Genomic DNA, 115,343 nt, shown 5'->3' with positions numbered 1-115,343 from the left:
TTTTTTGATGGATGACGGGGGATTCGCCGAAGGAGCCTGTTCTCTTTAGTTCTGTTTTTTGCATAAAAAACGCTGCGCGGGCAGCTTATATCGTTATGTGCAACGTACCATAATCGTTTATTTGTTTCGGCTTATACGAGTGGGCTGCGTTTTTGAAAAACGCGGACTCGGAAGCTTTTTTAAGTGTGCCTGATAGCTGATTTCAGGGAGTTTTGGAGCATTTACCGGCAGGAAACGGTCTTTTATTTTTTAAAAACGGCCGGTCGGAAGGCACTTATAAAAGATAGTTGATGATACAATTTGTATCGGGATGTTTGGCTTATGAATTTAGCCTGTGCTTTAGAGCAGGGCTTGTGGGCATGTATTATGGCCGGTTTATGAATCGTTTTTTAGACGAGATAAGAAAAAACAAATAGATATGCAGGGCAGACGGCAGGAGTTTGAAATCAGGAGTGTGCCTCCGTTCAGTGTTCCGCCGATCTTTGACAAACAGCCTATGAACGTTATCCGCGGGATGCGGAGCGGGTCATGGAGCTCAAATAATGGGGGTATTTTTGTATGTGCGGAATCGTTGGATATATCGGTAAGCGTGATTCTCAGGAAGTGTTGATCGAGGGATTGAAAAAGCTGGAGTATCGCGGATACGACTCGGCGGGAGTGGCCGTTTACACGGAGGACGGGCTTCAAATCAAGAAGTCGAAGGGGCGTCTGGCCGTGCTGGAATCGCAGCTTAGCGATGCGCCTTTGAACGGAACGGTAGGAATAGGCCATACGCGCTGGGCGACGCACGGCAAGCCGTCGGATGAAAATTCGCATCCTCACACGGACAATTCGATGAAATTCTCGGTCGTTCACAACGGGATTATCGAGAATTATATGACGCTGAAAGAAGAGCTGATCGCTAAAGGGCACACGTTCGTTTCGGAAACGGATACGGAAGTGATCTCGCATTTGATTGCCGATCTGTACGAGGGAGATATCGTCAAAGCGGTTCAGCAGGCGGTTAAACAGATGCGGGGCGCTTTTGCACTTGGCGTGCTGACGGAGTATGAGCCGGACCGGCTTGTGGCCGTACGGTTGGCAAGTCCGTTGATCATCGGCGTAGGCGAGGGAGAGAACTTCATCGGCTCTGACATCCCGGCGATTCTGGAATATACACGCAACGTATATATCTTGAACGATGGCGAAATGGCGCTGCTCACGCGGGACGGTGTCGAATTGATGACAATCGAGGGGAATTTTATTTCTCGGGAAATGTTTCGTGTCGATTGGGATCTGGTAACGGCTGAAAAAGCGGGCTTCGATCATTTTATGATGAAAGAAATTTATGACCAGCCGAAAGCTTACCGCGATACGATCGGCAGCCGTATTTCCGAAGCGGGCGACCGCGTAGTTCTGGATGAGATTTCGATGACGGCCGATCAAATTCGGAATATTCGGAATATCCAGATCGTAGCGTGCGGAACGGCGTATCATGCCGGGCTCGTCGGTAAAAGCGTGATCGAAAAAATGGCGCGTATTCCGGTTGAAACGGATGTTGCGTCGGAGTACCGTTACCGGTCGCCGATCATCACACCGGATACGCTGGTCATTGTCGTGAGCCAATCCGGCGAAACGGCGGATACGCTGGCCGCGCTGCGCGAAGCGAAAAGAAACGGCGCGCGCGTGCTTGCGATCACCAACGTAGTCGGCAGCTCCGTATCCCGGGAAGCGGACGATGTGATCGTGACGTGGGCGGGGCCGGAGATTGCCGTCGCTTCGACGAAGGCTTACACCACACAGCTGATGGCGTTCTATCTGCTGGGCTTGTTCCTCGCGCAGACGCTGGAAACCGTGGAGCCGGCGGAAATCCGCCGCACCCTGGCGGCTATGCAGAGCCTGCCGGAGCAGGTGGAAAGCATTCTGGCGCAGGGCGAAGAGATCAAAGCTTATGCGGAGCAGATTGCGCGGCACGAGCACTTGTTCTTCATCGGCCGCGGCATCGACTTTGCGGTAGCGCTGGAAGGCTCGCTTAAGCTGAAGGAGATCTCGTACATTCACTCCGAAGCTTATCCGGCCGGTGAACTGAAGCACGGAACGCTGGCGCTGATCGAGGATGACGTGCCGGTCATTGCCCTGGGCCTGCAATCCGACCTTCAGGAGAAGACGGTGAGCAACGTCAAGGAAGTGACGGCGCGCGGCGGCAAAGTGCTTGGGATTGCTTACGAGGGCGACGCCGAGTTCGCGAAGTCTGTGGATCAGACGTTCAGCATCCCTCGGACGCTGGATGTGCTGTCCCCGGCACTGACTGTGATTCCGCTGCAGACTGCTTTCGTACTATGCGTCGCTGGCGCGCGGAAACGATGTGGATAAACCGCGGAATCTGGCCAAGAGCGTGACGGTGGAGTAGGACGGAACAACTATAAACCAATGTTGTTCAGTGAAAATAAACGTTTAGACTGGATTTGTTGGTCCTAAGCCGATTCTGAATTGCTAAATCGTCAGACTTGGAATAATAACTTTTAGACCGATCCAAATATAAAACCAGCGGCAGTCAAGGACCTGAAAATAAAGTCCTAGGCTTCCGCTGGTTTATTGAACTAACGTTCTCGGTTAGCATAATCTTCGTTCGATGAAAGGTTGAATAACCGCTCCGTAAAGGGGCGGTTTTCTTATGCTTGCATGAATGCTTCTAACGGCTCCAGAGTCGAGAACGTCTTCTTTGCATCCTTCTTCCGTTGCTCATTATAGAGTTTGATCAACTCTGCAAATGATCCAGCTTTAATTTTCGTATAACTCGATTTGGTGTATCTGTATATGTGCGTCTTTTGCCCTTCCTCTTCAACCCACTCGTAAACGACGTCATATTTTTCCCTCAGATTTTTCAAATGAAGTGACCGGCGTAAGACTGCATAGTGTTCTTCAATGGCTTCATCGCATTCCTCGACAATCTTCTCGTAGGTGCAGCCAACTCGCATCAGAATCTCCAATGCCCGTTCATCGCCGTATCTCGCGAGAAATTCCTTCAACGAAACCAGCGCATATAGCGTTATTTGATCCTTGTCATTCGGATGCTTGTATTCATAACAGCCTACAACCAAATTGCGGTCGGTCATTTCCTCCTTACTGAATTGCATCATAAACAAATACTCGAGTGCCTTCTGCTTCATAACGGTTTCCAACATATGTTCTTTATCCATCTTGATGCCCGTTGTCACCCACGGAAACGGTAGTTGGCGGTTACTTTCGTGAGATAAGCTACCCCTCATATTCAAAATCGGCAGACCCGTAGCAATGGCGTACGACCTGTTATATCCTTTTCCCGCGAATATTTCCTGTTCTTCCCGCATGTGTCCTGCTCCTCCCTATTAGTTCATCACTGCTGCTTTCATTAACCCGCGAAGATATTTCTGGGATAAATTGTATCATAGGAGAGCCGTAAGTTCATCTAATGGTTGCGTTATCCTGCCCGTTGGCTGCGTGCATATATGCGGCAATATCGACGCGATCACCCTGCTGATGCTCATTCTTCTAGCATTGTGAAGTGCAATTCCTCGTTTCGTGCTGGTCTTTGTCCTACCTCTCAAAGCTAAAGAACACCTTTAAGATGATATGGGGAAAAGAACGAGACCCCCTTAATCTTTCATGGGGGGCCTTAAGGCTTTTCTCAACGCAGTTTCTCGCCAAGCTTTCCGGCAGTAGAATGCCAATACCTCACAATTAATTTCTCCGTGATAAAATCTTACCTGTTAGTTCTACCTCCTTACACATCCGGCTAAAATCTGTTGAAATTCAAGGTTCAATTGAACGTGTATATACTAGTCACTTACGTTTACGAAGCCTAAAAATAAATTTATATGTCATATTTATGTTAGGTATATACAGGTTAGTAATCATTTTGGTGACTAAAATAAATTTCCAATTAAATTAAATCGCTTACATTTTACTTTTAAAATTTTATTGCTAATTCATGTTATTTATATTGACACCATATAAGGCTATGACTATTATTATAAATATCACTGGAGAATATAAAGAAAAATAGACAGAATTTTCGTTGAATAATCGTTAAAAACATCATTTTACAGTCAAAATCCTCATTAATTAATTCATTGGTAAAAGTAATGGAGAATGAATAGTGAAAAAACATGATCAGGATTTTATGAAACGCCAGAATCGGCTGACGGTGTTTGAGATCATCAAGCACCAGCAGCCCATCTCCCGGGCTTCCATTGCCAAGCAGACCGGAATGAGTCCGACTACGGTAAGCCGCATTGTGGCGGATCTTACAGAGGAAGGGTATCTGCTGGAGTCCGAACAGGTCTCTGCCGGGCTCGGCAGGAAGTCCACGCTGCTTGAAATGGTAGATGCCGCCGTACTCTCGGTAGGCGTTGAGCTGGACCGTCATCAAGTGAATATCGGCATTGTGAATCTGCAGGGCAATGTTGTAGCTATGAGCCAATATCCGCGGTCCGTGGAAGAGAGTCCCGAAGTTACACTGGAACGCGTTGGAGCAGAGATTGACCAGCTTACGAAATCCAATGAGATCGACTGTGAGCGGATCATCGGAGTTGGTGTAGGCCTTCCCGGGATTATAGATAATGACACGGGAGAAGTTGTGTTCTCCGTACAGCTCGGTTGGAGAAATGTCCGGCTCGCTGAACGGCTTAAAGAAATCACCGGTTATGATGTGGCGGTGGACAACGAGCTCAAGGCCAAAGCCTTGGCCGAGCATATGAAGGGCGCGGCGATTGGCTCTCAGCGGACCGTCCTGCTTGGCTTCGGGAATGGAGTAGGTTCGGCATTCATCATGGAAGGGGAAATCTACCGGGGCAGGACGAATAGCGCCGGTGAAATCGGCCACACAACGATTGACCCGAACGGCATGCTGTGCGACTGCGGGAAGGCGGGCTGCCTTCAGACTTACATCAACATCAAATCATTGCTGTCGGAAGCGAACAAGATCCGGCCGGTACGCTCGATCGAAGACCTTTTTGAAGCCAAGAAAGCAGGGGAACGCTGGGCACTGCATCTGATCGAACGCGCGCTGATGTACATGGCGATCACCATTAACAATGTGGTCTGTATGTACAACCCGGACAGTGTCATCCTTAGCGGGGAACTGACCGACAAATTCCCGGAGATCCTCGATGAGGTGGTTGACCTGTGTTATTCGAAATATGTGTGGGAGCCCCTCAGGGGTGCCTTCCGGATTCTGAAATCTGAACTGCATGAGCAGGGCGTAGTCATCGGCTCGGGGTTGATTTCGCAAAACTGTTTTTTTGCATTGGAATAAGTCAGGGCAGTTACGCAGGGGAGAGCAGGATGGAACATTAAGGAGGGGAAACGATGAGATTTACACCATTAGTTGAGGAGTACCGCGGCGGTGTGCTGGAGAACGTGCATTACGGAGCGGTCAGCATCGTGGATGAGAAGGGCCGAATCCTCTATTCGGCAGGTGATCCTGAACATCTCACATTTCTCAGGTCGGCTGCCAAGCCGTTCCAGGCGCTTCCGGTTATGAAGAGAAAAGTTGACGAGTTGTACGGACTCACCGGACAGGAGGCAGCCTTATTTGCTGCATCTCATCGTGGAGAGCGCTTTCATATTGATGCGCTGGAATCCATGCTTCTGAAGACAGGCATTAAGGAGGAAGAGCTGCACTGCTGTGAGTCGTATCCGCTCAATGAAGAAGCGAAGGCCGAGCGTCATCGGGACCGCGAACCTAAGCGGAGAATCTTCCATAACTGCTCGGGGAAGCATACCGGACTTATTGCGCTGAGCAAGCATATGGGCTGGGATGAGCGGACGTATTACGAACCTGAGCATCCTGTTCAGAAGGAGATTGTGGAGACCCTTGCTTATATTGCAGAGGTTCCCGAAGCTTCAATTCCGCAAGGGATTGACGGCTGCGGACTGCCGATCTTTGCACTGCCGCTGCACAAGATCGCCTATTCCTTCCTGAAGCTGGCCTGTCCGGACCTCATTGAAGATAAGGCGACACGGGAGGCGGCGGCCCGGATCGCCCGGCTGATGAATGAGTACCCCGATATGATCGCTGATACCCGGTTCGTCTGCTCGGAGCTGCTCAAGGACCCGAACTTGTCGGCCAAAGGCGGCGCAAAGGGAGTGTACGGCATTGGGCTTAGAAACGAAAGACTCGGAATCTCCCTTAAGGTGTCCGACGGTTCCGAACAGGTGTGGCCGTGCATTATCGCTTCGATCCTCGAGCGCATCGGCTACAGCAATCAAGAGACAATTAACCGCTTATACAAGCTTGTACCGAATTCCATCGTCAATGACGGGGGAACGGAAGTGGGAGAACGCCGGGCGGTATTCGAACTGAAGCCTTCATCCAGGGAATAACCTCCAATCCTGCAAGTAAACATACCGGACATGGAGCGATTCTATATTAACTACTTTTGAGGAGTGAGACGAATGAAGGTTCAAGGGAAAATGTGGTCCACACTAATGCTGCTGCTGATCTTCGCGGTAGTTGCCGCAGGCTGCGGAGGCAATACGGAGACTGGCAAGGAAAGTGCGAATACGGGCAAGAGTGAAGGTACTCAGACCGTATCCAAAAACAAAAAAGATGTTGTTATTGCCATTAATGCCAACTTTATTACACTGGACCCTCACAACACGAGCGATACTCATTCGATTACCGGAGCAAGAACCATGGTTGAAGGCCTGATGGGCTTCGACGAGAACATGAAAGTCGTTCCAGTGCTGGCCGACTCCTACAAAATTAGTGATGACGGTCTGGTATACACGTTTACATTAAAGCAGAACATCAAATTCCACGACGGTACGGATTTCAACGCCGAAGCAGTAAAGGTGAATCTGGATCGCATCCGCGATGAGAAGAACAACCTGAAAATGCGCAAGAGCTTCGCCAAAGTCAGCAAAGTTGAGGCTCCGGATGCCAAAACCGTAGTCATCACCTTAAGCGAACCGTACAACGCCTTCCTGAACAAAATGGCGATGGCCTTGATCGTAAGCCCTAAAGCACTGAAGGAACAGGGCGAGAATATCGGTAAAAATCCGGTAGGTACAGGTGCTTTCAAATTTAAGGAATGGGTGCAGGGCGACCGCCTTGTGGTGGTAAAGAACCCGGATTACTGGCAAAAGGATCTGCCGAAGGTGGAGAGCATCACCTTCAAGCCGGTACCGGAGAACGGTTCCCGGATTGCGATGCTGAAGACAGGGGAAGCGGATTTCATCTATCCGATGCCAACTGAACAAGTCTCCCAAGTAGAGGGGGACAGCAATATTGTGATAGATAAAACGGATTCCACAATTGTCCGTTACGTCACACTTAATACGATGAAGAAACCGTTCGATGATGTGAAGATTCGTCAAGCGATTAACTATGCGATTAACAAAGAAGCTTACATCAAAGTCGTCAAATCCGGTCTGGGTGTGAAGCTGAATTCTACCATGTCTTCCAAGACGCAGTACTACTCCCAGCAGAGCGGTTACGACTACAATGTGGAAAAAGCAAAGAGCCTGCTTGCAGAAGCCGGTTATCCTGATGGCTTCACGGCCGAGATCTGGGGCGAGAATGATTCCGAGACAATGAAAGGCATGCAGTTCATTCAGCAGCAACTGGCTCTTGTTGGCATCAAGCTGGATGTGAAGTCGATGGAAGGCGGTACCTTGTCTGAGCAGATTAACGCTGCTGCTACTCCAGAGCAGGCCAAGATCCAAATGTGGTATGTAAGCTGGTCCCCGTCTTCGGGTGATGCAGACGGCGCTACAAGAGGTCTGTTCAGCAGCGAAATGTTCCCTCCGGCAGGAGCCAATACGGCCTACTATAAGAATCCGAACGTGGATCAATGGATTGCCGATGCCAACAAGGCGACCGATCCGGAAAAAGCGAAATCCATTTATGCGGATATTCAGAAAACAATCTGGGCTGATGCCCCATGGGCCTTTATGGGTGTGGATCAGGTGATTTCAGGCAAGAGAGCCGGCCTGAGCGGCGTAAAAGTATTGCCGGACGGCTCCATCAGCGTTCATGGTGTGGAAGTGAAGTAACCGTTACACGCAAGGGCGAACAAGTCAGGGGATACGAGCAGGGAGCAAGAAGAAAAAGTATGAGGCTAGAAGCACTAAGGGAGCAATAGCTTGGGTGGTTGATGCAAAGAAAGGGGCCGTTTCTGTCTGTAGCTGAGGAGCGGCCCCTCTTATGTACTTGTTCAAATGAAGGGGGCTCACATGATGGGAAGATACGCGCTACAAAGACTACTTGGAGTCATTCCGCTGCTGTTTGTCGTATCGGTGCTGGTCTTCATGTTCATACACTTAATCCCCGGCGATCCGGCCCGGCTTGTCGCGGGCAAGGAAGCCACGCTGGAGGAGATTAACGGCATACGGGCACAACTCGGGCTGGATCTGCCGCTATGGCAGCAATATTTCAATTATATGGGCAAGCTGCTGCATGGCGATCTGGGCAGTTCTCTGCGGTCCGGCCTGCCGGTATCCGACATGCTGATGAGCAGATTGACACCAACCCTTATTTTAACGTTTTTGAGCTTGGGCTGGGCATTAATCGTCGGTCTGCTGATCGGTACGATCACTGCGGTTAACCGGAACCGGTGGCCGGATTACGTGGGCATGCTGACCGCAATTTCAGGCATCTCGATCCCAGGCTTTTGGCTGGGGCTGGTGCTGATTCAGATCTTCTCGGTACAGCTCGGCTGGTTCCCTACCGGCGGTGTGGATTCCTGGAAGTCCTATATCCTGCCTTCCTTCACACTCGGAGCGGGAATTATGTCCATGCTTGCCCGGTTCTCCCGCTCATCCATGCTGGAGACGATGCGGGAAGATTACATCCGGACGGGACGTTCGAAGGGGCTTAGAGAGTTCGTCGTGGTTGGACGGCATGCGCTGCGCAACTCGCTGATTCAGGTTGTCACTGTGGCGGGTCTGCAATTCGGGTTCCTGCTGGGAGGCTCCGTGATGGTGGAGACGGTATTCAGTATTCCCGGTCTTGGAAGGCTGCTTGTGGATTCGATTGCTTTTCGGGATTATACCGTGATTCAAGCGCTGCTACTGCTGTTTGCGACCCAATTCATACTGATTAATCTTATCGTTGATATGCTGTACGGTGTGCTGAATCCGAAAATCAGGTATGCGTCTAGCTAGGAGGGGAACAGGATGGACAACAATACAACGGTGATGGGAGCCGACTCCTCGGGGGCTGGTGTGACCCTGGTGACGAAGCCGACCAAAGGCCGTGCAGCAGAGTTCTTCAGCAAGTTTTGCAAGCAGAGAGCGTCGCTTGCAGCAGGTATTTTTATTATTTTTCTGGCAATTATAGCGATCTTCGGTCCCCATCTTACACCTTATGATCCGAATGTGCCGGATTATGATGCGCTCATGACTGGTCCATCGGCCGCGCATTGGGCCGGAACCGATGAATATGGCAGGGATATCCTCAGCCGTCTGATCGACGGAACGCGGTTAACCCTCGCGGTGAGCTTGAGTTCCGTGCTGATTGCGGCTTTGCTGGGTACCGTGCTTGGATTGCTCAGCGGATATTACGGAGGCTGGCTCGACCGGCTCATCATGCGGGGCAGCGATGTGCTGTTCTCCTTCCCGGATCTGCTGCTGGCCATCGGGATTGTGGCGATTCTGGGCCCGGGACTGTCCAATGTGGTCATTGCCGTTGCCGTGTTTGGCACGCCGTCATTTGCGCGGATTATCCGAAGTGTCACCTTATCGGCCAAAGAGACTTTATTTGTGGAAGCTGCCCGCTCGATGGGCGCCAAGAATGTGCGCATTATATGGAAGCATATTTTTCCGCAGACCGTGCCCAGTGTGATCGTGAATGTGACGATGAAGATCGGCGGCGCGATTCTGGCTGCATCCTCACTCAGTTTTCTCGGCATGGGTGCGAAGCCGACAGAACCGGACTGGGGCGCGATGCTGAGCATGGGGCGCGACTACTTGAGTATCGCTCCGCACATCGTGTATTTCCCCGGGATAGCGATTTTCCTGGCTGTGCTTGCATTCAACCTGGTTGGGGACGGCCTGCGTGATGCGCTCGATCCCAAGACGAAAAATTAAAGGGGGACAGGGCCGTGACGACTCGATTGCTTGAAGTGGAAGGATTGAAGACGGAGTTCAGACGGGATGGCGGAAGCGTAATGGCTGTGTCCGGCATTAGTTTTCATATTAACAAAGGTGAAGTATTGGGACTGGTCGGAGAGAGCGGCTGCGGCAAAAGTGTGACCTCTCTGTCGATTATGCGCCTGCTCAAAGATACACCGGGAAGGATTGCGGGCGGAGCGGTCCGGTTCGAAGGCACCGACCTGACTCAGATTCAGGAGAAGGAGATGCGGCGGTTCCGAGGCAATGAACTGGCGATGATCTTCCAAGAGCCGATGACCTCGCTGAACCCGGTGCTGCGAATCGGACGGCAGTTGGAAGAGCCGATCATGCTGCATCTCGGCTACAGCCGGAAGCGTGCGAGGGAGCATGCCGTTCATACGCTGAAGCTGGTCGGGATCCCCCGGGCGGAGGATGTGGCCGATGAGTATCCGCATCAGTTGTCGGGCGGAATGCGGCAGCGCGTAATGATTGCGATGGCGATGTCGTGCAGCCCGAAGCTGCTCATTGCCGATGAGCCGACGACGGCGCTTGATGTGACGATTCAGGCACAGATTCTGGACCTGATGAAGCGCTTGAAGGAAGAGCAGGACATGGGCATGCTGCTGATCACCCACGATCTCGGAGTCGTGGCGGAAATGTGCGACCGGGTGGTCGTCATGTATGCGGGACGGGTAGTGGAGGAGGCTCCGGTACAAGAGTTATTCGCAAATCCCCAGCATCCGTATACCAAAGGCCTGATCCAATCCGTTCCCAAGCTGCGCCAGAAGGTTCGCCGTCTGGAATCCATTCAGGGCAATGTGCCTGACTTAAGCGCGATGCCTCCAGGCTGTAAATTCATGCCGCGATGTGCTTTTGCGATGGAGCGTTGCCTTCAGGAGCCGGAGCTTCTTCCCGTTCAAGGGAAAGCGGACCGCAAAAGCCGCTGTTGGTTGACGCAGATGGATACACCAGAAGGGGGAGACCGCCAATGAGCAAGTCCACGATAGAGACACCCCTGGTTGAAGTGAGGGGATTACGCAAGTCTTTTGCCGTGAAAAAGGGATGGTTCGGCGCGTCCAAGTATTTGCGAGCGGTGGACGGTTTATCTTTCGCCATCCGCAAAGGAGAGACCTTCAGTCTGGTTGGCGAGAGCGGCTGCGGGAAGTCCACGACCGGGCGGCTTGTGAATCGGCTGCTGAAGCCGACAAGCGGTGAAGTATGGTTCAACGGACAGAACATCAGCAGCTTCTCCGATAACCAGATGCGCCCGATCCGCAAGGAGATGCAGATGGTTTTTCAAGATCCGTATGCATCACTTAATCCACGTATGAAAGTTAAGGAGCTCGTAGCTGAACCGCTGCTTATTCATACAAAACTTAGTGTGAAAGAACGGGATAAGCTGGCTCAGGAACTGCTGGAAACGGTTGGCCTCAGCAGTATCCATGCGGAGCGTTACGCGCATGAGTTCAGCGGCGGCCAGCGGCAGAGGATTGGGATTGCCCGGGCGCTGTCCGTACGTCCGAGCCTGATTGTGGCGGATGAACCGGTCTCTGCACTGGATGTATCTATCCAGTCCCAGGTGCTGAATCTGATGCAGGATCTTCAAGAGGAGTACGGCCTGACTTATCTGTTCATTTCCCATGATCTGAGTGTCGTTGAACATATTAGCGACCGCATAGGGGTTATGTACCTTGGCACACTGGTGGAGACGGCGGACAAAGATACGCTTTACGACCGGCCGCTTCATCCTTATACGCAGGCGCTGCTGTCATCCGTGCCGGTTCCTGATCCGAATCAGAAGCGGGAGCGCATTATTCTCAAAGGAGACTTGCCGAGTCCGGTAGATCCGCCTTCCGGCTGCCGGTTCCATAACCGCTGCCCGGCCTGCATGGATATCTGCAGGCAGCAGGAGCCTGAGTTCCGGGAAGTGGAACCCGGACATCAGGTTGCCTGTCATCTCTATAATGAAGCCTGATTAGGCGGCTTATTACAATGCGTAAGGAAAGGATCGCCATGCACATTACACTAGATATGACTGAACTGGCGGATGTTCTCATTCATCCGGTATATGCGGGGGAATCGTTTCCCTATGCGCTGAATGAAGCACGCAAGCGGCAGGGCACCGTGACCTGGCTGTACGCTCGTTCTGCTGGTGAAGCGGATGTGCTCGCCGCCGGAATGGGGGAGCGTTGTGCCGAGACGCTGGAACGGGTACGCCGCGCCGGTGGTGCCGCGGCACGGACTCTGCTGCAGGAAGGGCGGGGCAGCGCAACGCTGCTCAGACATCCGGGCGCAGTAATTGGAGTTGGAGTTGGAAGCAGTGAGAGCATAGAGTCAGCGGCCGCGTGGCTGCAGGCCTGGATTGAGGGCTGGCTGCTTGGATTATACCGGTTCGATAAATATAGAAATGTCACGAAAATAAGCGGCAGTGTGAAGTTGAATCTGCGGTCTGCGGATTGGCCTGAACTGTCCGCGGCAGGGCTGAATTCGGTCATTCAGACGGCCATCCACCGGGCGGAGGCGACAAATCTGACCCGGGACTGGGTGAATGAGACGCCGGGTACGCTGAACCCGGATGCTTTTGTGGAATGGACGCGGGATCTCTTCAAAGACAGGCCCGTAAATATTCATGTCTATCGGGGGCGGGAGCTAACTGAGTGCGGCATGAACGGCTTGCTGGCAGTAGGTGCCGGGAGCAAGCACGCTCCGGCGCTAATCGAGCTGAGGTACGAAGCCGTCCCGGATGCCCCGATGCTGGCCTTGGTCGGCAAAGCCATCACCTTCGATATGGGCGGCATGAACGCGAAGACGGGCCGGGATATCAGCGATGCCCGGATGGATATGGGCGGAGCGGCCGCCGTCATCGGCGCGCTGGACATTCTGGTCCGGCAGCAGGCCAAGGTCCGGGTCACGGCCCTGATCGCCGTGGCCGATAACCTGCCGGATGCCCGCGCCACGCTGCCTTCATCCGTGATTGCTTATCCGAACGGCTTGACCGTTCAAATTGCAAATACGGATGGAGAAGGCAGGCTCGTGCTGGCAGACGCGCTGATCCATGCGGCCGGGCTTGGCGCGGCGCAGGTGATCGACATTGCCACGCTAACGGGCAATGTCGGGGATGCGCTGGGACTCGGGATCGCGGGCATATGGGGCGATGCCGATATGACGCGCGAGCTGGCCCGGATTGGAGAGCATAATGGCGAGCGGCTGTGGCCGATGCCGCTTATGGATGATTATGAATCCGAGCTGAGAAGCAGTTATGCCGACCTGCGTAACGTGGGCACGTCCACGCTGGCTGGCGCCATCACAGCAGCGTTATTTATTCGGCGGTTCGTCGACAAATCCATGAACTGGGTCCATATTGATATGGCCGGAACGGTACAGTACAAGCAGGATGTCGGTTACGCAGAGGCGGGAGCGACAGGGTATGGCGCAAGACTGCTGGCTGATTATGCGGTGAATTATGCCCGGAACTGTGATGCGGGAAAGGCACCAGGGAATGGAGCAAGGAATGCAACAGAGGACGTATCAGAGGATGTGTCAGAGAATACATCAAGGAATGAAGCGAGAGATGCAGCAGGATTTGTATCAGGGGACATATCCGTAAATGAATCCCGGAAACAGGAAGGTTCATTATGATCCTGGAAGTCATCGCTACCTGTATAGACGATGCGTTAAGGGCTGAAGAAAATGGGGCCAATCGGCTGGAGCTGATCACGGCCGTTACCGAAGGCGGGTTGACGCCGGGCATCGGATTGATCCGCCAGGTTGTAGGGGCTGTGCAGATTCCGGTCCATGTGATGGTGCGGCCGCACAGCCGCAGCTTTGTATACAGCAAGCTTGATCTGGAGACGATGGTAGCCGAGATCCAGGCTATTAACGCGGCTGGTGCCTCAGGCATTGTAGTCGGTGCACTCACGGCGGAAGGGCTGATTGATGAAAACGCGCTGGGAGTGCTGCTTCCCTGGGCGGACGGGATGCAGATCACCTTCCACCGGGCTTTTGATGAACTGGAGGATCAGCTTGCAGGCCTGCAGACGCTAATGCGCTACCCGCAAATTACCCGGGTGCTGACCTCGGGCGGACTGAAGCCCGCAACCGAGGCGATGCCTGCTATTCGCAGACTTGTTGAGGCCACCGAAGGCCGCTCGCTTCGAATTCTTGCCGGGAACGGCCTGACTCCGGAAGTGGCCGGGTCTTTCATCGAACAGACCGGAGTTCCAGAAGTTCATTTCGGCTCCGCAGTTCGTTACGGACGTTCCGGTCTTGCACCGATTGATCCGGTGCAGCTGCGGGCATTGGCTGACAGCCTTGCTCAGTATTCCTGATCTTGATTTGGAACTGCCTAGGTATTGCATGCAAGAACAGGGAAGGCAACTGAAATGAGACGAACCGGCTGATTACGCTGGCAATACGTTGATGATTGCAGGTGCTGATGAAGCAGATCGTAATTTCCAGGAGGCAGAAAGCAAGCTTGGGTAATGCAAACTGTAAGCGCTATCCGTGCGAAATTCCTAAATCCGTAAGAAGCGACGGTAAGTACATAAAGCAAGCTGAAAGCTTCGACGGTAATGAGTCAATCAGGGCAGCGGGTAAAGCGGGGAAGAAATGTCATATAGAGCGAACGCTGCCTTAAGCCCCATTCATACAGATCTGAAAATAGGTGATTGATTTGCAGAACACAGACCAATATGTAGTGGGAATTGACCTTGGCGGAACAAAGATCGCCGCAGCTCTCTTTAATGCTGACGGTGAGATATTGAACCGTAAACGCATGGAGACGGCAAACGCCCGCACGGCGGAAGAAGTCGTGCAGCGTATGGTGGAGATGATTCGTTCCGTGTCCATGGGACACCCGGTATGCGGTGTAGGTTTGGCCTCGCCTGGGACCGTCAACAGTAAGGACGGTATCGTGCTTCAGGGCACGAACTTGCCGGAATGGAACAATGTCCCTCTGAAAAAGTGGATGGGAGACGCACTCGGCGTCGTGGTAGAGGTCGTTAATGACGCGAACGCAGCGGCATGGGGCGAGTATGTTCGGGGTGCGGGAAAAGGCTCCGGGAACATGGTATACATCACGTTCAGTACAGGCATCGGTGCGGGCATTGTCCTCGACGGGAAGTTGCTCCTGGGCGCGACTTCCTTTGCCGGGGAGCTGGGCCATAACATTGTTGTGCCGGATGGGCCGGCATGCATCTGCGGGAACCATGGCTGCTGGGAGATGTACGCTTCAGGAACCGCCATCCGCAACTCGGCGCTGGAACTTATGCTGAGCAACCCGTCCGTGATTGGAGAACTGGCGGCTGCAAGCGGTGAAGAGATTTCGGCCAAGCATGTGTTCGAAGCTCACCGTCAGGATGACCCCATCGCCGCCCAAGTGGTGAGCCGGGCGGTTCATTACATGGCGCTGGGCTTGGCCAACGCGATTCATACATTCAATCCCGACCGGATTGTAATCGGCGGAGGTGTAAGCAAGGCAGGCGACCTGCTGTTCCCGGCGCTTAAGGCGGAGACCGAGAAGCTGGTCATGAAGCCATACCGCGGCACGTATGAGATTGTGCCTGCGGGATTGCGCGACGACGTCGGCCTGATCGGAGCCGCGGCTTTGTTTCATACTTGATGTAAGCGGGAACTAATGAACTTTATGCTAGGGTAACGGAGGGGGCCGAACGATTCTGGAGAAGCGCAGCGTTCGCCATTGTCCGGGATTTCACCCGCTAAGCGGTTTAATCCGGAAATCGGGATAACAGCGATCGCGAGAGCGTTCCGCATCTGTATTAGTCCTTTTAGCCGTTGTGTATATTTGGAGTCACTTCATAGAACGGGGGATTGTCGCATGAGCACAAGAGAGCAAAGGACCCGGTGGTTTTTGCAGGACCGGTTCGGCATGTTCATTCACTGGGGATTATATTCCATTCCCGCCAGGGGAGAATGGATCCGAGGCAACGAACGGATGAGTTATGAGCAGTATCAAGTGTATTTCGACGAGTTCGACGCATCCCGGTATGAACCGAAGAAATGGGCGAAGGCCGCCAAGGCTGCGGGACAAAAGTATGCGGTGCTGACGACCAAGCACCACGACGGTTTCTGTCTGTTCGACAGTAAGCTGACGGATTTCAAGGCGACGAACACTCCGGCTGGACGAGACCTGGTACGTGAATATGTGGATGCTTTTCGCGCGGAGGGCATTATGGTGGGACTATATTATTCGATCATCGACTGGCATCATGACGATTACCCGGGATATGGGGACAAAGCGCACCCGGATCGGGACAATGAAGCGGCCAAGAACAAGCCAATCGACTTCAACCGGTATCTGGACTACATGCATGGTCAGGTGAAGGAGTTGCTCACGAACTATGGCAAGATTGACATCATGTGGTTCGATTTCTCCTATGATGATATGACCGGCGAGAAATGGAGAGCAACCGAGCTGATTCGGATGATTCGTTCCATCCAGCCGGATATCATCATTGATAACCGCCTGGGCGGTAATATCCGGGCGGCAGAACCCGAGGAATATGCCGGAGATTTCTTCTCCCCGGAGCAGATTATTCCACCTGGTGGCATCGTGGATGAGAAGGGGGAAGTTGTCCCTTGGGAAGCGTGTATCACCCTGAACGATAACTGGGGTTATCATGCTGCGGACAAGAACTACAAGTCAGCCAAGCAGGTGATCCGTACCCTGGTCGAATGCGTCAGCAAGAACGGGAACTTGCTGCTTAACGTGGCCCCGGATGCGAAGGGCGAGATTAACCGGGAGACACTGGAGGTGCTGGACGAAGTAGGGGAATGGCTGAGGCTGAACGGTGACAGCATTTATGGCTGTAAGGCGGCTGATTTGCCGAAGCCCGAGTGGGGCCGCTACACCCAGAACGGGAACAGGCTGTATGCCCATGTATATGACCGGGGGATAGGCCCAATTTACTTCGAAGGGTTGAAGGGCAAGATTGAGAAAGCCAGGTTGCTGCGGGATGGGACCGAACTTAAGGTAGAAGTTCCATGGATGGCGCTGGAATACTCCGACATTGAGAACGGTGCCTTCATTAATCTTGCCGGAGCCAGGCTTCCGGATGAGAGCGATACGGTGATTGAGCTTCATCTGAGATAGGCTGCGGCTTTAATAAAAATGGTTCCACAGTTTTTTATCACTAGACAGCTGCTTCTTCCACCAGGAGGTACCGCTGCATCGGCTTCCGTGGTATCGGAAGGTCAACTAATTCGTGCCTTCGCGTATGCCGATTGTGCAAAAAAGAGGACCCGACTTTTGTCGGGTCCTTTTTATGCTTAAAGGGTATAGTCCGTTCCGTTTTCCCATGCCTTCGTTACGGAATGTACTGCTGAACGATTTTCACAACCTTACCGTCTTTGATCGTTATATGGAACGGGAACGTGCTCACGTCGAGCAGGCTGTTGTTATGATAAATGTCCAGGAACTTGCCGAGCGATACTTCTTCGTTCCACTTAACGTTCACGCCTTCGAAAGTGCCGTCATGATCGTAAAGCTGCATCAGAACCTGCGCGTTCGGATCGATTTCGAAGCTGTCGAGCTTCTCTTGATCGTTAACGATATAGTAGCCGTCGGGAGCGTGCGTCATGTCGCCGATGTCCGTCTCATGCTCAAGGAATTTTTGATCGGCTTCCGTACCTTCATACCACTCGATTTGGTCTCCTTGGAGGTAAAGGGAACCGTTTTTATTTTCAAAGGAAGAAATCATAACGGTTACGGTGTTTTCGCCGCGCGGAACGGGCGTATATTCGGAATCGACTGCATTGGCGGATGTGACGAAAGCCAGCATAGATATCATTAGTGTAGTGAAAAAGGCCATCTTTTTCATTTGTGTAAACCCCTTTGCGGAAAATGGTTAGGATGTTCTTACAGATTCTTTACCCGGCTGGGCCGGTTTAAAACGCTCTGCCGGGCTTGTTACTCTCATCATAAACCAAAATGCGCGCGCAAAAGTCACAATGTAGTTACAAACGGTCCGTGATTATATAACCCGGCTTCGGTTCGAATTCAACAAAGCCGGCCATATGGCGAGCTTGATACATCAGGGGGCCTTCGCTGCCGGCCAGAAGGATGTTCAACGTATCCCGATTGCCTTCCGAGGGCAGATAAAAAGCTTTTCGGTAAGAAAAGACTTCGCCAAGAGTCGTGTAAATGGCACTGATATGATTGTCGTGCTCGCTTTTGCCGAACAGATTCATAAAGAGGGCACCGTCTGTATGAAGTTTGCTGCGGCCGAGCTCGAAGAATTCCCGGGTGATTAAGTGCCGGGGAGTACCTTTCTCGGTAAAGGCATCGAGGATCACGTAATCGTAGGCCTCGGGGGGTTGCCCATTCAGAATCTCGCGGCCGTCGCCGAGGATAATATTTTCCCGGTCATATCCGAAATAGGTTTTACTGAGCTCGGCGACTTTAGGAACGTACTCCGCTACGGTAAACCGTTTCTGCGGATAGCGGGCAGATATAGTGCCGATTCCGTGGCCGATCATAAACACGTTTTCGAAAGCCGGACGGTTCAGGTCCATGAGATGGATAATTGCCCGGGGATATTCAAACAGGATGCGCCCGGGATCGTTCAGATCAAGCGCCCCTTGTATGGCTTCATTGGCGAATTGAAGCACGCGGAAGCGGCCTTTCTCGCCGTACAGTTCGTCTGTGTCGTAAACCCGGATCCCATGGCCGGGGAAGGTTTCTTCATAGAGCAGCTGCAAAATGCCCGGTCTCCTTTGCGGTACGCGTGAAGCGCCTGAAATGTCTGTAACCAGTATACCATTCCGGCGGGTTTTCCGGCTCGGTTGGGGCCTTCGGCTGCTTCAGTTGTTTTCGATTGTTCCGGTGTGCTATTACTTTCGGAGGTCGGATAAAGAAACCCAGCCGGGGCGGCAGGCTTCACAACCGGAACAAAACCGCTGATAGAAGAGAAGCGAGTACGATACATCCGACTGAGATGATGTGAAATTCATAACCGGAACAAAACCGCGGACCGGAGAGCCGCGGTTTGTTTTTTACTCGCGTACGTTACGGGGGAGGGTAAACTGGGCTTCGGGTATCCAGCGCTGCCGGTAGAAGTCGCGTCCTTTGATGCTGACTTTGTCCTTGTACACTTCGACGTAGAGGCCTTCGCTTTCATCGGGCCCCATCAGCATTTCGCCGCCGTTTCCGTTGTCGGTCCAGGGCTGGAGGACGGAGGACGAATTTACCATCGTAAACTTGTCTCGGACGAGGGTGCCCGGCAGTTTGAGCTCCCAATGGGTGTGACCCGAGAAGAAGATCGCCTGGGGATACGCGGAGAGAATTTTTCGCAGTTCCTCATGCTGGACGACGGCCCGGTTGTTGACGCAGCAGAAGCTCGTGCCGGATACGGTGCCGGGAAGCGGCTGATGCAGAAAGACGAAGACGGGCTTGCCGCCGGCGGCTCCTTTTCGCAGAGAAGTTTTCAGAAATTGGAGCTGTTCCGGCGAAAGCCAGGCATCCTCCAAGTTGTTCGGGTCCGACTGCCGGTACTGCTCCGAGCCGAGGAAGATGAAGCGGAAGCCGTTCACGACCTCATCGCCGTAAACTTTTTTGCCGCCGGAAAGCTGGAGAAACCGTCCGATGGACGCCTGCTCCGTCTCCCCGTTCGGAAACGCGTCCGCGTTCCAGGCGCCGCCGCCATCGATCCACGCTTTGTAATACTCATGGTTGCCCATCGTATAAAACACTTTGCGGGGATGCGGGCTCCGCTCCATCAGCTCGCTTAGTTTAGCGTAATCGGCGGGCATACCGTTCGTGAGATCTCCGTTGATGACGAGCGCGTCCGCATCGGGTCCGAGCGTTTGGAGATCGGCGAGGGCCGCTTTAAACTTAAGATGCGACTGCGGGTTCCAGGACTGGATGTGAATATCACTGATCACGGGAAAAGCGAGAAGAGGCTTCTCTTTGCCGGGTTTCGCGCCGACTGCGGAAGGAATCACTGCGGCGGCCAGAAGCGAGAGGGACAGGGCGGCGGAGAGGAACGTTTTTCGTAACATAGAGCCTCCTCGGATGTTGGTGTATTTACATTTCCTACCATACCTGTTATTTGTCAAAGGAAGAGCGTTGTTGTGTGTAGGTTTTATGAAGGAGGTTCGGTAGTTTACCTTAATTTTTTGGGAAGGTTTACAGTAGGCGCGGCAGTCCGATATTCTGGGGGGATTGAAGGGAAACGGAGACAGACCGGGTAAAGCTTGCTCATAGTTAAAGCAGGCGGAGAAGATACTTTCCCCCTGTCTTTGTTTTGCAGAGGAAGCTCATAACAGACAATATAGTCCACCCTTTTGACAATCTTTGGGGTCGTTTTGCAGCCTGTACGTTCCTTATAATACAAACTGTAAGCGATTTCATATAAAGGAGGGAAATGACACTTCATAACCGGGCCTTGTGCGAGAGCGCGTACAATAAGAAGCAGCTTAACCGGACTACATAATAAAACGAAGGATTCGAGGGAATAGGGAAAAAAGACAGCCGGCTGCGGTGTGGAGTCCCCTTATATTCTGAAAAAAATCTCGATACAGAAAGGGTGTATGAAATGAGTTTGACAAACAGCAGCTTGAAAAAAGCGGCCCTGCAGATGCTCGGCTTTATTCTGGTACTGACGACCGTGTTCGGCTGGGGGCCGGCCAGGGCCGGTGCGGCGGTTGCGGGTGATTTTCAGGCTTCGGTGATGGGGCCGCTGACGAAGGTTACGGACTGGAACGCCTTCAAAAATCAGCTTCGCACGCTAAAAAGTAACGGAGTATACGCCGTCACGACTGATGTCTGGTGGGGAATGGTGGAAAGCGCGGGCGATAACCAATTCGACTGGAGCTACTACAAGACGTACGCGGGTGCCGTGCGGGAGGCGGGGCTAAAGTGGGTACCGATCCTGTCCACGCACAAATGCGGCGGCAATGTCGGGGACGATTGCAACATACCGCTGCCGAACTGGCTGTGGGCTAAAGGATCGGCGGACCAGATGCAGTTCAAAAGCGAAACCGGCTATATGAACAACGAGGCCGTGTCGCCTTTCTGGAGCGGGCTGGGTACGCAGTACAGCGAGCTTTACGCTTCTTTTGCGGCTAATTTCGCTTCCTATAAGGATATGATTCCGAAAATCTATTTAAGTGGGGGCCCGTCTGGAGAATTGAGATTTCCTTCGTATTATCCGGCTGCCGGATGGAGCTACCCGTCCCGGGGCAAGTTTCAGGCTTACACGGATACCGCGAAACAGGCGTTCCGGACGGCCATGACAGCCAAATACGGATCGCTTGGCGGAATCAACAGCGCATGGGGCCTAAGCCTGACTTCGGTCGATCAGATAAGCCCGCCCAATGACGGGGACGGCTTTTATACGAACGGAGGCTACAAGAGCGCCTATGGCAAAGACTTTCTGTCTTGGTACCAGAGCGTGCTGGAAAATCATCTGGGCGTAATCGGCAGTGCCGCGCACAAAAATTTCGACTCTGTGTTCGGCGTGCCGATCGGAGCCAAAGTATCCGGCGTCCACTGGCAGATGACGAATCCGTCCATGCCGCACAGTGCGGAGCAGGCCGCCGGGTATTACGATTACAACCGTCTGCTGCAGAAGTTTAAGGACAGCAATTTGGATCTGACGTTCACCTGCCTGGAGATGTTCGACAGCGGAAGCGCCCCGAATTACTCCATGCCCTCTACCCTTGTCGATACCGTCGCGGGTATCGCGAACGCCAAAGGCGTCCGGCTCAACGGGGAAAATGCGCTTCCGGCTTCGGGAACGGCCGCGTTCCAGAAGATCGAAGAGAAGCTGACCCGCTTCGGCTTCAGCGGCTTTACGCTTCTGCGTCTGGCCAATGTCGTGAATGCGGACGGTTCCGCAACCGGCGAGATGGCAAACTTTAAGAAGTATGTCATCAGCCATGCGGGAACGGGTTCGGGTGGCACGAACAATACCGCAACCGTGTACTACAAGAAAGGTTACTCGGCCCCTTACATCCATTACCGTCCCGGAGGCGGAACATGGACGGCCGTACCCGGCGTGAAAATGGCCGATTCCGAAGTCGCCGGTTATGCCAAAATAACTATCAATATCGGTACGGCAGTCCAATTGGAAGCGGCTTTCAATGACGGGAACAATAATTGGGACAGCAACAGCATGAACAACTATTTCTTCGGTACCGGCACCTCCACGTATACGCCCGGAACGGGGGGAGCAGCGGGAACGGTAAAAGCCGGAGGGCCGGTATAACTTCCCGGTGCAACCGCAGCCGCAAGCATAGACAGAAGAGACCGTCCGATAGGGTCTTTAACGGCCGTCAGCCCAGGCTGAACGGCCTTTTATTGCGGAAAAAAGAGGGAGTGTTAATGTAAAAAAACTACCGTTATGTCCATGAAAGAAAGTGCAAGAAAAGCGGATTATCTTTACAAAAAAATACCACTTCTCCTGACTTATCCATGGTAGAATGAGGTCGAAAGTCTAACTAGCTTCCAGATTAAAGGAGGAAATTCATGAAGAAGAGATTCGCAGGGTGGAAGGCAAAGGTGTTCAAGTCTTCGCTCGCCCTATCCGCGGCGCTTTCCGTGCAAGTATTGACCGATGGTTGGCAGGTAAAAGCGGAAGGGCCGGCCGATCCGGCACCCTACATTGAAGCGAAAGTCGTGAATGAGAACGCCGGCAAAAAAGTGCTTTTCGACAACACTCACGCCCAAACGGCGGGAGCCGCGGACTGGGTTATCGACGGCGGGTTCTCCGATTTCGGCAATGCTTTGGCGAATAACGGCTACTACGTGAAGGAACTCCGTAAAACGACGCCGATCACGCTGGCAGACTTAAGCGGATACGATGTTTTTGTAGTCGCGGAAGCGAATATTCCATACAAGGCGAGCGAACAGGCGGCCATGGCAGCCTATGTGGAAGGCGGCGGAAGCATTTTCTTCGTCGGCGACCACTACAACGCGGACCGCAACAAGAACCGCTGGGACGGCTCCGAAGTATTCAACGGCTACCGCCGCGGCGCCTGGGACAATCCCGCGAAAGGCATGAGCGCGGATGAAGCGGGCTCGGCGGCTATGCAGGGCGTGGTCAGCTCCGACTGGCTCGGCTCCCAGTTCGGCGTCCGCTTCCGCTACAATGCGCTCGGCGATATTACCGCCAATAACATTGTGGCTCCGGAGCAGGCCTTCGGGATCACGAAGGGCGTATCCTCGGTAGCGATGCATGCCGGCTCCACGCTCGCTATTATCGATCCGGCCAAAGCGAAGGGCATCGTGTATCTGCCGCAGACGAAAGCGGCCTGGGGCAACGCGGTTGACCAGGGCGTCTACAACGGCGGCGGAGTGGCGGAAGGCCCTTATGTGGCCGTAGCCAAGAAAGGCGCGGGCAAAGCGGCCTTCATCGGCGATTCCTCTCCGGTCGAGGACGCCACGCCGAAGTATCTGCGCGAGGATACGGGCGCGAAGAAGACGACCTACGACGGCTTTAAAGAAGCGAATGACGGCGTGCTGCTCGTCAACACGATCAACTGGCTGGCGAAGAAAGAAAGCTACACGAGCCTGTCCCAGGTGAGCGGCCTGCAGCTCGACCAGCCGACGGCTCTGCTGCCTTTCGAGGCTCCGGCCGCTTCGACCGAGCCGCAGCCCGAGCCTTGGGCGGCGCCGGCAGCGGGCTACAAGTGGTATGACCGCGGCACGTTCAAGTCCGGCTCCTTCGGCAGCGGCGGCGGTACGACGGTGCCATCCAACCCGGCGTACAGCTTCGTCCGCCAGGCGACTCTGCCGAACGCGGCGGAATTCCAGATCCGCGTCGTGGTCGATAATCTCCCTGCGAACACGACCGTTTCGGGCTTCAGCGCAGGCGTTTACCTCGCCACGGGAGGCACGCAGGTGGCGCAGGTCCGCAATGCGGACGGCACATGGCCGGCGTCTTACGGATACAGCACGGCTTTCAGCCTCACATCCGACAGCAAGGGCCATGCTTACAAGGATCTTACCGTCCGCATTAAACCGGGCACGACCGGTGCGGCGAACCTCCGGCTCCGTCAGAACGGCACTAACCTGAAGACGGAAGCCGTATCGATCGCGAACGTGCCGGCCGAGCCGCTGCCGGATGAGCAGGGCCCGATTCCGGCCAAGATTACCGTTGCCGAAGCGCGCGGCAAAGGCGAAGGGGCTCTGGTGACGCTGGAAGGCGTCGTTACGACAGAGCCCGGCATCTTCGGCGGCCAGTCCTTCTACTTGCAGGACGCGACGGGCGGTATTTATGTGTACCAGAACCTCGGCGGATTTCACGCCGGGGATGTAGTGAAGGTGACGGCCTCTACGGCCGTCTACAATTCGGAACTGGAATTAACCGATCCGGTCGAAGTCGCCAAAACGGGCACTTCGGCCGTTCCTGCGCCTCTAAAAGCCGATGCGGTTACGGCCGGTAATCAAGGACAGCTCATCGAGCTGAACGGAGTGACAATCGGCGCTGTCAAAAGCGCGGTGCCGGAAGGCTCCTTCGAGTTTGATGCCGTCAAAGGAGACGTGGTAAACCATATCCGCGTAGACGCGCGCACGGGGCTTACGCTGGCAACTTTTCCGTATAAAGAAGGACAAACCGTTGACATCCGCGGTGCGGCGGCGATTTTCAAGGGTACGTTTCAACTGAAGCCGAGAGGTCTGTCCGATTTCACGGCACAGGCGGACACGACGGCTCCCGTAACGGAAGCTGCCCTTTCGGAAACGGCTAACGCGGCAGGGTGGTTTAACAAGAATGTAACCGTTGTATTGACGGCCCGTGATAATGAAGGAGCCGCTGTTCTGACGCAGTATGATATCAACGGCGGCGAGGCGAAAGGCTATTCGGAACCGTTCACCGTCGAAACCGAAGGGACGAATATCGTCCGTTACTATTCGACGGATGCGGCAGGAAATAAGGAAGAGGCCAAAACTGTCCAGATCCAACTGGATAAAACGGCTCCGGCCGCGTCTCTGACGCTGAACGGACAAGCTGTTGCCGATGTGACAGATAAAGATTCCTTGATCTTCCGTCTGCTGAGTACGGATGCGGGATCGGGTATTGCGGACCGGAAGCTGTTTCTGGACGGGAAGGAAATTGCCGACGGGGAGACGCTGAAAGAGGGCGAGCTGGCTGTCGGCCCCCATACCGTCCGGTACCGTGTGACGGATCTTGCCGGCAATACGGCGGAGGACACGTTCACCTTCCATGTAAAGGTGAGTCTGACGCTCAGCAAGGTCGAGCTTACGGTCGGAAAGTCCGTCTTGAAGCCGGGCGAAACGACCGACCTCCGTGTGAGCGGCACATGGAGCAACGGTACCGCAGCGGATTTAACCGTAGCGGAAGTGGTATACCGCAGCAGCAATGAAGCGGCGGTTACGGTAGACGCGCTGGGAAGGCTGACCGCTGTCGGCGAAGGAACCGCTGATCTGACCGCTTCCGTCACGCTGGACGGTGTCACTATCGTGTCGAACGCGGTTAGCGTTACGTCCGGCAAGCCTCTGGCAACGGGCGTTCCGGGCAAGCCGGTACTGTCGTCGGACAGCGGGTTCAACGGCCTTAAGGGCGGCACCTTTACCGTGACGATGAACATGTGGTGGGGAGCCAACGGCTCCGTGTACAAGCTGTACGAGAACGGCGTGCTGATTAGCACGCAGACCCTGAAAGACGCTTCTCCGACCGCCCAGACGGTCAGAACGGCTGTCCAAGGCAAGGCTAACGGATCGTATACGTATACGGCCGAGCTGATCAATGCTTTCGGGACGACGGTAAGTTCGCCTCTTGTCGTCAACGTAACGGACGCCGCCCCCGGTAAACCGGTTCTTTCCCAAGACAACTGGGACGGCGACGGCGCCTACAAGGTAACGATGAATATGTGGTGGGGCACCAACGCTTCCGAATACCGGCTGTATGAAAACGGCCAGCTTATCGAGACAAAAGCGCTGAAAGAAGCGACTCCGGGTGCCCAGAGCGCTGCAACCAGCCTTACGGGCCGGGCTCCCGGAACGTATGAATACCGCGCGGAGCTTGTTAACGCTTCGGGTGTTACCGCGAGCGAGCAAATCGTTGTGAAAGTAACCCGCTGAATGCGTATATCCGCGAACGGTGCAATCAAGTGAGTTTCCGTATCGACGAGCTGTTAAGAACGTCCGGCCACAGGAAGATTTTGCGTCGGATCGGCTGTTCCCGGTCTTTTACGTCCGGCTGCAAGCAAGGTTGCGAGGCTGAAAGGCTGTGATTTTGCGGCCGAATGCCGTTAGTTTCGGGACAAGCAGACGGGCTCAAAAAACCAAAAAACCTCCACTCCGCTTAAAGCGGAACTGGAGGTTTTTTTTGATGCCGATCCCTGCCGGAGAAAAAGAGCAATCCGTCCCGCATCCGGTGATTACGCAGGAGACCGGTCATATGCTAAGGGCAGAGGCAGACAATGACATGGAGAAGCCTGAGAATTAACGGATATCGGCAGAAGACAGGACGGCGGACATTTCAGAGAGAGAGAGAGCGTCAGACCTCCGGTGCCAAGAAAGAAAGTGAATGACTCCTGTCTGTAACGCCAAGTCCGCCGCACCGGGAGCTTCATGCGGGCTCAACACTATGCGGGTCCTGTCTGCCGGGAAACGCGGGCGCGTCCGAATACCTGCGGCTCCACGCCTCCGAGTCCGCTGCGGATTTCGGAGGCGTGACCCGCAGGTTCCGCCGGATCGGGCGCAAAAGGGAGGACAGAGCCGCTTTTTCAAGTAATAGCGGCTCCGTCATCCTCCTGGCGCTCCGTCTCGGCCTCAATCCAGTTCGGCGGGCCAGAGGCCGCCTTCAACTGCGTTTCTACTGCACCTTAAGCGGCAGCGTATAGTAGCCGAACGCTTTGTCCAGCAGAACGGCGGCTTCCTGGCGCAGCAGCGGCTGCTTGGAGCGGAAATCGACCGAGCCGTCCGGTTTAACGGAGGCGCCCGGATCTACGATGCCCTGCGACACCAGAGCGGTGACGGCTTTAACCGCCCATTCGTCGGTCGTTCCGGCCAGCTTAATTTCCGACGCGGGTTCAAGCTGCTTCATGTTCTGGATCATGGCGGCGGCAATCTGCCGGGTGACCGGCGCGTTCCGGTCGAAGCCCGGGATATCGGCGACCATCAATTTTTTGTTGTCTGCGATAGAGTATGCAAAGCCGTACCAGCCGTGGGCTTTCAGAAGCACATCCGCAAATTCACCCTGGGTCATCGTGTTCTGGGGCTGGAACGAATTGCCTGTAGGCGCGCCCATAATTCCCCATGTATTCAAGTTATCGATGTGAGGTTTGTAGGGGCTGTTTTTAGCGACATCATCAAACGGAGTTTTCTCATGCATTTTCTGGGCATCGGAGATGAACTCCATACTGGCCCGGTTCGTGTAATAGTAGTACTCGATCTGCCCGTGGCTGTCTTTTTTGAATGCTAACTTGTTTCCGGACTCGTCTTCGAAAAGAAGCGGATTGATCATTTTCAGGGTATGTTTGCCCGAAGAATTGGTTTCCATGATCAGGTTGCCGTTATCGTAGGAAAATTTCGATTTCAGGAACAGCAGGCGTGTATTCTGGTACATGCCCGTGTACTGCAGCGCCTCTTTTTCATTCAAAGGAAGGTAAGTCGGTTTCTCGGGTTCTTTCTCGGCCGGGAAATAGTGATCCATGAATTCCTCGAACACGTCGATACTCATCATGGAGTCATTGTTATAGGACATGAAAAACCCCGTATTTTTATCCGGGAGCAGAACGATCAGAGACTGGTGTCCTGTCATGCTGCCGCCTTTCATGATCACGTGGTGGCCGTTCATGAGATCCGTAAAATACCCCTCAAAGCCGGCGGTTGTCATGGGCAACGACTTTTCAGAGAAAATCTGATAGTTGTGCATAAGATCGACGCTCTTGGGACTGACGAGCTGTTTGCCGTCGTATTTGCCCTTTTGAAGATGCATGATCATATATTTGGACATATCTTCGGCCGTCGAAATGATACTTCCCTGCGGTCCGTCAGTCGGCGCATGCCCGTCCGTCGGCACGGGCTTGCCGCTCGGATCGTAATGAGCCGCCATTCTCGCAAGCAGCTCGGGTGTAAAGCGGGCGCTGGTGGAAGTCATGCCGAGCGGTTTGAACACCTTTTCCTGCATATATTTGTCATAACGCAGCCCGCTCACGTTCTCAACGGCATGCCCGGCCAGCAGAAAGGCGTAGTTGTCGTAAGTGTAGGCTTCTCCCGGCTTGCGCACAACCGTAGGCATGTGCTCAGCCAGAAAAGGTTTCGTGGGGATATCCTGATAGACGAGATCGGGTCCTACAAAATTCGCTATATCCGGATAATCGATCCCGCTTGTATAGGTGAGAAGATCGAATAACGTGAGCGGCGTTCCCGTTTTGTTGGGCACCTTCAGGCCGCCCAGGTAGGGCTCGATGTCACCCTTCAGTTCCATTTTTCCTTCGTCCACAAGCTGCAGGGCGGCCAGGGCAGTAAACGTTTTGGTGACTGATGCGATCTGGAATACGGTGTCTTTATCGACGGGGATCTTCTTTTCCTTGTCCGCATAGCCGTACCCTTTATTCAACACGACCTTACCGTCTTTGACGACCACGAAACTGGAACCGTTGACGCTGAACTTTTTCATTTTCTCTTCAAATATAGGATCGGCAAACGCTTCAACCTCCTTAGTGTCGACAGGTCCCTGGGGGGCACCTTTATCGGGCTGCGACGCTTCATGCGGTTTGGCGGCAGGCGTGTCCGACGTGCAGGCCGTAAAGATAGAGGAAGACATGACTAGCAGAGCAAGACTTGCGAGGCGCAGCTTTTTTTTCATGGGTTATTCTCCTTTTCGCGTACTGTTTTTGTGTATCCGTTGTGTGATTGAATCAGGCGGGAAGTGTCGAAAGAAATCCGGTGTCTCCTTCCGTGATGTCCCTACTATCGCAGACTGCCCGTCAAATCAGCCAGTGATCTTCCGTCACGAAACGATCATTTACTGTGATGTGAGTGTCATATGACATTTGCTCACTGGCGCACCTGACAGCGGGCGGTTTAGGATGCGGATAGATAAGTCAGCGTGAAACAAAATCACAAAAATCGAACTCGAAAGGACCGGGATTCCCATGAAAAAAGAAATGGTTCAAAGTCTTCAAACTTTTTACTTTTTGCTGCTTACTTTCGTTACAGGAGTGTTTTACTTTTGCTTCTATTTAGTCAGCCTGGTGTTCAGCTTAAGCATGGCCTTTACGTTAATCGGGCTGCCGATGATCACCTACGTTATGCGCAGTACGCGGACGTTTGCCCGTTATGAAAGGATACAAACCAAGATTTATACGGATATTTCCATAGAACCTTACGAGCGGCCGGAGAAAAACGGAAGCTCCGTATGGCAGCAGGCGAAAGAAGAGCTTGCGGACCGGCGCAACTGGACGATCATCGGCTGGCTGATGCTGAAATTCCCGCTCGGCCTGCTTGCCCTTCTATTGGCTTTCTTGTGCTACATTACGCCTGTCATCTTCATTCTGGTTCCGCTTGCGGTTCCTTACCTCGATATCAACGTTGCGGGAGTGGAGATAAACACGTTTGTAAAATCTCTCTTCGTGATGGTCGGGGGCGTTCTGCTCGCTTTCGCAGGCGCAAAACTCGGATGGAGCTCGGCTTTGCTGGCCGGACGCTATACCCGGAATATGTTCAAACGGCTTCACACATAGACAGCCGGGGCTTGCCGTGGCATAGTAAGAACAAGAACGGCCAGGCGTCAAGCCGGGCAGCCAGACAGAGAGGTGACAAAATGTACGATGCGGTCAAGCAGTGGTTTTGGTACGAGTGGGCGCTCTTTATCGTCCGTCTGTTGATTTTTATTTCTACCACGATCACGACCATCCAATTTCAAAATGACTTAAACCTTCCCCTGTGGCTGGTTCTGTGCTGGGAAATCTCCGCCTTCTCGGTTCCATGGATTTTGCTGCAGGTGAATACGACGGCCTATTTGATCCCCGAGCTGATTTTGTCCGGAGGAGTCAGCATCTATTTAGCTTCGTTATTTCCCGAGGCCTATTTGACCTTTCTCGTGCCCGCCGCCCTGATTGCAGCGAACAGTGCGGATAAAACATACCGCTGGACGGGACCGGCCGCCGTTTTGCTGGTGCCGTTCATGATGCATCAATTCTCCGAAGAAGCGAAGCCGCTCTGGGAAATGGCGGTTCAAATCGGGCTGGCTTATGCGATCGGGTACGCGTTCCATCTATTGGTGGTGAATTACCGGCAAAATGAAATCATCCGCAGCCAGAACAGCGTTCTGGAGCAGTACATGTCCCAAGTGGAGCGGATGACTCTGCTTGAAGAACGGAACCGGCTCGCGAAGGATCTTCACGATACGATGGGGCATTCGTACACGTCCCTTATCATGGGGCTTGAAACGCTGCGCCCGGATATCGCGACCGAGGAAGGCGAGAACAAGCTGGAGGCTCTTCTGGCGGTGACCCGCAAAAGCATGGGCGATGTGCGCGACTTTCTGCACGAGATGGGCGCTTCGCAGAAGCTGTCTTCGCTCCGGGAGGAGCTGGAGCGGCTGGGGCGCGAATTCGAGGCCAGCGCCGGGGTGACCGTGCGTCTGCGGGTACTGGGAGAAGAGGAGGCCCTGCCTCAGCAGGCGAAGATGATCTTCTACCGCTGCCTGCAGGAAGCGCTCACGAATGCCGTGAGGCACGGCAGAGCCACGGAAATTCAGGCGGCGCTGCAGTTCGAACCCCGGCAAATCCGGCTGGAAGTGCAGGACAACGGCGAGGGCAGCGAGCTTCTGACGGAAGGCTTCGGCCTGAAGACGATGAAGGAGCGGGCGGCAAGCCTCCAGGGGCAGGTCTCCGTCTATTCGGAGAAGGGGGCGGGGACAACCGTGACCTGTACCCTGCCCCGCCAGGTCGAGCCGGGAGGCGAGACGATCCGTCTGCTGATCGCCGACGACCAGCCATTTATCCGCGAAAGCCTCCGGACGATTCTGGAGGGGCAGAAGGATATGGCCGTTGCGGGGCTTGCCGGAGACGGCGAGCAGGCGGTCGAGCTTTGTGCGGAACTGGAGCCCGATCTCGTGCTGATGGATCTGGATATGCCGAATATGGACGGCACCGCCGCCACCCGGACGATCAAGCAGAAATGGCCGCACGTCAGGGTCGTCATCCTGACGACTTTCCAGGCGCCGGACAAAGCGCTTGAGGTGCTGCGCAGCGGAGCCGACGGCTACTTGTTCAAGTCGATCGAGCCGAAGGAGCTGGCCGAGACGATCCGCCTCGTGCATCGGGGAGGCACGATGATCGCGCAGGATCTCTCAACAAGGCTGTTCGGCGAGCTCGGAGAAACGGCCGAAGCTTCGGTACGGACCGGTGCCTCCGGGACTTCCGAGACACCCGGACTGCCGGAGGCAGCGGCCCCTGCCGGAGCAGGGTATGACCTGACTTCGCGCGAAATCGAGATTTTGCGGATGCTCTCCAAAGGCCTCCGCTACAAATCGATCGCTTCCAAGCTGTATTTGTCGGACGGAACGGTCCGAAATTATGCGTCCACGGTGTACGCCAAGCTCGGCGTCCGCAACCGGGAAGAGGCGGTGGAGAAGGCGGCGGAAGCCGGGCTTCTGTGAGGCCGCCTTCGAACAGGCTTTCGGTTCCTTGAGGAACCGGAAGCCTGTTTCGCTTATCTGCTTACTTGGAATTAAGCTTGTCCGTTAAGCTTGCGGCAATCCGCCCGGGGACGGAAATCTTCTCCGTTACCTGCCCCGCCCTTTAGGTATCCGTTCATACCAACCCGCCTTCGCCCGAATACAGTAACCATAGAGCGAGGAGGCGATTCCAATGCCCGTTAAAAACGGCGGCGACTATATAGATCGGATTAACCGGCACCTTCCCGGCGTATGGATTGCGGGAGAACGGGTGCAGGGACTGATTTCGGAGCATAGAGCTTTCAAGGGACTGATGGCGACTCAAGCTTCGATGTATGATATGCAGCAGGCGGAGGAATGGCGAGCGAAAATGACGTATGTTTCACCTTCGACGGGAGACCCGGTCGGTTTGTCCTTCCTGCAGCCGAAGACGAAGAAAGATCTTGCGCTGCGCAGGCAGATGATGCAGGCGTGGGCTTCGGTCCACCACGGTTTCCTGGGGCGTGCTCCCGATTATATGAACACGGCTATAATGGCATTCGCCGCAGCGGCGGGTCTGATCGGAGAAGAAAATCCCGAATATGCGGATAACTTGAGGCGATATTACGAATACTGCCGGGAAAACGACGTGACGCTCTCGCACGTGTTCATTCAGCCGAAAGCGGCGAGAATGTCCACTTTCCTGCGGACCTTCGAGGAACAAGCCGCCGCCCGGGTAGTCGAGAAGAATAAAGACGGGATCGTGGTCCGGGGCGCGTTCCTGCTGGATACGCAGGGAGCGACGTCGGATGAAATCCTCGTTTTTCCGGCTCCTTTTCCGTATGGAGGCGGCGAGGACAGTCCTTATGCCTTCGCTTTTGCGGTGCCGAGCAATCTGGCCGGCGTGAGTTTCGTATGCAGAGAGAGCTTTGTCGGGGGCGAATCGGCCTACAATTACCCTTTGAGTTCCCGTTTCGAGGAAATGGATACGCTGGTCCTTTTCGAAGACGCGCTCGTGCCGTGGGATCGTGTATTTATATGCGGGAACGAAAGTTTGGCCTGGAAGCTTGTGGATGAAAGCCGGTTCCATACCCACACCGGTGTGCAGATCATGTGCAAAAACATCGCCAAAACGGAATTCATTCTGGGCACTCTCGAAAGGTTGGTCGAAGTGGGAGGCCTCGACAGCCACAGCCATGTAACCGAGAAAGTAACGGAGGTTATCGTGGCTTTGGAGACGCTCAAGGCGTTCCAGCTTGCGGCGGAAAAAGGAGCGTCCAGGGACAAGTGGGGAAGTATGCTGCCCGACCCGAAGCCTCTTCTTGCGGCCAACTCCTATTTTCCGAAAGTGTATCCGCGGTTTGTGGAAATCATCCAGTTGATCGGAGCCAGCGGGCTGATCATGATTCCGGACGAAGCGGATTTCGGCACCGAGATCGGCGGGCAGCTGGATCTTTACTTGAAAGGGATTGACCTGAGCGCCGAAGAAAACGTGAAATTATCCCGGCTTGCGTGGGAGCTTGGCGTCAACGCGTTCGGCGGCAGGCAGGCGGTTTATGAGCGTTTTTTCTTCGGAAGCGCTTCGGTTGTAGACGGACGTTTGTACAATACCTATAAAGAACGGGAAACGCTTGGACGCCGGGTTCAAGACTTCCTGTCGGGGCAGGGATGACGTGAACGGGGAACTTCGGTTCCCTTTCTTTACGTCACTTCCTAATTTTCCTGCCGATAAATATGGATCTATCACAAGCCGGAGTTTTTGCTTTCCGGTCTTTTTTATTTTATATTATTTATAGGTTGATATTTTATCGTTAAAATAAATAAGGTTGCTTTTGTTTGGAAAGCATAACAAGAGAAAGTTCCCCGCCGGGAGAGCTATCTGACATAAGAACATAAGAGGAGGTTACCGGTCATGATTATCATTCACGCGTCCATGCAGCTCCAGCCGGGCAAAGAGGAGGCATTCCTGAAAGAGATTCTTCCGCTTGTGGAAGCTTCGAGAGCGGAGAGCGGCAATGTTTCGTATGATTTGTACAAACATGCGGAGAGGGACAACACTTACACGATGGTGGAAGTCTGGAAAGATCAGCAGGCGGTCGCCAGCCATAATTCCAGCGCCCATTTCACGGCATTCACCGGCAAGGCAGGCGAATTTCTCGCCGCCCCGCTCGATGTGAAGGTTTACGGGGCCGAAGCGGTAAAGTTGTGAGAGCCTGATCGGCTACCAAAAAAAGCCGTCGTCTGTAGCATACAGACAGCGGCTTTTCCTTTAACCGGGGGAAACATTGCGGAGATCCTAAAGATGGATTACTATCGGATTTGTGCACAACCTGTACACATGCACACATTCAACAGCAGACGGCAAAGGGGAATCGCGTCATGTCCGCAAAAGTTATCCACCATATCTGCATCCAGACGAGCTGTTATGAACAATCTCTGGCATTTTACCGGGATGCGCTCGGCTTTGAGGTGGTGCAGGAAACGCCCGGTTTTCATACACGGGGTTATAATTCCTGGCTGCGCCTCGGCGAGTTCTATATCGAGCTGCAAACCGGCAAGGCCGGTGAAGAGCTTCAGCCGGTGAATACGAGTTCGCGGGGAATCGTTCATTTTTGTTTATGGGTCGAGGACCTCGAGGAAGAGGTCCGGAGTTTAAAAGAATCGGGAGCTGAATTCAGGCTCAAAAACGGCCGGGAAATTTATACGGTAGAGAACGGCAAGCTGTGCAAGCTGACGGCGCCCGAAGGGACGATCATCGAACTGAGGGATACGAAAGGAATCTGACCGGTGAAAAAAAGAAAGGCCCGCAGACGGATATTCTGCGGGCCTTTTGCTTTTATAGAGAGCCGCTGACCGGTACGGATAGCGTGCCGCTCTTATTTTACTTCGACGATACGTCCTTCGACCTTCGGATTAACGGTTCCCTGCTTAATCAGGGATTCTTCCACGACGTCGTAAAGCGTGAAGCCCGAGTTGAACACTTTCTTGTCCTTCATCATGGCATAGCCGTCACCGCCGGCCGCGATAAAGTCGTTCGTAGCCAGCTTGTAGGTCTTGTCCGGGTCAACCGGCTCGCCTTTCACTTTCAGCTCCACCACTCTTTCGCCGGCAGGTTTGCTGCGGTTGTAGGTGAACGTCATGCCGCCGATTTGCGGGAAGCGTCCTTCGCCGCTCTCCACTTTGCTTACTCCGTTTTCGAGCGCCGCTTTTAATTCGCTGCCTTTAAGCTCCAGGACGACCAGGGTATTCGGGAACGGGAGCACGTCGTACAGATTTTTCTTCGAGATGTCTCCGGCGTTCACCTGGGTCCGGATACCTCCGCCGTTAATAAGCGCAGCATTGGCTTCCTGTCCGCCGATCGTCTTCGTTTTGGCCAGCATGGCATCGGCGATCAGGTTGCCGAGATTGGTTTCCTTCGCGCGCACGAGGGTGCGTTCCCCGTCGAGCTGAACGTCGGTTTTGGCGATTTTCACATCGAGCTGTCCGTCAACACGGCCGACGATATCTTTGACCAGCTTCGCCATTTCGGCATCGGGCTGCACTTTCTCGTCGTACTCGATCAGGCCGCCGGTAAAGCCGACAAGCTCCTTGTTGTAATAGTACAAGTCCGCGCGGCCCATCGACTTGCCGTATTCCCAGTCCTGTACGATGTAGGTGCCGTTTACGAGCTCGGGCTTCGTCAGCTGGGTGTGGGAGTGGCCGCCGATGATGAGGTCGATGCCGGGCACCGTCTTCGCCATTTCGCGGTCGACTTCGATGCCGTTGTGACAGACGACGATGACGTGATCGACTTTCTTCTTCAGCTCGGGAACAAGCTGCTTCGCTACTTCGACGGGGTCCTTGAACTCCAGCGCTTTCACGTTATCCGGATGAGTCACGATCGGTGTATCCGCGGTTGTAAAGCCGAGAATAGCGAATTTTTTGCCGCCGATTTCGGTATAATGCACCGGCTGGAGCAGCTCCGTGCCGTCTTCTTTTTTAAATACGTTGGAAGAAATAATCGGGTGATCGACCATGCCTTTGAGCTTGAGCAGCTGCTCGTAGCCGAAGTCGAATTCATGGTTGCCCGCCGCCTGCGCGTCGTAATTCAGGTAGTTCAGAAGCGGCACGATGGACTCGCCCTTGAACAGATTGGCGAAGACAGTTCCCTGGAAAGTATCGCCCGCATCCATCAGCATGAAATTAGGGTTTTCCGCCCGCATTTCTTTCACGAGTGTTGCGATTTTGGCATAACCGAACTCTTTGAGCGATTTGTTTTCTTCGATATGTCCGTGAACATCGTTGGTATGTCCGATCGTAATATGTAGAGTGATGGCTTGGCCGAGTGCCTGGAGAAAATCTTTCCGGGATACGGAGTCCGCGCTTGCCGTCAGTTTGACGTCGTAGCCGGCTTTTTTGGCGATTTCGGTAGCGGCTGCGGCGCTTAGTACGGCGTCCGGCTTAGTTACTTCCGCTTCGCTCAGGAGTCCCTGCTTTTTGGCCCAGGACAGGGAAGCAGAGGCCCAGTGGGAAATCGATGCGTCCGCCGTCAGGGAAGCTCCTTTGGAGCGGGCGAGAATAGTTGCAAGCTCCGCCGTGGAAACATGGCGCTCCAATGCCAGGCCGCCGCCTTCGTAGCCTTCGATGATCGCTTTCTTTTGCATCCAGTCGGTATGAGTGATCTGCGGTGCCGTCTGGGCGTAAACGGACGATGCCAGAATGGAAGAAATGATTGCGCTTACAGATATAGCCGAAACAAATTTGCCTTTGAACAAAAGAATTCCCCCTTAACAAAAGTAGACTCATTGTATCATGGGTCTTTCGGGGCAACAATAGAGGTATAGCGAACATAGTTTGTCAATTTGTGCACGGATGCCGCCGTAAACGCTCTCAAAAATGGTATAATGAAGAGAAGTGCTTGTTGAATTTACGCTCATCTTCATTCATTTCCGGCCTGGATTGGATTGATTTTCATAAAAGGATGTTTTATACTCAGGGAGTGAAATGATGTCACTTTTATATTGAACATAATTTCATAATGCGAGGCAGGGAAAAGCTCCAATGGAAGATGAAAAGCTCAGAAAGATTATCGAGGTAGCCAAATTATACTACCAGCTCGACTATAATCAGAACCAGATCGCACAAATGCTCGGCTTGTCCCGTCCGACCGTGTCGCGTCTGCTGCAGCAGGCCAAGACGGAAGGAATCGTGAAAATTCATATCGCGGACCCTTCGGAAGATTGCGAAGCCCTTGCGGTTACCTTGCGGGAGAAGTTCCACTTGAAAAAAGCGGTCGTCGCTTTCGTGCCGACTTACGACGATGAAATCGTCAAGAAATTTATCGGCGAGGCGGCCGCGCAGTACTTGATGACGACGGTCAAAGACAAAGATATTATCGGGGCGTCGTGGGGAACCACGATGTACCAGGTGGCGGCCAACCTTCAGCAGAAGGGGCTGACGGATTCGCGCGTCGTGCAGTTGAACGGGGGCGTGAGCCACGCGGACATTACGATCTCTCCGTCCGAAATCATCTATCTGTTCAGCCGGGCGTTTCATGTCACGCCGTACTTCCTCTACCTGCCGGCTATCGTCGATCACAGTCTGGTCAAGCAGGCGATCCAGTCCGACCGGCATATCCGCCGCGTGCTGGATCTCGGAAAGCTAGCCAACATCGCGATCTTTACGGTGGGACTGCCGGATGCCGAATCCGTGCTGATCCAGTCCAATTACATGACTGAGGAAGATTTGGAGATCATTCAGAGCAGAGCCGTGGGTGACATTTGCTCCCGTTATTTCGACGATAAAGGGCAGATCTGCCATACGAGCCTGAATGACCGCACTATCGGAATCGAGCTGGAAGATTTAAAAGAGAAAGAACAGGCGATTCTCGTAGCCGGCGGAATGGGCAAGGTAAACGCCATTTACGGCGCTCTTCGCGGCGGCTATGCGAATACGCTTATCACCGACCAGATGACGGCCAAAGCGCTCATCGCCAAACATGACGGCGGGCAGACGGCAACAGCCTGACGGCGGGCCTGCAGGATACGCGGCGCGCCCCGGCCGTGCTGTCTTGCACCGCTCAGACCAGGGGGACTTCATGAGATGACACAGACTTCACAGACTAACCATGTATCGCAGGCGGCCGCCTTTATTAAGGACAAGCTGACATTCACGCCGCAGGTCGGCCTTATTCTCGGTTCGGGCCTTGGCGTTCTTGCCGATGAGATCGAGAATCCGGTCGTGATTCCTTATCATGAGATTCCCGGTTTCCCCGTATCGACGGTGGAAGGGCATGCCGGGCAGCTCGTCTGCGGAATGCTCCAGGGCAAGCCGGTTGTCGCCATGCAGGGCCGCTTTCACTATTACGAGGGATACGCCATGAACAAGGTCGTTTTTCCCGTATTCGTCATGAAACGCCTCGGCGTAAAGACGCTTCTGCTGACCAATGCCGCGGGCGGAGTAGACGTAAGCCTGGAGCCGGGGGATCTTATGCTGATTTCCGATCACATCAACCTGATGGCGTCCAATCCGCTGATCGGACCCAATGACGCGGAGCTCGGTCCGCGTTTTCCGGATATGTCGGAGGCTTACTCGAAAAGGCTGCGCGAAGCGGCGCGCGAAACAGCCGGCTCTCTGAACATGAGCCTGAAGGAAGGCGTGTATGCGGGCCTCACGGGCCCGTCCTACGAAACGCCTGCCGAAATCCGCATGGTGCGGGCGCTCGGCGGAGACGCGGTAGGCATGTCCACCGTGCCGGAGGCAGTCGCCGCAAGCTACGCGGGGCTTGAAGTGCTGGGCATCTCCTGCATTTCCAACATGGCCGCGGGCATTCTGGAGCAGCCGCTTTCCCATACGGAAGTCATGGAGACGACCGAGATGGTGCGCGCAAACTTCGTGGCGCTGATTAAAGGTATTATCGGCCGCAGCGACCTGTAGCGTCAGTCCGGCCTCTGCCCGATCCTTCAAGAATCCTGGATATTGCCGTCCAGGGTTCTTTTTTGCGTCCGGAAAAGGGAGGGGAACGTTGGTGAAGAAGGCCGGAATAAATTAGAAAAGAGCGGTGTAAAATAAATTTCATATTAATATTTACATATGTTCAAGTCATCCCTATAATAGGTGTAATGTATTCGGGTTTCACAGATACTAGCCCTGTAATAAAGGGCCTCGATGCTTTACCTTTTTCTACAACTTAGATAAGTCTGGAGAGATGGTTTTGAATACAGCTTATGTGAACGGTCACTTTTTTACGATGGATGAAAGCAGCCGGCAGTACAAAAGCGGAATGATGGTCGTCTGCGGAGACGCGATCGATTATATCGGCGCTCATTCCGGAGAGCGGCTGGCCGCGGCGGACCGGGTTGTCGATCTGGGCGGCAAATGGGTGATGTCCGGCCTCGTCAATGTCCACTCTCATATCGTGATGACCATCCTTCGGGGAATCGGCGACGATATGCTGCTGAAACCGTGGCTGGAGACGAAGATCTGGCCGATGGAAGCCAAGTTTACGCCGGAGATCGCGTCTGTCAGCACCCGGCTCGGCATTCTGGAGATGCTGAAGTCGGGCACGACGACGTTCTCGGATATGTTCAATCCGAACGGCATCGACCTGGACGGCATCATGCAGGAAATTGCCGATACGGGAATCCGCGGCGCATTTTCGCATACGATTTTCAGCCTGGGCACCGAGCGGCAGCAGCGGGATAATATCGCAAGCGCGGAGCGGTTCGCGAGAAAATACCGCACGTTCGCGGACGGACGCCTGACGACGATGGCGGCGCCCCACAGCCCGTATGCGTGTACGCCTGGAGCACTGGAGGAGAGTGCGCGGATCGCGGCCGAGAACGGCCTGATGGTCCACATCCACGTATCGGAGACGGATCTGGAGATCCGCGACATCGAGAGCCGCTACGGCGTGCGTCCCGTGGAGCACCTCCGCCGGCTCGGCGTGTTTGATCAGCCTACGGTGATGGCCCACGGAGTCGTTCTTAACGAGGAAGAGCGTGCGATTCTTCATCAATATGATGTGCGCGTAGCTCATAATCCTATCAGCAACTTGAAGCTGGGATCGGGAGTGGCGGATGTTTCCGCGCTTCTCGAAGCGGGGGTCAAGGTCGGCATCGCCACGGACAGCACCGCCTCCAACAACAATCTCGACATGTTCGAGGAGATGAGGACGGCGGCCCTGCTGCAGAAGGGGATCTACAAAGACGCGAGCAAGCTTCCCGCGGAAACGGTGCTGGCTCTGGCCACGCGCGCCGGTGCCGAGGCTATCGGCATGGGGCATACGGGTTCGCTGGAGGCGGGGAAGAAGGCGGATTTCATCACCATCGATCCGTCGGATAAGCCGCACCTTCAGCCTTTGGAGCAGGCGTTTTCACATCTGCTCTACGCCGCAAGCGGACGTGACGTCTGCGATGTGTATATCGGCGGAGCGGCCGTTGTCCGCGACGGAAGCTGCCTGACGATCGACGAGGAAAAGATTTTGGCGGAGGCCAATCGTCTGCAGGCTGAACTGCAATAATCCGCTGCACGGGCTACGGCTTTTTCATATCAGAAGATCACTAACGATCCGCCGGTTGCGCGTACTTACAGCCGGTATCCGTTATTTTCATAGATTTTATAGAGAAGGTACAATTTACGGTTATATCGGGGCTTAGTCAAGCCCCGGTATGATGGGCGGGTCCGGGGCAGAGTGGAGGAATAGAAATGATTCGGGGTCTTAACCGGTATTTCCAATTGGAGGCTCACGGGACGACGTGGAAAAGAGAAGTGATGGCGGGCCTTACCTCGTTCTTTACGAGTGCGTATATTATGCTCGTCAATCCCCTCATCCTGCAGGATACGGGAATGCCGCTGAGCGCAGGGGTGCTTGCGACAATCGCGGCGACCGTTATCGGCAGTCTGATGATGGCCCTGTGGGCGAATGCGCCCATTATCGTCATCCCCGGGATGGGGCTTAACGCGTTCTTTACCTACACGATCGTCCAGTCGCTCGGGCTTTCCTGGCAGCAGGCGCTCGGGGTTGTCGTCGTGTCGGGTGTCATTTTCCTGCTTGCAAGCGTGTCCTCCTTCGGCAGCAAAATTTTGTCGGCGGTACCCGCCTCGCTGAAGCACGGGATTACCGCGGGAATCGGCCTTATGCTTACGTTTATCGGCCTGCAAAAGGGCGGGATCGTCCGGCCCGATTCCGTTAACTACGTGGCGCTCGGAAACTTTACGAGTCCGGTTACGCTCGCGACGCTTATCGGGCTTGCGGTCACTTTTATGCTGTTCGTCCGCAATATAAAAGGAAGCCTGCTGATCGGAATCGGGTTCACCAGCGTCCTGACGCTCGTACTGGCGGGTAAGGGAGATGCCGCGGGCAAGGCGGTCGATGTCCAGGCCTACGGCCAGGTACTGGGAGCCGCCGATTTCAGTGTAATGCAGATCCCGTTCTGGATCGCGGTCTTTTCCATGACGATGATCGTCCTGTTCGAGAACATGGGACTGCTCAGCGGCATGCTGCCGGACAAGGCAAAGTTCCCGAAAGCATACCGGGTCGTGGCGGTATCCACGATCGTATCCGGCTTCTTCGGGACCAGTCCGACCATCGCTTCGGCCGAAAGCACCTCCGGCATTTCGGAAGGGGGCCGGACAGGCATTCCGCCCCTTGTAACGGCTGTCCTGTTCCTGCTCTCCGCCTTGGCGCTGCCCGTCATCGGTCTCATTCCCGGCAATGCCGTCGCGCCGGTGCTCATTATCATCGGAGCGCTGATGATGATGAGTGTGAAGGACATTCCGTTCAACGATTTCTCGGAATATTTGCCCGCGTTTCTGATCGTGGTATGCATTCCGCTCACGTCCAGCATCGCCGACGGTCTCGCTTTCGGCTTCATCGCGTATCCCCTCTCGAAGGTGGCTATCGGCCAGTGGAGGAAATGTTCGCCTCTGCTTTACGCAATTGCGGCGCTCTTTGTCCTGAACTTTGTGGCCTCTTCTATTTTTGTTCATTAAACGGGGGAGACCGGGCATCGCGAAACGGGAGAATTCTTATCGCGCGGAGCATCCGTCGTGAAAGGCGGCCTCCTGTGACAGGGGGCGGCCACGGAGTATGGAACGGAGCATAGGGGCTTCTAGCTTGCGGACCCGGTTCCCCGGCAGAAGCGCTGCGCCGCTAAGAGCACGGCCCAAAAGCACGCCACAAAAAGCACGCCACAAAAAGCATGCTCCAAAAAGCCTGACGATACTTGAATCGCCAGGCTTTTTTGCATGCGAAGAAGCTTCCGGGAGCGGAACCCGGACCGCCGGGCACAGAGCGCTGCCGACCCCACTCGGTAACCCCGGTCATGCGGCTCTCCGCTAAGCACAGGGAAAAGCTGCGCCCGGTATTCACCCGTCCCGTGCCATGTATAAAAGAGAAGTAAGCCTGCGGGAAGGCCCCACAATAGCTCTTACTTTTGGTACAATAAGGAAGAAAAAGACAGCGCTTTTGAAAACAAGCCCTGTCCGCCCGGTTAAACCGACAACTTCGTATTGGAGATATATAATGGATATTTATGCGATAAACCTGCGTTTGGACGACAAAGAAACCGTGCAGCACGCGGAACGGCTGATGGTCTATCTGTCGGAGGAGAAGCGGGCCAAGGCCCAAAAGTTTTACCGGCAGGAGGACCGCATAAGAGCGGTTGCCGCTGACGCGCTAGCGAGATGGTGCCTGTGCCGGAAACTGCCCGCAGTTAACCTGGAGCTGCGCTTCGGCACGAACGCCTACGGCAAGCCGCACCTGACCGCTCCCCGTACCGGCGTCCATTACAATGTGACGCATTCGGGCTGCTGGGTCGCGGCGGCCGTGTCGGAAGCGGAAGTCGGCATCGACGTGGAACAGATCCACCAGGTGGAGCTGGATATTGCCGAACGATTCTTTTCGGCCGCAGAGAAGCAAGATCTCTTCAGCCTTCCTCCAGAAGAGCGGCTGGATTATTTCTTTGATCTGTGGACGCTCAAAGAGAGCTACATCAAAGCGGTCGGCAAAGGCTTGTCGATCCCGCTGGACTCTTTTTCCATCCGCAAGAGGGGGAACGGCGTGTTCGGGCTGGAGCCGCAGCCGACCCATGTTTTCAGGCAGTATGAGATTGACGGCCCTTACAAATTGTCCGTTTGCTCGACTTTGGATGTTTTTCCGGGTCAGGTCACGTTTCTGCGTCTGGAGGATCTGGTGTTCCAATAGAAAGAGAACCCTCCGGCATGAGGCTTCTCCATAGATAAAATACCGCATAAGCCTCCCATCCCCGCCAAGGAGCGAAAAGCCGCCGGATCTCTTCGAGAGCCGGTTTTTGCGTGCGGTGCAGCAGCTGCTTCAGCGCATTATGAAGCCCGGCGTCCCCGATAGGGAAGGCGGCCGGGTTCCTCAGGCAGCGCATCAGCACGTAATGCGCGGTCCACGGGCCGATGCCGCGTATGGCGAGCAGGGTGCGCTCGGCGTCCTCATAGGAACCGGAGGCGAGGAGTGCTTCTTTGGACAGGGTGCCGCTGTCCATTAGACCTGCCACATGAAGGATATATTCGGCCTTCTTTCCGGTGAACTGGAGCTGCCTCAGCTCTTCCACGGTCACGCCGGCCAGGTCGCCCGGCTTCGGGAACAGCCAGTACGTGCGGTCCTCCCGGACCAGCTTCCTGCCGTAATTCTCCACAAGCCTGCGCTTGAGCGTATAAGCGAACGTCAAATTGATCTGCTGCCCGGCGATTGCCCAGCACAGGGCCTCGAACAGATGCGGCACGCCGATGATGCGGAGCCCGTAATACCCGGAGGCAAGCGGCCCGAGCAGAGGATCGGACTGAGCCATCGCATAGAACGGCGCCATGTCCCGGGCAAGGTCCAGCCATTCCGCCGTGTAGGCCACGGCTTCCCGGACGGCGTCCGGACTGGCGGGCGGGCCCTGCACAAACCGGAGCTGGAGCCTGCCGGGGCACGGATCGCTGATTTCGGCGGGAAGCAGTTCTTTTCCTGCTTCGAGCAGCTTGTAGATGCGGCCGTTTTCCACGCTGTGAAGGCATTCCAGAGGAGAGCGCGTCAGGTACAGGAGCGTTTCCGCGTAGCTGAACGCCGCGGGCGTTTCGATCAGCGCAATTCCCGTGTGTTCGTCAAAACTGAAAACGGGCATGTCCTTTTGCCGTGTAGTCATGGAACCCCTCCAGTCTGAGCAGCTCTTCTTTGACCTGAAGGCCTCCTCTGAAACCGGTAAGCGCCGCATTCTTGCCGATAACGCGGTGGCAGGGCACGATGATGGGGACGGGATTCGCTCCGTTGGCCGTACCGACCGCTCTAACGGCTGCGGGACTGCCTACGCTTGCGGCAATATCGGAATAGCTGCGCGTTTCCCCGAACGGAATTTCGGCAAGAGCTTTCCACACGGAAGTCTGGAAAGCCGTTCCCCGCATATCGAGCGGAACGTCGAACTGCTGCCGGGTCCCTTCGAGATATTCTTTAAGCTGAAGGAGATAGCCGGCCATCCGTTCTTCGTCTTCAATCAGCACGGCGCCGGGAATCTGCCTGGCGGCCCAGCTTTTCAAGGTGTCCAGACTCTCGGTCGGCCACGTAATGCGGCACAATCCCCGGTCTGTGGCGGCTATATATAAAGGCCGGTTCCGGAAAAGGGGATGCACCAGGGCCGCCCAATAAATTTCGGTTGTCGCCGAAAAAGTGTTCATGTTTGTTTGCCTCCTGTTTGTTCCGGTTTGTTTGGCGGCGGTTCTCATCCAGGAGATCCGCCATTACGTTCCCTATATTCATTCGGCGTACAGCCGGCGGTTTTATGAAAAACGGCGGAGAAATGGGAAGCGCTGCGGAAGCCTACCGATGCCGCGATTTCCCCGATGGCTTGTTCACTCCCGGACAACCGCCGCATCGCCTCCTCCATGCGGGTAAGAAGAAGCTGGCGCGAGGGACTGATTCCGGTCGTCCGTTTGAACGTACGCTGCAGATGATAAGGGCTCATGTTCAGCTCGGAAGCAAGCCCGTGCAGCGTCAAATTTTCGCCGTATCGGGTGCGAATCAGACCCAGCACGGTTTCCGCCAGTTCCGCGTCGGGTCCGTGGGGACTCGGGTTCTCCGGCTTGCACCTTTTACAGGGCCGGAACCCGGCTGCCAGTGCTCCTTCGATGCTTTCGTAAACCTTCACGTTTTCGGGCCTCGGAGTCCGGGACCGGCAGGATGGCCTGCAAAATATGCCCGTAGACGTAATGCCCACATAATACTTCCCGTCATGGCGGGTATCTCTGCTTAAAATCGTCTCATAGACGGATTTGAAAATAGCGTCCTCGTTCATCCGTTAACCGCACCTCCTTCTTTACCCATTATAAACTTCAGCCCGGTGCTTGATAATAGGAGTGAAATAGGACAGCAAAAATTCGCTAAGACCCGGAATACACGAGAATATGGAAGCAAAAGGAAGAAGGGGGCCCGCAACGGCAGTGCCGTCCGGTTTTCCTCCGCCCGGCTTTCCTCTATAATGAAGGAAGATTTTGTACAAAAAGGATGGAGGAGATCAGACAATGAAACGCATAGCGGTATTCTGCGGATCGAGCAACGGGGCATCGGAGGTCTACAGGGAAGGGGCCGTCAGGCTTGGGCGCGAGCTCGCGGAGCGGGGCCTCGCCCTCGTGTACGGAGGCGCCAGCGTCGGGCTGATGGGTGCCGTGGCCGATGCGGTTCTGGAAGCCGGCGGCGAAGTCATCGGAGTCATCCCGAAAATGCTGGAAAACCGGGAAATTTCCCATCACGGGCTGACGGAACTGATCGTCGTCGAGTCCATGCATGAGCGCAAAGCGAAGATGGCGGACCTTGCGGACGGATTTGTGGCCCTTCCGGGAGGACCGGGCACACTGGAGGAGTTTGTGGAAATTTACACGTGGGGGCAGCTCGGGCTTCACCGCAAGCCGTTCGGGCTGGTCAATCTCAATCGTTATTACGATCCCCTCGTCGCTCTCTTCGACCGGATGAATCAGGAGCAGTTTATGCAGGACAAATACCGCTCGATGGTTCTGGTGAACGAAGACCCCGCCAAGCTGCTGGAGGAGTTTGCTTCCTATAAAGCTCCGGAAGTCAAAACGTACATAAAAAACGATCAGACCTGAAATTTCAGACATTCTTAGTAAAAGATGACGAAAAGAAGCATACTAGAGTCGCTTACGGTCTTCCTGGTGAAGAAGACTGTAAGGGCTCTTTTTTTATGTTCGGAAAAAGAGCGGAAGAAGCCCCTGAGACACAAAAATGACATGAACATAATTTTATGATGTGTTTTACATATGTTCACGTGTGTGCTATCATGGAGGCATGGAATTCCTACACACACTGTCTTTTTTACAGGGCATGACAACTCATAATCAAGGAGTGTAAACACATGAGCATAGCCGGAATGATCGATCACACGCTGCTTCGCGCAGACGCCACTAAGGCTGAAATCACGAAGCTGACGGAAGAGGCGAAGAAGTACGAATTCGCGTCCGTCTGCGTAAATCCGACCTGGGTCGTTTATGCGGCCGAACAGCTTGCGGGATCGCCCGTGAAAGTTTGTACGGTTATCGGATTCCCTCTGGGTGCCACGACATCTGCCGTGAAAGCGTTTGAAACGAAGGATGCGATCGCAAACGGGGCCGGGGAAGTCGACATGGTCATTAACATCGGCGCCCTGAAAGCCGGGGACGATACGCTGGTGGAAAGCGACATTAGAGCGGTTGTCGAAGCGGCCGCGGGCAAAGCACTGGTTAAAGTCATCATCGAAACCAGCCTTCTTACGGACGAGGAAAAAGTGCGCGCAAGCGAGCTGGCGGTTAAAGCGGGAGCGGACTTCGTGAAGACGTCCACCGGGTTCTCGACGGGCGGAGCGACACCTGCGGATGTAGCGCTGATGCGCAAAACCGTCGGTCCCGACGTAGGCGTCAAAGCATCGGGCGGCGTACGCAGCCTCGAAGACATGAACGGCATGATCGAAGCCGGAGCAACCCGCATCGGGGCGAGCTCGGGCGTGAAAATCATGGAAGGCGGCCAGTCCGCTTCTTCTTACTAAACCCTGACCTTCAAGGAGGACGGATCCATGAAAGACCAGCTGATTCAAGAAGCGATTGAAGCCCGCAAGCAGGCGTATGTGCCTTATTCGGGCTTCCAGGTCGGAGCGGCCGTGCTCACGGGCGGGAAGGTTTACCGGGGATGCAACGTTGAGAATGCATCCTACGGTTTAACCAACTGCGCGGAGCGGACGGCTATTTTCAAAGCGGTTTCGGAAGGCGAAGGCGGACACAAGATTGAAGCTATCGCCATCGTTGCAGACACGGAAGGGCCGGTATCGCCATGCGGCGCTTGCAGGCAGGTTATCGCCGAATTCAGCGACCGGAACACGAAGATTTACTTGACCAATCTTCACGGCAATACCGAAGAATGGACGATCGACCGGCTGCTCCCGGGAGCTTTTCAAGCCGATGATATGGAAAAAAAGTAAAGACGCTTCTGAAACTTCTTTTTGTAAATTGAATGTAAGCGCTTAATAGATTTTCGGGTTTAGAGACCGGCATCCGCATCAAATGTGCTAATGCCGAGCAACCATTGGGGGAAACACTAACATGAAATATTTAGTTGCTATTCTGGGCGTGCTTGTCGTGTTCGGGCTTACTTACGCCGCCAGCAACAACCGTCACAAAATCCGGTACCGTCCGCTGTTCGTCATGATCGCCCTCCAGGTAGTCCTGGCGTTCGCTCTTCTGAATACGAGCGCGGGCGAATTTCTGATCCGCGGCTTCGCGAGTGTATTCGAATCGCTTCTCGCTTACGCGTCGGAGGGGATCAATTTTGTGTTCGGCGGAATCGCGAACGACAAGACGTCTCCGTTTTTCCTGAACGTTCTGCTTCCTATCGTATTCATTTCCGCATTGATCGGGATTTTGCAGTATACTAAAATTTTACCGTTTATCGTGAAATACATCGGTCTGGTGCTCAGCAAGGTCAACGGCATGGGTAAGCTTGAATCTTACAACGCCGTGGCGTCCGCAATTCTGGGCCAATCGGAAGTATTCATCTCGGTGAAGAAGCAAATCGGCCTGCTGCCGAAACACCGTCTGTACACGCTTTGCGCTTCGGCCATGTCCACGGTTTCGATGTCCATCGTCGGAGCTTACATGCAGATGATCGAGCCGAAGTTTGTCGTAACGGCGCTGGTGTTGAACCTGTTCGGCGGTTTTATTATCTCGTCGATTCTCAACCCTTACGTGGTTACGAAGGAAGAAGATATTCTTGAAGTCCAAGAAGAAGAGAAGCAGTCTTTCTTCGAAATGCTGGGGGAATATATTCTCGACGGTTTTAAAGTCGCCATCATCGTGGCGGCCATGCTGATCGGTTTCGTAGCCCTGATCGCCTTGATCAACGGTATTTTCAACGGCATTTTCGGCATTTCGTTCCAGTCTCTGCTCGGGTATATTTTCGCTCCGTTCGCGTTTGTAATGGGCGTGCCCTGGGCCGAAGCGGTCGAAGCCGGAAGCATCATGGCAACCAAGATGGTCTCCAACGAATTCGTCGCCATGCTCGATCTTGCCAAGCATACGACCATGTCCCCGCGGACCGTCGGAATCGTATCGGTGTTCCTCGTTTCGTTCGCGAACTTCTCTTCCATCGGGATCATTGCCGGCGCGGTCAAAGGGCTTCACGAAAAGCAGGGCAACGTTGTCGCCCGTTTTGGTTTAAAATTACTGTATGGAGCTACATTGGTCAGCGTCCTGTCGGCTACGATTGCGGGGCTGTTCCTGTAAGCTGAATAGGAAAGGAAGCGTGAAACATGACTACGTTTAAACGGATTCACCTGATTGTACTGGACTCGGTCGGTATCGGCGAAGCGCCGGACGCCGCTAAATTCGACGACTTTGATGTCGATACCCTGGGACATATCGCCCGGGAGAGGGGCGGCCTCAAGATGCCGAACATGGCTAAGCTGGGCCTCTCCAATATCCGCCTGATCGAAGGTGTGCCTGCGGCGGACAAGCCGCTGGCTTACTTCACGAAGATGCAGGAAGCGTCGAACGGGAAAGATACGATGACCGGGCACTGGGAGATCATGGGGCTGAACATTGAGACTCCTTTCCGTGTGTTTCCGGACGGCTTCCCGGACGAGCTGATCGGCCGCATCGAAGAGAAGACCGGCCGCAAAGTGATCGGCAATAAGCCGGCCAGCGGCACTGAAATCATCGACGAGCTCGGAGAAGAACACGTGAAGACCGGCGCGCTTATCATTTACACGTCCGCGGACTCCGTGCTGCAGATTGCCGCCCACGAAGACGTGGTGCCGCTTAAGGAACTCTACGAAATTTGCGAGTTCTGCCGTGAAATTACGCTTGAAGATCCGTACATGCTGGGCCGCATCATCGCCCGCCCGTTCGTCGGGGAAGCCGGAAGCTTCAAACGGACGGCCAACCGTCACGATTACGCCTTGAAGCCTTTCGGCCGCACGACGATGAACGAGCTGAAAGACAAAGGCTTCGACGTGATCGCACTCGGCAAAATTTCCGACATCTACGATGGCGAAGGCGTTACGAAAGCGGTCCGGACCGTTTCCAACATGGACGGTATGGATAAGCTGGTGGACACGCTCGGGGAGTCCTTCACCGGTCTCAGCTTCCTGAACCTCGTCGACTTCGACGCCCTCTTCGGCCACCGCCGCGATCCGCAAGGATACGGACAAGCGCTGGAGGAGTATGACGCCCGCCTGCCGGAAGTGTTTGCCAAAATGACGGACGAAGATCTGCTGATCGTGACGGCCGACCACGGCAACGATCCGACCTACCGCGGGACGGACCATACGCGCGAATACGTGCCGCTACTCGTTTACTCGCCGCGTTTCGCGGACGGCGGCAAGGAGCTTCCGCTGCGCCGCACGTTCGCCGATATCGGCGCTACCGTAGCGGATAACTTCGGCGTCGCGCTTCCCGCCCACGGCACAAGCTTCCTGGCGGACTTGAAATAAAAGACGGGGGCGATAAGACGCCCCCAACTATCTTTTCTATAACGGAGGTACACGTTCATGAGCGTTCATATTGGTGCAAAACCCGGCGATATCGCCGAAACGATCCTGCTGCCGGGCGATCCGCTGAGAGCGAAGTACATTGCGGAAACTTACTTGTCCGATGTTATCTGCTACAACGAAGTCCGCGGCATGCTGGGCTTCACGGGCACATACCGGGGCAAGCGGGTTTCGGTGCAGGGATCGGGCATGGGAATTCCGTCGATCAGCATCTACGTCAACGAACTGATCAGCCAGTACGGCGTCAAAAACCTGTTACGCGTCGGCACTTGCGGAGCGATGCAGGAGCATGTCCGGGTCCGCGATGTGATCCTGGCCCAGGCGTCCTGCACGGATTCGAGTGCGAACCGCCACGTTTTCGGCGGCTTCGACTACTCCCCGATCGCGAGCTTTCCGCTGCTTAAAGCGGCTTATGAGCGCGGCGTGGAGAAGGGGCTTAAGCTTCATGTCGGCAACATTTTCAGCTCCGACATCTTCTACCGCGACGATAAGACAGTCGTACAGAAGCTGATGGATTACGGCGTGCTCGGTGTTGAGATGGAGACGACCGCACTGTATACCCTGGCGGCCAAGTTCGGCGCGAACGCTCTGACGATTCTGACCGTCAGCGACCACCTTCTGACTGGAGAAGAAACCTCTTCGGAAGAGCGTCAGACTACTTTCAAAGAGATGATGGAAGTGGCTTTGGATACGGCGGTTTCGCTGTAAAAAGCCACAGCTGGGAAGACTTGTGGCACAGGTATTTTGGATATAAAGCAGATACAAGGCAGATACAAGGCAGATATATCAGACAAGACAGTCAAGACGGACAACACAGACAACACAGACAACACAGACAACACAATAGACGGATGACGGATAAACGGGGCACAGATTTGACAGGTACCTCCGTGAACAGGAATTAGTTAAGAGTACTTACTGGTAAAGCGAGGAGAAAAGACGATGAGAATGGTCGATTTGATTGCGAAGAAGCGTGACGGCAAGGAACTGACGACGGAAGAAATCAACTTTATTATCGAAGGCTACACGAAAGGGGATATTCCGGACTATCAGGTCAGCGCACTGGCGATGGCGATCTATTTCAAGGACATGACGGCGCGCGAGCGGGCCGATCTGACGATGGCCATCGTTAACTCCGGCGAAACGATTGATCTGTCTGCCATCGAAGGAGTTAAGGTAGACAAGCACTCCACCGGCGGTGTGGGCGACACGACGACCCTGGTGCTGGCTCCGCTCGTAGCGGCACTCGATATTCCCGTTGCGAAAATGTCCGGACGCGGCCTGGGCCACACCGGCGGCACGATCGACAAGCTGGAAGCGATCGAAGGCTTCCACGTGGAGATTTCCAAGGATGAGTTCGTGAGCCTGGTGAACGAGCACAAAATCGCCGTGATCGGACAGACCGGCAACCTGACGCCTGCCGACAAGAAGCTGTACGCTCTTCGCGACGTAACGGCTACCGTAGATTCCATCGCGCTTATCGCCAGCTCTATCATGAGTAAAAAAATCGCCGCAGGTTCGGACGCTATCGTGCTCGACGTTAAAACGGGCGCAGGCGCGTTTATGAAAACGCCCGAGGACGCGAAAGAACTGGCGCACGCCATGGTCAGCATCGGAAACAACGTGGGCCGCAAGACGATGGCCGTTATTTCCGATATGAGCCAGCCGCTCGGCGCCGCCATCGGCAACGCGCTGGAAGTCCGGGAGGCGATCGATACGCTCCGCGGCCAAGGGCCGAAGGATCTGGAAGATCTCTGCCTCGCCCTGGGAAGACAAATGGTCTTCCTGGCAAACAAAGCTTCTTCTCTGGAAGAAGCGGAAGAGAAGCTGAAGGAAGTTATCCGCAACGGCAAGGCGCTGGAGAAATTCAAGGAATTCATCGCCAACCAGGGCGGGGACGCATCGGTCGTGGACGATCCCGAGAAGCTGCCTAAAGCGAAGTTCCTTATCGAAGTACCGGCGCGCGAAGACGGTGTCGTAGCCGAAATCGTCGCCGATGAAATCGGTACGGCGGCTATGCTGCTCGGAGCCGGACGTGCCACGAAGGAATCGGAAATCGATCTGGCTGTCGGCCTTATGCTGAACAAGAAGATCGGCGAGAACGTTAAATCGGGCGAATCTCTCGTAACGATCCACGCCAACCGTGAGAACGTGGACGATGTGATCGCGATGATTTACGATAACATCCGTATCGCCGACCACGCTGAAGCACCTGTCCTCATTCACGACATCGTGACCGAATAGGACTTGCGCAAAGCCTGGGTTTTATAGCAAGGCTGATAAAACCGGCTTTAGTCCGGCCAGTCCGGAGAAACCGCCGCATCCAGAGATGCGGCGGTTTTTTTGTGCCCGGGCGAGTGAACCGGTGTGCGCGGTCACAGTTGACCGGCCGCCGCGCTGGGCCGCAACGTGCGTCTAGGTTTTACGTGCGTTGGAGTAAACCGAAAGGCCGGGTCTCATTTTATGGTTGACAGCAATTGGAAAGGAGAATAGAATGAACGAAATGATAGTGAGTACTAACAAACATGAATGAACGATTCATTCGTTTTTCATAACGGGAGTAACACGGACAGAGGAGGAGGCAGAGTATGAGCGGCTCATCTTCAAGCAGTTCAGACAAACTGCTGCTGGCAGCTATCGATCTAATAGCGGACAAGGGCTACAAATGCGTGACGACCAAAGAGATCGCCACGGCCGCCGGGCTGAGTGAAATGACGCTGTTCCGGCATTTCGGAAGCAAGCAGAATTTGCTCGAATCGGCTTTCGACCGGTTTCATTACGCCGGGGAGATGCGGAAGCTTTTTGCGGAAAAGCTGGTGTGGGAGCTGGAAACGGATCTTCTTCTGATCAGCCGGACGTACCACGATATCATGAACCGCAACCGCAAGATGATCCAGATCAGCCTGAAAGAATCGGTCAGTCTGCCGGGTTTCCGGGAAAAGACACAGAGACATCCCCGCCAGTTAAGAGAGTTTTTGACCGAGTATTTCGTGAAGATGGCGGAGCGGGGAGACATGGTCTCGGCGAATCCCGAGCTCCATGCGGTCTCGTTCATGTGGATGAATTACGGCGCGTTTATGAATAACCGGGACGGTTGGGGAGAGGGGACCTTCGCCGACATCCCGCTCGACGATTTTATCCGGGAAAGCGTAAAGGTATTCGTCAAGGCGCTGACTCCCTAGTTTTTTTTCGCCCGATATGTTACGAGTACAAACCTTCATAACTTTTATGATTAACGAGATTAACCGAAGGATTCGGATATCATTTGCATTCTGGGAGGCGAAAAGCGTGTCAACCGCTGTACAAAAAACAACCGGCGATAAACTTATGCGGGTTCTGGCGTTCACTCTGGTCATATCGGTCATGAACGCCTCTATTTTCAACATCGTGCTGCCGCAGATCAGTGCGGAGTTTCATCTGAATTCGGCCCAGGTCAGCTGGGTGGCTTCCATTTACATGCTGGTTTATGCTATCGGGTCGGTCATTTACGGCAAGCTCGCGGATAAATATCCGTTAAAACGGCTTATCTCGTTCGGGCTTATCGTTTTTGCGCTCGGGTCCGTTATCGGCCTGTCGGCCTCCGCCTACTGGATGGTTATTCTGGCAAGGGGGTTTCAGGCTATGGGGTCCTCGGTCATTCCGGCCGCCGCGATGATTATCCCGATCCGCTTTTTTCCGCCGGAAACCCGGGGCAGAGCTTTGGGCATCTCGGCTATCGGTATGGCGCTCGGCAATGCGCTCGGACCGGTGCTGTCGGGCCTGATCATGAGCGTAGCGGACTGGCGCTGGCTGTTCTGCCTGTCCCTGCTCACGCTGGTGACGCTGCCGTCTTACCGCAAGTTGCTGGATGACAAGCGCGGCACGGCCGGTAAAATCGATGCTTGGGGCGGCGCACTGCTGGCGGGAACGGTCAGCCTGCTGCTGCTCAGCATTACAAACGGCGGCTGGATTACCGTCATCAGCGGAATTGTGCTGCTCGGACTTTTTATTCTCCGCATTTTGAAGGCGGAGGAGCCTTTTATCCAGCCCCGGCTGTTTTTGAACAAACATTACGTAACGGGCCTGGTCGTTTCCCTGATCATTGTCGGCCTCGGTTTTTCTTTATCGTTCCTGATCCCCCAGCTCATGTCGCACGTGAATCATATTGAGCCGGGCATGATCGGCTTTATGATGGTCCCGGGAGCGGCCGCATCCGCAATGATGGGTCTCAGAGGCGGCAGGCTGGCGGATGAGAAGGGCAATTCCTTTCTCGTGTATCTCGCGTCCTTCCTGCTGTTTATCAGCTTTGTCCTGCTGTCCTCCTTGTCGGGCGCTCTGCCCGTGGTGGTATCGGCTCTGCTCATCTTCGGCAACGTGGGAATGACGTTCATGCAAATTGCGCTGTCCAACACCATTTCACGGTCACTGGACAGAGACCAGGCCGGCGTGGGGATGGGACTGATGGCCATGATGAATTTTATCGGAATCGCGTCCTCGTCGGCTATCTACAGCAAGCTTCTGGACAACGGGGCGACAGTGACGTGGAATCCCTTCAATTTGTACCAGGGAGCTTCGGTCTACAGCAACATATATTTGGGGCTTGCCGTCCTCGTTATCGCGGCGGCCGGCATTTATTTCTACCGGTTCGGCAAAGCTCCGGCAAATGCGGCTCCCAGAAAAGCGGAAGCTTAACAGCCTGCTCGGCAGTGCTGAAAATACCGGAATGGGTCCTTATGGGCGATTCCGGTTTTTTTGTTTTGGCCGCATGGCTGATCTCACTCGTGTGACGCCAAGCACCGCGGGCAGGGAGCCTTGCACGGTTCATACCGTGATCAGAACACCGGAAAAAACAGCTGAATCTGTTTTTTAGCTGACCCTGCTTTTGCGGAAAACGGTATAGTGAGGAGAAGCACCCAGGCAGCTTGTGCAAAACGGCGACCCATCATGTCTATGAGGAGGTACTCAATATGTCGTATACGTTTGAGGAATTTGCACTCCCGGATAAGGATTCGGGCCCGTACGGTTTGACGTGCGGCAAGGACGGAGCGATTTGGTTTACCGAGCAGAAAGGAAACCGGATCGGCCGCCTGGCGCCGGACGGGACGGTGACGGAGTTCCCGGTAACCGCGGAAGAAGCCGGTCTATCTGCAATTATAACGGCAGGGGACGGCACTTTATGGTTCAGCGGGTATAAAGCCGGTATAATCGGGCGGATCAGCGTGTCGGGCGAAATGGCGGAATACCCGCTGCCCGCTGCCGGTTCAGGGCCGTTCGGTCTTGCCGAGGGACCGGATGGAGCCGTGTGGTTCACGGAATTGACGGCAAATAAAATCGGACGGATTACGCCGGACGGGACGATTGCGGAATTCGAACTGCCTCTGCCCGGCTCGTTTCCTTCTTTTATCGCGCGGGGTTCGGACGGAGCGATGTGGTATACGGAAAATCAGGGCAACCGCATCGGCCGCATTACGGCCGCGGGGGAGATCGCCGGGTATCCGCTCCCGTCCGGACAGGCCGGACCGGTAGGTATTACGGGAGGCCCTGACGGGGCCCTCTGGTTTGTCGAAATTAACGGGAGCCGGATCGGGAAGATTTCGACAGATGGCGAGATCACCGAGTATCCTCTTCCCGATCCGGAAGCAAAGCCGCATGCGATTACAGCCGGCACAAACGGGGATATGTGGTTTACGGAATGGGGAAGCAACAAGATCGGCCGGATCACTACAGCCGGTCACATTTCCGAATATGCGATTCCCAGAGAGAAGGCGGAGCCGCACGGGCTTGCCGTCGGTCCTGACGGCGCCGTCTGGTTCGCACAGGAGAGCGGCCAGATCGGCCGGTTAACGGTCCGTTCGTTCTGAGTTCGGCAGGACGAAGCGCTTGAAACAGGAGACCACCGCGCGTAAGCGGTGGTCTCTTTTTGCTGCCCGGGTAAGATTGGATGCTTCCCAATTCGGGCTGGTTAAGAGCTGGATTTTTTTATAAAAAGGTTTGTGATTATGGAATTTTTTTACTGCAATTCTGCTTGTGTCCTATGGTTTAATGAAGAGAGCTGACAAAATGAGCCTTTTTTCTCACAACCGGGCCCTGTTCTGGAGGCAGCCGATTGCTAAACCCGTCCATCCAGCTAGAACGCTTGCGGGAGCGGGAAAGTGATGCGGAGGTTTCAAGAAATAGCGGGGGCCATCCATCATTTGCGGAGGTTATCATGAAAAACATATGGATACGAAATCTGCTTGCGTTCTCGCTTTTGGCCGGAACCGCATATACATCGTTCTTGCCCCCGGCTGCCGCGGCGCAGTCATTGGGGATTCACGCCGTTCACGGCAATACTATACATTCAGGCACGCTAAGTGAAGCGGGCGGGATGTCTTCGGGCGGGTCTCTATTGGCGGAGGGTATTATTATGGCGTCACCCGACAAGGAAGAGAACGTGAATCATGTAGGGCTGAAGGAACTCGGAATTTTTGCAGGTATCATTCTCGTTATTTATCAGTCAATCCGGGTCATCCGGCAGCGGAAAAAGAAGGAAAAGCTGCTTCGGGAAGCACAGGCTTATTCCATGGATCTGTACCGGGACAGCGAGCGCCTCGGGCTGCTGGCCGATCTGTACAAAGGGCCTTCCGCCGAGAAGCGGATCCGTCCGGTAGAAGCTGAATTAAAAGATGTTTCCTCCATTTTAGATGAGATAACGGCCATGATCTCGGGCATCAAAATTTCTTTTATCGGCAATATCAAAACGCTGGAAGAAACGATGGGCGAATGCCGGTTGCTTTTGAAGCAGTATCAGGGAGTATACGGCAGTCTGAAAGGGAGCATCGGCAGGCTCTGCGAGCTGGAGAAGCGGAACGACAAGGTCGTCTCGGAGCTTCAGGCGAAAATCGAGTCCCTGCTGACCCGGGCGAAAGACCGCTCGGCCGCCTACCGGGTAGATGATCTGGAAGAGGAACTGCTCGGCCTGCAAAAGCGGATCGGAATCATCGACCGGGAGCAGATGAGCGATTTTATTGACGTGCAGGAGCATCTTGCCCCGGAACGCGGACAGCTCGCCGAAATCGAACGGCTGCTTGCGGAGCTGCCTGAGCTGCATAACCGGCAGCAGAAGTTCAAAGGACAGATCGGCAGCGCCCGGGATGACGTGAACCGTTCCATACGCGAGCACGGGCTGGATTCCTCGGATTTGACTTCATTTGCGAGTCTGGATCGTGCCGAGGCGCTTTCGGCCGTTATGCTTGAGACGCTTAACAAAGGCAGAATCCGGGAGGCCGAGCGCCTCTCCTCTGACGTGGCGGGTCTGATCAAGCACTCTGTCACTGCGGCGGGGGAACTGGCGGAGCTGAGGGAAAGCCTGACCAAGACGCTGCGGCTTCTGAAAAGCGGCATGCGCGAGCTGGATTATCCCGAGCCGGCCTTTAAGGAAGAGCAGAAGCGGGTAAAAGCGTATTTTGCGGAATCCGTCTGGTCCTTTATGCGCGGAGAATTCGATCAATTCACGGCCTTGTACCGTGAAATTACTCATAAGCTTCCCGAGGTGGAAAACCTGCTTTCGGAAGGGCGTTTTAACGAAGGCGGCAAAAAACTTATCGCCCTGATGGAACAGTACGAGCTGGCCGAAAAGAAACATGCCCGCCTGCAAGTGTATGAATCGGCCAACAAGGAACTGAACGCTCTAAGGGAGCGCGTGCATGCCTGTTGGATGGATTTTCAGGAAACGGTATCGTATATTTCCTCGGAAGATCTGGAAGAAGCGCTGCATTCCCGCGATCTCGGTGACTTGAAATACAAAATTCACGAGCAGAAGGACTTGATCGAACGCCGGATGAGCAGCCCTCCCGTTCAGCTTGACCGAATCAAACGGGATGCGGGAGCGATGGCCGCCAATGTCCAGGCCTATAACGCGCGCGTCGAGCAAATCGCCGGCCAGCAGGAAGAGTACGAGGACGAAGAGGAAGAAGAAAGAAAAGGCGTTGTGATCAACGTGAATTTTAAATAGGTTTGCGGGTAGGCGGGGGACTGGTGCTGTGTTAGAGGATTTCTTGATTTAGGTTGCTTATTCTCTAATATTTTCTGACCATCTTTTTTCTCAAAGATCCCCCAAAAAAGTTTGAACAAAGAGTGGAAAAGTTTGAAGGAGAGCTTTTTCATTGGAGGGATGATAAGTCCCTTTGTAGATTTGTATAGAATACGTGCGACGGAGAAAAATTTACGCTGGGTAATAGAAGAAATGATTTCAACCTGGACAAAGCTCAAACATTAAGTTAAATGACATGAAACAGCATACAATCCCCGACTTCCTAGAATATGTTCCTGACAAGTCTCTCCTCTTTCCTCTATTCTTCTACTCTTCTACTCCATCCTCTTTCACCATAACTGGTTCACTGTACATACTCATATCACATACGGTAAAATATAGAATATGACATTTAGTTTAGGAATTCACCTAATTTATTCAAGTTCACAAAATAGGATTGCAATGTTCGAATGCGAAAGTTCACTCTTTTGAGGAAGGGATGATAGCGAAAAAAATGAGCCGGCTATATTCCTATTCAAATAATTGTAACAATATATATTTATTTCATTTTTTTGTAAATTAAGTGTTGCAATTTGCAAAACCAAATTGTCTATAGAGGATAGTATTGATCATTTATCTGCACCTTTGAAAAACAATCAGATCAATGCACATATTGATGAAGGGAGGATGTGGCTGTTAAATATCTAAGAATTGTATCTTAAAATATTTCAAATTAAACATTGAAAGCGAGGAAAAAGGTATGAACAAATTTAGTAAAACATCGAAAAAAGTTGTGACTACTCTAGTTACTTTAGCATCTGTTGCAGTGCTGTCTAGTTCGGTATATGCAAATGAGGCTACTGAAGTAAACAGTAGTAAGCAGTTTGCCTCTAATGATTCTAAAGTAATTACTCCTTTCACTAATAGTGCGGGAGTTCCGAGTGTAAACTATTTCAATGATATTAACGAGTATGATAAATTCGCTTTCAAAAAAAGTGGTGGAATAACTCCTCAGGGTACTAGCGAACCTTCATCTGAGTGGGATTTTTCCAATGGAGTTTACAATGTTAATGGAAGTTCTAATAAAGCTACCTTATACTCAAACTATTACTTCAAAAATGTTGTAGGTAGAACTTTTAATTTTACCGCAGGTTCTTCAAATAGAATTACTGTTGATTTGGTTCATAAAGGGATAATATGGCAGTCGGTTGTAAGCTCCTGGACTATTGATGCAGGATCAAGCAAAAATGTAACCATTAAAAGCTCTGACCTTAATGGAGAAAGTGCAAGTGGTAGCTACTATTTTAGATTCAATTCTAATCCTCTTGGTAACCCGTATTCGGTGAGTGGTACTTTCCAATAAAAACATTAAAGCACCTTCAATGCTTTCGAAGGTGCTTTTCACAAAAAAGGATGTAAATGTATTTATGAAGCAAAGTATACTATTTCAAAATGGAATCAATAGTTTTCAAATGAAATGCCTTGGCATATTTTTTATGACTCTTGATCATATTGAGAGATATGTAGTTAAACCTTCAGTAGGTTATGGGCTTTTAACAGTATTAGGACGAGTTGCAGCTCCACTTTTCTTATTTATTTTGATTAAGAGTGTGCATTTTACAAGAAGTAAATTGAAATTAGCTATTCGTCTGTATATTGCACATGTAGTAATATCTCTTTTCACTATATTTTTAAGTTACTTTAAACCCCACTGGTTCGGAGGCTTTCCCCAAATTGGTATACTAGCAACTTTTGCTTATACAGTGTTATTGATTTATATTATCGAAAGGGTAATATCCTCAATTAAAAATAAAAAAATAGGAGCAACTTGCTTCAATCTAACTTTTGGAATAGTTTTCGTTATTATTCCTTTTGTACTCCTATTTGGTTTATCTAATATTAATGGCGAAATTATTAATAGCGTAGTTCCTAATATTCTAACGGTTGAGTATTCCCCTTTGTTTATTCTTATGGGAATATGTTGGTACTTTCTTAAAGGAAAGATATCTCAGGTTGTAGTTTTGGTTACATTTTCTATTTTGTCTTTGGTTGGTACTTACTTTATTGATCATTCCAATATATGGTTGTTCGCAGGCTTTTTCAATAACGCTCAGTTTTGGATGATATTGTTTTTTCCTCTTTTACTATTGTATAACGAAAATAAGGGCAGGTCCTTTAAATACTTTTTTTACTTCTATTATCCCTTGCATATATACCTTTTAATGTTTATTGGTGCTGTAATTCACTAGCGGAAATGACGTGTAAGAGTAAACTAGTCCCCCATGGACTGGACACTAAGAAAAAGGTGTTTAGGCTGTGGGGGCCGTTTTTTTTATACTGGTATTAGCAGTCAAGGTAACCAAGTTCCTTCTTGCATTTACCTGCCTCTCTTCTTCACAAATAGTTTCATTGCTCTACGTTTCGCTCTAGTTAAATATGAACGTATATTTTCTTTTTTTACATTCAATAAATCAGCAATTTCCTTATCCCGCATCTCCATTATATATTTATTATAAAGGAGATCCCGATCCCTCTCTGAAAGTCCGTTGATTATTTTAACGATCTCATCCAAGTTCTCTTTATAATTATACAATTCCTCAAGACTAGGTTGATTGTCCGCAATTGATTCAACAAAATTATCATTCCCTGTAATTGTCTTGTTGTTTCTTCTCTTCCGCTGATTCACATAGTTTAATGATACATTTTGAACTGTTTGTAGGATATACGTAATTTCCTTTTTAGCACCAAATGATCTTAATAAATCTATCTTCCCAATTAAATTTACAAATGCATCTTGCACAATATCCTCTGCAATATCATAATCATTTAAAATATGATATGCTTTTTTTCTCATTATCCAAAAGTATTTTGTATAAAGATCATTAAAGTAAGCATGGTCATCCCTATTTTTGAGCATATCCCGTTTCCCTCCAAAAAGCCAAAAGAACTAGCTCGGCAAGAGCAGTTGATTGTTCAGATGCGTAGGCGGTTTGAGCTTACTCGCTACCTTATTTTCAATATTTATGATTTAATTACAAATGTTTACATATAATTTCGGCAAGCAAGCTCCAAATCCCTTTTTGTTAGCTATTTCTCGACTATGTTTTGAACTGGGATGCTGATCGGTGCTGCACTTGTACTTCCTGTTGGCGTATATTCCCCAAGCTGTTATATCGCGTTTTGTTAAAAGTTGACTCAGTACAAAGATGGGCATGTTTTCCGCATTGCTGTGCTTTAAATATTAGCGTAGAAGAATTGTTTGTTGTAAAAGATACCGAACAAATAATCTCACAGTATATCCGACAGCACTACACGATGATATTAAGATGTAAAGTGAAATGCAGGAATTCCGATTCCCAGGAAAAACAGCTTTTCGTCAAGCGCTGGCATCCATTCACTAGGTAAGTTTAAAAACCGTTCCAACCCGGAACGGTTTTTAGTTTTGCCGCAGGTCATCGGGGGGGCCATTGACTTTTTATCAGTTTAGCACTAAACTTAGGTTATCAACGAAAGCGGGGTGAGCCGATGCAAGAGAATAAGAAAACGTCTCTCTCCAAGCAGGAGGAGAAGCTCGGGTTGCTGATCTGGTTCCGGCTGTCCCGCGTGTACAATCAGAGCATCCGGCAGTCCAACCAGCATTTGAAAACTTGGAACTTATCGGCCGCGCAGTTCGATGTGCTGGTACAAGTCGGCTCGCATGAGCGGCTGACGCAGCAAGAACTGGCGGACAAGCTGCTGGTCACCAAGGGAAATATCACGCAGCTGCTCAGTAAAATGGAGGAACTGGGCTGGATCAGACGCGAGCAGGAATGGAAGACCAAATATATTTCCCTGACGGCGGAAGGACAAGCTATGTTTGACGAGGTCGTTCCGCAGCAGGAAAAGTTTCAGGCTTCCCAATTCGGGGCTTTGGACCGGGAAGAGAAGAAGCAGCTTCTGGAGCTGCTGAAAAAAGTCCAGAAACAATCCTGACAATACCTTACAACCGGGGAGGACATCATCATGGAACTTAAAGGCATCCATCACGTATCGGCCATTACGGCGCAAGCACCGGAAAATTTTGAGTTTTACACAAAAGTTCTGGGGCTTCGTCTGGTGAAGAAGACCGTCAATCAGGACGATATCAGCGTCTATCACTTGTTTTACGGGGATGAGAAGGGCAATCCGGGAACGGAATTGACGTTCTTCGAAATTCCTATGGCCGCGCGGAACCGCGAGGGGGTCAGCAGCATTTCGGCCGCTTCCCTGCGTGTCGCCGGTGACGAAGCCTTAAGCTGGTGGAAAAAGCGGTTCGCCGAATTCGGCGTCGACCACGACGACATTCAAGACCGTGCGGGACGCGCGACACTGGCATTCCGCGATTTCGAAGGTCAGCGCCTGATTCTTGTATCCGACCAAGACAACAAAGGGGTCGCCGGTGGCACGCCATGGGACAAGAGCCCGGTTCCCCCCGAATACGGCATCCTCGGACTCGGCCCCGTTAAACTGACGGTGCAGGACCCGGAACCGACGGTGATTGTGCTGACGGAGCTTTTGGGCTTCCGTGAAAAAGGCCGCTACACGGCCGACGTGCCGGGACAGCCGGACATCGTCGTGTATGAAACCGGCGAAGGCGGCAGCGGAGCCGAGGTTCATATCGAGCAGAGGAACGATCTCTCTCGTGAACAGCTCGGCCGCGGGGGCGTACACCACGTCGCTTTCCGCGTGGATAGCGAGGAAGAGCTGCGCGCCTGGATCAACCGGGTCCGGCAGGTCCGGTTTCCGAATTCAGGCTTCGTGGACCGGTTCTATTTCCGGTCCTTGTACTTCCGCGAGCCGAACGGTATTCTGTTCGAGCTTGCGACGGACGGCCCGGGCTTCGATACGGACGAGGATATCCGTCATCTGGGTGAATCGCTGGCGCTTCCGCCATTCCTCGAATCCAAGCGCCCGCAGATTGAAGCGGGGTTGAAGCCGCTCCATACGAAAGCGGACTAAGCCCGCCGGTTTGACATCGCTGAAAATAACTTGTGTAAGCCTCTCTTTGGACCGGAAGGTTCATCGGGAGGCTTTTTTGGTTCAGCCGGCTGATACGCATTTTAGGTTTAACTGTGGGGAGCGCTGTATCGGCACGGGCATTTGAAGTAAATGTTTCTTGCCTTGCAAACTCCGCCGCCCCTACCGCCATTCTTTAGCGGAAAGGCGGCATTTACCGTTTACAAACATATCCAGGGACGTGATGATTGACGAACTATCACAAAGAAGTTATAGTATCAATATACCCATACGGGTATAAGTATATTACTTCGCTCGATCAGCCGATAAAAATTCCCGAACCGAACTCGGGAAGACACAAAAGGCGGAATTTATGCCGCTGCGGAAATAACATCAGGGAGGTACTCAACGTTATGAATATTCAAACTCATCAAATACTGGACGCCAAAGGACTGGCCTGTCCGATGCCGATCGTACGCACGAAGAAGGCGCTGGAGCAGATGGCTTCCGGCCAGGTGCTGGAGATTCAGGCAACGGACAAAGGGTCTTTGGCCGATATCCGGAGCTGGGCCAGAACGACGGGCCACCAATACCTGGGCTCCACCGAAGAAGGGGAGGTGCTGCATCATTTTATCCGCAAATCCGATCCTGCCGAGGTCAAAGAAGAGCGGCAATTTCCCCATACGGCAACCAACGACGAGCTGGAGCAGCGCCTGCGGGAAAAGCCGCAAACGAACGTTCTCGATGTACGCGAACCTGCGGAATACGCATTCGGACACATACCGGGGGCCGTATCCATTCCCTTGGGCGAACTGGAGCAGCGGATCGGCGAGCTGAACGGGCTGAACGGGCAGGACGAGCTGTATATCGTCTGCCGGACCGGCCGCCGCAGCGATATGGCCGCGCAGCTTCTGGAGCGCCAAGGCTTCAAGGGTATCCGCAACGTGATTCCGGGCATGTCCGCCTGGACGGGACCGCTGGAGAAGTCGGCAGGCATTTGACAGCCGTCCGGGGGAAGCCTTTTGCAGCGTGAAATTTTAACGAGCTTACATCCAACATCTTGGGAGGAACTTATCATGAGCAGAAAAGTAGCGATTATCGCATCAAGCGGCGGCATGTTCGACGCCTATAAAGTGTTCAATCTCGCAACGGCGGCGGCCGCGGCCGACGCGGAAGTGGGCATCTTTTTCACCTTCGAGGGCTTGAACCTGATTCACAAGGACATGCATAAGCAGCTTCCGCTGCCGGAAGGCAGGGAGGCGATGGCGGAAGGGTTCAAAAAGGCCAACGTTCCGCCGGTGGGGGAACTGCTGGGCATGGCGCAAGAGCTGGGCGTACGCATGATCGCCTGCCAGATGACGATGGATGTGATGGGCCTTGCGGAGGAAGATTTCGTGAAGGGCATTGAAGTCGGCGGTGCGGCGACGTTCCTGGATTTTGCTTTCGATGCGGACCTCACTTTGATCTTTTGAGGGAGAACATCCCTTGGGCAGACGATTAACGGTGTGGCTCATTAAAACTATCAATCACTTATAGAAGACAGGGAGGATACACGCATGAATGCGGGCAATCATGGAGAAGAGCGGCTTAAAGGAATGACGGCCGCCGAGCTGGCGAAGAAAATTCTTGGCAAGAAGCCCCTTTTTGTATTGGATGTACGCAATGAAAGCGACTTTGCCGATTGGAAAATCGAAGGGGATGGGGTCGAGCTGCTGAACGTGCCCTACTTCGAGCTTTTGGACGGTGTGGATGCTGTAACGGATAAAATCCCCGCGGACCGGGAAGTGCTGGTCGTATGCGCCAAGGAAGGCTCGTCGAAATTCGTGGGCGAGCAGCTTGCGGAAGCGGGTTTCTCCGATGTTTCGTATTTGGCCGGCGGGATGAAATCATGGAGCGAGCACCTGGAGCCGGTAAAGGTAGGCGACCTGAAAGACGGAGGAGCTCTCTACCAATTCGTACGGATCGGCAAAGGCTGTCTTTCTTACATGGTGATCTCGGACGGGGAAGCCGCGGTTATTGATGCGGTACGGATGACAGAGGTGTTCACCGGTTTTGCCCGGGAGAAGCAGGCCGTGATCAAGCATGTGCTGGATACGCACCTTCATGCCGATCATATATCCGGAGGCCGCAAGCTGGCTGCGGAAACGGGAGCGGCTTACTGGCTGCCGCCCAGGGATGCGGAAGAAGTGGTGTTCGGCTACTCGGAGCTGGTGGAAGACGCCGATATTACGGTCGGTTCCACCCGGATCGCGATCCAGCCGCTTTATTCCCCGGGCCACACGATCGGAAGCACGTCGTTTGTCGTGGATGAGCGTTACCTGCTGACGGGGGACACCCTGTTCGTCGCTTCCATCGGGCGTCCCGATCTCGCCGGCAAGGCGGAGGACTGGGTGGGCGATCTGCGCACCACGTTATACGAGCGCTACAAGAAGCTGTCCGAAGAGCTGATCGTGCTCCCGGCGCACTTCGGGCGGTTTGCCGAGCTGGGCGAAGGCGGCAAAGTGTCCGCCAGACTGGGCGATCTTTTCGCGAAAAATCCGGGGCTGAACATCGGAGACGAAGACGAGTTCCGGAAAACCGTATCGGAGAATCTGCCTCCGCAGCCCAATGCGTACAAAGAAATCAGGCAAACGAACATGGGCAAAATAACGCCGGCGGAAGAAGAGCAGCGCGAAATGGAAATCGGCCCGAACCGCTGTGCCGTGCACGACCGCTAATAAGAAGTTTTATCAGAGCAATCATTAAAGGGATAAATGATAGAGGAGGATTACAAAATGGAAGTCAACGTAACGGTAGACACGAAGGGAATGGCATGTCCGATGCCGATCGTCAAAGCGAAGAAGGCACTCGATTCGCTGGAATCCGGAGGCATCATGCAGGTTCTGTCCACGGACAAAGGCTCGTTGAACGATTTTCAGGCTTGGGTCAAGCAGACCGGACACGAGCTGGTCAAACATGAGGAAAATAACGGCGTATATACATTTTACGTGAGAAAAAAATAAGTCGGGAGCGTCGGACACAGGCTGCCCCAAAGAAGGATTCCCGAACTTTTTCCGCAACTCCCGTATCAGTTATCGGTATAAACAACACGGACACCCAGATGACCGTAAGTTTCTTCGGTATAGTGACCGACTGGGCACACTTTAACTACGCGGTGCGGGGTAGCCTCGTCGCTTTGGAGGGGCTGCCCGCAATGCGGACATACGGAAACGAATAACCGTTTAAGTTGTTGAATCATTTTTAAACCCCCTTTTTCCAACTAACATACTTGGTATTAGTTTATTATAGACGGATCGGCGTCGCAAGTACAGGGCGTTTGCTTCTAATTTATGCCGCCGCCGGAATGCCGTGCTCATGATTTGCATCAGGTCAGACAAGGAGGATGTTATGGATGTTTTGTTAGCGGTTATCATGCTGGCGCTGGGACTGGCCGGATCTTTTTTGTCGGGCCTGCTGGGAATCGGGGGAGCCATTATTAATTATCCGCTCCTGCTGTTCGTCCCTCCCCTTTTCGGGGAGGTCGCTTTTACGGCCCAGGAAGTTTCCGCGATCTCGATGTTCCAGGTGTTCTTCGCCTCCTTGTCGGGTGTTTTGTTCCAGAGACGCGGAAAAAACGGGCCTTCCCTCGTTCATAAAGGGCTTGTCCTGTATATGGGCGGCGGCGTGCTTGCGGGCAGTCTGATCGGCGGACTGGCTTCGAAATATATGCCGGGCGAAACGATTAATGTGATTTACGGCGTGCTGGCGGTAATCGCGGTGGTGCTGATGCTGATTCCGGCCAAGGGCAGGCGGCGGGAGGAAGGAGCGGAGCTTGCTTTCAACAAACCGCTTGCCGTACTTACCGCGCTGGCAGTCGGCCTGGTGTCCGGGATCGTCGGCGCCGGCGGAGCGTTTATTCTTATCCCGGTCATGCTGACTCTGCTGAAAATTCCAACCCGCACCACGATCGCTTCTTCGCTGGCGATTGTGTTTATTTCGGCCGTCGGCGGGGTGATCGGGAAAATCGGGGCGGGGCATATTCCGCTGCTTCCGGTTATTTTCACGGTCATCGGCAGTCTGCTCGGAGCGCCGCTCGGTTCCCGGCTGTCGGCCCGGATTAACGTAAAGTACCTGCGGTACGCGTTGATTGTGCTTATTGCCGCTACCGCGGTTAAAATATGGCTGCCTATTTTATTGCAGTAAGGCCGGTCCGCTTCGGATCGGTTAAAATTTTCATGGTTTATATACCCATAGATGTATATGTATAAGGAGTGACATGATGGAGGAGCAAAAGGAAGGAACGACGATCGTTTTGTTCAGCGGGGAAATGGATAAGGCCATCGCCGCTTTTATCATAGCGAACGGCGCGGCCGCTTACGATCACGAGGTGACGATCTTTTTCACCTTCTGGGGGTTGAATGCGCTGCGCAAGGATGAACCCGTCAAGCTCAAGAAGGGCTGGCTGGAAAAAATGTTCGGCCGCATGATGCCGAGAGGACCGAAGAAGCTGGGCCTGTCCAAGATGAACTATATGGGCATGGGCCCGAAGATGATTCAGCATGTGTTGAAGAAGCACAACGCGCTGACGCTTCCGCAGCTCATCGAGCTGGCGCAGGAGCAGGGCATCAAGCTCGTCGCGTGCACGATGACCATGGATTTGCTCGGCCTTCAGAAGGAAGAGCTGCTGGATGAGATCGAGTACGCGGGCGTAGCCGCTTACCTGGGCGATGCCTCGCAGGCGAAGGTGAATCTGTTCATTTGACGGCGGAGAAAAGCGTAGCCGCATTGCGGCATCGCCGCGTGCAGCTCCAGATGACGCCGTATCGCGCGCAGCTCCCACCGGTGCGGTGCTGCCGTAACGCGCGCCGGGAAATGCACGAAGCGTAAACACGGCGGCAGGGCATAGCTGCGGCAAAAAGGGAAGGAGTCCGACTCCTTCCCTTTTTTGCGTGCGGCGGGCGTCACTCTCCGGAAGAAATCTCTTCGCTGCCGAGCAGCGACCATACGGCATTGCCGTGGAGATCTTTGGACTGACGCAGATGCGAGACATGAATGTCCCCGTTGGCCCGCTGCCAGACGACCTTAGCCTCCGCTTTGTTGTCGCGCAGAAGCAGCGCATACATAAGATCGCCGGGTTTGAGCCCGCGAGTCGCCGTAATGAAAACTTCATTGAAAGAGGAAGCTTCGTTCCGGCTGAGCTTGCTTTCGAATTCAGCCTCAATATCGGGACCGGCAATCAGGTTCCACTGTTCTTGCGCGAACGCTGCTGGCTGTTTGGAGTCTTGATTTGCTCCCTTAGCAAGCTTTTGATCAAGCGCCTGAACGGCCTTGTTCCAGGAGCTTTCTAATTTCGAATAGACGCTGGGGTCGGAAAACTCCTTATAAGGAACGGGTTTAGCGGAGGCCTCGGGGACAAGCGCTGCCGGATATTTTTCGGTAAACGAACGTGCGGTATCAGCGGGGACCGATACGTTTGTCGTATTCGCGGCGTATACAACAGTGCCAGATATGACCACGGCAGCTAAGGCGGTAATTCCGATGATCACTTTTTTAGTCATTTTATCCTCCTGCTCATAACTGGAACGATAGGAATGGCTGTTAATTTATTTTCTATTCATCAGCACTTTCCAATAGATTGGAAATTTCCATGTTCTTTAAAAGTATAACTTACTTCTTATGAACATGGAAATTAAAGTTAAATCTAGAAACCGCCCTATCTATCTGATTTTTAATATTATTTTCCCTTTAACCCTGCCGGACTCTGCATATTCCATCGCTTTTTGAGCGTCTTCAAAAGGAAAAACTCTATCTATTACAGGTTTGATTTTACCGGTCTCAATAAAGTTTGCGATTATACGTAATTGCTCTCCACTTGGCTTCATAAACAAAAACGTATATTCAACATGATGCTGTTTTTGAAGCGAAGTAAGTTTATGGCTTGCTGCTGAAAACAACAACGTTTTAAAAAATCCGGAGCCATATTCTTTGCCAAAACGGGCATTCGGTAATCCCGAAACGGAAGCAATTTTTCCTCCGCTTTTTATCACTTTGAATGATTTTTCGAGTATCTCGCCCCCAAGTGTATCAAAAACGGCATCATAGTTTTTCAGTTTCTCTTCAAATTTTTCTGTCTTGTAATTTATAATTTCATCTGCGCCCAGAGATTTTACTAAATTCGCACCGGCTTCACTCGCAGTCGTTGCAACAGCAGCACCCATTAATTTGGCCAGTTGAATGGCAAAGGTACCGACACCGCCGGCCCCGGCTTGAATTAAAATCTTTTGTCCCTTTTGTATGTGCAAAATGTCTGTCAGGGCTTGATAGGAGGTTAACCCAACCAGTGGGATCGAAGCTGCTTCTACAAAGCTCAAGTTTTTAGGCTTTAGGGCGATGTCATTTTCATGAATAGCGATATATTCAGCAAAAGTACCGATTTTACTCTTACGTGGACGTGCGTATATTTCTTCACCAACTTTAAAACGAGTCACTTTTGCGCCAACTTTTGCAACAACACCCGAAAAGTCATTCCCTAAGATAAGAGGCATTTTATAGTTAACTAACAATTTTACTTTTCCATCGCGTATCTTAAAATCAATCGGATTAATGCTAGCTGCATGAATTTCTGCGAGTACCTCATATTCACCGATTTCAGGTGTGGGCATTTCCGCCAAACGCATGGGAACTTTCCCATACCTATCCACAACCATTGCTCTCATAGCCTACGCCTCCCACTCATGTCTGTTTAAATTCCTTCCTATCCATAAAAGTTCTGCATGAACTTATCTATATCCGACACAAGCGTTCTTAACAAACCTAATTCTGTACGTACATGGATATAATAAAAATTTTTTGTCCCTTCTTTACGCATTAAAATAACACCGGCCTCTCGTAAAACTTTAAGATGATGGGACACAGCAGGCCGAGAAAGATGGGTTTGTTCAGTGATTTCACCCACGCGTAATCCTGTTTGACAATCCGTCCCCATTAGAACTAACAAGATCGACTGACGTGTTTCATCACCAATTGCCAACAGTACTTTTTGACAATGAATAAAATCCTCTTTGATCATTTTTAGCTGGTCCTGTTTATTCATTCCGTAATTTACCTCCAAACTCAGTTTAACGGTTTAAGTTGATGAACCATTTCGCTGAAGACAACAATATACAATTGTTAGGTCAGGTGCAATATCGAGAAAGCAAATCGAGACGAATAGAGGGGAGCATCAGTTTAACCACAGCCTTACGTTACATGAGAGGAGCCGGATAGAGCAAACGGTCCTTATTTTGAATTACATTTCGGATGAATCACGATCCCGCCGTCTTCCCCATAAAAACTTTTTTCAAAAACCGGTGATCCAAACTTCACTCCCCTGCGTTACACCCTATGTAAAGACCAAACAAGAACAATCGGCACCATAAACGGAAACGCAAAAAACACATAGACCAAGGGAGTGAACGTCCATGCAAATGAAAAAACTGCTTCTTCCGGCACTGAGCTTGTCCATCCTTATGCCGACGGTGGCCGCCAACGCGGCCGCTGTTCAAACACCGAAGGCTACGGTGAACACACCGGCCGCCGATCTGAGGGCCAGCCTGGATCACCTTCTCTCCGAACACTTCGCGCTGGCGGTTACCGCCATGACGAAAGCGTACGACGGCTCCGCAGATGCGGCCGAAGCGTACAAGGCGCTGGATCAGAACGCGCTGGATATGACGCCGGCGATCGCATCCCTTTACGGGAAAGAAGGCGCGGCCGAGTTCGAGCGAATTTTCCGGGCTCACAACAAATACACCGACGACCTTGTGAAAGCGGCCAAGATGAACAACGGGGAAGCCCGCAAGAAAGCGGAACAGCAGGTGCAGGGCTTCGTGGACGAATTCTCGGCCTTCCTGGATAAAGCGACCGCAGGCAAGCTTCCGAAGCAGGCTGCCGCACAGGCGATCCGCCTTCACGAAGATCAGGTTCAGGAAACGTTCGACGACTATATCGCGGGCGATTATCAGGGAGCGTATGCGGCCTACCGTGAAGGGTTCAAGGAAATGTTCACGATCAGCAAAGCGCTCTCTACGGCTATCACCGCGCAAATGCCGGAGAAGTTCGGCAGCACGAAGGCGGATACGCCGGCGGCTGATTTGCGGTCGGCTTTGAACAACCTCGCGGCCGAGCATCTGTCCCTGTCTACGCTGCAAATGCGGAAACAGTACGACGGCAGCAAGGATTCCGACGCGCTGATCAAGGCCGAGGCCGGAAACACGGCCGATTTCAAAGCCGCGATCGGCTCCATTTACGGCGCTGAAGGCGGCATGGCCTTCGAGAAAATCTGGGTCACGAACCACGTGAACGCTCAGAGCGATTATGTGACCGCCGTCAAAAATAAAGACGAGGCCGCAAAAGCCGCCGTGGAGAAAAGAATCGACGGGTTTACGACCGAGTTTGCGAACTTCCTCGGCACGGCGACCGCGGGCAACCTTCCGGCCTCCGCCGCCCAGGATGTGCTCCGCCAGCACGAAGGCCAGGTGCAGAAAGTGCTGAACGAATACGCCGCGGGCAATTATGCAGCCGCTTATAAAACGGACCGCGAAGCTTTCAAGGTCATGTTCGGCGTGGGCCAGGCCCTGGGAAATGCCATCGTGACTCAATACGGCGAGAAGTTCCAGGAGAAGGCGGACCCGTCCATGTCCACCGTCTGGATGCAAATCGGCAGCCATGACCTGAACATCAACGGGACCGTTACGAAGATGGACACGACTCCGTTCATCTGGAACGACATGAGCTACATCCCGCTGCGCTACCTGGCGGAAGGAATCGGTGCGGAAGTGACTTGGGACAATGAGGCCCAGTCCGTCTGGGTAAAGGCCGGCAGCGACAAGATGCAGTTCTGGATCGGCAAAGATTACATGGAGCTTAACGGTATGAAGAAAAACATCGGCTCCAAAGTATTCGTCAATGCGGATGGAAGAACTGTGCTGCCGCTGCGTTTTATTACGGAACTGCTCGGCTGGGACGTTAAATGGGGCCAGCAGGACAGATCCATCACCCTGACGAAAACGATGCAATAACGCCGCTGCGGCCGGCAAGAAATGTTAAGGGCCTTAATCATTGGCCGCAATCAATTTTCAGTCTTTATTGGAAAGAAGCGGAACACCGCGTTTACAGGACTGCCTTCCGAGGCGGTCCTTTTCTTCTTTTTCCCTATATAAGCACACGATAAACACGGCATAAGCGTAAAACTTCGCGCCACGGAACTGACAAAGGGGGTTAGGTTGTAGGGGCGGCGGCATGCTATAATCGAGACGGATAACGTTCAGGGAGGGCAGACTGCATGGGTGTCAGGAGAATCTACCGCAACTATTTGAAAAACAACTTGTTTCTGAAAATGATCCTGATGTTTTCCCTGATCACGATCCTGACCATCATTACGCTTTCGTATTTGATGTTTTCTTTCATGTCCCAATCGATCGTACAGCGGGAACTGGCCAACCAGAAAAAGGCGATGGAAGGCGTCAGCTCGTACGTTAACGGCAAATTCGAGTGGATGCAGTCACTGCTCACCGACATTTACCAGAACGACGCCCTGTCGGCCAACATGTCGTATTTTCTCCAGCATCCTTATCAGGAATATGCCGAGCACCGGCTGGATCAATTTTATAAAGATACGAATTTCTCGACGGATGTTCTAAAATATTTGCAGAATAAGCTGGACGCGGACCCGGATATCCAGAATCTCATGCTCTACAGCGCGGAGGAGCAGTATCTCTACACGTACAATTCCAACCGGCTGAGCAAGCTGATTTCCACCAACGCTTCGCGTTCCTACATTCCGGATATTATGGCGCAGGAGACGCGCACGATTGCCCCGCCGAACGTCTGGATGCGCAAGACGCTGAACCAGTGGGACCCCCGGCTGTATTCCATCCGCGTACCGGTGAACGATAAATATTCGCTCAAAAATATCGGGCAGCTGCTTCTTTATTTCAATTCGGACGGGATCGTCCGGGCACTGGAAAGCTACAAACCGGATTTGAAAGGGACCATCTTCGTCATGACCCCCGACGGGGATGTGATGTTCGATTCTTCCGGGAAATACTACGGCAAGAAGTTCCCCTACACCGACAGGATCAACAGCTTGTACGATACGGGCACCTTGCAGCACGGCATGTATTTGACGAAGCTGACGCAGAGCCGGGGCGGCTTTATCGTCATGGGAGCCGCTCCCAAGGAAGAGATTGCGGCTTCCTACCGGGGGCTGCGCAATACGATTTTACTCGTCAGCGCGATTTGTATTCTGTTCGCGATCCTCATTCCGTCGCTGTTCATTATGAACTTCGCGAAGCGGACGAACCGGATCATCCAGTTCACGCGGAGGGTGAAGCGGGGAGACCTGAAAGCCCGGATCCGCGATACGCGGGAAGATGAGCTCGGCCAGATTTCCAAAAGCTTTAACGACATGCTGGACGAGCTGAACAACTACATCGACCGCGTGTACAAGGCGGAGATCAAGCAGAAGCACACCGAGCTGACCGCGCTCCAGGCGCGGATTAATCCGCACTTCCTTTATAACACGCTGGAAGTGATCCGGATGAGGGCGCTGTCCCAGGGGGCGAGCGATGTGGGCGAGATGATCTACAGCTTGTCCGTGCTGTTCAAAAGTTTCGTGCAGCAGAAGACGATCTACACGATGAAGGACGAAGTCGAAGCTTGCCGGATGTATCTGGAGCTTTTCCGTATCCGGTATAAAGACCGTTTTTCGTACGAGATCGTGTGGGAGCGGGACTTGGCGCATGCTCAAATTTTGAAAATGTCCCTGCAGCCGATTATCGAGAACTACGTGGTTCACGGTATCCGCAGCGACCGCAAGGATAACCGCCTGACGATCACGATCGGCGAAGAGGACGGGTTTATCCGGGTCCGGGTGCAGGATAACGGCAACGGCATGACCGAAGAGAAGCTGGCCGAAATCACGGAGAAGCTGGACCGGGAAGAAACGGAAGGCGAATCGTTCGGTCTGAGGAGCGTTCATGAGAGGCTGAAGCTGCAGTACGGGAGCGAGTACGGGATTGAACTTCACAGCGAGCCGGGACAAGGCACGACGGTAATCGTGCGCTATCCCGGCGCAGAGGGACAGGAGGCAGCCCATGTATAGAGTATTTCTGGTGGATGACGAGCCGTTCATTATCGAAGGGCTTTACGATATTATAGACTGGTCCTCGTTCGGGCTAGAAATTGTGGGCCAGGCCGAGAACGGCCGGGAGGCGCTGGAAGCGCTGAAGAAGACGCCGGTGGATCTTCTGATCACGGACATTTCGATGCCGGTTATGAACGGGCTTGATCTGATACGGGGGGCCCGGGAGTTTCATCCCGACCTGAAGGTAGTGGTCCTCAGCGGGTTTAACGATTTTGTGTATCTGAAAGAATGCATCCGGCTCGGCATCGAAAATTATTTGCTGAAGCCGATCAATCTGGACGAGCTGAAAGCGACGCTGGACAATACGGTGGAGAAGCTGAACGCGACAAAATCGGAACGCCTCTTCAACGAATACGGCGTGCAGATTTTGAAGGATAATATGATGCACCGCTGGCTGACGGGACAGATCGCTTCCGGCGAGTACAAGGAGCGGGCCGATCTGCTCGGCATCGAGATGGACAAGCCGTATATGGCCGCCGCGGTTATGCGGCTGGAGGAGAACTTCGTCCAGGTATTTGAGCTGATCTCGCGGCAGATGAAATACAACGAATCGATCATCCCGTTCCGCGATGTGGACGGAGATCTCGTCATTCTTTTCGTGATGGACGACCCGGGGGAAGGCAAACGCGAGATGATCGGCACCATCGAGGAACTGCTGGAGCGGCTGACGACGTATCAGCCCATCCGCACCTCCATCGGAAGCGTGCAGCCGCTTCCGGATCAGGCGCCGCTCAGCTACCGGCATGCGAAGAAGGCGCAGGAATATTTCCTGCTTTACCCGGAGCACGGCCTTATCGACTACAGCGACCTGCCATCGGGCAAAGACGCGGGTAAAGCGGCGTTCCCCATCGACTGGAGCGAGTATACGAAGCTGATCATGGCCAAAGACCGGGAGAAGCTGCTTCAGCGCATCGAAGAGGATTTCGAGGAGATGCAGACGCTGGAGGGCGTTACCCCCGGAGACATCCAGGATATCGCCATGGAAGTCATTATTCTTTTCAAAATGGCGCTGAAAGAGATCAAGCACGTGGAGGAAACGGAGCTGTACAAGGAAGGCTTCGAGAAAGTAAGGCAGGCGGGAACCCTGCGCGAAGCTGATCAAGGCCGTCCAGGACGTGGCGGGGCTTACGGTCGATTCGCTGGTCCGGGATATCAAGAGCCCGGTTGTCCAGCAGGTGCTCAATTACATCCACGAATCGTATGCCGAAGAGCTTTCATTGAAAGCGCTGGGCGCGCTGTACAATATCCATCCCGTCTATCTGGGCCAGTTGTTCCACAGGGAGACAGGGGAAACCTTTACGGAATACATCAACAAATACCGGATCGAGAAAGCGAAGGAACAGCTGAAAACGACCCATCTGAAAGTGCATGAAATCGCCCGGAATGTAGGCTACTGGGAGACGGGTTACTTTTACAAACAATTTAAGAAATATGTGGGAATATCACCTACGGATTTCAAGGGACTGCTCTAGCGGATGGCCGCGGGCGGTCTCTTTTCTTTATTTTAGACACGATAACTTTAATTTCTCTTCTATTTGAAACTGCTTTCATCACGTATTGTAAAGATAGTCCTCGAAGCAAGCGGACAGCGGCCTAAAGCCCGGTGCATAGGGCATTTCCCGGTTCCGTACAATGAATAGAGCAGAAGATCGCGTAAGAATTGCCGTCTGCCCTGTTCGTGCAGAGATGGCGGATTTATTAAAGGGGAGGATACACACATGAACAGAAGCAAGAAAAGTCTGGCTGTCGTACTTGCCATGCTGCTTACGTTTACTCTGGTGCTCAGCGCCTGCGGCGGCAAAGACAGCAAACAAGGCGAGGGAACGGCGGACAAGCCGGTTGAACTGATCTGGTACACGATCGGGACTCCGCAGAAAGACACGGACCGCGTTATGGAAGAAGTCAGCAAGTACACGAAAGAGAAAATCGGCGTTACCGTCAAAATGAGACAAATCGATTTCGGCGACTACTCGCAGAAGATGCAAGTGATGGCCGCTTCCGGTGAGCCGATCGATATCATGTTTACCTCTTCGTGGGCATTCGATTATGTCCAGAATGCAAGAAAAGGCGCATTCCTGGCGATCGACGACCTCTTGAATAAGCAAGGCAAAGGCATTAAAGACGCTCTCGACCCGGCGTTCCTCGAAGGCTCCAAAGTAGACGGACACAACTACGGAATTCCGGCTAACAAAGAGCTTCCGGCACAGGAAGTATGGCGTTTCAACAAACAGCTGCTCGACAAGTACAACCTGGATATTACCAACGTGAACACGCTGGAAAGCCTGGAGCCGCTGCTCAAGACGATTAAGGAAAAAGAACCGAACGTATTCCCGCTGGCGGCGGACAAAAACTTCGGCCTGTACGTTCCTTACGACTACGTCATCGAAAAAATGCCGATGGCCGTCAAGCTCGACAGCACGGATCTGAAAGTCGTAAACGTTTTTGATACACCTGAAATGAAACAAGCGCTCCAAACGATGAACAAGTACTATAAAGCCGGCTACATCCCGACTGAAGCGGCTACGCTGAACTCGCTGAGCGACGTTCAAGCAACGGGCAAATGGTTCGCGGACAAAGCGACCAACCAGCCTTTCGCCGACAACCAATGGTCCGCAAGCTACGGCTATCCGGTTGTATCGACTCCGGCTGGTCCGTCCACCATTTTCAACTGGTCCGTAATGGGCTCCATGCAGGCGATCTCCGCCAATTCCAAGTATCCGGAGAAAGCAATGGAATTCCTGAACCTGCTCAATACCGATCCGAAGCTCCGCAACATGGTGGACTCCGGTATCGAAGGCGTGCACTACAAGAAAATCGGCGACAACGTGATGGAAAACCTTCCGGACGCGAAGAACTACGACATGCCGACTTTCTCGCTCGGAAGCGTTATTATCACTTACCTGAACAAAGAAGACCCGGCCAACAAGTGGGACGAGTTCAAGAAGTTCAACGATGCGGGCAAACCAGCTCCGCTGCTCGGCTTTAACTTCGACACGTCGAAAGTGACAACTGAAATCGCCGCCGTACAGAACGTGAAGGAAGCTTTCTGGACTTCACTGATGACCGGTACGGTAGATCCGAATCAATACCTGCCGCAGGCTAACGAGAAAATGAAAGCCGCGGGTCTGGATAAAATCATGGCGGAAGCCCAGCGTCAAATCGACGAGTGGAAAGCTTCCAAGAAGTAAGAGAATCAGAATCGGATTAGGCGAATGTTTCCCGCATTCGCCTGATTTTTTATGCTCGCAAGCGCTACCGGCTTCGAATTATTTCACAAAAGGGGTGATAGGGTGTGACAAGGATTACGAATTTCTTCAAAGACATCAACAAAAACAAAGCACTCCTTCTCATGGTACTTCCAGGCACGATCTGGTTCCTGTTCTTCTCCTATCTGCCGATGGCAGGTATGGTCATTGCGTTCAAACAATACCGGTACAGCCGGGACGGCTTCTGGGCCAGCATTATCGAAAGCAAGTGGGTCGGCCTGCAAAACTTCAAGTTCCTGTTCAGTACAAACGACGCTTACATCATTACGCGCAATACCCTGCTGTATAATTCCGTATTTATTATCGTCGGCCTGGTCCTTTCGGTCTTGCTGGCTATCGTTCTATCCGAAATCGTCAATAAACGGCTCGCCAAAATATATCAGACCGGCATGTTCCTCCCGTACTTTCTGTCCTGGGTCATCGTCGGCTATTTCGTATTCAGCTTCCTCAGCTTCGACAAAGGTCTCGTCAACAAAGTCGGCGCCATGTTCGGCGTAGATCCTACCCAGTGGTACAACAATCCGACGTACTGGCCGCTGATTATCATTCTCGTGTTCTTGTGGAAATCCGTCGGCTACAACAGCGTCGTTTACCTGGCCGCGATTATGGGCATCGACAAGTCTCTCTATGAAGCAGCCATGATCGACGGCGCGAGCAAATGGCAGCAGATCATCCACATTACGATCCCGATGCTGAAGCCGCTGATGACGATCCTGACGCTGCTGGCGATCGGCCGCATTTTCTACGCCGACTTCGGACTCTTCTACCAGGTTCCGAGAGATTCGGGCACGCTCTACTCCGTGACGAACGTTATCGACACGTATGTATACCGCGGCCTTAAGACGACCGGTGAAATCGGCATGAGTACCGCCGCAGGTCTTTACCAGTCCCTGGTCGGTTTTATTCTCGTCATTACCTCGAACTACATCGTACGTAAATTCAACAAAGAGAATGCCTTGTTCTAACAGATCAGCATGTGAAAGGGGGAATTGGCTGTGCAAGCCCAAACGAGAAAAAAAAGCCGCGATTTTCATCAGCTCCCGACCGTCTGGAACGTTGTCTTTAACCTGATTGCAGCCTTGTTCGCTTTTGCCTGCGTCTTTCCGTTCCTGTTCGTTACAATCATCTCCTTCACAGATGAAACGACACTGGCCGCCAACGGCTATCAGCTTATCCCGGAAAAATGGAGCCTGGAAGCTTACCGCTATTTGTTCAAAGCGGGCGATCAGCTTCTCCGCTCGTACGGCGTCACGATTCTCGTCACGATTGTCGGGACCGTTATCTCCGTCATCATGACGGCGCTGTTCGCTTATGCCATTTCGCGCAAAACGTTCAAATACCGCAATTTCTTCGGATTTTTCGCTTTCTTCACCATGCTGTTCAACGGCGGTATGGTACCGACTTATATCGTCGTGACTCAGCTGCTCGGCATGAAAGATTCGCTCTGGGCGCTCATTCTGCCCTTGGCGGGGAACGCCTTCTACATCATGATTATGCGGACATTCTTCAGCACCTCGGTACCGGACGCGATTGTCGAATCCGGTAAAATCGACGGCGCGGGCGAATTCCAGATCTTCTACAAGCTCGTCATGCCGCTGGCTCTGCCCGGTATGGCCACGATCGGCTTGTTCAGTACGCTCGGCTACTGGAACGACTGGTTCAACGCGCTTCTGTATATCGACGATCCGAAGCTGGTTCCGCTCCAATCGATGCTGATGCGGATCGAGAACAGCATGCAGTTTCTGCTGCAGAACACGAACAACCCGTCGCTCGGGATGGGCGTGCTGCAGTCGCTGCCGCAGGATACGTCCCGGATGGCGATGGTCGTCCTGGCGACCGGACCGATCATTCTGGCGTATCCGTTCTTCCAGCGTTACTTCATTCAAGGCCTGACGATCGGCGCCGTAAAAGAATAGGCCGGGCTCAGTGCACGGACGGCCCTGCAGCTTGCGGGGCCGCTCCTGCATAGAGACGGAATGCCGCGCCGGATGCCGCTTTTGTCAGCATAAGAGCAGAAGCGACATACCGGGTCAAAACCTACACATATAAGAAACGAGATAGATCAGGTAAACTAGCAGACAAACTGGGAAATTATTGGAGGAACCGAAGCCATGGAACAATTCAGACTGCCCAAAATTCCGATGCCTAAGCTGGAGCTCCCGCAGGCCATCCAGGAAGTAATGAAGGAAGCCGAAGAGAAGCTGGCGCACCGCCCGAAGCTGCTTCAGCTGTTCAAGAACTGTTTTCCGAATACGCTGGAAACGACGACGAAACTGCTGGATGACGGAACCACCTTCGTCATTACCGGAGACATTCCGGCCTCGTGGCTGCGCGATTCCGTCGAGCAGGTAATCCAATATGTGCCTTTTGCCAAAGAAGACAAGGATCTGCAGCGCATTATCGGCGGCCTGATCAAGCGTCATATCGCTTACATTCATATCGATCCGTACGCGAACGCGTTCAACGAATCAGCCAACGACTGGCATTGGAACACCACCGACATTACGGACATGTCCCCGTGGGTGTGGGAGCGCAAATTCGAGCTCGATTCCCTCTGCTTCTCGATGCGTCTGGCTTATGCTTACTGGAAAGAAACCGAATTGACGGACATTTTCGACGCGGGCTTTAAAGGCGCGATGCGCAAAATCGTCGAGCTGTTCAAAACCGAGCAGCGCCACTTCGAACAGTCGCCTTACCGCTTCACGCGCGACAACGGCATTCCGACCGATTCGCTCCGCAACAGCGGCTTGGGGATGCCGGTCAATTATACGGGCATGGTCTGGTCCGGTTTCCGTTCCAGCGACGACGCCTGCGACTTCCATTACAACATTCCGGCCAATATGTTCGCCGTGGTGGCGCTTCGCCACATGCAGGAATTCGCCGAGTGGGTTTTCCGCGACATGGAGTTCCTGAAGGAGCTGAAAGACCTTGAAGCCGATATCGACCACGGGATTCAGCTTTACGGCATTTACCGTCACCCTGAATTCGGGCCGATCTACGCGTATGAGACGGACGGCTTCGGTAATTACTGCCTGATGGACGACGCGGGAACGCCGGGCCTTATGTCCATTCCGTATCTCGGATACGTGAACGCGGACGATCTGATCTACCAGAACACGAGACGCTTCGCGCTCAGCAAAGAGAACCCGTTCTACTACGAAGGGACCGCGGCAAAAGGAATCGGCAGCCCGCATACGCCTCCGGGCTATATCTGGCACATGGCTTTGTCCATGCAGGGACTGACCGCGACAACGGCCGAGGAGAAGCTGGAGATGATCGCCATGCTCGAAGCGACCGACGCGGATACGGGCTTTATGCATGAAGGCTTCCACGCAGACGATCCGAACACATTCACGAGAACCTGGTTCGCGTGGTCGAACAGCTTGTTCTCCCAGCTCGTGTACCGGGCGATGAAGGACGGATTGCTATGAGCGTGAATCAGCCGGTCGTTCTTTTCTATGATCCGTCGTTTCCGATAAGCACCGCAGAACAAGCACACGTGAAAACAGGCCGGCAGACCGTGCCGGCTTCGCGGCAGGACAACCGGCAGCCGGACTCCGGTTCCGCTGGGGGAAGCGCCATCGGCGATGCGCTCCGGACCGATACCCTGGCGGGTATCGGGAGATTCGTCAGCGCCGACGGCCTGGCCGAAGCCCTGAACGAAGCGCCAGGGGGCTGCTTCGTGAACCTGCACGCGCCGTACTTCCCGAAGGCGGCGTGGCCGGCCATTCTCGGCTTCCTGACGAGAGGAGGAAGCCTGATCTCCGTCGGCGGCGCGCCGTTCAAGCATCCGGTGCGCCGCGACGGCGGCGACTGGTATGTGGAAGCCGAGCAGACGGCTTACCACCAGGAGCTGCACATCCACGAAGCGCTTCGCGTGGATGCTTCTTCCGCAGCGGGGCTGTCCGCTTCGGACACGATCCCGCTGCTTGCGGGACAGGAATCGCTCTTTGACGTATCGGAAACGTGGAATCTCGTGCCGCACGTCACCAAAACGAGCGATCTGCCGCACCAGATGGGCTCCGCCGGACCGATGAGCACGCAGATTTATCCGCTGCTCAAAGGGGTTACCGCGGAAGGCCGCGAAGTGTCGGCCCCCGTCGTGCTGTGGGAAAACTCGCGCGGCAAGTTCGAAGGCTCGCGCTGGCTGTTCGTAAACCAGCCGTTGCATGCGCAGTTTTGGGAGCAGGGCGGCGCCGCGGCGCTCAAGCAGTGGACGGAGTTCTGCGCGGCGGGCGTCACCGAGCTGTGGCTGAAGCCGAACTATGCGTCCTACGAGGAGGGCGAGCGTCCTCAGCTTACGCTGCAAACCCAGCGCGTGACGCGCGTACACGGAGCGGGCCGCGTGAAGACGGCGGAGAGCTGGACGTTCTCCATCACCGTGGAGCACGAGAGTTCCTCCGACCGCTGGAACCATGAGCTCCGGCAGGAGATTACCGGCGAATTCGGCCTTGTCCGCATCCCGGTTCCGCTCGACATTCGAAGCGGCTTGTACCGGGTAGAGTGCCGTGCCGAGTCGGCTGGCGGCGAGATTCGCATCCTGCGCCAGGGCTTCTGGGGCCTGGACGCCGGTCTTCTGGCGGAAGGCCAGCCGATCGGCCGGGACCGCGACTACTTCATCCAAGACGGCAGGCCGTTGCCGGTTGTCGGCATGACCTATATGACTTCCGACGTGGCCCGCAAGTTCCTGTTCCTGCCGAACGCGGCCGTATGGGACCGCGATATGGCCCAGATGGCCCGCGCAGGCATCAACTGGATCCGCACCGGAATCTGGACCGCTTACCGCAATATCATGCAGGTGGACGGCCATGTGTCGGAGGATGTGCTCCGGGCGATCGACGCGTTCCTGATGACCGCCAAGAAGCACGGTTTGCAGGTTACGTTCACGTTCTTCTCTTTCACGCCGGAAACGTGGGAAGGCGTCAATCCTTACCTCGATCCGCAGAGCGTGGAAGCGCAGAAGCGGTTTATCCGCTCCATCGTTTCGCGCCACCGGAATACGAAAAACGTGGATTGGGATCTCATCAACGAACCGTCCATGTTCGAGCCGGAAAAAATCTTCTCCGCCGGCCCCCGTTCCTGCCACGATCCTTTTGAGAAAAGAGCCTTCATAGAGTGGCTCCGTGAGCGCCACGACTCTGTCGAAGCGCTCCAGGAACGGTGGAACATGTCTCCGGAGCAGCTTCCTGATTTTGAGGCGGCTGTCGTGCCGGAAGCCGGAGAGATCAACTTTGATGTGCAAGACATGCACCGCGGCAAGAAAGGGACCCGCTGGCTGGATTACTGCCTGTTCTCCATGGACATGCACAACCGCTGGGCGAAGGAGCTTTACGAGACAATCAAGGAACAGTGTCCGGATCATCTTGTGACCGTCGGACAGGACGAAGCGCTGGGAGCCCAGAGACCGTCGCCGTTCTTCTACGAAGAAGCCGTCGACTATACGACCGTTCACTCCTGGTGGCTGAACGATCAGCTTCTGTGGGACGGCATTTTCACCAAAACGGCGCATAAGCCGAATCTCGTCCAGGAAACCGGCATCATGTACGTGGAAACGCCGGACGGCCGGGCGAAGCGGACCGAAACGGAGCTGCGCAGCCTGCTGGAGCGCAAGTACGCTTACGCGTTCGCGACAGGCGGCGCCGGGGCGGTTCATTGGATCTGGAACACGAACTTTTATATGGATAATGCCAACGAATCGCATATCGGAGCATTAAGAGCGGACGGCACGGAGAAGCCGGAAGCGGACGTTTCGTATCATTTCGGAACGTTCATGGCCGCTATCCGCGATTTGTTCCGGGAACGGAAGCTGGAAGATACCGTCGCCGTTTTCCCTTATTCGAACGATTTTTCGAACCGGAAGCTGGCGTTCGAGGCCACGACCCGGCTGACGCGTGTGCTGGCTTACCAGCTTAACCAGCCTTTCCGCGCGGCATCCGAGTATCACCTGGCTGCGCTGGAGCAGGGACCTGTGAAGCTGATCCTGCTGCCGAGCGCCCACAACGTGGACGATGGGGCGATGGCGGAGCTCGTGGAGTTTGTAAAACGCACGGGAGCCGTGCTGCTGGCGACAGGTCCGCTGGGCATCGACGCGTACTGGAGAGAGACGGACCGCCTGGACGATGTGCTGGGCAGCGGCAAGCTCGCCAATGTGCGGCGGGAAGAAATGCTGAGCATCGGCGGCTCCGTCCAGCCGGTTTCATTCGGGCAGAGACGCATCGCCGAAACCGTCAAGGAAGTCCGCCGGAACGGTGAGGCTGAGGGAGACGGCATCGGCACGGAATCCGCAGCCGGAACCGCAGCCGGCCTAACGGGACAAGAAGCTGACAGCCCGCAGGGCGATGCTGTTGTGGATATCCCGCTCGGCAAAGGCCGTCTGATCTGGAGCCCGCTGCCCGTCGAGCTCAACGAAAGAACGGAACCCGTCGCCGAGCTGTACCGGTACGCCCTTGAGGCGGCCGGCTGCGAGAGCGGCCTGGAATGGCGCCGCGGAGGCAATCTGCCGGGCGTGTACGGCCGCAAAATCAGCTTCAAAGAAGGCTCGCTCTTCGTCTTCGTGTCCGAGTTCGCCTGGGACGTCCCGGTGGAAGTGAAGGACACGGAGACCGGCGCGGTCTACTCCTTCCTGCTGGAGCAAGAGCGGTCCGTTCTTTTCGCGGCCGATCCGGCAGGCAAGCTTCTTGCCGTATACCGGCCGGACGAGGTCCAAATCACCGTAGGCAGCGAGTAAGACGGGTGGGAGCGTAAAGGTACGTGTCCGGGTACGTGTCCGGGTTTGCACGTGCCTGCGTTATCCTTGACCCGTCAGGCAGCCGCTTGTTTTTAACTGATGACAATTCATGCTGGAGACACGACGCCCTTGACGGGGCGCTCTCCGGCTCTTTTTTCAAATAAAAGATCTCACAAGGCATTACCGCAAAGAGAGGGAGGCGAACGATCATGAGCAAAAAAAGAACGGCGCACATCATTTCCCACACGCACTGGGACCGCGAATGGTACCTGCCTTACGAAAAACACCACGTCCGGCTCGTGAAGCTGGTCGATACGCTACTGGATAAACTGGATGCGGGCCCGGATTACAAAAGCTTTTATCTCGACGGCCAGACGATCATCCTCGAAGACTATTTGCAGGTTCGGCCTGAGCAGAAGGAACGTCTGGAGAAATACATCCGCGAAGGGCGCATTTTCATCGGCCCCTGGTACATTCTGCAGGATGCTTTCTTAACCAGCCCCGAGGCGAATGTGCGGAATATGCAGATCGGACATCAGGATGCCAAACGCTACGGCCCCGTGTCCAAAATCGGTTATTTCCCGGATACGTTCGGCATTTACGGGCAGGCTCCCCAGATTTTGCGTCAGGCTGGCATCCGCAACGCGTTCTTCGGACGCGGCGTAAAGCCGACGGGCTTTAACAACACCGTATCGGATTCGGGATACGAATCTTCGTTCTCGGAGCTGACCTGGGAAGGAACGGACGGTTCCAAGGTGCTCGGCGTCCTGTTCGCAAACTGGTATTCCAACGGCAACGAAGTGCCCGCCGGGGAAGAGGAAGCGAAGGAGTACTGGACCCGCAAGCTGGCGGATGCCGAGAAGTATGCATCCACGGGCGAGCTTTTGTACATGAACGGATGCGATCATCAGCCGATTCAACTGGATCTGCCGGAAGCGATCGAAACGGCGCGGAAGCTTTACCCGGACACGGAGTTCGTCCATTCGAACTTCGCGGCCTATCTGGAAGCGCTGGAAGGCAGCGTGGAGCGCGAGCTGTCCTCCGTCAAAGGCGAGCTGCGCAGCCAGCGCACGGACGGTTGGTCTACGCTCGTTAACACCGCGTCGGCGCGCGTCTACTTGAAGCAGATGAACCAGGAAGGCCAGGCTTTGCTTGAAAAAGTAGCCGAGCCGCTCGCTTCCTTCGCCCATCTGCTCGGCGAGAAGTACCCGCATCATCTGTTTACGTATGCCTGGAAAACGTTGATGCAGAACCATCCGCACGACAGCATCTGCGGCTGCAGCGTGGACGAAGTGCACCGCGAAATGGTGACGCGGTTCGAGAAGAGCCGCCACGTGGCGGAATCCATCGTGGACGACAGCAAGCGTGCCATCGCGGAAGCGATAGACACGACCGTGTTCGCGGGCTTCGGCGAGGATGCCCTTCCGGTCGTCGTGTTCAACACGACAGGCTGGGAGCGCACCGGCACCGTGTCCATCGAGCTCGATGCGGCGCGTCTGTACTTCCGGGAAGGCTATTCCCTGGAAGAAACGGCAAGCCGCATGAAGAACGTGGACCTGTCGGGCCGCGTGCTCGTCGACGCGGAAGGAAACGTCATCCCGTGCACGGTGGAAGACCTCGGTCTTCTGTTCGGCTACGACCTGCCGGACGATCAGTTCCGCCAGCCGTATTCGTGCCGCAAGGTGAAACTGACGTTCGAAGCCCGGAACGTTCCGGCGCTCGGACTCCAGACCTACGCGTGGGTGCGCAGCGAGAAGGCGCCTGCCGCGCCTGCTTCCCTGTTCGCAGGCGAACGCGTCATGGAGAACGAGAACCTCAAGGTCGAGATCGCGCAGGACGGATCGTTCGCGCTGACCGACAAGGCGAGCGGACGGACGTACCGCGATCTCGGCGTGTACGAGAACACCGGAGACATCGGCAACGAGTACATGTACAAGCAGCCGGAAGGCGAAACCGCGCTGACGACGAAAGGTCTTCCCGCACAGGTTCGCGTGCTGGAAGACACGGCTTTCCGCGCTTCCGTGGAAATCGTCCACGAGTGGGAGATTCCCGTGTCCGCCGACGAGACGCTGGACCGTGAGCAGCGGGAAATCGTGTATTTCCCGCACCGTAAAGCCCAGCGTGCCGCCGAGACGGTGCCGATGGTCATCCGCACCGTCGTCAGCCTGGACCGCGGAGGCAAGGGCGTGGAGCTGTCCGTCTCCTTCAACAACCAGGCGAAGGATCACCGCCTCCGCGCGCTGTTCCCGACGGACCTTCAGGCCAGCTCGCATGCGGCCGATTCCGTTTTCGAAATTGCCCGCAGAGACAACGAGCCTGCGGCCGAGTGGGAAAACCCGAGCAACACGCAGCATCAGCAGGCGTTTGTCGATGTGAGCGAGGCGCAGGCCGGTTTGACGGTCGCCAACCTCGGCCTGAGCGAGTACGAAGTGCTGCGCGACGGGCGCAACACCATCGCCGTGACGCTGCTCCGTGCGGTTGGAGAACTCGGCGACTGGGGATTGTTCCCGACACCGGAAGCACAGTGTCTGGGCGAGCAGACGGCACGCCTGATGCTTATTCCGCACGGCGGTGACGGCGTCACCTCCGGCGCTTATGCGCAGGCGTACCAGTTCCAGATTCCATGGACCCTCTGCCAGACCGGCGTGCATACAGGCGCTGTTCAGCCTGTTTATGCGCCCGTCCAGTGGGAGGGCCGGGAGCTGGCCTTCTCCTCGCTCAAAATGAACGAGGAGTCCGGAGATATCCTGCTCCGCTGGTTCAACATGAGTTCGGAGCAGGCAGAGCTGCCTATCCGCACTTCGCTGCCTCACAGAGGCTTCTACAAGAGCAGCATTATGGAGGAAGCCGGGGAGGCGATCCCTGCGGAGGGCGGCGCTATCCGCGTCTCTGTCGCGCCTCATGAGATCGTGACCATCGGGCTTCGCCGATAGAATAATAAAATGATTAAAGCCGGAGCGCTCTGCTCCGGCTTGTTCTTTTTGTTATGAAAGTTAAGCGAGCGAATCGTGAAAAATAAGCCAAAGTTTCGGAAGTGAGAAGCTCGTCGCCAATTATTCTTGGTTTTCATCTACATTCCAGCTTTTTCGCAGCTTCCGAATATAACAGATTTGCCCAATGTGATAGGCATTATGAGTGGATAAATTTCCAAGTAACTCCCACCACTTGGCGGATACCGGAAACCCGATTACATCACTTTCGACTTTTTCTTCAGTAAGCAGATCCTGCCATTTTAAAAGCACATCTACTAATTGATCTTTTAAATCAGTGAATTTTTTGTCCTTAGGAATTATAAAACTTTTATTATTATTTCCTATGGGAGGCACAGTATTGACATCAGATGTTTGGTACCTGGTTTGCCATGTTTCATTCCAATAAAGTAAATGCTGCACAATTTCAGCGATACTATGACTATCTTCACTAGGTTTCCAAAAAGCTGCTTCCTCGGACAAATTTTCGACTGCAGCTGAAAATGGCAGGTACCAGCTAGGGTCATCAGCATTTGCCAATAATTGATCGGATAAAATATCTTTTACATGAACCATACTTTCCACACTCCTCCTTACTAATATGCGGCCTGCTAGTATTCATATTGAACCAACGTTCGCCGTCAGTTCAATGGCAAAATTCGATTCTAGTATTATTTTCCCATCGGACTTTTATCTTAACCTAAGCACACGAAGAAGAGGGGCAAAGTTCAAACCGCGCTCGCAATTGAGCTTAGGTACAAGCAAGGATTAATGGACGGCATCTACATGTATCAGCGCGTATTTGGTAATTAATTGCTGAATATGTTCTTTTTATTGTCCTACTACTACAAATATCCCGCCATCCGGTTGACACAACCGGGGGAGATGTTATAATACTCTACGAACCCAATTGATAATGAATCTCATTATTAATGAGAAACGTTCTTATTACCGATCTACATATACAAAATTACCCGCCCAAAGGACAGCTTATGAAAAAGAGATATCTGGTGATCGCGCTTATCGTTTTATCCGTCGCATCGATCTTTATCGGGGTGAAAGACATCAGCCCCCTGGATCTGTTCAACCTTAGCGACGATAAAGTCCATATCCTGCTTGTCAGCAGACTTCCCCGGCTTGTCAGCATCCTGATCGCGGGCATGAGCATGAGTGTCATCGGTCTGATCATGCAGCAGTTGAGCCGCAACAAGTTCGTGTCGCCGACTACGGCCGGTACGATGGATTCCGCAAGGTTCGGCATTCTGGTCTCCATGATGCTGTTCACCTCCGCAGGTCCGCTGGAGAAGATGCTTATCGCTTTCGTATTCGCCCTGCTGGGAACGTTCATCTTTATGAAGATTCTCGACCGCGTGAAATACAAGGACACGATTTTTATCCCGCTGGTGGGTCTGATGTTCGGAAATATCGTAAGCTCTATCACCACTTTTTTCGCTTACAAAAACAATCTTATTCAAAATATGTCCTCCTGGCTGCAGGGTGATTTCTCGATGGTGATGAAGGGCCGGTACGAAATCATGTACGTTTCGATTCCGGTGCTCATTATCGCGTATCTGTTCGCCAACCGGTTTACGATTGCCGGCATGGGGGAGGAGTTCTCCACCAACCTGGGGCTGAAGTACAAACAGGTGGTCAACATCGGGCTCGTCATCGTGGCCCTGGTGTCCTCGGTCGTCATTTTGACGGTCGGTACGCTGCCGTTCCTGGGACTGATTATCCCGAACATCGTTACGCTCTACATGGGAGATAATCTGAAAAAGGCGCTGCCCCACACCGCCTTGCTCGGAGCCGTGTTCGTCCTTTTCTGCGACATTCTGGGACGAATCATCATCTTCCCGTATGAGATTTCGATCGGGTTAACGGTCGGGGTTATCGGAAGCGGAATCTTCCTTTACATGCTGCTGGCAAGGAGAAAGGCCCTATGAATTCACAAGCAAAAGTTAAAATCAGCCTCCTTGCCGTACTCGCGCTTGTGCTTATCGCGCTGTTTCTCGTGATCGACGCTTCCGGCAACTGGGATTACGTGCTTCCCCGCAGGGGGAAGAAGATTCTGGCGATTATCCTGACGGGCGGCGCCATCGCCTTCTCGACGATGGTGTTCCAGACCATCACGAACAACCGGATTCTGACGCCGAGCATCATCGGTCTCGATTCGCTCTACATGCTGTTTCAGACCGCGATCGTGTTCCTGGCCGGCTCCGCGAGCTTCCTGATGAACAAGAACGTGAATTTTCTTATCTCCGTCGGCCTGATGGTTGCCTTTACCGGCGTGCTGTATAAGCTGCTTTTCAAAAAGCAGGGGCAGAACTTGTACTTCCTCCTGCTGGTGGGGCTGATTTTCGGGACGTTTTTCCAGAGTATCTCTTCCTTTATGGAAGTGCTGATCGACCCTAACGAATTTCTGATCGTGCAGGACAAAATGTTCGCCAGCTTCAACAACGTGAATACGGACTTGCTCGTCATATCCGTTGTGATGATCGCTCTGGTGGGTGTTTATTTTGCAAGATTCACGAAATATCTGGACGTCCTGGCGCTGGGCAGAGAACATGCCGTCAACCTAGGCATCGATTACGACTATGTGGTCAAAAGACTGCTCGTCGTCGTCGCCATCCTGATTTCGATCGCTACCGCTCTAGTAGGGCCGATTACGTTCCTGGGCCTGCTTGTCGCGAACGTGGCGCACGAATTTCTCAAGACGTTCCGGCACAGCGTGCTGATTACCGGCTCCATCCTTATCTCCATTATCGCTTTAGTGGGAGGCCAGCTGATTGTAGAGCGGGTATTCACCTTCTCGACAACTTTGAGCGTGATCATTAACTTCATCGGTGGGGTCTACTTTATCTATCTGCTATTAAAGGAGAAAAAATCGTGGTAGAAGTCAAGGGCGTATCCAAACTATACGGCAGCAAGCATGTGGTCGAGAACGTGTCGGTCCAGATCGCCAAAGGCAAAATCACTTCCTTCATCGGTCCCAACGGCGCCGGCAAAAGTACGCTGCTGTCCATGGTGAGCCGCTTGATCGACAAAGATCAGGGGGAAGTGCTCATCGAAGGCAAGGAAATCGGACAGTGGAAGAGCAACGATCTGGCCAAGAAGATTTCCATTCTCAAGCAGTCCAACCATATCAACATTCGTCTGACGATCCGCGATCTGGTCGGTTTCGGACGGTTTCCCTACTCGCAGGGCCGGTTAACCGCCGAAGATAAGAAGTACATCGACGAGGCCATCCAGTATATGGAGCTCGGGGATATCCAGGATAAATACCTGGATGAGCTGAGCGGCGGCCAGCGGCAGAGAGCTTACCTCGCGATGGTGCTTGCCCAGGATACCGAGTACATCCTGCTCGATGAGCCGCTCAATAACCTGGACATGAAGCATTCCGTCCAGATTATGAAAGTGCTTCGCAGACTGGTGAGCGAGCTGGGCAAGACGATCGTGATCGTCATTCACGATATTAATTTCGCGTCCTGCCACTCGGACTATATCGTCGCTTTGAAGAACGGACGTGTCGTGAAAGAGGGCACAACGGACGAGATCATCGACTCCGCCGTTTTGAAAGAGATTTACGATATGGACATCGAAATTCACAACCTAAACGGCAACCGGATTTGCACGTACTTCGCTTAGGGAACGAGTTCCCGCCAAACGCTTTTTTACAAAATGGTAACCCATTAGACGGATGATGCCGGTCGGTATCATGCCCGCTAACTAAAAAACCAATTAAACCCATAGGAGTGATTGCAATGAGTAAGAAATTATCCCTGCTTCTCATGACCCTCGTACTGGCCGTTATGGCTGCCGCGTGCGGCAATAAAGAGGCGGCTACCACGTCGTCCAAAGAAGGAACGGCTCCAACGGCCGCGGCTTCCAAAGAGCTGACGATTAAGCACCAGCTGGGCGAAACGAAAGTAAAAACGAACCCTGCCAAAGTGGTCGTATTCGATATGGGTGTCCTGGATTCCCTGGATAAACTGGGTGTAGAAGTAGCGGGCGTACCGCAGGACGGCCTGCCGACTTACCTTAAGAAGTACAAAGAAGCCAAATACACGAACGTCGGCAGCCTGAAAGAACCGGCTTTCGAAGTGATCAACAAGCTGAAACCGGACCTCATCATTATTTCCGGCAGACAGCAGGACGCTTACAAAGAATTGAGCAGCATCGCCCCGACTATTTTCATGGGCGTAGACGCGAAGAGATACATGGAATCCTTTAAGGAAAACGCGAAGCAGCTCGGCCAGATTTTCGGCAAAGAAGCTCAAGTGGATCAAGAGCTTGCCAAAGTCGACGAAGCGATCAAAGGCATCAAAGATAAAGTCGGCGCAGGCAGCAAAAACGGTTTGATTACCCTCGTAAACGGCGGTAAAATCAGCGCTTACGGCCCGGGTTCCCGTTTCGGCATCATTCACGACGTATTCGGCGTTCCGGCCGTAGACAAAACGATCGAAGTATCCACGCACGGTCAAAGCATTTCCAACGAATTTATCGTAGAGAAAAACCCGGATTACCTGTTCGTTATCGACCGTGACTCCGCAATCGGTACGGAAAGCGCGGGAGCCAAGAAAGTCATCGAGAACGAACTCGTGAAAACGACGAAAGCGTTCAAAGAAGGCAACATCATTTATCTGAACCCGGACTACTGGTACCTGTCCGGCGGCGGACTCGTATCCGTATCCGAAATGGTGAAAGAAGTCAGCGCAGGGATTAAGTAAGTCAGAGTAAAGCAAAAAACCACCCGGATCAGACGATCCGGGTGGTTTTTCTGTCTTTCGACATTTTTATTTAATATTCGTTTACTTCAAATGTAATGATTTTGTCGTAAATAATGTAATCGTTTCTTTGTTTGAAAGGACCTTTATTATTATCATGTTTGTTAATGGCAAAAGATACAGGACCTGTGCCTTTAGCTTTTGTTTCATACCAGGTGATAAACTGATTTACTTCCTTCATTGAAAGGTCATATTCTTTCTCCGTGCCGTTCATCAAAGTGATAACAAGTAGGGCACGACCAGCCGGATCGGGGTTTCCTGGTGTTTCCGGATCGGTCGGCGTTTCAGGTTCAGATGGATTCGAAACTTCCCCGCCAATTGCAAAGACAGAGCCGTCAAAATCGGCTATATAGATTGTACCGTCCGCGGCAATTGCCGGAGCCGAAGTGAGCGTGGAGGCTTTCAGATCAAGAGTCCATTTTTGAACTCCCTTAGCATTCAAAGCAAGTACCTTACCGTCTGTGCCCAAAAAGATGGTTCCGTTTTTGTCGATAATCGGAGAGGCTTGGATCATACCCGCGGCATATGTCCATTTTAAAGTTCCGTCGGGGTTAATCGCAAAGAAGGTTTGAGTTCCGTTGCCTACATAAATGGTACCGTCCGGTCCGACTACAGGATCTATGACTGCTCTTGATGTGCTCGTTTTTTCAACGGAAAATTTCCACTTTAAAGTCCCGTCAGGGGAAACCGCATGGACGAACCCTTCCTGGCCTGCTACATAAATCGTGCCGTCTTGAGCTAGAGCAGGAGCAGAAGGAGTGTATTTGGTGCCTACACCTGTATACTCCCATTTCTTGACGCCTGTTTTGGAATCATAAGCATATAAAGAACCGAAACCGTTGGAGCCTGCTTTAAAATACAAGGTACCGTCTGCGGCCAGCGCCAGGTATCCGGGTGAATAGTTTGCATTAAAGGAAGATTTCCATTTTTGAGTGCCGTCAGGCCGGTAAGCCACAAGTCTGCCTCCTGCACCAGCCAAGTAAATGGTACCATCGGCATCTATTGCCGGTTGGGACGGGTAGCCATTATCTAATGGAAGATCACTGGCTATACCTGTAACGAGATCAATCGATTTTAAATTTTTTCCGGCAGGAACGAGAAGTTTTTTATCTTTACTTATAACGGGAGAACCGTGGGTAAGTTCTTCCGATGTTGAATAGAGCCATTTGCGGGTCCCATCGGGATTAATGGCGTGCATTTTGTAAGCGGGGGTTGCATTAATTTCATAGCTCTTGAGGAAGAGAGTTCCGTTCTCATCCAAAACAACGGACGAATTTCCGCCCGAAGGCATTTTGTAAGTCCACTTTAAATGAATGTTTTGATCAACTGCTTTAAACTGAGAATTTCTGTTCCAATTGGCACCAAGTGGCTGCATGGAACCTGTATCATAGAGTCCTTGCTGATAAGCACTTCCCTGACTGAATGATGGAGTTGCAGCCATAGTGGCTGTTTCAAAGGTGAAAAACAAACAACTTAGAATAGCTAAGGAGATAAAACATTTAATCCTTTTCAAAAAAATTCATCCTCTCCCTTAATATTTATTATATTATCGGTTTATTATAAATAATAATTAATAGTAATTTATAATAATTAGTTATTAATAAATAATTAGGGAGTGGATGAACTTAATAAAATAAAGCTGTTTCACGAGATCAGTGTTTTTTAATGCGAAGCGGGCCCGTGCTGCTGGTTGGGGTCCAGCTTCTCCCGGCTCATCGCAATGGCGCATACGAGCGCCAGCGCCGCGGGCAGCACCGTCCATGCGAACGTATGGACGATGGAGGAGGACAGCGCCTGCGTGATCTTATCGAGTACGGGAGCGGGGATAAGCGCCCGTTTGGCCGGATCGAGCAGACTGCGCGCATCGCTCGTATCGAGCCCCTGAGGTGCCTGAGCCTGTCCGGCGAACGATTCCGTGAGCTTGCGGGTGAACGCGTGGCTCTGAATGATGCCGAAGATCGTAATGCCCAGCGTCATGCCGAGCGAGCGGAGGAAGTTCAGCGTACTGCTCGCGGAGCCGCGCTGGCGCGCATCGAACAGATGAATCGCGGCATTGCTCAGCACGGAGAAGGAAGCACCGATTCCGAGGCCGACGATCACCATGTAGATCGTGACCAGCCACCGGGGGGAGTCGGGGTTCAGCGTGGTGAGCAGGAGAGTCCCTGCCACGAGAATGGCGGTAGTCGGAATCATTATGGCGCGGTAGCTCACCTTGTTCATGAGGAAACCGCCTCCCGTGGCCGTCACGACGGAGCCCAGCATCATCGGCAGCAGAACCATGCCGGAATTCGTGGCCGAGCCGCCGAGTACGCCCTGGACGAAGATCGGGATATAGACGGACGCCGTAATAAAAGCGGCTCCGCTGAAGATCGCGGTCGCGTTGCTCGTGGCGTAGAGCCGGTTTTTGAACATGCCGAATGAAATAATCGGTTCGGCCACCCTTTTTTCGATGAACAGAAACAGAACCGCCAGGACGGCGAAACCTGCGAACAAGCCCAGAATAACCGCGGAATCCCAGGCATATTCTTTGCCTCCGAGTTCCAGAGCGAACATCAGGCAGATAATGGCCCCGACCAGGGTGACCGCGCCCATCCAGTCGATTTTTTGCTTGGAATGCTCGTGCGATTCTTTGTAGAACACCGCAATAAAGACCAGAGCGATTAATCCGAGTGGAAGGTTGATGTAGAAAATCCATTCCCAGTGGATGTAGTCCGTGATGTAAGCACCCAGGAGGGGGCCGAAAATGCTGGACATGCCGAACACGGCGCCGAACAGTCCGCCGAGCTTGCCGCGCTGCTCCACGGGCACCGCATCGAACATGATCGTGAACGCGATAGGAACAAGAGCTCCGCCGCCGATTCCCTGAATCGCCCGATAGATGCTGAGCTGGATGATCGAAGTTGCCGTTCCGCACAGAATGGAGCCGATCATGAAGACGATAATGCCGAATACAAAAAACTTCTTGCGGCCGTACATGTCCGACAATTTGCCGAAAATCGGCATGCCGGCCATTTCAGCTACCATGTAAGCGGAAGTAACCCACACGAATTTGTCGAGTCCGCCGAGCTCCCCGACAATCGTTCCCATGGCCGTCGAGACGATCGTATTGTCCATGGAGGCCATCAGAATGCCGAGCAGGAGCCCCGCAATGACGATGCCCAGATGTTTGGTTTTAGCAGATGCCATAAAGCTTGTTTCCTCCGATTCAATGAAATGATTTACAGGGCCGTGACGCAGCCCCATTCGCTTTGTGCCCTTTAAGAACCGCCTTTCCTATAAAAGAGGGTCCAGGATAGGACTAGTGCGAGCTTGCTGAAATCGCGGCCGTATTTTCCGCCGTTTCGGAGGCGGCTTGAGAATAAGGGCACCCGTATGCTCCCGTATCAAGTTTGAAGTTAACTTGCTGTCTTTATCCGCGAAAGCCTCGTCTTCCGTATTTCAATATAAACAGATGCACTCTGCTTGTCAAAGCAATTTAGGTGGACTTAATCTCATAGGAGTCTTCTTATTTTCTCCCTCCGGATTTCCGGAATAAGGAAAAAAAGTGCGCCTCCGTAATCTTTACGGAGTACTGCTGAAATATCAGCAAAAAGTAAGGAAAGGGGTCCTCCTCTTACCTTCCCGATTGAAACTTCGTCCCCGCGGCCCTAGAATGGAAATGTCCGGAAATGAGCGCGAGGTGATGGAACATGTCCAAAGCGGATAACATGCTTGCCGTGCTGTGGCACTTAAAGTCAGGAAGAAAAATGACCGCCCGCGAACTGGCCGAGGCGCTTGAAATCAACATCCGGACCGTATACCGGTACATAGATGCGCTCTGCGCCAGCGGAGTGCCGATACTCGCGGATTCCGGCCATAACGGCGGTTACAGTCTGCTGCCGAATTTCCGGGAGGCGCCGCTCTTCTTTAATGCCGCCGAGCAGAAGGCCCTCGTTCATGCCGCCATATTCGCGCAGGAAGCGGGCTACCCGTTCGGGGACGCGCTGAACAGCGCCGTGGGAAAACTCAAGCAGTATACGAACCCCGAGCAGCTTAACGCCATCCGGCGGCACGAGGCGGGCTTCGACGTCATTCATCCCCCGACGGATTCTTCCCTGGAGGCGTATCTTCAGATGCTGGAGATAGCCGTTGCTGACGGGCATACCCTCCATATGGAATACAGCAAGGGAAGTTTAACGGGGAGCCAAGTTCAGAGCCGGAGTATTGATCCGTACGGGCTCGTTCACTGGAAAAGCAAATGGTATTTGGTCGCCTTCTGCCACCTTCGCGGCGAGCTCCGAAGCTTTCGCGTCGACCGTATCCGGGCTTTGTCCCTGACTGAGGGGGTCTTTACCAGGCCGGCGGGGTTTTCCGCCCGCCAGTTTTTTATGAACAATCTTCTGCCCGATACGAGCCGGGAGGATCAGCTTGTCTCCATCGTCATACAAGGGGCGCCTAAGGCGATAACCGAACTGTGCGATCACTGGCTCTTCAGCCATGCGATAGTCGACCGAACGACGGATCAGATTCATATGAAGCTGGAAGAAAAGGCGATCCGCAGCTTTGTCCCTTATTTTCTGATGATCTACGGGAAGTCGATCCGAATTGTCGAACCTCCCCTGCTGAAAGAGCAGCTGGTTCACGTAACATCCGGTCTGCTTGAATTTTATAAACAGCTTTAGCTTTTCACTGACCGGAATTGTCAGTTAATGCGGGTTATCCTAATGAGGCAAGGAAGCTTCGGGTAAAAAGAAAAAACCCGGACGACGGGCAGTCTCCGGCGTACAGGTGGCGTCCCGTGACGGCGGTCACCCGCAAGCGGTTAATAGGGCTTGGGGCGAAGTTATGCGCAGGCCGTAAAAGCAGCACCTCAACATATCCACAGGAACAGGGAGGAAACGAAAATGACATCGGATACGCATAATCAGGAGCTGGAAAAGACCGCTGTATTGAGCGGTTACGCGGAGCAGCAGTACGACTACCATGTGTGGGCGAACGAGAAAGTTTTTGCAGGTCTCAAAGCCTTGCCCGAGGAGCTGTCCTTCGAGCAGATCCAGAGCATTTTTCCGTCCGTTGCGGACGCTTTGAATCATATCTACATGATGGATGAAATGTGGCTGGTTATTATGAAAGGGGGCGGCTTTGAAGAAGCCAGGAAAGTCGTAACGGACCTTTATGCACAGGGCCGGGGGGACTCGCTGGACGAATTGCAGAAGAAATTCGCTCTGGCCATGGAGAAGTACCGGGCTTTCTTCGCCGAGGGGGAAGGCGCAGCCGCCGAAACGGCTCCGTCGCATCCGCAGTTCGGTTCCCTGGAAACCCATGTTTATGCGCTCGTTCAGCATGTGGTGAATCACGGGACGTATCATCGCGGCAATATATCCGCCATGCTGCGCCAGTTCGGTCATAAGGGCACCCCGACCGACTATATTGCGTTTTTGTTCGAACGCGGCCTTCGCTAAGAAATTAGCTCCATTAGCTTTTAAGAACATGCCGTACATAAGTGTTAAGTAAAATACCCTGAAAAGAACTCGGAATCCGAGTTCTTTTCTTTTATTTTGGCAAGGATGATGGTAAGATATAAAACCCGCCGTTAACAAATTTTAAATCTATACACAGGGTTATACACAAATCAACAGCCTAAAAGATCAAGCTGTGCATAAGATTGAATTTTTTATAAACATATCCACATGTGGATTTATCCACAGTTTTCGGCACGGACTAGTCTGTAATTTTTATGTTGACAGTTAGAGGATTAAAACCTATCATAGGATTATACCCGTATGGGTATATTATTAAAGATAATAAAGACAGATACGATATAAGGAGAGAGAGCTGTATGGCCTTTCAAATTCCAAAAAGCTGTACCCCGGAGGAGGTAGCCGCACGGCTCCAAGACGGTGAGGATATGTTTATCCTGGATGTCAGGGAAGATGGTGAATGGGCGGACGGGCATATCGGGCAGGCCGTTCATATCCCGTTGGGACAGCTGATGCAGAGATTGGACGAATTGGACCGGGGCCGGGAAATTACAGTCGTATGCCGAAGCGGCAACCGGAGCGGATTGGCCTGTGAACTGCTTGCGGAGCAGAACTTCAACGTCGTTAACATGACCGGCGGCATGAACGACTGGACGGATCGGGTTTCATACGGGCGTTAGAGCAAGAGGGGAAGCGCCGCAAAAGACGGCGGATAGACCGGCAACCGATTTATAGCTGTCAACAGCGTGAATAGGGAGGGAATGTCGAATGATTATGTGGGAGATCATCGCGGGAATGATGATCTTGGCGCTTGTGCTGAGCTGGCTTCCGGTAAGGGGCTTGTCGTATCTCAGTCAAGAGAAGGCGAGAGAGCTTATGACTTCCAAGGTGGAAGAACGGATTAAAGTACTGGATGTGCGTGACGCTTCGGATTACGAAGAGGCGGCAGGCTTTCCTTCCATTAATATGTCCGTCGGCCGTCTCCCTTACTTGTGGAAGGATGAGTTCTCTCCGGAAGACAGGATTCTGCTGGTCGGGGACTCCAATCGTCATATCAAGAAAGCGGCCCGCTTTTTGAAAAGGCGGGGATTTAAAGGGCTGTACGCCATGCAGCTTCGTTCCGGACTTCGCGCTATGGGGACTTGTCCCGAGAAGACCTGCGGAGCGGGCTGCCCTTAACTAGGAAGCAATCGGCATTACACGGAAAGGAAGATCACGATGAACTACGATGAAAGCATAGTCCGCCGGCTGAAGCGGATGGAAGGCCAGGTACGCGGCATTCTCAAAATGATGGAAGATGAAAAAGACTGCAAAGACGTCGTCGCTCAGCTTTCCGCTGTCAGAAGCGCGGCCGATAAAGCGATGGCTTATATCGTAGCCACCAATCTTGAGCACTGCATCCGGCAGGAGGAAGAGCAGGGCAAGGATACCGGCAAACTGGTGCAGGAAGCTGTCGAGCTTCTTATAAAAAGCCGCTGACCGGAGTTTCCGGGGGCACCGCCTAAACGTTAAATAACAGGAGCTTTCCAGTGATTCCTTATGGGATTAATGGAAAGCTCCTTTTGCTTTCGGAGGGCGTTTTTTTAACAAATTATTAAAATATGGTATGATCAGGCTGTTCCCGATCTCTTTGTTCAGGACCAGGAATTAAGTGAAGAAAGGAAGACTTTTTATCGCAATGAATAGGAAATTAAACGTTTTGCTGACCCATTCTTTTCTCGTTTGTCTTTTACTTGCCCTATGTTTCGGCATGGTGGCGCTGCTGGTCAGCCGCCAGCAGGTTGCCTCCTTCGACGAGACGATCATTTCGTTCGTGCAGGGGGCGGAAAGTCCGGGCTTAACCGCGGCGGCCGCTCTGCTGTCCGAAATCGGTTCCTCGGCCGTCGTCCCGTTTATTACGATCGCCGCCGCTCTGTATTTATACTTCGTGCTGAAGCACCGGTCGGAAGTCATTCTGCTGATCGCCGCTATCGGCGGTTCCGCCATTTTGAATACGATTCTCAAAAAGATCTTCCAGCGGGAACGCCCGACCATCAAAATTATTATGGAAGAGGCCGGATTCAGCTTCCCGAGCGGCCATTCCATGGCCGTGGTCGCCTTGTACGGCATCCTGGTTTATTTGCTTTGGAAGCATATCTCCGGCACGGCGGGAAGAACCGTTCTCATCGTGCTGGCGTCCGCAATGATTGCGGCAATGGGACTCGCCCGCATCTACCTCGGCGTGCATTATCCGAGCGACGTGCTGGGAGGCTATCTGGCCAGCGGTTTCTGGCTGGCCGTCTGCATCTGGACGTACCGGAGCTACCGGAACAAGCGGCGGTACGCCGTAAGATAGCCGGAAGGCCGGGAGGCGGCGGATTCGGAGTAAAGCTTTATACAAATATGTTGAAGGTCCGCCTTCTTTCGGCCGTTCCCAAACCGTTAAACCCGCTGCCCTGTCGGGCGAGTCCGAAGGAACCGGATTTGCGCAATAGCGGCGCAGCCGGGTAGTACGAGTCCGTGTAAGTCCGTGCCAAGACTCAGGGAGCGGCCCGGTATTAGCGAGGATTTCAGCATTGCGGGGTGAACCGCGGAAATCGCTCCTGCCTCATGGCTCTGGCATACGTGTTTGCGCCGATATAGCGGCGACGCTGCAATCCGTGCAGGACTGGCGGAGCAGCATGAGCCGAACGGGCACTGGCCCTGCGGCTGGCAGGACCGGCGGCACGGCGACCGCGCGGTCCCGCGCCGCAGGCGCATACAAGCAAAAGCCCTTCGCACCGAGCGAAGGGCTTTTGCTTTAGGGCTGTTCGGCCTTCAGGCGGTCGAACAGCAGCTTCGCGGCGCCGAACATGCCTGCCGTGCCGCCGAGCTCGGCCGGCACGATCGGGACCGGCGCCGCCGTGTAAGCCGGCATGGTCATGTCCAGGACATGCCGGCGGATCAGATCGAACAGGAAGTCTCCCTGTTCGGTGACGGCCCCGCCCACGACGATGGCGGGCGGGTTGAACGCGTGGATGAGACCGCTGAGCCCCGTGGCGACGTACTCGGCGTACAGCCGCACGATGGCCATCGCGGTCTCGTCCCCGGCGCGGGCGCGCGCGAACAGCTCAGGCGGAGACGCTTCTTCCAGCGTCTCGCCGCCCCGTTCGCGGATGAGGCGCTTCAGCGCGGTCACCGACGCGTACTGCTCCCAGCAGCCGCGGTGGCCGCACGTGCACGGCTCGCCGCCGAAAGCGACGACCATATGGCCGTAGGCTCCCGCGAAGCCGTCACGCCCGTACAGGGGGCTGCCCTCACGGATGTAGCAGCCGCCGACCCCCGTGCCCAGCGCTACGCACAGGAACGTGTCCCAGCCCCGGCCCGCGCCAAGCCACTGCTCGCCGAGGGCGATGACGTTGACATCGTTGTCGACAGCTGCGGGCAGGCCGGAAAGCTTCTCGATGTCCGCGCGCAGCGTCGTTCCGCTCCAGCCGGGCAAGTTATCGGTCGCGAAAGCTACGGTTCCTTCGCGGTTGATGTAGCCGGCGCTGCCGATTCCGGTTCCGGCCAGCTTTACGCCTGCGGCAGCCGCCTCTTCTGAATACGTTTGCATAAGTACGGCAAGCTTAGCCATGAGACCGGCTTTCCCGGCGGATGCTTCCGTCTCGGTTTTGCGGGAGGCGAGCACTTTCCCGTCGGGAAGGATGAGGCCGCTTTTAATGTGGGTGCCCCCAATGTCGATACCGATCGCTGCGTAAGAAGACATGAACCTTTTCCCCCGCTTCGTTATTTTGGAAGAATTAATTTTCCTTAATTAATAGTCTGAAAGAATTTTTACTCCTTTATTATAGGAGATACATGCTGCCCTGTAAACGAAAAAACGGCAGTCGGTCCATAATCGGTACAGCCGGCAAGGCGCCTTCAACCTGTAAAACTCTCCCGCGAAATTACACTTCCTCTCCTGGTTAACGAATACGCGCGGTGCTCGCGTCACATGACGGTGGTCAACCATTATCCGGCCGAGAGGGACTACGCTTTATCCACTTTTCACGTGAGCTTTCTATTTTTCTGCGCAGGCGGCTTCCATCTTTAATAGAAAAGAGGGGCCGCTTTTACCCTTTATCCGTGCACGCTGCTTTGAACATGGTTATAAACCGCATTTGATACCCGGTATTTCAGCCTGTTTTCCGGACCCCGCGCGGTTTTTATAAAACCCGGAAAAACTTTTTTCAAAAAGACGAAAAACCCTGTTTCAAGTTTAAAAGAAGCGGGTATAAAAGCGCATCAGCGTGCCTTAATGTCGAAAAATATTTCGAAATTCTTTTACAGGGAATTGTTGTTGTGACAATTTTTTTACAAACAGAAACTATCTGGACAAGGGTACGTATCTACAAAGGACGTGTAAGGCCAAAGGGAAATAATTCTGTCACTTGAGCGGAAAAGGGGGATAAACCGGCGATATGTAAGCGGTAACGCAGCAGGGTCCGGGCTTCGGCGAAGAAGGTTCATGCTTGCGAAAAAGTCTATCAATTTCCTCTACTTGCTATTGTATTCGGTTTGTAGAAACACTACTATTAAAGTTGACATAATTCAAAATTTTCGATTCATTTTTTCTATATATACAAACTCGGAGGAAAAGCCGTATGTCGGAACAAGACCAGAGATCCAATGATTCCTTAGATGTTTTGGACGAAAAACAGTTGCTTCAGGTGTTGCTGGCTTTTAAGAAGGGCGACTTTTCGGTGCGTATGCCCTATGATCTGAACGGAATGCCGGGTAAAATCGCCGACACGCTGAACGATATCCTCGATATGCAGGAGCACGTGGTGCAGGAAGTGCAAACGGTCGAGCGTGTGGTCGGCAAGGAAGGCAATACGAACCGCCGCTTTATGTGCCGGAGCAACGGCGGAAGCTGGAACGCGTTCAACGATTCCCTGAACAATCTGATCAGCGATCTGATTCAGCCTACGAGCGAGATGGTACGGGTGATTAACGCCGTGGCCCAGGGCGATCTTTCGCAGAAAGTGGAGCTGGAGTTTGAAGGGCGCGCTCTTACGGGCGAATTTTTGCGCACCGCCAACAATATTAACCGCATGGTCAGTCAGCTCGGGACGTTTGCGGCCGAAGTTACGCGCGTGGCGCGGGAGGTAGGAACGGAAGGCATCTTGGGCGGTCAGGCCGAAGTGACGGACGTATCCGGTACGTGGCGCGATTTGACGGAGAGCGTCAACAACATGGCGAGCAATCTGACGGACCAGGTCCGGAACATTGCGGATGTGACGACGGCGGTCGCGAAGGGCGATCTGTCCCGCAAGATTACCGTCAACGCGAAGGGCGAGTTCCTGGAGCTCAAGAATACGATCAACACGATGGTGGACCAGCTTAGTACGTTTGCTTCCGAGGTTACCCGTGTAGCCCGGGAAGTAGGAACGGAAGGCAAGCTGGGCGGACAGGCCGACGTTAAGGGTGTGTCGGGCACTTGGTATGACCTGACGGAGAGCGTTAACGATATGGCGAGCAACCTGACGAACCAGGTGCGTAACATCGCAGTCGTCACGACGGCCGTTGCGAACGGGGATTTGGGCAAGAAGATTACGGAAGAAGCACAGGGCGAGATTCTGGAGCTGAAGAACACGATCAACACGATGGTGGATCAGCTCAGCACGTTCGGTTCCGAAGTTACGCGTGTGGCGCGCGAGGTAGGAACGGAAGGGATACTGGGCGGCCAGGCCGACGTAAAAGGCGTATCGGGCACATGGCGCGACCTGACGGAAAGCGTTAACTACATGGCGACCAACCTGACGAATCAGGTGCGGAACATCGCCGAGGTAACGACGGCGGTTGCGACCGGTGATCTGTCCAAGAAAATCGCGGTTGACGCCAAGGGCGAGATTTTGCAGTTGAAAAGCACGATCAACACGATGGTGGATCAGCTCAGCACGTTCGCTTCCGAGGTTACCCGCGTAGCCCGCGAGGTTAGTAACGACGGCAAGCTGGGCGGCCGGGCCGACGTTAAAGGCGTGTCCGGAACCTGGAAAGATTTGACCGACAGCGTTAACTATATGGCGAGCACGCTGACCGATCAGGTTCGCAACATTGCGGAAGTCACGACTGCCGTCGCGAAGGGCGACTTGTCCAAGCAGATCACGGTAAACGCGACCGGCGAGATTCTGGAGCTGAAGAACACGATCAACACGATGGTGGACCAGCTCAGCACGTTCGCGTCCGAAGTTACCCGTGTGGCGCGCGAGGTAGGAACGGAAGGGAAGCTGGGCGGTCAAGCGAACGTCAAAGGCGTGTCCGGAACGTGGAAGGACCTGACGGAGAGCGTAAACGACATGGCGAGCAACCTGACGAACCAGGTGCGTAACATCGCGGTCGTCACGACGGCCGTCGCGAACGGGGATCTTTCCAAGAAGATCACGGAGGACGTACAGGGCGAGATTCTGGAGCTGAAAAACACGATCAACACGATGGTGGATCAGCTCAGCACGTTCGCGTCCGAGGTTACCCGTGTGGCGCGTGAAGTAGGAACGGACGGGCGCCTTGGCGGACAAGCCCAGGTTAAGGGCGTTGCCGGTACGTGGAAAGACCTGACGGAGAGCGTAAACGACATGGCGAGCAACCTGACCGACCAGGTGCGGAACATCGCCGATGTAACGACGGCGGTCGCGAAGGGCGACTTGTCCCGCAAGATTACCGTTGACGTTAAAGGCGAGATGCTGCAGCTGAAAAGCACGATCAACACGATGGTGGATCAGCTCAGCAACTTCGCTTCCGAGGTGACGCGTGTGGCGCGCGAGGTCGGAACGGAAGGCAAGCTGGGCGGCCAGGCGGATGTAAAAGGGGTTTCCGGCACGTGGAAGGATCTTACCGACACGGTGAACTATATGACCGGCAACTTGACCAGCCAGGTGCGGAATATCGCGGCCGTTACGACAGCCGTCGCCAACGGTGATTTGTCGAAGAAGATCACGATCGACGTTAAAGGCGAACTCCTGGAGCTCAAAGAAACGATCAACACGATGGTGGATCAGCTCAGTTCCTTCGCTTCGGAGGTTACCCGTGTAGCCCGCGAAGTAGGAACGGACGGCAAGCTGGGCGGACAGGCGCATGTGAACGGGGTCGGCGGAATCTGGAAAGATTTGACCGACAACGTTAATATCATGGCGACCAACCTGACGAACCAGGTGCGCGGCATCGCGAAGGTCGTGACGGCCGTCGCCAACGGTAACCTGAAGCAGAAGCTGATGGTGGACGCGGCGGGCGAGATTTATGATCTGAGCGAAACGATCAATAACATGATCGACACGCTCGATACGTTCGCCGACCAGGTTACGACCGTGGCCCGCGAGGTAGGGGCCGAAGGTAAGCTGGGCGGTCAGGCGCATGTGCCGGGGGCCGCCGGTACGTGGCGTGACTTGACGGATAACGTTAACTACATGGCGTCTACGCTGACGACTCAGGTACGCCAGATTACAAACGTCGCGACCGCGGTGACGAAGGGCGACTTGTCGCGGACTATCGATGTTATCGCGGCGGGCGAAGTCGGAACCCTCAAAGATAACATCAACGAGATGATCCGCAATCTTAAGGAAACGACGCGGATCAATACCGAGCAGGATTGGCTCAAAACCAACCTGGCCCGGTTCAGCCGCCTTCTGCAAGGTCAGCGCGACCTGTACGAAGTGTGCCGCATGATCATGTCGGAGCTGGCTCCGCTCGTTTCCATGCAGCATGGCGTGTTCTACATGAACGAAGCGAACGGCGAGGAGCAGGTGCTCCGCATGTTCTCCAGCTATGCTTACCAGCAGCGCAAGCACTTGTCCAACGAATTCCGTCTGGGCGAGGGTCTGGTCGGCCAATGTCTCATCGAGAAGCAGCGGATTCTGCTGACGAACGTGCCGGAGGATTATGTGGTTATCGGCTCGGGACTCGGCGAAGCCGCACCGCTTAACATCGTGCTTCTGCCGATCATGTTCGAGGATCAGGTGCTCGCCGTAATGGAGCTGGCTTCCTTCCGCCGCTTCACGGAGATCGACATTGCGTTCCTCGACCAGTTGACCGAGAGTATCGGAATCGTGCTGAATACGATGCAGGCCAACATGAGAACCGAAGAGCTGCTGTCCCAGTCGCAGTCCCTTGCGGAAGAGCTTAAGAAGCAGCAGGAGGAGCTCCAGAACACGAACGACGAGCTGGAAGACAAAGCGAAGCTGCTCGTTATTCAGAAAGCGGAAGTCGAAAGCAAGAACAACGAGGTCGAGCAGGCGAAACGATTCCTCGAAGAGAAGGCGGAGCAGCTTGCGCTGACGTCCCGGTATAAATCGGAGTTCCTGGCGAACATGTCCCATGAGCTGCGGACACCGCTGAACAGCCTGCTTCTGCTGGCCGAGCAGGTTTCCGAGAATCCGGACCATAACCTGACCGACGATCAGGTGAAATTCGCCCGTACGATCCATGATTCGGGTCTTGATCTGCTCAACTTGATTAACGACATTCTCGATTTGAGCAAAATCGAATCCGGCACTATTACGCCGGACTTCACCGAAATCAAGCTTACCGAAATTACCGACAATATGGAGCGGACTTTCCGTCATATTGCTCAGGATAAGAAAATCGATTTCAAAATCAAGCAGGAAAAAGCACTGCCGGAATCCATTATTTCCGATTCCAAGCGGCTGCAGCAGATTTTGAAAAATCTGCTTTCCAACGCCTTCAAGTTTACCGAGAAGGGTGAAGTCGTTCTCCTTATGCGCCGGGCGAACAGCGGCTGGAGCCAGGACAACGAATCGCTGAACCGCGCCCGAATGGTGCTGGCCTTCTCCGTCGGAGATACCGGAATCGGCATCTCCGAGGACAAGCAGCAGATTATTTTCGAAGCGTTCCAGCAGGCGGACGGCAGCACGAACCGCGAATACGGCGGAACGGGCCTCGGTCTTGCGATTTCCCGCGAAATCGCGGGCATGCTCGGCGGCGAAATCACGCTGTTCAGCGTAGTGAACGTCGGCAGCACCTTTACGCTCTTCCTGCCGGTCGATCTCGATCCGGCCATGCTGGAAGCGGCCGCCGCTTATGTGCCTGAAGTGATCGACGTACCGGCGCCGCAGCCTAAGAAGTACGAGTACGACCGGTTCGATACGACACAGCTCGTAGATGACCGTGCGAACATTGAAGCGGGCGACCGTGTGTTCCTGATCGTGGAAGACGACATGAAATTCAATGAGATTCTGCTGGATATGCTTCACAGAAAAGGCTTGAAAGCCATTATCACGCCAAAAGGCAACAAGGCGGTCGCTCTCGCCAAGAGGTACAAGCCGGTTGCCATTACGCTTGATCTGCGTCTGGAAGATATGAACGGGTCCTCCGTTCTGGATCAGCTGAAGGACGACATTGAGCTGCGTCATATCCCGGTAACGGTAATGACGATCGAAGACGACGCGACCGAGCTTCTGCAGAAAGGCGTGTTCGACTTCCTCTGCAAGCCGATCAAGAACGAAGATCTGGAGAACGCGATAGACAAGCTGAATGATTTCGGCAGCAAACCGTTCCAGCAGCTTCTGGTCGGGATGTCCGATTCGGAGCGCCGCAGACAGACGGTGGATCTCGTGAAGAACAGCGACATTAAGGTCAGCGCGACCGATACCGGCCGCAAGGCGCTGAATCAGCTGAAAACCAAGGACTTCGACTGCGTGCTCGTCGATACGGACCTGCCGGACATGGGCCCGGCCCAGTTCGTGAGAGAGATGCAGAAGAACGCCAAAAACAAATATAAGCCGGTTCTGATCAACCGGACCGAGAAGCTGACCAAAGAGGAAGAGGACGACCTGGAGGAGCTGCGTTCCATCGCAGTCATCAAGGAAGTGAAGTCGCCGATTCAGATTGTGGACGAAACGATGTTGTTCCTTCACCGCAAGCTGGAAAACCTCAATGACAGCCAGAGAGATATTCTGATTAAAAAGCACCAGTCCAACGAAATGATCGATTCGAAAAAGGTGCTCATCGTCGACGACGATATCCGCAACATTTTCGCTCTGACGACCATTCTGGAACGCCAGAACATGAAGGTTATTTCCGCCGAGAACGGACACGACGCCATCGAGATTCTTGAGCAAATGCCGGACATTAATATCGTTCTGATGGATATTATGATGCCGGTTATGGACGGATACGAAACGATGCGGGAAATCCGCCGCAGACCTCAGTTCCAAGACCTGCCGATCATTGCGCTCACGGCGAAAGCGATGAAAGGGGACCGCGAACAGTGTCTGGAGGCGGGAGCCTCGGATTACATCACCAAGCCGGTGAACAGCGCTCAGCTTCTCGCAATGCTGCGGGACTGGTTCCTGGCCCAGGACGGGCTGCAGCCGAGTCCGGCCGAGCTTCCGGGTTCCGAGCCTTTCGGATGGATGAAAGGGCAGTAATGTCAGTAAACGTCAAAAATAGCTGTTTTAAGCCTTGTGCGTAAGCACAGGGCTTTTTTTATTTGCCGGGGTTTCGGGAGATGGCAGGTGCACGGATGAAGATGTGCGTCCGTTTGGAGCCTGAGCGTATCGAGCAGTCGAGCAGGGGCCAACTGTCAGGCATTATCAGCCGACTGACGGTGACCGGGAGCTTCGGTAGAGTCGAGTAAAAACCAAACGGCACCGCTGCCGAGAGCCTCTAAAAGACCGCCGTAAGACCGCCGTAAGACCGTACAGGGTTGATAGCATCGGCAGTTTTAACGCGCTTAGATTTTGCCCGCTTCTCTCAAGTAGAAAAAGTCAAAAAACTGCGGATTATGTAACTTTTTGTTGGAAATATGTGTCTATAAAAGTAGGCGCATCAGAAATGTAAGGTCCAAAGTCTTGTTGCAGACGGTGAGATGAACCAGGTGAATTTTCAAAGTATAAAGAAAAATTTCTCCAAAATTAAGTTGAATTACGGATAAATAATTCATATAATGAAGTGACGGGGTTTCTTATAAATGCCGGCAGCGGTGCCGGACGGTCTTATAACTAACGGAGGTACAGCTATGGAAAAACACAGCCTGTTGGAAGCAGTCAAGGGAGGAGTTATCGTATCCTGCCAGGCATTGCCGGATGAACCTTTGTTCGGAAGCGAAATGATGGTCAGGATGGCGCTGGCCGCGGAGGGCGGGGGAGCAGTCGGCATAAGAGCCAATACGCCGGTCGATATCGCCGCGATTAAATCGAGCGTAAAACTGCCGCTTGTCGGGCTCTGGAAGCGTGACTATGAAGGCAGCGACGTATATATTACGCCTACCTTGGAAGAAGTGGAGGCCGTTTGGCGGGCTGGGGCGGATATCATCGCGCTGGATGCGACGATGAGGCCGCGGCCCAAAGGGGAGACGCTGAAAGACATCGTGTCGGGGATCAAAAAACGGGCCGGTGCGCTTCTCATGGCGGATATCTCCACCGTTGAAGAAGGGCTCCATGCGCAGGAAATCGGTTTCGATATCCTGTCTACGACGATGTCGGGGTACACGCCGTACAGCCCGCAGCAGGAGGGCCCGGATTTCGAGCTGATCCGCGAACTGGCCGCACAGGCACACATTCCGGTGTTCGCCGAAGGGCGGATCCATACAAGGGAAGAAGCGATCGAATGCTTCCGCAGCGGAGCGCATACCGTCGTTATTGGAGGCGCTATCACAAGACCTCAGCAGATTACAAAACGTTTTGTCGACTTCGTGCGTATACACGTTTAGACCGGTTCAGCAGGACGATTGCCGCAATTATCACTTTTTCTGATCAGGGGAGATCAATAGGATGACGAAAATCGTATTTGTACCGCTCGATGAGCGGCCGTGTAATCTGGACTATCCGAAACGCCTGGCCGAGATGACCGATTTGGAACTTTCCGCTCCGCCCGTGTCCATTCTGGGCCGCAAGAAAACACCGGGGGATACGGAGGCGCTTAAAAACTGGCTGATCCGGGAATCGGAAGCAGCGGACTATGCCCTGGTGTCGCTGGATATGCTCGTTTACGGAGGGATCGTACCTTCCCGGCTGCACTATTTGGCCCGTGAGGATGCGCTTAAGCGCCTTGAAGTGCTGCGTGAACTCAAAAGGAATAAGCCGGACCTGCGCATTCACGCTTTTAACCTGATTATGAGGGTGCCTGCCTATTCCAGCAGCGAAGAGGAGCCGGATTATTACGCGGATTACGGACGCGAGACTGTTCTTGTACGGCTGGTATACGGACAAGAAGGAGCAGGAAGCGCTGACGGACGAAGAAGAGCTGATTTTCGCCGATATTCTGGGCAAAGTTCCGAAGGATGTGCTGGAGGATTTCACCGGACGGCGCGAAATCAACGCTTTCGTCAACCGGACGGCGCTGGAGCTCGCGGAGGAAGGCATTATCGATTATTTGATCATCCCGCTCGACGATAATTCCCAGTACGGCTTCTCCCCGCTGGAGCAGAGAGCGCTCGCGGTTCTCTCGGAAGAGCTGGACCTGACGGACCGCGTTGCGATATACCCGGGGGCGGACGAAATCGGCTGTACGCTGTTTGCCCGGATTTTCTGCGAGAGCAAAGGATATCTTCCGAAGCTGTTTGTCCGCTATTCCTCCACGAGGGGGCCTTTCTGCATTCCGAAGTACGAGGACCGCAGCCTGAACGAGAGCATCAAGGCGCACCTGACGAGTGCAGGTGCTTTTATGGCGGACAGCTCGCAGGGAGCCGACGCCGTGCTGATGGTCAATTCGCCGCCCGTCGGCGAATCGGACATGGCGGAGACGTCGCAGGCGTGGAGCCGGCGGCACCGGTCCTACTTCTCCGAGGTGAATTTGCGCGAGTTCGCCCAGGCGATGCGCGTGTATCTCGGAGAAGGGCGGACCGTAGCCCTGGCCGACGTGGCGGTCTGCAACGGCGGCGACACCGTGCTGCTCAAGCTGCTTGCCCGTCAGGGGCAGCTTGAGGGGCTGGCCGCGTATGCCGGGTGGAACACCTCCGGCAATACGCTGGGCACCGTGATCGCGCACGCCGTCATCGAGGCGTACTACGCGGGCGCGCGGGAAGCCGCCGGCGGCACCGGCGCTGACGAGGCGCCGGCGGAGCGCCTGCGGAGCGAAGCCCGGAAGCGGAGCAGCAGGGCCTTCTACTTCTACCGGCTGGTAGAAGACTGGGGGTATCAGGCCCTCATCCGCAAGGATGTGACGGCGAACGTGCTACCGGCGTTCGGAGCGGGGTATTTCGGGCTGGCGGGCAAGCAGCCGGAAATCGAAGCCGTCATCGCGGAGAAACTCCGCTCGTTTGTCGACGAGCGCCTCGCCGGGCTGACGCCCGGGCGGATCGAGCTCACCAACGTTCATCTGCCGTGGAACCGGATGTTCGAGGTCGGTTTTGATCTGCGGCTGGCGGGGGACAGCAGCTCTGATCCGTCCCGCGAAAGTAAAGCGACCGCCGAGAGCTGACGGGGACCGGGCTTGTTTTTTGCAAAAATTTTCTGTGTCGCTCTAGGATTCGAGCAGCGGATCGGAGGATGCGGCAAGCGTCTCGGCCTTAGAGGCCGGGGCGCTTTTTTGTACAGATCGATTGACCGCCGTCATACAGCGAAACACGCATGCTTTGAGCAGCGCGGGTGCAAAGGGTGCGAAGGGAAAGCGGGAGAGGGCACCATGAGCTTAGCCGAGGGTACGGGCGACGGCTTCGTTTTCGAGAAATCGGCTCATCCGCGTACACAGTCTGTCCGTCCTCCGGCCGACGGCCTGCCCTGACTATCAGCCCGGTTTCGACCTTCAAGCTGCCGCTAATCGAACCCGGATATTTCACGGAATTTTTTAAATTACGGGGCAAAGCGGAATCGGTGTCCTTTTTTCCGGAACGGGCCCATACACTGTAACGAGGCCGAAATTCGCGCATCCAGCGGGAAACGGGTATAATGGGGGTATTAAAAAAGTCAGATTGTGCCCATGCAATCTTAACATCAAGGAGGTACCCTATGTCCGGATTTATCGGAAAGATTAAACAGGGCGCAGCCGAAGCGGGGAAAAAAGCGCAGCAGACGATCGAAGTTAACCGGTTGAAGCTGCAAATTGCGGCTAAGCAGAGAGATATGCAGAAACTGTATACGCAGATCGGCGAATTCGTCTACGAAGCGGGCAAGAAGAAGCAGCCTTATCCGGAGACGCAGGTCGCGGCCGTAACGGCTGAGCTCCAGGCTATCGAAGATGAAATCAAGGCGATGCAGGACCGGATCTACAGTCTGTACGATGAGAAATCGTGCGAATGCGGACACGTGGTCGCGGTGGATACCCGGTTTTGCCCGAACTGCGGGCGGAAATTCGAACCGATTCAGGAGCAGGCGGATTTTACGGCGATTATGGAATTGAAGCCTTTCTGCCCCCAGTGCAAAGAAGACATCGAACCCGGCATGCAGTTCTGCACAACCTGCGGATACCGGCTGACGGAAGAAGAAAGCTAGGCTGCCGCCAACCTGCGGCGGGCGTTACACATGCCACACGTTAAAGACGATACAGGCGACATGCCAAAAAGGATGAAGGGATTCTTGACGAATGCCTCATCCTTTTTTTATGCTCGTTTACTTATCGTCTTCGCAATCGTCCGCGGGTTCTTTCGGCTGAGCATTTCCCGTCCTGCGGGTGTCGGAGCTGTTGCCGTATTCTTCTACCGTTTTCCAGGCGTCCACGTCGTCGATTTCGGCACGGCCCGTATCGTCATCGTTCGGAGACTCCAGAATCGGTTGGAGAATTTCTTCTTCCACCGGCCGGTCTACGGGATCTCCTTCCGCTCGTGCCTGCGAGTGTTCAACACAGGTAGAAGCCCAAGGAATAGCCTCCAGCCGCTCGAACGGAATCGGCTCCTTGCAAACTTCGCATACGCCGTAAGAACCGGATTCAAGCCGGCCGATCGCATGTTTAACGTCTGTAAGCTGCTGTTCCATATTTTCATCCACCGCCTGGTCCCGGCCTCGTTCGAACGCTTCGGTTGCGATGTCGGCAGGGTGATTGTCGTATGAGGACAGTTCTCCGGTAGAGTCTCTCAGGGAGTCCTCTTCCCGGTCGGACTCAAGCACGTGCTCCAGTTCGCTTTTTTCCTTGTAAAGCCGCTGCTCCAGCTTGTTTCTTTCTTCTTCGGTCAGCACTGCCATCGGACATTCCTCCCCTTCGGATACGGTATATGGGCCGGTTTCCCTTGATAAGATGAACACCGCCCGATCGTATTTTTTTATTACCCGAAGACCCCTTTCTTTGACGCAAAAGAGGAGGATGGGAACTTACGGAAGCGGCCGGAAGAAGCTTGCCGGAAGAAGAGGATTTCGGTTCGTCCCGGTTTTTAAGAGAAAAATTAGCTTGTATTTGGAAAATGGATAGGGTAAGGTAAAGATAACCTTATATGTTTCGGGAGCTGGATGAAGTCCGGCTGAGAGTGTGACCGCGAATGTCACTAACCGTATCTGATCTGGGTAATGCCAGCGTAGAGAGAATAACCCTGCCGACCAAGGCCGCACGGTATATTCCGTCCGGTCTTTTTTAGTTCACTGCAAGTCTGAGGCTCTGCCGGTTGTTCCGGAAATCTTGCCGACTTACGACCGCCCGGCGGCCGTAGACGCGGCAAAGACCGGATGAGGCAAAGCGGTTCCGGCCGTTTCCGCCAAAAGGTGGAAGGGCGTTCAGGCTCGCGTGTGCAGCGGCATACGGGAAACCACTTTCTGCGGAAAGTGGTTTTTTTGCGTCTAGTGCGTCTTCCCTGCAGGGGAGGCCATACTCATCGAGGATATAAGTTAGCCCGAACATAAAGCGAAAGGAGACAACCGAGATGACCCCCTATCCCCACGGACCGGAGCTTCACGCCATCTCGACCGGAAGGCAGAAGCCGGAAGTGCTTATACGGATCGCCTCCGCTATCCATCCTTATGTAACGGCCATTCATGTGCGTGAAAAAACATGCTCTCCGCGGGAACTGTGGACGCTGCTCGCGGGACTGTCCGCCTGCGGGGTTCCGCCGGGAAAACTTGTCGTCAACGACCGGGCCGATGCGGCCTCGTTGTCGGGAGCGGGAGGCGTGCAGCTTCCGGGAAGCGGCCTGCCCGCCTCCGCCGTGAAAAAGGGATTTCCCGGCCTGCGAGTCGGCGTCTCCGTTCACGGGCCCGGGGAAGCCGGCAGCGCCGCGGGGGAAGGGGCCGATTATGTGCTATTCGGCCATATATTCGCCACGGGCTCCAAACCCGGTGCGGCCCCGCGCGGCACGGAGGCTCTCAGGGAGACGGTGCTGGCTTGCGCAGGCCTTCCGGTTATCGCGATCGGAGGAATCCATCCCGGGAACTGCGCCGAGGTGATGCGTGCGGGAGCGGCGGGGGTGGCGGTCATGAGCGGCATATGGGAAGCGGAGAATCCCGCGGAAGCTGCGAAACGTTACCGGCATGAACTGGATTTTGCCCGTCAGCGGGAGAAAACAGGAGGAGAACTGGGATGAATCGGGATACGGATATTGTCGTGATCGGAGGAGGCGTTATCGGCTGCTCGATCGCCTACCAGCTGGCGAAGCGGGGAGTCCGTGTGACTCTGCTGGAAAAAGAGCGTATTGCCGGCCAGGCGTCAGGCGCTGCAGCGGGGATGCTCGGGGCCCAATCCGAAATGCACGAAGCGGGGCCGATGTTTGATTTTGCCCGCCGGAGCCGGGATATGTTCCCCGCTTTGGCGGAGGAGCTGAAGGAGCTGACGGGCCTGGATATCGGCCTCACAAGCCGGGGGATGCTCAAAGCCGCCTGGACCGATGCCGAAGCGGCCGCGCTCAAAGCGGACGCCCGTTTCCACCAGGAGGCCGGCGGCCGCGCGGAATGGCTCAGCTCGTGCGAGACAGGCTGGCTGGAGCCAGAGCTGAGCAAAGAGCTCCGGGGCGCGCTTCACCTGCCCGAAGAGGGGCACGTGCTGGCGCCGGAGCTGTCGGCCGCTCTGGCCGCCGGCGCGGCGCGGCTCGGAGCGCGGATCGTGGAGCACGCCGAAGTGACCGGACTCTTGACGGAGTCGGGCCGGGTGATCGGCGTGCAGACCCGCGAAGGGAAGATCCGCTGCGCCGGTGCGATGCTGGCGTCCTCGCTCTGGAGCGCCCAGATTCTGGCGCCCTTGGGCGTGGAGCTGCCCGTGTATCCGGTGAAGGGGGAATGCTTCTCCGTCACCGTGCGGCAGCCCCTTCTCGCGAGGACAATCGCCTCGGGCGGCTGTTACATCGTGCCCAAGCCGGGCGGCCGGATCATCGTGGGAGCCACGGCCCAGCCGGGTTCTTTCGACCGCAGCCCGCGCCTCGGCAGCCTGCTTTCGCTGGCCGCGCAGGCACAGCGGCTCGTCCCGGCGCTCGCGGATGCCGAGTGGGAGCGCGCTTGGGCGGGGCTGCGTCCCCAGACGCCCGACGGGATGCCGTACATCGGCGAAATAACGGCCTGCCAAGGGCTTTTCGCCGCTCTCGGGCATTACCGCAACGGCATTTTACTGTCTCAGGCGACAGGGGTGCTTGCCGCTTCAATGCTTACGGGCGGAACCGCCGCTGCCGAAGAAGCTCTGCCGGGCGCGGGCAAGCTGCTGGAAGCGTTCAGGCCGGACAGAAGGGCGGCAGCAGGTGCCGTAAGGCAGTAGGCAAGGCCCCTTTGGCCGGGAGCATGGCTCCATGTGGCAGCCCGGAGGCTGCATTTTGCAAGTGAAGGAGGCATTTGACGAATGAAGCTGCGCATAAACGGTGACGACATTACGGTGCCTGAAACGGTACATACCGTAGAAGGACTGATCTCGCACCTCGGTTTAAAACGCAATCTGCTTATCGTGGAAACCAACGGGCATATTTTGCAGGCGGAAGACCATGCGGATGCCCCGGTGGCGGACGGCGACCGGATCGAAATCGTTCATTTTGTAGGAGGAGGCTGACAATATGCTGAAAATCGGACCTTACGAATTCAACTCAAGGCTGTTGCTTGGAACGGGGAAATTCCCGGATTTCACGATTCAGAAAAAGGCGGTCGACGTTTCCGGAGCGCAAATTTTAACTTTTGCCGTCCGGCGGATGAATATTTATGACCCGGAACAGCCGAATTTTTTGTCCATGCTGGACGTAAGCAAGTTCAAGCTGCTGCCGAATACGGCAGGAGCCAAAACGGCCCAAGAAGCGGTCCGCATCGCCAAGCTGGCGAAAGCTTCCGGGCTCTGCGACATGATCAAGGTGGAAGTGATCGGCTGTGACAAGACTTTGCTGCCGGACCCGGTCGAAACGCTGAAAGCTTCCGAAATGCTGCTGGCCGAAGGGTTTCTTGTCCTGCCGTATACGTCGGATGATGTTGTACTGGCCCGCCGTTTGCAGGAGATGGGCGTACATGCGATCATGCCGGGGGCTTCGCCGATCGGTACGGGACAGG

At 53.8% G+C, this 115,343-nt stretch carries 89 protein-coding genes and 3 pseudogenes (1 of these 92 cut by a window edge); 73 read left to right on the top strand and 19 right to left on the bottom strand.

Annotated features, from left to right (window positions below; all coding sequences use genetic code 11):
• The first annotated feature begins 558 nt into the window (after window positions 1–558).
• Window positions 559–2,389, top strand: a pseudogene (glmS, locus tag ABC395_RS23855) (glutamine--fructose-6-phosphate transaminase (isomerizing)).
• A 262-nt stretch (window positions 2,390–2,651) separates the two neighbouring features.
• Here the strand turns inward: glmS and ABC395_RS23850 are convergent.
• Entirely contained in the window at window positions 2,652–3,329 is a 678-nt protein-coding gene (locus ABC395_RS23850) for a hypothetical protein (RefSeq protein WP_413006299.1), read from the bottom strand.
• Window positions 3,330–4,117: 788 nt separating this feature from the next.
• Here ABC395_RS23850 and ABC395_RS23845 point away from each other — a divergent pair.
• The 11 genes from ABC395_RS23845 to ABC395_RS23795 all read left to right on the top strand — a co-directional run bounded on the left by ABC395_RS23845 (window position 4,118) and on the right by ABC395_RS23795 (window position 17,188).
• Window positions 4,118–5,275: an ROK family transcriptional regulator gene (locus ABC395_RS23845; RefSeq protein ID WP_413006298.1), complete on the top strand. Its 1,158-nt coding sequence runs from the start codon at window positions 4,118–4,120 to the stop codon at window positions 5,273–5,275.
• 53 nt (window positions 5,276–5,328) lie between these two features.
• Window positions 5,329–6,345 carry an asparaginase gene (locus tag ABC395_RS23840; protein WP_413006297.1) on the top strand — a complete coding sequence of 339 codons (1,017 nt, stop codon included), beginning with the start codon at window positions 5,329–5,331 and terminating at the stop codon, window positions 6,343–6,345.
• A gap of 72 nt (window positions 6,346–6,417) precedes the next feature.
• Complete coding sequence (locus ABC395_RS23835; protein ID WP_413006296.1) at window positions 6,418–8,019, top strand: glutathione ABC transporter substrate-binding protein; 1,602 nt, start codon at window positions 6,418–6,420, stop codon at window positions 8,017–8,019.
• Between the two features lie 183 nt (window positions 8,020–8,202).
• A complete protein-coding gene (locus ABC395_RS23830; RefSeq protein ID WP_413006797.1) occupies window positions 8,203–9,129 on the top strand; it encodes an ABC transporter permease subunit in 927 nt (308 codons plus the stop codon).
• Window positions 9,130–9,141: 12 nt separating this feature from the next.
• Complete coding sequence (locus tag ABC395_RS23825; protein WP_413006295.1) at window positions 9,142–10,053, top strand: ABC transporter permease; 912 nt, start codon at window positions 9,142–9,144, stop codon at window positions 10,051–10,053.
• A gap of 14 nt (window positions 10,054–10,067) precedes the next feature.
• Window positions 10,068–11,069, top strand: coding sequence for an ABC transporter ATP-binding protein (locus tag ABC395_RS23820; protein WP_413006294.1), 1,002 nt, complete (start codon window positions 10,068–10,070; stop codon window positions 11,067–11,069).
• A complete protein-coding gene (locus ABC395_RS23815) occupies window positions 11,066–12,052 on the top strand; it encodes an ABC transporter ATP-binding protein (protein WP_413006293.1) in 987 nt (328 codons plus the stop codon). Before ABC395_RS23820 ends, ABC395_RS23815 begins: the two co-directional genes overlap by 4 nt.
• A gap of 17 nt (window positions 12,053–12,069) precedes the next feature.
• Window positions 12,070–13,716, top strand: a complete 1,647-nt coding sequence (locus ABC395_RS23810; RefSeq protein ID WP_413006292.1) for a leucyl aminopeptidase family protein — start codon at window positions 12,070–12,072, stop codon at window positions 13,714–13,716.
• Entirely contained in the window at window positions 13,713–14,405 is a 693-nt protein-coding gene (locus ABC395_RS23805) for a copper homeostasis protein CutC (RefSeq protein ID WP_413006291.1), read from the top strand. Before ABC395_RS23810 ends, ABC395_RS23805 begins: the two co-directional genes overlap by 4 nt.
• 335 nt (window positions 14,406–14,740) lie before the next feature.
• A complete protein-coding gene (locus ABC395_RS23800) occupies window positions 14,741–15,697 on the top strand; it encodes an ROK family protein (protein ID WP_413006290.1) in 957 nt (318 codons plus the stop codon).
• 216 nt (window positions 15,698–15,913) lie between these two features.
• Entirely contained in the window at window positions 15,914–17,188 is a 1,275-nt protein-coding gene (locus tag ABC395_RS23795) for an alpha-L-fucosidase (protein WP_413006289.1), read from the top strand.
• A gap of 214 nt (window positions 17,189–17,402) precedes the next feature.
• Here ABC395_RS23795 and ABC395_RS23790 read toward each other — a convergent pair whose 3' ends face one another.
• The 3 genes from ABC395_RS23790 to ABC395_RS23780 form a co-directional block, all read right to left on the bottom strand.
• Window positions 17,403–17,915 (bottom strand): hypothetical protein, encoded by a 513-nt coding sequence (locus ABC395_RS23790; protein WP_413006288.1) that lies wholly within the window; start codon window positions 17,913–17,915, stop codon window positions 17,403–17,405.
• Between the two features lie 136 nt (window positions 17,916–18,051).
• The gene (locus ABC395_RS23785; RefSeq protein ID WP_413006287.1) at window positions 18,052–18,795 is read right to left on the bottom strand and encodes a spermidine synthase; all 744 of its coding nucleotides are present in this window, start codon (window positions 18,793–18,795) and stop codon (window positions 18,052–18,054) included.
• Window positions 18,796–19,089: 294 nt separating this feature from the next.
• The gene (locus tag ABC395_RS23780; protein WP_413006286.1) at window positions 19,090–20,094 is read right to left on the bottom strand and encodes a metallophosphoesterase family protein; all 1,005 of its coding nucleotides are present in this window, start codon (window positions 20,092–20,094) and stop codon (window positions 19,090–19,092) included.
• A 536-nt stretch (window positions 20,095–20,630) separates the two neighbouring features.
• Here ABC395_RS23780 and ABC395_RS23775 point away from each other — a divergent pair.
• On the top strand, window positions 20,631–22,304 hold the full coding sequence (locus ABC395_RS23775) for a family 14 glycosylhydrolase (RefSeq protein WP_413006285.1): 1,674 nt from the start codon (window positions 20,631–20,633) through the stop codon (window positions 22,302–22,304).
• 260 nt (window positions 22,305–22,564) lie between these two features.
• A complete protein-coding gene (locus ABC395_RS23770) occupies window positions 22,565–26,140 on the top strand; it encodes an OmpL47-type beta-barrel domain-containing protein (protein WP_413006284.1) in 3,576 nt (1,191 codons plus the stop codon).
• Between the two features lie 736 nt (window positions 26,141–26,876).
• On the opposite strand, the gene ABC395_RS23765 is transcribed toward ABC395_RS23770, so the two are convergent.
• Window positions 26,877–28,874, bottom strand: a complete 1,998-nt coding sequence (locus ABC395_RS23765) for a serine hydrolase domain-containing protein (RefSeq protein WP_413006283.1) — start codon at window positions 28,872–28,874, stop codon at window positions 26,877–26,879.
• A gap of 289 nt (window positions 28,875–29,163) precedes the next feature.
• Between ABC395_RS23765 and ABC395_RS23760 the strand changes: the two genes are divergently transcribed.
• The 5 genes from ABC395_RS23760 to ABC395_RS23740 all read left to right on the top strand — a co-directional run bounded on the left by ABC395_RS23760 (window position 29,164) and on the right by ABC395_RS23740 (window position 34,454).
• Entirely contained in the window at window positions 29,164–29,751 is a 588-nt protein-coding gene (locus ABC395_RS23760; RefSeq protein ID WP_413006282.1) for a sensor domain-containing protein, read from the top strand.
• 80 nt (window positions 29,752–29,831) lie between these two features.
• Window positions 29,832–31,673: a response regulator gene (locus ABC395_RS23755; RefSeq protein WP_413006281.1), complete on the top strand. Its 1,842-nt coding sequence runs from the start codon at window positions 29,832–29,834 to the stop codon at window positions 31,671–31,673.
• A 211-nt stretch (window positions 31,674–31,884) separates the two neighbouring features.
• On the top strand, window positions 31,885–33,342 hold the full coding sequence (gene hpaB / locus ABC395_RS23750; RefSeq protein ID WP_413006280.1) for a 4-hydroxyphenylacetate 3-monooxygenase, oxygenase component: 1,458 nt from the start codon (window positions 31,885–31,887) through the stop codon (window positions 33,340–33,342).
• 240 nt (window positions 33,343–33,582) lie between these two features.
• A complete protein-coding gene (locus tag ABC395_RS23745; protein WP_413006279.1) occupies window positions 33,583–33,879 on the top strand; it encodes a putative quinol monooxygenase in 297 nt (98 codons plus the stop codon).
• A 170-nt stretch (window positions 33,880–34,049) separates the two neighbouring features.
• Window positions 34,050–34,454, top strand: coding sequence for a VOC family protein (locus tag ABC395_RS23740; RefSeq protein ID WP_413006278.1), 405 nt, complete (start codon window positions 34,050–34,052; stop codon window positions 34,452–34,454).
• Window positions 34,455–34,546: 92 nt separating this feature from the next.
• Here the strand turns inward: ABC395_RS23740 and ABC395_RS23735 are convergent, their stop codons facing one another.
• Entirely contained in the window at window positions 34,547–36,424 is a 1,878-nt protein-coding gene (locus tag ABC395_RS23735; protein WP_413006277.1) for a bifunctional metallophosphatase/5'-nucleotidase, read from the bottom strand.
• Window positions 36,425–36,710: 286 nt separating this feature from the next.
• Here ABC395_RS23735 and deoR point away from each other — a divergent pair, with 286 nt between their 5' ends.
• The 5 genes from deoR to ABC395_RS23710 all read left to right on the top strand — a co-directional run bounded on the left by deoR (window position 36,711) and on the right by ABC395_RS23710 (window position 42,855).
• Complete coding sequence (deoR, locus tag ABC395_RS23730) at window positions 36,711–37,676, top strand: DNA-binding transcriptional repressor DeoR (RefSeq protein WP_413006276.1); 966 nt, start codon at window positions 36,711–36,713, stop codon at window positions 37,674–37,676.
• 75 nt (window positions 37,677–37,751) lie between these two features.
• Window positions 37,752–38,585, top strand: coding sequence for a purine-nucleoside phosphorylase (locus ABC395_RS23725; protein WP_413006275.1), 834 nt, complete (start codon window positions 37,752–37,754; stop codon window positions 38,583–38,585).
• Between the two features lie 271 nt (window positions 38,586–38,856).
• Window positions 38,857–40,170, top strand: a complete 1,314-nt coding sequence (locus ABC395_RS23720; RefSeq protein WP_413006274.1) for an amidohydrolase family protein — start codon at window positions 38,857–38,859, stop codon at window positions 40,168–40,170.
• Window positions 40,171–40,355: 185 nt separating this feature from the next.
• Window positions 40,356–41,642, top strand: a complete 1,287-nt coding sequence (locus ABC395_RS23715) for an NCS2 family permease (RefSeq protein ID WP_413006273.1) — start codon at window positions 40,356–40,358, stop codon at window positions 41,640–41,642.
• Window positions 41,643–42,174: 532 nt separating this feature from the next.
• Window positions 42,175–42,855 carry a 4'-phosphopantetheinyl transferase family protein gene (locus ABC395_RS23710; protein ID WP_413006272.1) on the top strand — a complete coding sequence of 227 codons (681 nt, stop codon included), beginning with the start codon at window positions 42,175–42,177 and terminating at the stop codon, window positions 42,853–42,855.
• Here ABC395_RS23710 and ABC395_RS23705 read toward each other — a convergent pair.
• The 3 genes from ABC395_RS23705 to ABC395_RS23695 are packed head-to-tail and all read right to left on the bottom strand — an operon-like array spanning window position 42,818 to window position 44,953.
• Window positions 42,818–43,810, bottom strand: coding sequence for a DNA-3-methyladenine glycosylase family protein (locus tag ABC395_RS23705; protein WP_413006271.1), 993 nt, complete (start codon window positions 43,808–43,810; stop codon window positions 42,818–42,820). The genes ABC395_RS23710 and ABC395_RS23705 overlap by 38 nt on opposite strands.
• Window positions 43,770–44,336 carry a methylated-DNA--[protein]-cysteine S-methyltransferase gene (locus tag ABC395_RS23700; protein ID WP_413006270.1) on the bottom strand — a complete coding sequence of 189 codons (567 nt, stop codon included), beginning with the start codon at window positions 44,334–44,336 and terminating at the stop codon, window positions 43,770–43,772. Before ABC395_RS23700 ends, ABC395_RS23705 begins: the two co-directional genes overlap by 41 nt.
• Before the next feature lie 44 nt (window positions 44,337–44,380).
• A complete protein-coding gene (locus ABC395_RS23695) occupies window positions 44,381–44,953 on the bottom strand; it encodes a bifunctional transcriptional activator/DNA repair enzyme AdaA (protein ID WP_413006269.1) in 573 nt (190 codons plus the stop codon).
• 226 nt (window positions 44,954–45,179) lie between these two features.
• Between ABC395_RS23695 and ABC395_RS23690 the strand changes: the two genes are divergently transcribed.
• From ABC395_RS23690 to ABC395_RS23630, 13 genes are all read left to right on the top strand, one after another.
• Window positions 45,180–45,761 carry an LOG family protein gene (locus tag ABC395_RS23690; RefSeq protein ID WP_413006268.1) on the top strand — a complete coding sequence of 194 codons (582 nt, stop codon included), beginning with the start codon at window positions 45,180–45,182 and terminating at the stop codon, window positions 45,759–45,761.
• A 266-nt stretch (window positions 45,762–46,027) separates the two neighbouring features.
• Window positions 46,028–46,693, top strand: coding sequence for a deoxyribose-phosphate aldolase (gene deoC, locus ABC395_RS23685; RefSeq protein ID WP_413006267.1), 666 nt, complete (start codon window positions 46,028–46,030; stop codon window positions 46,691–46,693).
• 27 nt (window positions 46,694–46,720) lie between these two features.
• A complete protein-coding gene (locus tag ABC395_RS23680; RefSeq protein WP_217560980.1) occupies window positions 46,721–47,122 on the top strand; it encodes a cytidine deaminase in 402 nt (133 codons plus the stop codon).
• 121 nt (window positions 47,123–47,243) lie between these two features.
• Window positions 47,244–48,422, top strand: a complete 1,179-nt coding sequence (locus tag ABC395_RS23675; protein ID WP_103996294.1) for a NupC/NupG family nucleoside CNT transporter — start codon at window positions 47,244–47,246, stop codon at window positions 48,420–48,422.
• Between the two features lie 26 nt (window positions 48,423–48,448).
• Window positions 48,449–49,630 carry a phosphopentomutase gene (gene deoB, locus ABC395_RS23670; protein ID WP_413006266.1) on the top strand — a complete coding sequence of 394 codons (1,182 nt, stop codon included), beginning with the start codon at window positions 48,449–48,451 and terminating at the stop codon, window positions 49,628–49,630.
• A 57-nt stretch (window positions 49,631–49,687) separates the two neighbouring features.
• Window positions 49,688–50,395, top strand: a complete 708-nt coding sequence (deoD, locus tag ABC395_RS23665) for a purine-nucleoside phosphorylase (RefSeq protein WP_413006265.1) — start codon at window positions 49,688–49,690, stop codon at window positions 50,393–50,395.
• A gap of 234 nt (window positions 50,396–50,629) precedes the next feature.
• Complete coding sequence (locus tag ABC395_RS23660; RefSeq protein ID WP_413006264.1) at window positions 50,630–51,931, top strand: pyrimidine-nucleoside phosphorylase; 1,302 nt, start codon at window positions 50,630–50,632, stop codon at window positions 51,929–51,931.
• Window positions 51,932–52,275: 344 nt separating this feature from the next.
• A complete protein-coding gene (locus ABC395_RS23655; RefSeq protein WP_413006263.1) occupies window positions 52,276–52,869 on the top strand; it encodes a TetR/AcrR family transcriptional regulator in 594 nt (197 codons plus the stop codon).
• A 106-nt stretch (window positions 52,870–52,975) separates the two neighbouring features.
• Window positions 52,976–54,358 carry an MFS transporter gene (locus ABC395_RS23650; RefSeq protein WP_413006262.1) on the top strand — a complete coding sequence of 461 codons (1,383 nt, stop codon included), beginning with the start codon at window positions 52,976–52,978 and terminating at the stop codon, window positions 54,356–54,358.
• A 275-nt stretch (window positions 54,359–54,633) separates the two neighbouring features.
• Window positions 54,634–55,527: a Vgb family protein gene (locus ABC395_RS23645; RefSeq protein WP_413006261.1), complete on the top strand. Its 894-nt coding sequence runs from the start codon at window positions 54,634–54,636 to the stop codon at window positions 55,525–55,527.
• A 347-nt stretch (window positions 55,528–55,874) separates the two neighbouring features.
• Window positions 55,875–57,659 carry a hypothetical protein gene (locus ABC395_RS23640; protein WP_413006260.1) on the top strand — a complete coding sequence of 595 codons (1,785 nt, stop codon included), beginning with the start codon at window positions 55,875–55,877 and terminating at the stop codon, window positions 57,657–57,659.
• Between the two features lie 778 nt (window positions 57,660–58,437).
• The gene (locus ABC395_RS23635; RefSeq protein ID WP_413006259.1) at window positions 58,438–59,040 is read left to right on the top strand and encodes a hypothetical protein; all 603 of its coding nucleotides are present in this window, start codon (window positions 58,438–58,440) and stop codon (window positions 59,038–59,040) included.
• Window positions 59,041–59,104: 64 nt separating this feature from the next.
• Window positions 59,105–59,926 (top strand): TraX family protein, encoded by an 822-nt coding sequence (locus ABC395_RS23630; RefSeq protein WP_413006258.1) that lies wholly within the window; start codon window positions 59,105–59,107, stop codon window positions 59,924–59,926.
• Between the two features lie 128 nt (window positions 59,927–60,054).
• Here ABC395_RS23630 and ABC395_RS23625 read toward each other — a convergent pair whose 3' ends face one another.
• The gene (locus tag ABC395_RS23625; RefSeq protein WP_413006257.1) at window positions 60,055–60,594 is read right to left on the bottom strand and encodes an RNA polymerase sigma factor; all 540 of its coding nucleotides are present in this window, start codon (window positions 60,592–60,594) and stop codon (window positions 60,055–60,057) included.
• A gap of 608 nt (window positions 60,595–61,202) precedes the next feature.
• On the opposite strand from ABC395_RS23625, the gene ABC395_RS23620 reads away from it, so the two are divergent.
• From ABC395_RS23620 to ABC395_RS23595, 6 genes are all read left to right on the top strand, one after another.
• On the top strand, window positions 61,203–61,649 hold the full coding sequence (locus tag ABC395_RS23620) for a MarR family winged helix-turn-helix transcriptional regulator (protein WP_413006256.1): 447 nt from the start codon (window positions 61,203–61,205) through the stop codon (window positions 61,647–61,649).
• Between the two features lie 30 nt (window positions 61,650–61,679).
• Entirely contained in the window at window positions 61,680–62,654 is a 975-nt protein-coding gene (locus ABC395_RS23615; RefSeq protein ID WP_413006255.1) for a ring-cleaving dioxygenase, read from the top strand.
• A gap of 410 nt (window positions 62,655–63,064) precedes the next feature.
• Window positions 63,065–63,652, top strand: coding sequence for a sulfurtransferase TusA family protein (locus ABC395_RS23610; RefSeq protein WP_413006254.1), 588 nt, complete (start codon window positions 63,065–63,067; stop codon window positions 63,650–63,652).
• Between the two features lie 75 nt (window positions 63,653–63,727).
• Window positions 63,728–64,123, top strand: coding sequence for a DsrE/DsrF/DrsH-like family protein (locus ABC395_RS23605; RefSeq protein WP_413006253.1), 396 nt, complete (start codon window positions 63,728–63,730; stop codon window positions 64,121–64,123).
• Between the two features lie 84 nt (window positions 64,124–64,207).
• On the top strand, window positions 64,208–65,368 hold the full coding sequence (locus ABC395_RS23600; protein ID WP_413006252.1) for an MBL fold metallo-hydrolase: 1,161 nt from the start codon (window positions 64,208–64,210) through the stop codon (window positions 65,366–65,368).
• 57 nt (window positions 65,369–65,425) lie between these two features.
• A complete protein-coding gene (locus ABC395_RS23595; RefSeq protein WP_413006251.1) occupies window positions 65,426–65,653 on the top strand; it encodes a sulfurtransferase TusA family protein in 228 nt (75 codons plus the stop codon).
• Between the two features lie 65 nt (window positions 65,654–65,718).
• On the opposite strand, the gene ABC395_RS23590 is transcribed toward ABC395_RS23595, so the two are convergent.
• Window positions 65,719–65,889, bottom strand: coding sequence for a hypothetical protein (locus tag ABC395_RS23590; protein WP_413006250.1), 171 nt, complete (start codon window positions 65,887–65,889; stop codon window positions 65,719–65,721).
• Window positions 65,890–66,038: 149 nt separating this feature from the next.
• On the opposite strand from ABC395_RS23590, the gene ABC395_RS23585 reads away from it, so the two are divergent.
• Together ABC395_RS23585 and ABC395_RS23580 are read left to right on the top strand one after the other, a co-directional pair.
• Window positions 66,039–66,833 (top strand): sulfite exporter TauE/SafE family protein, encoded by a 795-nt coding sequence (locus ABC395_RS23585; RefSeq protein WP_413006249.1) that lies wholly within the window; start codon window positions 66,039–66,041, stop codon window positions 66,831–66,833.
• Between the two features lie 76 nt (window positions 66,834–66,909).
• Window positions 66,910–67,392 (top strand): DsrE/DsrF/DrsH-like family protein, encoded by a 483-nt coding sequence (locus ABC395_RS23580; protein ID WP_413006796.1) that lies wholly within the window; start codon window positions 66,910–66,912, stop codon window positions 67,390–67,392.
• A gap of 199 nt (window positions 67,393–67,591) precedes the next feature.
• On the opposite strand, the gene ABC395_RS23575 is transcribed toward ABC395_RS23580, so the two are convergent.
• From ABC395_RS23575 to ABC395_RS23565, 3 genes are all read right to left on the bottom strand, one after another.
• Window positions 67,592–68,188, bottom strand: coding sequence for a hypothetical protein (locus tag ABC395_RS23575; RefSeq protein ID WP_413006248.1), 597 nt, complete (start codon window positions 68,186–68,188; stop codon window positions 67,592–67,594).
• A gap of 159 nt (window positions 68,189–68,347) precedes the next feature.
• Window positions 68,348–69,346 (bottom strand): NADP-dependent oxidoreductase, encoded by a 999-nt coding sequence (locus ABC395_RS23570; protein ID WP_413006247.1) that lies wholly within the window; start codon window positions 69,344–69,346, stop codon window positions 68,348–68,350.
• Between the two features lie 38 nt (window positions 69,347–69,384).
• Window positions 69,385–69,723, bottom strand: a complete 339-nt coding sequence (locus ABC395_RS23565) for an ArsR/SmtB family transcription factor (protein WP_413006246.1) — start codon at window positions 69,721–69,723, stop codon at window positions 69,385–69,387.
• A gap of 367 nt (window positions 69,724–70,090) precedes the next feature.
• Between ABC395_RS23565 and ABC395_RS23560 the strand changes: the two genes are divergently transcribed.
• From ABC395_RS23560 to ABC395_RS23520, 9 genes and pseudogenes are all read left to right on the top strand, one after another.
• Window positions 70,091–71,689 (top strand): copper amine oxidase N-terminal domain-containing protein, encoded by a 1,599-nt coding sequence (locus tag ABC395_RS23560; protein WP_413006245.1) that lies wholly within the window; start codon window positions 70,091–70,093, stop codon window positions 71,687–71,689.
• A gap of 263 nt (window positions 71,690–71,952) precedes the next feature.
• Window positions 71,953–73,773, top strand: coding sequence for a sensor histidine kinase (locus ABC395_RS23555; RefSeq protein WP_413006244.1), 1,821 nt, complete (start codon window positions 71,953–71,955; stop codon window positions 73,771–73,773).
• Window positions 73,766–75,287 (top strand): annotated as a pseudogene (locus ABC395_RS23550) (response regulator). The gene ABC395_RS23555 and the pseudogene ABC395_RS23550 overlap by 8 nt, the downstream one beginning before the upstream one ends.
• 246 nt (window positions 75,288–75,533) lie before the next feature.
• Window positions 75,534–77,003 (top strand): ABC transporter substrate-binding protein, encoded by a 1,470-nt coding sequence (locus ABC395_RS23545; protein ID WP_413006243.1) that lies wholly within the window; start codon window positions 75,534–75,536, stop codon window positions 77,001–77,003.
• Between the two features lie 161 nt (window positions 77,004–77,164).
• Window positions 77,165–78,046: an ABC transporter permease gene (locus ABC395_RS23540; RefSeq protein WP_413006795.1), complete on the top strand. Its 882-nt coding sequence runs from the start codon at window positions 77,165–77,167 to the stop codon at window positions 78,044–78,046.
• Window positions 78,047–78,076: 30 nt separating this feature from the next.
• Window positions 78,077–78,997 carry a carbohydrate ABC transporter permease gene (locus ABC395_RS23535; RefSeq protein WP_009673528.1) on the top strand — a complete coding sequence of 307 codons (921 nt, stop codon included), beginning with the start codon at window positions 78,077–78,079 and terminating at the stop codon, window positions 78,995–78,997.
• A gap of 195 nt (window positions 78,998–79,192) precedes the next feature.
• Window positions 79,193–80,512, top strand: a complete 1,320-nt coding sequence (locus ABC395_RS23530; protein WP_413006242.1) for a glycoside hydrolase family 125 protein — start codon at window positions 79,193–79,195, stop codon at window positions 80,510–80,512.
• Window positions 80,509–83,808, top strand: a complete 3,300-nt coding sequence (locus ABC395_RS23525; RefSeq protein WP_413006241.1) for a beta-galactosidase — start codon at window positions 80,509–80,511, stop codon at window positions 83,806–83,808. Before ABC395_RS23530 ends, ABC395_RS23525 begins: the two co-directional genes overlap by 4 nt.
• Window positions 83,809–84,017: 209 nt before the next feature.
• Window positions 84,018–86,741, top strand: a complete 2,724-nt coding sequence (locus ABC395_RS23520) for an alpha-mannosidase (RefSeq protein ID WP_413006240.1) — start codon at window positions 84,018–84,020, stop codon at window positions 86,739–86,741.
• 120 nt (window positions 86,742–86,861) lie between these two features.
• On the opposite strand, the gene ABC395_RS23515 is transcribed toward ABC395_RS23520, so the two are convergent.
• Window positions 86,862–87,353: a DinB family protein gene (locus ABC395_RS23515; protein WP_413006239.1), complete on the bottom strand. Its 492-nt coding sequence runs from the start codon at window positions 87,351–87,353 to the stop codon at window positions 86,862–86,864.
• Window positions 87,354–87,769: 416 nt separating this feature from the next.
• Here ABC395_RS23515 and ABC395_RS23510 point away from each other — a divergent pair, with 416 nt between their 5' ends.
• The 4 genes from ABC395_RS23510 (at window position 87,770) to ABC395_RS23495 (ending at window position 91,504) form a co-directional block, all read left to right on the top strand.
• Window positions 87,770–88,720: an ABC transporter permease gene (locus ABC395_RS23510; protein ID WP_413006238.1), complete on the top strand. Its 951-nt coding sequence runs from the start codon at window positions 87,770–87,772 to the stop codon at window positions 88,718–88,720.
• Window positions 88,717–89,670 carry an iron chelate uptake ABC transporter family permease subunit gene (locus tag ABC395_RS23505; protein WP_413006237.1) on the top strand — a complete coding sequence of 318 codons (954 nt, stop codon included), beginning with the start codon at window positions 88,717–88,719 and terminating at the stop codon, window positions 89,668–89,670. Before ABC395_RS23510 ends, ABC395_RS23505 begins: the two co-directional genes overlap by 4 nt.
• Entirely contained in the window at window positions 89,664–90,422 is a 759-nt protein-coding gene (locus tag ABC395_RS23500; RefSeq protein WP_413006236.1) for an iron ABC transporter ATP-binding protein, read from the top strand. Before ABC395_RS23505 ends, ABC395_RS23500 begins: the two co-directional genes overlap by 7 nt.
• 116 nt (window positions 90,423–90,538) lie before the next feature.
• Complete coding sequence (locus ABC395_RS23495) at window positions 90,539–91,504, top strand: siderophore ABC transporter substrate-binding protein (RefSeq protein WP_413006235.1); 966 nt, start codon at window positions 90,539–90,541, stop codon at window positions 91,502–91,504.
• A 70-nt stretch (window positions 91,505–91,574) separates the two neighbouring features.
• Here ABC395_RS23495 and ABC395_RS23490 read toward each other — a convergent pair whose 3' ends face one another.
• Window positions 91,575–93,074, bottom strand: a complete 1,500-nt coding sequence (locus ABC395_RS23490) for an outer membrane protein assembly factor BamB family protein (RefSeq protein ID WP_413006234.1) — start codon at window positions 93,072–93,074, stop codon at window positions 91,575–91,577.
• Between the two features lie 149 nt (window positions 93,075–93,223).
• Window positions 93,224–94,747 (bottom strand): MDR family MFS transporter, encoded by a 1,524-nt coding sequence (locus ABC395_RS23485; RefSeq protein ID WP_413006233.1) that lies wholly within the window; start codon window positions 94,745–94,747, stop codon window positions 93,224–93,226.
• A gap of 503 nt (window positions 94,748–95,250) precedes the next feature.
• On the opposite strand from ABC395_RS23485, the gene ABC395_RS23480 reads away from it, so the two are divergent.
• The 6 genes from ABC395_RS23480 (at window position 95,251) to ABC395_RS23455 (ending at window position 99,355) form a co-directional block, all read left to right on the top strand.
• Window positions 95,251–96,222, top strand: a complete 972-nt coding sequence (locus ABC395_RS23480) for a helix-turn-helix transcriptional regulator (protein WP_413006232.1) — start codon at window positions 95,251–95,253, stop codon at window positions 96,220–96,222.
• 222 nt (window positions 96,223–96,444) lie between these two features.
• On the top strand, window positions 96,445–97,002 hold the full coding sequence (locus tag ABC395_RS23475) for a DinB family protein (protein ID WP_413006231.1): 558 nt from the start codon (window positions 96,445–96,447) through the stop codon (window positions 97,000–97,002).
• A gap of 377 nt (window positions 97,003–97,379) precedes the next feature.
• Complete coding sequence (locus ABC395_RS23470) at window positions 97,380–97,700, top strand: rhodanese-like domain-containing protein (protein ID WP_413006230.1); 321 nt, start codon at window positions 97,380–97,382, stop codon at window positions 97,698–97,700.
• Between the two features lie 88 nt (window positions 97,701–97,788).
• Complete coding sequence (locus ABC395_RS23465; RefSeq protein ID WP_413006229.1) at window positions 97,789–98,199, top strand: rhodanese-like domain-containing protein; 411 nt, start codon at window positions 97,789–97,791, stop codon at window positions 98,197–98,199.
• Between the two features lie 39 nt (window positions 98,200–98,238).
• Complete coding sequence (locus ABC395_RS23460; RefSeq protein ID WP_413006228.1) at window positions 98,239–98,499, top strand: metal-sensitive transcriptional regulator; 261 nt, start codon at window positions 98,239–98,241, stop codon at window positions 98,497–98,499.
• 199 nt (window positions 98,500–98,698) lie between these two features.
• Complete coding sequence (locus ABC395_RS23455; RefSeq protein WP_413006227.1) at window positions 98,699–99,355, top strand: phosphatase PAP2 family protein; 657 nt, start codon at window positions 98,699–98,701, stop codon at window positions 99,353–99,355.
• 444 nt (window positions 99,356–99,799) lie between these two features.
• Here ABC395_RS23455 and ABC395_RS23450 read toward each other — a convergent pair whose 3' ends face one another.
• Entirely contained in the window at window positions 99,800–100,747 is a 948-nt protein-coding gene (locus ABC395_RS23450; RefSeq protein WP_413006226.1) for an ROK family protein, read from the bottom strand.
• A gap of 877 nt (window positions 100,748–101,624) precedes the next feature.
• Between ABC395_RS23450 and ABC395_RS23445 the strand changes: the two genes are divergently transcribed.
• The 5 genes and pseudogenes from ABC395_RS23445 to ABC395_RS23425 all read left to right on the top strand — a co-directional run bounded on the left by ABC395_RS23445 (window position 101,625) and on the right by ABC395_RS23425 (window position 111,404).
• Window positions 101,625–107,402, top strand: a complete 5,778-nt coding sequence (locus ABC395_RS23445) for a HAMP domain-containing protein (protein WP_413006225.1) — start codon at window positions 101,625–101,627, stop codon at window positions 107,400–107,402.
• Window positions 107,403–107,992: 590 nt separating this feature from the next.
• The gene (locus ABC395_RS23440) at window positions 107,993–108,685 is read left to right on the top strand and encodes an N-acetylmannosamine-6-phosphate 2-epimerase (RefSeq protein ID WP_413006224.1); all 693 of its coding nucleotides are present in this window, start codon (window positions 107,993–107,995) and stop codon (window positions 108,683–108,685) included.
• A gap of 61 nt (window positions 108,686–108,746) precedes the next feature.
• A pseudogene (locus tag ABC395_RS23435) lies at window positions 108,747–109,100 on the top strand (DUF4127 family protein); the annotation flags it as partial.
• A 61-nt stretch (window positions 109,101–109,161) separates the two neighbouring features.
• A complete protein-coding gene (locus ABC395_RS23430; protein ID WP_413006223.1) occupies window positions 109,162–110,394 on the top strand; it encodes a DUF4127 family protein in 1,233 nt (410 codons plus the stop codon).
• A gap of 527 nt (window positions 110,395–110,921) precedes the next feature.
• A complete protein-coding gene (locus ABC395_RS23425) occupies window positions 110,922–111,404 on the top strand; it encodes a zinc ribbon domain-containing protein (protein ID WP_413006222.1) in 483 nt (160 codons plus the stop codon).
• Between the two features lie 117 nt (window positions 111,405–111,521).
• On the opposite strand, the gene ABC395_RS23420 is transcribed toward ABC395_RS23425, so the two are convergent.
• Complete coding sequence (locus ABC395_RS23420) at window positions 111,522–112,091, bottom strand: TraR/DksA C4-type zinc finger protein (RefSeq protein WP_413006221.1); 570 nt, start codon at window positions 112,089–112,091, stop codon at window positions 111,522–111,524.
• Between the two features lie 668 nt (window positions 112,092–112,759).
• Between ABC395_RS23420 and ABC395_RS23415 the strand changes: the two genes are divergently transcribed.
• From ABC395_RS23415 to ABC395_RS23400, 4 genes are all read left to right on the top strand, one after another.
• Entirely contained in the window at window positions 112,760–113,416 is a 657-nt protein-coding gene (locus ABC395_RS23415) for a thiamine phosphate synthase (protein WP_413006220.1), read from the top strand.
• Window positions 113,413–114,573 (top strand): glycine oxidase ThiO, encoded by a 1,161-nt coding sequence (gene thiO / locus ABC395_RS23410; protein ID WP_413006219.1) that lies wholly within the window; start codon window positions 113,413–113,415, stop codon window positions 114,571–114,573. Before ABC395_RS23415 ends, thiO begins: the two co-directional genes overlap by 4 nt.
• A gap of 81 nt (window positions 114,574–114,654) precedes the next feature.
• Window positions 114,655–114,858: a sulfur carrier protein ThiS gene (thiS, locus tag ABC395_RS23405; RefSeq protein ID WP_413006218.1), complete on the top strand. Its 204-nt coding sequence runs from the start codon at window positions 114,655–114,657 to the stop codon at window positions 114,856–114,858.
• Window positions 114,859–114,862: 4 nt separating this feature from the next.
• Window positions 114,863–115,343, top strand: the 5' portion of a protein-coding gene (locus tag ABC395_RS23400) for a thiazole synthase (protein ID WP_413006217.1). It continues 287 nt past the right edge of the window; 481 of the gene's 768 nt are visible here — the first part of the coding sequence; the start codon lies at window positions 114,863–114,865; the stop codon falls past the right edge of the window.

The sequence above is a fragment of the Paenibacillus canaveralius genome, from assembly GCF_047238265.1.
Classification (GTDB): Bacteria; Bacillota; Bacilli; order Paenibacillales; family NBRC-103111; genus Paenibacillus_F.
This window is presented reverse-complemented; position numbering and strand designations above follow the sequence as displayed.

Excerpts from the sequence above, each read along its gene's own strand:
- ABC395_RS23850 (WP_413006299.1), bottom strand. The coding sequence starts at position 3,329 with ATGCGGGAAGAACAGGAAATATTCGCGGGAAAAGGATATAACAGGTCG.
- ABC395_RS23840 (WP_413006297.1), top strand. The coding sequence starts at position 5,329 with ATGAGATTTACACCATTAGTTGAGGAGTACCGCGGCGGTGTGCTGGAG.
- ABC395_RS23835 (WP_413006296.1), top strand. The coding sequence starts at position 6,418 with ATGAAGGTTCAAGGGAAAATGTGGTCCACACTAATGCTGCTGCTGATC.
- ABC395_RS23830 (WP_413006797.1), top strand. The coding sequence starts at position 8,203 with ATGGGAAGATACGCGCTACAAAGACTACTTGGAGTCATTCCGCTGCTG.
- ABC395_RS23825 (WP_413006295.1), top strand. The coding sequence starts at position 9,142 with ATGGACAACAATACAACGGTGATGGGAGCCGACTCCTCGGGGGCTGGT.
- ABC395_RS23815 (WP_413006293.1), top strand. The coding sequence starts at position 11,066 with ATGAGCAAGTCCACGATAGAGACACCCCTGGTTGAAGTGAGGGGATTA.
- ABC395_RS23810 (WP_413006292.1), top strand. The coding sequence starts at position 12,070 with ATGCGTAAGGAAAGGATCGCCATGCACATTACACTAGATATGACTGAA.
- ABC395_RS23805 (WP_413006291.1), top strand. The coding sequence starts at position 13,713 with ATGATCCTGGAAGTCATCGCTACCTGTATAGACGATGCGTTAAGGGCT.
- ABC395_RS23795 (WP_413006289.1), top strand. The coding sequence starts at position 15,914 with ATGAGCACAAGAGAGCAAAGGACCCGGTGGTTTTTGCAGGACCGGTTC.
- ABC395_RS23790 (WP_413006288.1), bottom strand. The coding sequence starts at position 17,915 with ATGAAAAAGATGGCCTTTTTCACTACACTAATGATATCTATGCTGGCT.
- ABC395_RS23780 (WP_413006286.1), bottom strand. The coding sequence starts at position 20,094 with ATGTTACGAAAAACGTTCCTCTCCGCCGCCCTGTCCCTCTCGCTTCTG.
- ABC395_RS23775 (WP_413006285.1), top strand. The coding sequence starts at position 20,631 with ATGAGTTTGACAAACAGCAGCTTGAAAAAAGCGGCCCTGCAGATGCTC.
- ABC395_RS23770 (WP_413006284.1), top strand. The coding sequence starts at position 22,565 with ATGAAGAAGAGATTCGCAGGGTGGAAGGCAAAGGTGTTCAAGTCTTCG.
- ABC395_RS23765 (WP_413006283.1), bottom strand. The coding sequence starts at position 28,874 with ATGAAAAAAAAGCTGCGCCTCGCAAGTCTTGCTCTGCTAGTCATGTCT.
- ABC395_RS23760 (WP_413006282.1), top strand. The coding sequence starts at position 29,164 with ATGAAAAAAGAAATGGTTCAAAGTCTTCAAACTTTTTACTTTTTGCTG.
- ABC395_RS23755 (WP_413006281.1), top strand. The coding sequence starts at position 29,832 with ATGTACGATGCGGTCAAGCAGTGGTTTTGGTACGAGTGGGCGCTCTTT.
- hpaB (WP_413006280.1), top strand. The coding sequence starts at position 31,885 with ATGCCCGTTAAAAACGGCGGCGACTATATAGATCGGATTAACCGGCAC.
- ABC395_RS23745 (WP_413006279.1), top strand. The coding sequence starts at position 33,583 with ATGATTATCATTCACGCGTCCATGCAGCTCCAGCCGGGCAAAGAGGAG.
- ABC395_RS23740 (WP_413006278.1), top strand. The coding sequence starts at position 34,050 with ATGTCCGCAAAAGTTATCCACCATATCTGCATCCAGACGAGCTGTTAT.
- deoR (WP_413006276.1), top strand. The coding sequence starts at position 36,711 with ATGGAAGATGAAAAGCTCAGAAAGATTATCGAGGTAGCCAAATTATAC.
- ABC395_RS23725 (WP_413006275.1), top strand. The coding sequence starts at position 37,752 with ATGACACAGACTTCACAGACTAACCATGTATCGCAGGCGGCCGCCTTT.
- ABC395_RS23720 (WP_413006274.1), top strand. The coding sequence starts at position 38,857 with ATGGTTTTGAATACAGCTTATGTGAACGGTCACTTTTTTACGATGGAT.
- ABC395_RS23715 (WP_413006273.1), top strand. The coding sequence starts at position 40,356 with ATGATTCGGGGTCTTAACCGGTATTTCCAATTGGAGGCTCACGGGACG.
- ABC395_RS23710 (WP_413006272.1), top strand. The coding sequence starts at position 42,175 with ATGGATATTTATGCGATAAACCTGCGTTTGGACGACAAAGAAACCGTG.
- ABC395_RS23705 (WP_413006271.1), bottom strand. The coding sequence starts at position 43,810 with ATGACTACACGGCAAAAGGACATGCCCGTTTTCAGTTTTGACGAACAC.
- ABC395_RS23700 (WP_413006270.1), bottom strand. The coding sequence starts at position 44,336 with ATGAACACTTTTTCGGCGACAACCGAAATTTATTGGGCGGCCCTGGTG.
- ABC395_RS23695 (WP_413006269.1), bottom strand. The coding sequence starts at position 44,953 with ATGAACGAGGACGCTATTTTCAAATCCGTCTATGAGACGATTTTAAGC.
- ABC395_RS23690 (WP_413006268.1), top strand. The coding sequence starts at position 45,180 with ATGAAACGCATAGCGGTATTCTGCGGATCGAGCAACGGGGCATCGGAG.
- deoC (WP_413006267.1), top strand. The coding sequence starts at position 46,028 with ATGAGCATAGCCGGAATGATCGATCACACGCTGCTTCGCGCAGACGCC.
- ABC395_RS23680 (WP_217560980.1), top strand. The coding sequence starts at position 46,721 with ATGAAAGACCAGCTGATTCAAGAAGCGATTGAAGCCCGCAAGCAGGCG.
- ABC395_RS23675 (WP_103996294.1), top strand. The coding sequence starts at position 47,244 with ATGAAATATTTAGTTGCTATTCTGGGCGTGCTTGTCGTGTTCGGGCTT.
- deoB (WP_413006266.1), top strand. The coding sequence starts at position 48,449 with ATGACTACGTTTAAACGGATTCACCTGATTGTACTGGACTCGGTCGGT.
- deoD (WP_413006265.1), top strand. The coding sequence starts at position 49,688 with ATGAGCGTTCATATTGGTGCAAAACCCGGCGATATCGCCGAAACGATC.
- ABC395_RS23660 (WP_413006264.1), top strand. The coding sequence starts at position 50,630 with ATGAGAATGGTCGATTTGATTGCGAAGAAGCGTGACGGCAAGGAACTG.
- ABC395_RS23655 (WP_413006263.1), top strand. The coding sequence starts at position 52,276 with ATGAGCGGCTCATCTTCAAGCAGTTCAGACAAACTGCTGCTGGCAGCT.
- ABC395_RS23645 (WP_413006261.1), top strand. The coding sequence starts at position 54,634 with ATGTCGTATACGTTTGAGGAATTTGCACTCCCGGATAAGGATTCGGGC.
- ABC395_RS23640 (WP_413006260.1), top strand. The coding sequence starts at position 55,875 with ATGAAAAACATATGGATACGAAATCTGCTTGCGTTCTCGCTTTTGGCC.
- ABC395_RS23635 (WP_413006259.1), top strand. The coding sequence starts at position 58,438 with ATGAACAAATTTAGTAAAACATCGAAAAAAGTTGTGACTACTCTAGTT.
- ABC395_RS23630 (WP_413006258.1), top strand. The coding sequence starts at position 59,105 with ATGAAGCAAAGTATACTATTTCAAAATGGAATCAATAGTTTTCAAATG.
- ABC395_RS23625 (WP_413006257.1), bottom strand. The coding sequence starts at position 60,594 with ATGCTCAAAAATAGGGATGACCATGCTTACTTTAATGATCTTTATACA.
- ABC395_RS23620 (WP_413006256.1), top strand. The coding sequence starts at position 61,203 with ATGCAAGAGAATAAGAAAACGTCTCTCTCCAAGCAGGAGGAGAAGCTC.
- ABC395_RS23615 (WP_413006255.1), top strand. The coding sequence starts at position 61,680 with ATGGAACTTAAAGGCATCCATCACGTATCGGCCATTACGGCGCAAGCA.
- ABC395_RS23610 (WP_413006254.1), top strand. The coding sequence starts at position 63,065 with ATGAATATTCAAACTCATCAAATACTGGACGCCAAAGGACTGGCCTGT.
- ABC395_RS23605 (WP_413006253.1), top strand. The coding sequence starts at position 63,728 with ATGAGCAGAAAAGTAGCGATTATCGCATCAAGCGGCGGCATGTTCGAC.
- ABC395_RS23600 (WP_413006252.1), top strand. The coding sequence starts at position 64,208 with ATGAATGCGGGCAATCATGGAGAAGAGCGGCTTAAAGGAATGACGGCC.
- ABC395_RS23595 (WP_413006251.1), top strand. The coding sequence starts at position 65,426 with ATGGAAGTCAACGTAACGGTAGACACGAAGGGAATGGCATGTCCGATG.
- ABC395_RS23590 (WP_413006250.1), bottom strand. The coding sequence starts at position 65,889 with ATGATTCAACAACTTAAACGGTTATTCGTTTCCGTATGTCCGCATTGC.
- ABC395_RS23585 (WP_413006249.1), top strand. The coding sequence starts at position 66,039 with ATGGATGTTTTGTTAGCGGTTATCATGCTGGCGCTGGGACTGGCCGGA.
- ABC395_RS23580 (WP_413006796.1), top strand. The coding sequence starts at position 66,910 with ATGGAGGAGCAAAAGGAAGGAACGACGATCGTTTTGTTCAGCGGGGAA.
- ABC395_RS23575 (WP_413006248.1), bottom strand. The coding sequence starts at position 68,188 with ATGACTAAAAAAGTGATCATCGGAATTACCGCCTTAGCTGCCGTGGTC.
- ABC395_RS23570 (WP_413006247.1), bottom strand. The coding sequence starts at position 69,346 with ATGAGAGCAATGGTTGTGGATAGGTATGGGAAAGTTCCCATGCGTTTG.
- ABC395_RS23565 (WP_413006246.1), bottom strand. The coding sequence starts at position 69,723 with ATGAATAAACAGGACCAGCTAAAAATGATCAAAGAGGATTTTATTCAT.
- ABC395_RS23560 (WP_413006245.1), top strand. The coding sequence starts at position 70,091 with ATGCAAATGAAAAAACTGCTTCTTCCGGCACTGAGCTTGTCCATCCTT.
- ABC395_RS23555 (WP_413006244.1), top strand. The coding sequence starts at position 71,953 with ATGGGTGTCAGGAGAATCTACCGCAACTATTTGAAAAACAACTTGTTT.
- ABC395_RS23545 (WP_413006243.1), top strand. The coding sequence starts at position 75,534 with ATGAACAGAAGCAAGAAAAGTCTGGCTGTCGTACTTGCCATGCTGCTT.
- ABC395_RS23540 (WP_413006795.1), top strand. The coding sequence starts at position 77,165 with ATGGTACTTCCAGGCACGATCTGGTTCCTGTTCTTCTCCTATCTGCCG.
- ABC395_RS23530 (WP_413006242.1), top strand. The coding sequence starts at position 79,193 with ATGGAACAATTCAGACTGCCCAAAATTCCGATGCCTAAGCTGGAGCTC.
- ABC395_RS23525 (WP_413006241.1), top strand. The coding sequence starts at position 80,509 with ATGAGCGTGAATCAGCCGGTCGTTCTTTTCTATGATCCGTCGTTTCCG.
- ABC395_RS23520 (WP_413006240.1), top strand. The coding sequence starts at position 84,018 with ATGAGCAAAAAAAGAACGGCGCACATCATTTCCCACACGCACTGGGAC.
- ABC395_RS23515 (WP_413006239.1), bottom strand. The coding sequence starts at position 87,353 with ATGGTTCATGTAAAAGATATTTTATCCGATCAATTATTGGCAAATGCT.
- ABC395_RS23510 (WP_413006238.1), top strand. The coding sequence starts at position 87,770 with ATGAAAAAGAGATATCTGGTGATCGCGCTTATCGTTTTATCCGTCGCA.
- ABC395_RS23505 (WP_413006237.1), top strand. The coding sequence starts at position 88,717 with ATGAATTCACAAGCAAAAGTTAAAATCAGCCTCCTTGCCGTACTCGCG.
- ABC395_RS23495 (WP_413006235.1), top strand. The coding sequence starts at position 90,539 with ATGAGTAAGAAATTATCCCTGCTTCTCATGACCCTCGTACTGGCCGTT.
- ABC395_RS23485 (WP_413006233.1), bottom strand. The coding sequence starts at position 94,747 with ATGGCATCTGCTAAAACCAAACATCTGGGCATCGTCATTGCGGGGCTC.
- ABC395_RS23480 (WP_413006232.1), top strand. The coding sequence starts at position 95,251 with ATGTCCAAAGCGGATAACATGCTTGCCGTGCTGTGGCACTTAAAGTCA.
- ABC395_RS23475 (WP_413006231.1), top strand. The coding sequence starts at position 96,445 with ATGACATCGGATACGCATAATCAGGAGCTGGAAAAGACCGCTGTATTG.
- ABC395_RS23470 (WP_413006230.1), top strand. The coding sequence starts at position 97,380 with ATGGCCTTTCAAATTCCAAAAAGCTGTACCCCGGAGGAGGTAGCCGCA.
- ABC395_RS23465 (WP_413006229.1), top strand. The coding sequence starts at position 97,789 with ATGATTATGTGGGAGATCATCGCGGGAATGATGATCTTGGCGCTTGTG.
- ABC395_RS23460 (WP_413006228.1), top strand. The coding sequence starts at position 98,239 with ATGAACTACGATGAAAGCATAGTCCGCCGGCTGAAGCGGATGGAAGGC.
- ABC395_RS23455 (WP_413006227.1), top strand. The coding sequence starts at position 98,699 with ATGAATAGGAAATTAAACGTTTTGCTGACCCATTCTTTTCTCGTTTGT.
- ABC395_RS23450 (WP_413006226.1), bottom strand. The coding sequence starts at position 100,747 with ATGTCTTCTTACGCAGCGATCGGTATCGACATTGGGGGCACCCACATT.
- ABC395_RS23445 (WP_413006225.1), top strand. The coding sequence starts at position 101,625 with ATGTCGGAACAAGACCAGAGATCCAATGATTCCTTAGATGTTTTGGAC.
- ABC395_RS23440 (WP_413006224.1), top strand. The coding sequence starts at position 107,993 with ATGGAAAAACACAGCCTGTTGGAAGCAGTCAAGGGAGGAGTTATCGTA.
- ABC395_RS23425 (WP_413006222.1), top strand. The coding sequence starts at position 110,922 with ATGTCCGGATTTATCGGAAAGATTAAACAGGGCGCAGCCGAAGCGGGG.
- ABC395_RS23420 (WP_413006221.1), bottom strand. The coding sequence starts at position 112,091 with ATGGCAGTGCTGACCGAAGAAGAAAGAAACAAGCTGGAGCAGCGGCTT.
- ABC395_RS23415 (WP_413006220.1), top strand. The coding sequence starts at position 112,760 with ATGACCCCCTATCCCCACGGACCGGAGCTTCACGCCATCTCGACCGGA.
- thiO (WP_413006219.1), top strand. The coding sequence starts at position 113,413 with ATGAATCGGGATACGGATATTGTCGTGATCGGAGGAGGCGTTATCGGC.
- thiS (WP_413006218.1), top strand. The coding sequence starts at position 114,655 with ATGAAGCTGCGCATAAACGGTGACGACATTACGGTGCCTGAAACGGTA.